At 70.7% G+C, this 113,250-nt stretch carries 111 protein-coding genes (2 of these 111 only partly in view); 84 read left to right on the top strand and 27 right to left on the bottom strand.

The window, feature by feature from the left end; translation table 11 throughout:
• From ACF07B_RS16460 to truA, 33 genes are all read left to right on the top strand, one after another.
• Window positions 1-1,349 carry the 3' portion of an RHS repeat-associated core domain-containing protein gene (locus tag ACF07B_RS16460; RefSeq protein ID WP_392179417.1) on the top strand. It extends 691 nt beyond the left edge of the window, so 1,349 of the gene's 2,040 nt are visible here — the last part of the coding sequence; the start codon falls outside the window, past its left edge; it ends in the stop codon at window positions 1,347-1,349.
• Window positions 1,350-1,354: 5 nt separating this feature from the next.
• Window positions 1,355-1,897, top strand: a complete 543-nt coding sequence (locus tag ACF07B_RS16455; protein WP_369480854.1) for a hypothetical protein — start codon at window positions 1,355-1,357, stop codon at window positions 1,895-1,897.
• Window positions 1,898-2,545: 648 nt separating this feature from the next.
• A complete protein-coding gene (rpsJ, locus tag ACF07B_RS16450; RefSeq protein WP_003948644.1) occupies window positions 2,546-2,854 on the top strand; it encodes a 30S ribosomal protein S10 in 309 nt (102 codons plus the stop codon).
• Between the two features lie 17 nt (window positions 2,855-2,871).
• Window positions 2,872-3,516 carry a 50S ribosomal protein L3 gene (gene rplC, locus ACF07B_RS16445; RefSeq protein ID WP_328553961.1) on the top strand — a complete coding sequence of 215 codons (645 nt, stop codon included), beginning with the start codon at window positions 2,872-2,874 and terminating at the stop codon, window positions 3,514-3,516.
• Window positions 3,517-3,520: 4 nt separating this feature from the next.
• Window positions 3,521-4,177 (top strand): 50S ribosomal protein L4, encoded by a 657-nt coding sequence (rplD, locus tag ACF07B_RS16440; protein ID WP_037627000.1) that lies wholly within the window; start codon window positions 3,521-3,523, stop codon window positions 4,175-4,177.
• Window positions 4,177-4,593 (top strand): 50S ribosomal protein L23, encoded by a 417-nt coding sequence (gene rplW / locus ACF07B_RS16435; protein WP_103549184.1) that lies wholly within the window; start codon window positions 4,177-4,179, stop codon window positions 4,591-4,593. Before rplD ends, rplW begins: the two co-directional genes overlap by 1 nt.
• Window positions 4,594-4,632: 39 nt before the next feature.
• Complete coding sequence (gene rplB, locus ACF07B_RS16430; protein ID WP_153289116.1) at window positions 4,633-5,469, top strand: 50S ribosomal protein L2; 837 nt, start codon at window positions 4,633-4,635, stop codon at window positions 5,467-5,469.
• A 12-nt stretch (window positions 5,470-5,481) separates the two neighbouring features.
• The gene (gene rpsS / locus ACF07B_RS16425) at window positions 5,482-5,763 is read left to right on the top strand and encodes a 30S ribosomal protein S19 (protein WP_024755409.1); all 282 of its coding nucleotides are present in this window, start codon (window positions 5,482-5,484) and stop codon (window positions 5,761-5,763) included.
• A gap of 42 nt (window positions 5,764-5,805) precedes the next feature.
• A complete protein-coding gene (gene rplV / locus ACF07B_RS16420; RefSeq protein WP_006604878.1) occupies window positions 5,806-6,153 on the top strand; it encodes a 50S ribosomal protein L22 in 348 nt (115 codons plus the stop codon).
• Window positions 6,153-6,983, top strand: a complete 831-nt coding sequence (rpsC, locus tag ACF07B_RS16415) for a 30S ribosomal protein S3 (RefSeq protein ID WP_355987593.1) — start codon at window positions 6,153-6,155, stop codon at window positions 6,981-6,983. The genes rplV and rpsC overlap by 1 nt, the downstream gene beginning before the upstream one ends.
• Before the next feature lie 5 nt (window positions 6,984-6,988).
• The gene (gene rplP, locus ACF07B_RS16410; protein WP_010986348.1) at window positions 6,989-7,408 is read left to right on the top strand and encodes a 50S ribosomal protein L16; all 420 of its coding nucleotides are present in this window, start codon (window positions 6,989-6,991) and stop codon (window positions 7,406-7,408) included.
• Window positions 7,408-7,632, top strand: coding sequence for a 50S ribosomal protein L29 (gene rpmC, locus ACF07B_RS16405; protein WP_003998824.1), 225 nt, complete (start codon window positions 7,408-7,410; stop codon window positions 7,630-7,632). The genes rplP and rpmC overlap by 1 nt, the downstream gene beginning before the upstream one ends.
• Window positions 7,632-7,916 carry a 30S ribosomal protein S17 gene (rpsQ, locus tag ACF07B_RS16400; RefSeq protein WP_181863401.1) on the top strand — a complete coding sequence of 95 codons (285 nt, stop codon included), beginning with the start codon at window positions 7,632-7,634 and terminating at the stop codon, window positions 7,914-7,916. The genes rpmC and rpsQ overlap by 1 nt, the downstream gene beginning before the upstream one ends.
• A 100-nt stretch (window positions 7,917-8,016) precedes the next feature.
• Window positions 8,017-8,385, top strand: coding sequence for a 50S ribosomal protein L14 (gene rplN / locus ACF07B_RS16395; RefSeq protein WP_003998823.1), 369 nt, complete (start codon window positions 8,017-8,019; stop codon window positions 8,383-8,385).
• A gap of 2 nt (window positions 8,386-8,387) precedes the next feature.
• Complete coding sequence (rplX, locus tag ACF07B_RS16390; RefSeq protein ID WP_328449240.1) at window positions 8,388-8,711, top strand: 50S ribosomal protein L24; 324 nt, start codon at window positions 8,388-8,390, stop codon at window positions 8,709-8,711.
• Entirely contained in the window at window positions 8,711-9,268 is a 558-nt protein-coding gene (gene rplE, locus ACF07B_RS16385; protein WP_037626984.1) for a 50S ribosomal protein L5, read from the top strand. The genes rplX and rplE overlap by 1 nt, the downstream gene beginning before the upstream one ends.
• A gap of 5 nt (window positions 9,269-9,273) precedes the next feature.
• Complete coding sequence (locus ACF07B_RS16380; protein ID WP_003948630.1) at window positions 9,274-9,459, top strand: type Z 30S ribosomal protein S14; 186 nt, start codon at window positions 9,274-9,276, stop codon at window positions 9,457-9,459.
• Between the two features lie 210 nt (window positions 9,460-9,669).
• Complete coding sequence (gene rpsH, locus ACF07B_RS16375) at window positions 9,670-10,068, top strand: 30S ribosomal protein S8 (protein WP_261705332.1); 399 nt, start codon at window positions 9,670-9,672, stop codon at window positions 10,066-10,068.
• Window positions 10,069-10,089: 21 nt separating this feature from the next.
• Complete coding sequence (gene rplF, locus ACF07B_RS16370; protein ID WP_369480853.1) at window positions 10,090-10,629, top strand: 50S ribosomal protein L6; 540 nt, start codon at window positions 10,090-10,092, stop codon at window positions 10,627-10,629.
• Between the two features lie 3 nt (window positions 10,630-10,632).
• Window positions 10,633-11,016, top strand: coding sequence for a 50S ribosomal protein L18 (rplR, locus tag ACF07B_RS16365; protein WP_010986354.1), 384 nt, complete (start codon window positions 10,633-10,635; stop codon window positions 11,014-11,016).
• A 65-nt stretch (window positions 11,017-11,081) separates the two neighbouring features.
• Complete coding sequence (gene rpsE / locus ACF07B_RS16360; protein WP_006376045.1) at window positions 11,082-11,687, top strand: 30S ribosomal protein S5; 606 nt, start codon at window positions 11,082-11,084, stop codon at window positions 11,685-11,687.
• Window positions 11,687-11,869 carry a 50S ribosomal protein L30 gene (gene rpmD / locus ACF07B_RS16355; protein ID WP_055553514.1) on the top strand — a complete coding sequence of 61 codons (183 nt, stop codon included), beginning with the start codon at window positions 11,687-11,689 and terminating at the stop codon, window positions 11,867-11,869. The genes rpsE and rpmD overlap by 1 nt, the downstream gene beginning before the upstream one ends.
• Window positions 11,870-11,871: 2 nt before the next feature.
• A complete protein-coding gene (rplO, locus tag ACF07B_RS16350) occupies window positions 11,872-12,327 on the top strand; it encodes a 50S ribosomal protein L15 (RefSeq protein ID WP_189190330.1) in 456 nt (151 codons plus the stop codon).
• A 244-nt stretch (window positions 12,328-12,571) separates the two neighbouring features.
• Complete coding sequence (gene secY, locus ACF07B_RS16345) at window positions 12,572-13,885, top strand: preprotein translocase subunit SecY (RefSeq protein WP_392179416.1); 1,314 nt, start codon at window positions 12,572-12,574, stop codon at window positions 13,883-13,885.
• Window positions 13,885-14,541: an adenylate kinase gene (locus ACF07B_RS16340; protein ID WP_392179415.1), complete on the top strand. Its 657-nt coding sequence runs from the start codon at window positions 13,885-13,887 to the stop codon at window positions 14,539-14,541. Before secY ends, ACF07B_RS16340 begins: the two co-directional genes overlap by 1 nt.
• 216 nt (window positions 14,542-14,757) lie before the next feature.
• Window positions 14,758-15,597, top strand: coding sequence for a type I methionyl aminopeptidase (map, locus tag ACF07B_RS16335; protein WP_384243105.1), 840 nt, complete (start codon window positions 14,758-14,760; stop codon window positions 15,595-15,597).
• A 237-nt stretch (window positions 15,598-15,834) separates the two neighbouring features.
• The gene (gene infA, locus ACF07B_RS16330; protein ID WP_003948620.1) at window positions 15,835-16,056 is read left to right on the top strand and encodes a translation initiation factor IF-1; all 222 of its coding nucleotides are present in this window, start codon (window positions 15,835-15,837) and stop codon (window positions 16,054-16,056) included.
• A gap of 68 nt (window positions 16,057-16,124) precedes the next feature.
• The gene (gene rpmJ / locus ACF07B_RS16325; protein ID WP_003998809.1) at window positions 16,125-16,238 is read left to right on the top strand and encodes a 50S ribosomal protein L36; all 114 of its coding nucleotides are present in this window, start codon (window positions 16,125-16,127) and stop codon (window positions 16,236-16,238) included.
• A gap of 218 nt (window positions 16,239-16,456) precedes the next feature.
• The gene (rpsM, locus tag ACF07B_RS16320; RefSeq protein WP_081218901.1) at window positions 16,457-16,837 is read left to right on the top strand and encodes a 30S ribosomal protein S13; all 381 of its coding nucleotides are present in this window, start codon (window positions 16,457-16,459) and stop codon (window positions 16,835-16,837) included.
• A 69-nt stretch (window positions 16,838-16,906) separates the two neighbouring features.
• The gene (gene rpsK / locus ACF07B_RS16315; RefSeq protein ID WP_003956432.1) at window positions 16,907-17,311 is read left to right on the top strand and encodes a 30S ribosomal protein S11; all 405 of its coding nucleotides are present in this window, start codon (window positions 16,907-16,909) and stop codon (window positions 17,309-17,311) included.
• Window positions 17,312-17,488: 177 nt separating this feature from the next.
• Window positions 17,489-18,511, top strand: a complete 1,023-nt coding sequence (locus tag ACF07B_RS16310; RefSeq protein WP_003966937.1) for a DNA-directed RNA polymerase subunit alpha — start codon at window positions 17,489-17,491, stop codon at window positions 18,509-18,511.
• A 125-nt stretch (window positions 18,512-18,636) separates the two neighbouring features.
• Window positions 18,637-19,134 carry a 50S ribosomal protein L17 gene (rplQ, locus tag ACF07B_RS16305; protein WP_168529668.1) on the top strand — a complete coding sequence of 166 codons (498 nt, stop codon included), beginning with the start codon at window positions 18,637-18,639 and terminating at the stop codon, window positions 19,132-19,134.
• Between the two features lie 92 nt (window positions 19,135-19,226).
• A complete protein-coding gene (gene truA, locus ACF07B_RS16300; protein WP_369480850.1) occupies window positions 19,227-20,093 on the top strand; it encodes a tRNA pseudouridine(38-40) synthase TruA in 867 nt (288 codons plus the stop codon).
• Between the two features lie 111 nt (window positions 20,094-20,204).
• Here the strand turns inward: truA and ACF07B_RS16295 are convergent, their stop codons facing one another.
• Complete coding sequence (locus ACF07B_RS16295; RefSeq protein WP_369480849.1) at window positions 20,205-21,092, bottom strand: hypothetical protein; 888 nt, start codon at window positions 21,090-21,092, stop codon at window positions 20,205-20,207.
• A gap of 74 nt (window positions 21,093-21,166) precedes the next feature.
• Between ACF07B_RS16295 and ACF07B_RS16290 the strand changes: the two genes are divergently transcribed.
• From ACF07B_RS16290 to glmM, 4 genes are all read left to right on the top strand, one after another.
• Entirely contained in the window at window positions 21,167-22,363 is a 1,197-nt protein-coding gene (locus tag ACF07B_RS16290; RefSeq protein WP_392179414.1) for a glycosyltransferase family 87 protein, read from the top strand.
• A 223-nt stretch (window positions 22,364-22,586) separates the two neighbouring features.
• On the top strand, window positions 22,587-23,030 hold the full coding sequence (rplM, locus tag ACF07B_RS16285) for a 50S ribosomal protein L13 (protein WP_037626954.1): 444 nt from the start codon (window positions 22,587-22,589) through the stop codon (window positions 23,028-23,030).
• Window positions 23,031-23,072: 42 nt separating this feature from the next.
• Window positions 23,073-23,600: a 30S ribosomal protein S9 gene (gene rpsI, locus ACF07B_RS16280; protein ID WP_369480847.1), complete on the top strand. Its 528-nt coding sequence runs from the start codon at window positions 23,073-23,075 to the stop codon at window positions 23,598-23,600.
• Window positions 23,601-23,794: 194 nt separating this feature from the next.
• On the top strand, window positions 23,795-25,153 hold the full coding sequence (gene glmM, locus ACF07B_RS16275; protein ID WP_369480846.1) for a phosphoglucosamine mutase: 1,359 nt from the start codon (window positions 23,795-23,797) through the stop codon (window positions 25,151-25,153).
• 142 nt (window positions 25,154-25,295) lie between these two features.
• Here the strand turns inward: glmM and ACF07B_RS16270 are convergent, their stop codons facing one another.
• Together ACF07B_RS16270 and coaA are read right to left on the bottom strand one after the other, a co-directional pair.
• Complete coding sequence (locus tag ACF07B_RS16270; RefSeq protein WP_392179413.1) at window positions 25,296-26,249, bottom strand: DUF389 domain-containing protein; 954 nt, start codon at window positions 26,247-26,249, stop codon at window positions 25,296-25,298.
• 42 nt (window positions 26,250-26,291) lie between these two features.
• Window positions 26,292-27,281, bottom strand: a complete 990-nt coding sequence (gene coaA, locus ACF07B_RS16265) for a type I pantothenate kinase (RefSeq protein ID WP_328449212.1) — start codon at window positions 27,279-27,281, stop codon at window positions 26,292-26,294.
• Window positions 27,282-27,449: 168 nt separating this feature from the next.
• Here coaA and glmS point away from each other — a divergent pair, with 168 nt between their 5' ends.
• The 8 genes from glmS to ACF07B_RS16225 all read left to right on the top strand — a co-directional run bounded on the left by glmS (window position 27,450) and on the right by ACF07B_RS16225 (window position 36,381).
• The gene (gene glmS, locus ACF07B_RS16260; protein WP_369480843.1) at window positions 27,450-29,297 is read left to right on the top strand and encodes a glutamine--fructose-6-phosphate transaminase (isomerizing); all 1,848 of its coding nucleotides are present in this window, start codon (window positions 27,450-27,452) and stop codon (window positions 29,295-29,297) included.
• A 52-nt stretch (window positions 29,298-29,349) separates the two neighbouring features.
• Window positions 29,350-29,721, top strand: a complete 372-nt coding sequence (locus ACF07B_RS16255; RefSeq protein WP_326786047.1) for a holo-ACP synthase — start codon at window positions 29,350-29,352, stop codon at window positions 29,719-29,721.
• A gap of 214 nt (window positions 29,722-29,935) precedes the next feature.
• Window positions 29,936-31,366 (top strand): NAD(P)H-hydrate dehydratase, encoded by a 1,431-nt coding sequence (locus ACF07B_RS16250; protein WP_392179412.1) that lies wholly within the window; start codon window positions 29,936-29,938, stop codon window positions 31,364-31,366.
• An 897-nt stretch (window positions 31,367-32,263) separates the two neighbouring features.
• Window positions 32,264-32,857 carry a L,D-transpeptidase family protein gene (locus tag ACF07B_RS16245; RefSeq protein ID WP_369480841.1) on the top strand — a complete coding sequence of 198 codons (594 nt, stop codon included), beginning with the start codon at window positions 32,264-32,266 and terminating at the stop codon, window positions 32,855-32,857.
• A gap of 81 nt (window positions 32,858-32,938) precedes the next feature.
• Window positions 32,939-34,111, top strand: coding sequence for an alanine racemase (gene alr / locus ACF07B_RS16240; RefSeq protein ID WP_392179411.1), 1,173 nt, complete (start codon window positions 32,939-32,941; stop codon window positions 34,109-34,111).
• A 140-nt stretch (window positions 34,112-34,251) separates the two neighbouring features.
• Entirely contained in the window at window positions 34,252-35,487 is a 1,236-nt protein-coding gene (locus ACF07B_RS16235; protein WP_362408308.1) for an alpha/beta hydrolase, read from the top strand.
• Complete coding sequence (gene tsaE / locus ACF07B_RS16230; protein WP_369480838.1) at window positions 35,453-35,986, top strand: tRNA (adenosine(37)-N6)-threonylcarbamoyltransferase complex ATPase subunit type 1 TsaE; 534 nt, start codon at window positions 35,453-35,455, stop codon at window positions 35,984-35,986. The genes ACF07B_RS16235 and tsaE overlap by 35 nt, the downstream gene beginning before the upstream one ends.
• A gap of 209 nt (window positions 35,987-36,195) precedes the next feature.
• Window positions 36,196-36,381, top strand: a complete 186-nt coding sequence (locus ACF07B_RS16225) for a hypothetical protein (protein WP_369480837.1) — start codon at window positions 36,196-36,198, stop codon at window positions 36,379-36,381.
• 29 nt (window positions 36,382-36,410) lie between these two features.
• Here ACF07B_RS16225 and ACF07B_RS16220 read toward each other — a convergent pair whose 3' ends face one another.
• The gene (locus tag ACF07B_RS16220) at window positions 36,411-36,965 is read right to left on the bottom strand and encodes a hypothetical protein (RefSeq protein WP_392179410.1); all 555 of its coding nucleotides are present in this window, start codon (window positions 36,963-36,965) and stop codon (window positions 36,411-36,413) included.
• A gap of 111 nt (window positions 36,966-37,076) precedes the next feature.
• On the opposite strand from ACF07B_RS16220, the gene tsaB reads away from it, so the two are divergent.
• Genes tsaB through ACF07B_RS16200 form a run of 4 tightly spaced genes read left to right on the top strand, consistent with a single transcriptional unit; the run spans window position 37,077 to window position 39,571 of the window.
• The gene (tsaB, locus tag ACF07B_RS16215) at window positions 37,077-37,730 is read left to right on the top strand and encodes a tRNA (adenosine(37)-N6)-threonylcarbamoyltransferase complex dimerization subunit type 1 TsaB (protein ID WP_392179409.1); all 654 of its coding nucleotides are present in this window, start codon (window positions 37,077-37,079) and stop codon (window positions 37,728-37,730) included.
• Between the two features lie 17 nt (window positions 37,731-37,747).
• The gene (gene rimI / locus ACF07B_RS16210) at window positions 37,748-38,221 is read left to right on the top strand and encodes a ribosomal protein S18-alanine N-acetyltransferase (protein ID WP_326790839.1); all 474 of its coding nucleotides are present in this window, start codon (window positions 37,748-37,750) and stop codon (window positions 38,219-38,221) included.
• A complete protein-coding gene (gene tsaD, locus ACF07B_RS16205) occupies window positions 38,214-39,317 on the top strand; it encodes a tRNA (adenosine(37)-N6)-threonylcarbamoyltransferase complex transferase subunit TsaD (RefSeq protein ID WP_369480834.1) in 1,104 nt (367 codons plus the stop codon). The genes rimI and tsaD overlap by 8 nt, the downstream gene beginning before the upstream one ends.
• Entirely contained in the window at window positions 39,314-39,571 is a 258-nt protein-coding gene (locus tag ACF07B_RS16200; RefSeq protein WP_392179408.1) for a hypothetical protein, read from the top strand. The genes tsaD and ACF07B_RS16200 overlap by 4 nt, the downstream gene beginning before the upstream one ends.
• Before the next feature lie 166 nt (window positions 39,572-39,737).
• On the opposite strand, the gene ACF07B_RS16195 is transcribed toward ACF07B_RS16200, so the two are convergent.
• Genes ACF07B_RS16195 through ACF07B_RS16180 form a run of 4 tightly spaced genes read right to left on the bottom strand, consistent with a single transcriptional unit; the run spans window position 39,738 to window position 45,229 of the window.
• Complete coding sequence (locus ACF07B_RS16195) at window positions 39,738-42,056, bottom strand: glycoside hydrolase family 3 N-terminal domain-containing protein (RefSeq protein WP_392179407.1); 2,319 nt, start codon at window positions 42,054-42,056, stop codon at window positions 39,738-39,740.
• 50 nt (window positions 42,057-42,106) lie between these two features.
• A complete protein-coding gene (locus tag ACF07B_RS16190) occupies window positions 42,107-43,006 on the bottom strand; it encodes a carbohydrate ABC transporter permease (protein ID WP_392179406.1) in 900 nt (299 codons plus the stop codon).
• Between the two features lie 4 nt (window positions 43,007-43,010).
• Entirely contained in the window at window positions 43,011-43,919 is a 909-nt protein-coding gene (locus ACF07B_RS16185; RefSeq protein ID WP_369480903.1) for a carbohydrate ABC transporter permease, read from the bottom strand.
• Window positions 43,920-43,921: 2 nt separating this feature from the next.
• Complete coding sequence (locus ACF07B_RS16180; protein ID WP_392179405.1) at window positions 43,922-45,229, bottom strand: ABC transporter substrate-binding protein; 1,308 nt, start codon at window positions 45,227-45,229, stop codon at window positions 43,922-43,924.
• A 138-nt stretch (window positions 45,230-45,367) separates the two neighbouring features.
• Here ACF07B_RS16180 and ACF07B_RS16175 point away from each other — a divergent pair, with 138 nt between their 5' ends.
• The 7 genes from ACF07B_RS16175 (at window position 45,368) to ACF07B_RS16145 (ending at window position 54,530) form a co-directional block, all read left to right on the top strand.
• Window positions 45,368-46,396 carry a LacI family DNA-binding transcriptional regulator gene (locus tag ACF07B_RS16175; RefSeq protein ID WP_392179404.1) on the top strand — a complete coding sequence of 343 codons (1,029 nt, stop codon included), beginning with the start codon at window positions 45,368-45,370 and terminating at the stop codon, window positions 46,394-46,396.
• Between the two features lie 361 nt (window positions 46,397-46,757).
• Window positions 46,758-48,134 carry an endo-1,4-beta-xylanase gene (locus ACF07B_RS16170; protein WP_392179403.1) on the top strand — a complete coding sequence of 459 codons (1,377 nt, stop codon included), beginning with the start codon at window positions 46,758-46,760 and terminating at the stop codon, window positions 48,132-48,134.
• Between the two features lie 116 nt (window positions 48,135-48,250).
• Entirely contained in the window at window positions 48,251-49,318 is a 1,068-nt protein-coding gene (locus ACF07B_RS16165) for an LCP family protein (protein ID WP_392179402.1), read from the top strand.
• Between the two features lie 305 nt (window positions 49,319-49,623).
• Entirely contained in the window at window positions 49,624-50,505 is an 882-nt protein-coding gene (locus ACF07B_RS16160) for a hypothetical protein (protein ID WP_369486488.1), read from the top strand.
• Window positions 50,506-50,670: 165 nt separating this feature from the next.
• Window positions 50,671-51,027 (top strand): YciI family protein, encoded by a 357-nt coding sequence (locus ACF07B_RS16155; RefSeq protein ID WP_326786029.1) that lies wholly within the window; start codon window positions 50,671-50,673, stop codon window positions 51,025-51,027.
• 46 nt (window positions 51,028-51,073) lie between these two features.
• Window positions 51,074-52,357: an RNA polymerase sigma factor gene (locus tag ACF07B_RS16150; RefSeq protein ID WP_392179401.1), complete on the top strand. Its 1,284-nt coding sequence runs from the start codon at window positions 51,074-51,076 to the stop codon at window positions 52,355-52,357.
• A gap of 151 nt (window positions 52,358-52,508) precedes the next feature.
• The gene (locus ACF07B_RS16145) at window positions 52,509-54,530 is read left to right on the top strand and encodes a cell wall-binding repeat-containing protein (protein ID WP_392179400.1); all 2,022 of its coding nucleotides are present in this window, start codon (window positions 52,509-52,511) and stop codon (window positions 54,528-54,530) included.
• Here ACF07B_RS16145 and ACF07B_RS16140 read toward each other — a convergent pair.
• Window positions 54,508-55,701 (bottom strand): methyltransferase domain-containing protein, encoded by a 1,194-nt coding sequence (locus ACF07B_RS16140; protein WP_392179399.1) that lies wholly within the window; start codon window positions 55,699-55,701, stop codon window positions 54,508-54,510. The genes ACF07B_RS16145 and ACF07B_RS16140 overlap by 23 nt on opposite strands.
• Window positions 55,702-55,858: 157 nt before the next feature.
• Here ACF07B_RS16140 and ACF07B_RS16135 point away from each other — a divergent pair, with 157 nt between their 5' ends.
• From ACF07B_RS16135 to ACF07B_RS16110, 6 genes are all read left to right on the top strand, one after another.
• Entirely contained in the window at window positions 55,859-56,188 is a 330-nt protein-coding gene (locus ACF07B_RS16135) for a hypothetical protein (protein WP_392179398.1), read from the top strand.
• Window positions 56,185-56,937: a polysaccharide deacetylase family protein gene (locus ACF07B_RS16130; protein WP_392179397.1), complete on the top strand. Its 753-nt coding sequence runs from the start codon at window positions 56,185-56,187 to the stop codon at window positions 56,935-56,937. Before ACF07B_RS16135 ends, ACF07B_RS16130 begins: the two co-directional genes overlap by 4 nt.
• Before the next feature lie 314 nt (window positions 56,938-57,251).
• Complete coding sequence (groES, locus tag ACF07B_RS16125) at window positions 57,252-57,560, top strand: co-chaperone GroES (protein WP_266761820.1); 309 nt, start codon at window positions 57,252-57,254, stop codon at window positions 57,558-57,560.
• Between the two features lie 155 nt (window positions 57,561-57,715).
• Entirely contained in the window at window positions 57,716-59,338 is a 1,623-nt protein-coding gene (groL, locus tag ACF07B_RS16120; RefSeq protein ID WP_369484428.1) for a chaperonin GroEL, read from the top strand.
• 261 nt (window positions 59,339-59,599) lie between these two features.
• Window positions 59,600-59,878: a type II toxin-antitoxin system Phd/YefM family antitoxin gene (locus ACF07B_RS16115; RefSeq protein ID WP_392179396.1), complete on the top strand. Its 279-nt coding sequence runs from the start codon at window positions 59,600-59,602 to the stop codon at window positions 59,876-59,878.
• On the top strand, window positions 59,875-60,132 hold the full coding sequence (locus tag ACF07B_RS16110; protein ID WP_392179395.1) for a Txe/YoeB family addiction module toxin: 258 nt from the start codon (window positions 59,875-59,877) through the stop codon (window positions 60,130-60,132). Before ACF07B_RS16115 ends, ACF07B_RS16110 begins: the two co-directional genes overlap by 4 nt.
• A 43-nt stretch (window positions 60,133-60,175) precedes the next feature.
• Here ACF07B_RS16110 and ACF07B_RS16105 read toward each other — a convergent pair whose 3' ends face one another.
• From ACF07B_RS16105 to ACF07B_RS16090, 4 genes are all read right to left on the bottom strand, one after another.
• Window positions 60,176-61,375, bottom strand: coding sequence for a hypothetical protein (locus ACF07B_RS16105; protein ID WP_392179394.1), 1,200 nt, complete (start codon window positions 61,373-61,375; stop codon window positions 60,176-60,178).
• 165 nt (window positions 61,376-61,540) lie between these two features.
• Window positions 61,541-62,248 (bottom strand): ester cyclase, encoded by a 708-nt coding sequence (locus tag ACF07B_RS16100; protein WP_392179539.1) that lies wholly within the window; start codon window positions 62,246-62,248, stop codon window positions 61,541-61,543.
• A 153-nt stretch (window positions 62,249-62,401) separates the two neighbouring features.
• Complete coding sequence (locus ACF07B_RS16095) at window positions 62,402-63,175, bottom strand: SDR family oxidoreductase (protein WP_328670967.1); 774 nt, start codon at window positions 63,173-63,175, stop codon at window positions 62,402-62,404.
• Window positions 63,176-63,328: 153 nt separating this feature from the next.
• Window positions 63,329-63,997 carry an MOSC domain-containing protein gene (locus ACF07B_RS16090; protein WP_392179393.1) on the bottom strand — a complete coding sequence of 223 codons (669 nt, stop codon included), beginning with the start codon at window positions 63,995-63,997 and terminating at the stop codon, window positions 63,329-63,331.
• 79 nt (window positions 63,998-64,076) lie between these two features.
• On the opposite strand from ACF07B_RS16090, the gene ACF07B_RS16085 reads away from it, so the two are divergent.
• Window positions 64,077-64,973, top strand: coding sequence for a LysR family transcriptional regulator (locus ACF07B_RS16085; RefSeq protein WP_392179392.1), 897 nt, complete (start codon window positions 64,077-64,079; stop codon window positions 64,971-64,973).
• A gap of 223 nt (window positions 64,974-65,196) precedes the next feature.
• Here ACF07B_RS16085 and ACF07B_RS16080 read toward each other — a convergent pair whose 3' ends face one another.
• Window positions 65,197-65,526, bottom strand: coding sequence for a WhiB family transcriptional regulator (locus ACF07B_RS16080; RefSeq protein ID WP_362406782.1), 330 nt, complete (start codon window positions 65,524-65,526; stop codon window positions 65,197-65,199).
• Between the two features lie 389 nt (window positions 65,527-65,915).
• Between ACF07B_RS16080 and ACF07B_RS16075 the strand changes: the two genes are divergently transcribed.
• The 4 genes from ACF07B_RS16075 (at window position 65,916) to ACF07B_RS16060 (ending at window position 70,751) form a co-directional block, all read left to right on the top strand.
• Window positions 65,916-66,527, top strand: coding sequence for a response regulator transcription factor (locus ACF07B_RS16075; protein WP_003948568.1), 612 nt, complete (start codon window positions 65,916-65,918; stop codon window positions 66,525-66,527).
• Between the two features lie 432 nt (window positions 66,528-66,959).
• Complete coding sequence (locus ACF07B_RS16070) at window positions 66,960-67,535, top strand: sigma-70 family RNA polymerase sigma factor (protein WP_326785994.1); 576 nt, start codon at window positions 66,960-66,962, stop codon at window positions 67,533-67,535.
• A 444-nt stretch (window positions 67,536-67,979) separates the two neighbouring features.
• Window positions 67,980-69,488: an IMP dehydrogenase gene (guaB, locus tag ACF07B_RS16065; RefSeq protein ID WP_369484432.1), complete on the top strand. Its 1,509-nt coding sequence runs from the start codon at window positions 67,980-67,982 to the stop codon at window positions 69,486-69,488.
• A gap of 138 nt (window positions 69,489-69,626) precedes the next feature.
• On the top strand, window positions 69,627-70,751 hold the full coding sequence (locus ACF07B_RS16060; RefSeq protein ID WP_362406776.1) for a GuaB3 family IMP dehydrogenase-related protein: 1,125 nt from the start codon (window positions 69,627-69,629) through the stop codon (window positions 70,749-70,751).
• Window positions 70,752-70,875: 124 nt separating this feature from the next.
• Here ACF07B_RS16060 and ACF07B_RS16055 read toward each other — a convergent pair whose 3' ends face one another.
• Both ACF07B_RS16055 and ACF07B_RS16050 read right to left on the bottom strand, forming a co-directional pair.
• The gene (locus tag ACF07B_RS16055) at window positions 70,876-71,487 is read right to left on the bottom strand and encodes a hypothetical protein (RefSeq protein ID WP_392179391.1); all 612 of its coding nucleotides are present in this window, start codon (window positions 71,485-71,487) and stop codon (window positions 70,876-70,878) included.
• Window positions 71,488-71,639: 152 nt separating this feature from the next.
• A complete protein-coding gene (locus tag ACF07B_RS16050; protein ID WP_369484434.1) occupies window positions 71,640-72,848 on the bottom strand; it encodes a nucleotide sugar dehydrogenase in 1,209 nt (402 codons plus the stop codon).
• A 270-nt stretch (window positions 72,849-73,118) separates the two neighbouring features.
• Here ACF07B_RS16050 and ACF07B_RS16045 point away from each other — a divergent pair, with 270 nt between their 5' ends.
• Entirely contained in the window at window positions 73,119-74,825 is a 1,707-nt protein-coding gene (locus ACF07B_RS16045) for a glycerol-3-phosphate dehydrogenase/oxidase (protein WP_392179390.1), read from the top strand.
• Window positions 74,826-74,895: 70 nt separating this feature from the next.
• Here the strand turns inward: ACF07B_RS16045 and ACF07B_RS16040 are convergent, their stop codons facing one another.
• Window positions 74,896-75,984, bottom strand: a complete 1,089-nt coding sequence (locus ACF07B_RS16040) for a serine hydrolase domain-containing protein (RefSeq protein ID WP_392179389.1) — start codon at window positions 75,982-75,984, stop codon at window positions 74,896-74,898.
• 274 nt (window positions 75,985-76,258) lie between these two features.
• Between ACF07B_RS16040 and ACF07B_RS16035 the strand changes: the two genes are divergently transcribed.
• The 7 genes from ACF07B_RS16035 (at window position 76,259) to ACF07B_RS16005 (ending at window position 90,942) form a co-directional block, all read left to right on the top strand.
• Window positions 76,259-78,340, top strand: coding sequence for a serine/threonine-protein kinase (locus ACF07B_RS16035; protein WP_392179388.1), 2,082 nt, complete (start codon window positions 76,259-76,261; stop codon window positions 78,338-78,340).
• A 167-nt stretch (window positions 78,341-78,507) separates the two neighbouring features.
• Window positions 78,508-81,555, top strand: coding sequence for a protein kinase (locus ACF07B_RS16030; RefSeq protein ID WP_392179387.1), 3,048 nt, complete (start codon window positions 78,508-78,510; stop codon window positions 81,553-81,555).
• A 188-nt stretch (window positions 81,556-81,743) separates the two neighbouring features.
• Entirely contained in the window at window positions 81,744-83,366 is a 1,623-nt protein-coding gene (locus ACF07B_RS16025; RefSeq protein ID WP_392179538.1) for a serine/threonine-protein kinase, read from the top strand.
• 108 nt (window positions 83,367-83,474) lie between these two features.
• Entirely contained in the window at window positions 83,475-85,130 is a 1,656-nt protein-coding gene (locus ACF07B_RS16020) for a serine/threonine-protein kinase (protein ID WP_392179386.1), read from the top strand.
• A 107-nt stretch (window positions 85,131-85,237) separates the two neighbouring features.
• Complete coding sequence (locus ACF07B_RS16015) at window positions 85,238-87,046, top strand: serine/threonine-protein kinase (RefSeq protein ID WP_392179385.1); 1,809 nt, start codon at window positions 85,238-85,240, stop codon at window positions 87,044-87,046.
• 145 nt (window positions 87,047-87,191) lie between these two features.
• Window positions 87,192-89,021, top strand: a complete 1,830-nt coding sequence (locus tag ACF07B_RS16010) for a succinic semialdehyde dehydrogenase (protein ID WP_392179384.1) — start codon at window positions 87,192-87,194, stop codon at window positions 89,019-89,021.
• Window positions 89,022-89,091: 70 nt separating this feature from the next.
• The gene (locus ACF07B_RS16005; RefSeq protein WP_392179383.1) at window positions 89,092-90,942 is read left to right on the top strand and encodes a GMC family oxidoreductase N-terminal domain-containing protein; all 1,851 of its coding nucleotides are present in this window, start codon (window positions 89,092-89,094) and stop codon (window positions 90,940-90,942) included.
• Window positions 90,943-91,120: 178 nt separating this feature from the next.
• On the opposite strand, the gene ACF07B_RS16000 is transcribed toward ACF07B_RS16005, so the two are convergent.
• Window positions 91,121-92,104 (bottom strand): LAETG motif-containing sortase-dependent surface protein, encoded by a 984-nt coding sequence (locus tag ACF07B_RS16000; protein ID WP_384234509.1) that lies wholly within the window; start codon window positions 92,102-92,104, stop codon window positions 91,121-91,123.
• A gap of 211 nt (window positions 92,105-92,315) precedes the next feature.
• Between ACF07B_RS16000 and ACF07B_RS15995 the strand changes: the two genes are divergently transcribed.
• Window positions 92,316-93,527, top strand: coding sequence for a hypothetical protein (locus ACF07B_RS15995; protein WP_392179382.1), 1,212 nt, complete (start codon window positions 92,316-92,318; stop codon window positions 93,525-93,527).
• A 515-nt stretch (window positions 93,528-94,042) separates the two neighbouring features.
• Here ACF07B_RS15995 and ACF07B_RS15990 read toward each other — a convergent pair.
• Window positions 94,043-94,327 carry a chorismate mutase gene (locus ACF07B_RS15990; RefSeq protein WP_329301276.1) on the bottom strand — a complete coding sequence of 95 codons (285 nt, stop codon included), beginning with the start codon at window positions 94,325-94,327 and terminating at the stop codon, window positions 94,043-94,045.
• Between the two features lie 329 nt (window positions 94,328-94,656).
• Between ACF07B_RS15990 and guaA the strand changes: the two genes are divergently transcribed.
• Window positions 94,657-96,237: a glutamine-hydrolyzing GMP synthase gene (gene guaA / locus ACF07B_RS15985; RefSeq protein WP_328670989.1), complete on the top strand. Its 1,581-nt coding sequence runs from the start codon at window positions 94,657-94,659 to the stop codon at window positions 96,235-96,237.
• A 74-nt stretch (window positions 96,238-96,311) separates the two neighbouring features.
• On the opposite strand, the gene ACF07B_RS15980 is transcribed toward guaA, so the two are convergent.
• Entirely contained in the window at window positions 96,312-96,782 is a 471-nt protein-coding gene (locus tag ACF07B_RS15980; protein WP_369484446.1) for a pyridoxamine 5'-phosphate oxidase family protein, read from the bottom strand.
• A gap of 154 nt (window positions 96,783-96,936) precedes the next feature.
• On the opposite strand from ACF07B_RS15980, the gene ACF07B_RS15975 reads away from it, so the two are divergent.
• On the top strand, window positions 96,937-97,731 hold the full coding sequence (locus ACF07B_RS15975; RefSeq protein WP_369484447.1) for a class II aldolase/adducin family protein: 795 nt from the start codon (window positions 96,937-96,939) through the stop codon (window positions 97,729-97,731).
• A 36-nt stretch (window positions 97,732-97,767) separates the two neighbouring features.
• Here ACF07B_RS15975 and ACF07B_RS15970 read toward each other — a convergent pair whose 3' ends face one another.
• Window positions 97,768-98,655: a DUF4429 domain-containing protein gene (locus tag ACF07B_RS15970; RefSeq protein WP_392179381.1), complete on the bottom strand. Its 888-nt coding sequence runs from the start codon at window positions 98,653-98,655 to the stop codon at window positions 97,768-97,770.
• 248 nt (window positions 98,656-98,903) lie between these two features.
• Here ACF07B_RS15970 and ACF07B_RS15965 point away from each other — a divergent pair, with 248 nt between their 5' ends.
• Window positions 98,904-100,217 (top strand): hypothetical protein, encoded by a 1,314-nt coding sequence (locus ACF07B_RS15965; RefSeq protein WP_392179380.1) that lies wholly within the window; start codon window positions 98,904-98,906, stop codon window positions 100,215-100,217.
• A 449-nt stretch (window positions 100,218-100,666) separates the two neighbouring features.
• Window positions 100,667-101,191 carry a DoxX family protein gene (locus ACF07B_RS15960; RefSeq protein ID WP_369485923.1) on the top strand — a complete coding sequence of 175 codons (525 nt, stop codon included), beginning with the start codon at window positions 100,667-100,669 and terminating at the stop codon, window positions 101,189-101,191.
• Between the two features lie 65 nt (window positions 101,192-101,256).
• On the opposite strand, the gene ACF07B_RS15955 is transcribed toward ACF07B_RS15960, so the two are convergent.
• Both ACF07B_RS15955 and ACF07B_RS15950 read right to left on the bottom strand, forming a co-directional pair.
• On the bottom strand, window positions 101,257-101,481 hold the full coding sequence (locus ACF07B_RS15955) for a hypothetical protein (protein WP_369485922.1): 225 nt from the start codon (window positions 101,479-101,481) through the stop codon (window positions 101,257-101,259).
• A complete protein-coding gene (locus ACF07B_RS15950) occupies window positions 101,468-102,853 on the bottom strand; it encodes a PspC domain-containing protein (protein WP_392179379.1) in 1,386 nt (461 codons plus the stop codon). Before ACF07B_RS15950 ends, ACF07B_RS15955 begins: the two co-directional genes overlap by 14 nt.
• A gap of 176 nt (window positions 102,854-103,029) precedes the next feature.
• Here ACF07B_RS15950 and ACF07B_RS15945 point away from each other — a divergent pair, with 176 nt between their 5' ends.
• Both ACF07B_RS15945 and ACF07B_RS15940 read left to right on the top strand, forming a co-directional pair.
• Window positions 103,030-104,319 carry a PspC domain-containing protein gene (locus tag ACF07B_RS15945; RefSeq protein WP_369485920.1) on the top strand — a complete coding sequence of 430 codons (1,290 nt, stop codon included), beginning with the start codon at window positions 103,030-103,032 and terminating at the stop codon, window positions 104,317-104,319.
• Complete coding sequence (locus ACF07B_RS15940) at window positions 104,316-105,080, top strand: response regulator transcription factor (RefSeq protein WP_362407781.1); 765 nt, start codon at window positions 104,316-104,318, stop codon at window positions 105,078-105,080. The genes ACF07B_RS15945 and ACF07B_RS15940 overlap by 4 nt, the downstream gene beginning before the upstream one ends.
• Window positions 105,081-105,165: 85 nt before the next feature.
• On the opposite strand, the gene ACF07B_RS15935 is transcribed toward ACF07B_RS15940, so the two are convergent.
• Window positions 105,166-106,269, bottom strand: coding sequence for an NlpC/P60 family protein (locus tag ACF07B_RS15935; protein WP_392179378.1), 1,104 nt, complete (start codon window positions 106,267-106,269; stop codon window positions 105,166-105,168).
• 468 nt (window positions 106,270-106,737) lie between these two features.
• Between ACF07B_RS15935 and ACF07B_RS15930 the strand changes: the two genes are divergently transcribed.
• Window positions 106,738-107,091, top strand: a complete 354-nt coding sequence (locus tag ACF07B_RS15930; protein ID WP_392179377.1) for a hypothetical protein — start codon at window positions 106,738-106,740, stop codon at window positions 107,089-107,091.
• Window positions 107,092-107,206: 115 nt separating this feature from the next.
• Here the strand turns inward: ACF07B_RS15930 and ACF07B_RS15925 are convergent, their stop codons facing one another.
• A complete protein-coding gene (locus ACF07B_RS15925; RefSeq protein ID WP_392179376.1) occupies window positions 107,207-108,187 on the bottom strand; it encodes a tellurite resistance/C4-dicarboxylate transporter family protein in 981 nt (326 codons plus the stop codon).
• Window positions 108,188-108,537: 350 nt separating this feature from the next.
• On the opposite strand from ACF07B_RS15925, the gene pcrA reads away from it, so the two are divergent.
• Window positions 108,538-111,024, top strand: coding sequence for a DNA helicase PcrA (gene pcrA, locus ACF07B_RS15920; protein ID WP_392179375.1), 2,487 nt, complete (start codon window positions 108,538-108,540; stop codon window positions 111,022-111,024).
• A gap of 121 nt (window positions 111,025-111,145) precedes the next feature.
• Here pcrA and ACF07B_RS15915 read toward each other — a convergent pair whose 3' ends face one another.
• Both ACF07B_RS15915 and ACF07B_RS15910 read right to left on the bottom strand, forming a co-directional pair.
• Window positions 111,146-112,924, bottom strand: a complete 1,779-nt coding sequence (locus ACF07B_RS15915; protein WP_392179374.1) for a M23 family metallopeptidase — start codon at window positions 112,922-112,924, stop codon at window positions 111,146-111,148.
• Between the two features lie 139 nt (window positions 112,925-113,063).
• Window positions 113,064-113,250 carry the final stretch of an esterase/lipase family protein gene (locus ACF07B_RS15910; RefSeq protein ID WP_392179373.1) on the bottom strand. It continues 677 nt past the right edge of the window, so only the last 187 of its 864 coding nucleotides appear in the window; its start codon lies off the right edge, out of view; the stop codon is at window positions 113,064-113,066.

Here is a 113,250-nt window from a genome sequence, read left to right as displayed (position 1 = left end):
TCGACGTGGACGACGCTCTGTCGCTGAGCCGTGGGTACGACCGACTCGGCAGAGTCACAGGGCAGGCGGTTGCCACTGGTGACGGGCGCACCGTGAGCGACCGCTCCTACCACTACCGCGCCGACGGACATCTGATCGGCATCGACGGCCTGAACGGAGAGAGCCGAAGCTTCGAGCTGGATGCCGCCGGTCGTACCACTGCCGTACGGGCGGAAGACTGGATGGAGTCCTATGCGTACGACGAGAACGGAGCGCAGACGGATGCCGCCTGGCCGAGTCGGCATCCCGGCCAGGCGGCGGTGGGGCCTCGCACCCACGGGGGCGGCCGGCTCGTCGGGGCGGGAGCCACCCGTTACCGGTACGACGACCAAGGGCGGTTGATCTGTCGGCACCGCACCCGCCTCTCACGGAAGTCGGAGACCTGGGCGTACACGTGGGACGCGGAAGATCGGCTCACCTCCGTACGCACCCCCGACGGGACGTGCTGGCGATACCGCTACGACCCGATGGGGCGTCGCATCGCCAAGCAGCGGCTGGCTGTCGGGGGAACCACCGTGGTGGAGGAGACCCGTTTCACCTGGGACGGAGCCACTCTCTGCGAGCAGGTCACCACTGACGCCGAAGGCAATCAGCCCGTCGCCCTGTCCTGGGAGTACGACGGGCTGCGCCCTGTCGCCCAGACCGAACGCATCCTCACCGCCTCGCACGAGGAGATCGACGCGCGGTTCTTTGCCATCGTCGCCGATCTGGCGGGTGCTCCCACCGAACTTGTCGGTGAGGACGGCAGTGTCGCCTGGCGGGCTCGGAGCACGCTGTGGGGGATCTCTGCCTGGAAGCGCGGAAGCCGCACTTATACGCCGCTTCGATCACCGGGGCAGTACTACGACCCCGAAACCGGTCTGCACTACAACGTGCACCGCTACTACGACCCGGAGACGGCCGGCTACCTCAGCCCCGATCCGCTCGGTCTGGGGCCTGCTCCGAACCCCTTCCTCTATGTCCTCGATCCCCTTCTCATGGCGGACCCGCTCGGGCTCTACGAGATCGGCAAGCCGGACCCCGCGAGTCAGGTGGGCAACTTGCCGATGCTCGCCGACAAGATCGCGGCGCATGGCGACATCAAGAACAGAGGGATTCCGGGCGTTGACGACCTGGACGTGCCGGAGCACCTGGAGGATCTGATGACCAATTCTCCCGGTATCCGTATGCGGAGCACTACGTCGGGCAATCCTCGTTTCGCCTGGTGGGACGATGCGACGGGAACGATGTTGATCCGGGAAGGGGACAACGGAACCTTTATGCAGCCCGATGACGGCTATGAATACTTCCTCAAGCAACTGAAGGAGTGATGGCGTTGACACGGGCAGAGGAGCCCACCCCGGCCCGGCGGGGCAGGAAGCGCGAACCGTACGACGTGTTCCGATCCGCGCCGGAAACGCGGTCCGTGTGGGCGGAGTTGCCGGCGGAGGTCATGGAGGCCGTCGCCCGGTGCGACGCGGAGCGTCTTGAGGTGGAGCGGTCCCGGGTCGCGCCGCAGTTGCGGGAGAGGATCACGACTCCCGTCTATTCGGTCGCGGATCGGTTCGCGTCCTGGGAGCGTGTGGTGCGCCGGATGGAGCCCGGTTGGGCGAGCGACGACTTCTATCCCATCAGCGCCTACGAGAACGACCTCGACTCCCGTGACTCGCTCGAGCAGTTGATGCTCCGGCTGCCCGCGGAGGCCCGGGAGGGTGCGCTGGGGCAGTTGCTGGCGCGGTTGGACGAGCGCTTCGCCGCCGCGAGTGTCCCTGATCCGGAGCGGTCTCTGCGCGCCTGGGTGCGTCCGACGAAGGCGAGGCCCGAGGCGGAACTCGCCGAGTGGTGGAAGCGCAGGCCCCTGCGTGATCCGTGGGATTGACTTCCCTGACGGGTCGCAGGATTGCCGTGGGGTGCCGGCCCCAGGGGGAGCATCGGTGTTGCCGGGTCCGGGCCGCCCCGGCGACGGGGGCGTCGCGTGCGCGCTGCCTGGAGAGGGCTTATGAGCCGGTGCGTCCGTATCCGCTCCGGGGCCCGACGGGGCGGGGAGAGGCGGCGTCGGGGGGATCGGCTGAACTCTGTGGGATCGGTCACGCGATCATGGCCGTGCCGGGTTTGACCTTCGTCACCTTGGGGGTACGATCTCCGGCCCGATTGGCCAGCCCCCCGTCCGGTATGGCAGACTAACGGGGTTGCTCGGTCGAGTGCCGATGCTGCGCGCCTCCCGTCGGGAGGACTGGAAGCGAGTCCCACAGTACTCGTCGCCCAATCTGTCGTGAGGCAGCGCTGGGGCGGACGTACGGGAATCTTCCGGGAAGTGTCAGCGGGGTGCAGACCAGGCACCCGGTGGGTGTTCTCACCCCCGGTCCTGCGGTTGCTTTCGGGCGGAGCCGCGTCCCTCGTAGGGAAATCCGTGACGGATATCCCTGTCGGCAGGAGCGCGACACACCCGACCGCGTGGGTCGGAGGTAGGACGCGAACCCCCGGGTACCAGAGCGTTTTAATCGAGACAAAGGACTACTGAGTAGCCATGGCGGGACAGAAGATCCGCATCCGGCTCAAGGCCTACGACCACGAGGTCATCGATTCGTCGGCGAAGAAGATCGTCGAGACGGTGACGCGCACTGGTGCGTCGGTCGCGGGCCCGGTGCCGCTGCCCACTGAGAAGAACGTGTACTGCGTCATCAAGTCGCCGCACAAGTACAAGGACTCTCGCGAGCACTTCGAGATGCGCACGCACAAGCGCCTCATCGACATCCTCGACCCCACGCCCAAGACCGTTGACTCTTTGATGCGACTCGACCTCCCGGCCGGTGTCGACATCGAGATCAAGCTCTAGGGATCGGTGATCTGAGAATGGCTAAGCAGATCAAGGGAATCCTGGGCGAGAAGCTCGGCATGACGCAGGTGTGGGACGAGAACAACCGTGTTGTTCCCGTCACCGTCGTCAAGGCCGGCCCGAACGTCGTGACCCAGGTCCGTACGAACGACATCGACGGCTACGAGTCGGTCCAGATCGCCTTCGGCGAGATCGACCCTCGCAAGGTGAACAAGCCCCTCAAGGGTCACTTCGCCAAGGCCGACGTCACTCCCCGCCGCCACCTCGTCGAGATCCGTACCGCTGACGCCAGCGAGTACACCCTCGGCCAGGAGATCACCGCTGAGGTGTTCGAGGCCGGCATCAAGGTGGACGTGACCGGCAAGAGCAAGGGCAAGGGCTTCGCCGGTGTCATGAAGCGTCACAACTTCAAGGGCCTCGGCGCCGGACACGGTGTCCAGCGCAAGCACCGCTCCCCCGGCTCCATCGGTGGCTGTGCCACCCCGGGCCGTGTGTTCAAGGGCGTCCGCATGGCGGGCCGCATGGGCAACGAGCGGGTCACCACCCAGAACCTGACCGTTCACGCCGTTGACGCGGAGAAGGGCCTGCTCCTCATCAAGGGAGCCATCCCGGGTCCGAACGGCGGCCTCGTCCTGGTCCGTACCGCGGCCAAGGGGGCTTGAGGACATGAGCACCATTGACATTCTGTCGCCCTCCGGCGACACCGCCGGGACCGTTGAGCTCCCGGCCGAGATCTTCGACGTAGAGAAGATCAGCATTCCGCTGCTTCACCAGGTCGTCGTCGCGCAGCTGGCCGCCGCCCGTCAGGGCACGCACAAGGTCAAGCGTCGTGGCGAGGTCCGTGGTGGTGGCCGCAAGCCTTACCGCCAGAAGGGCACCGGCCGCGCCCGTCAGGGTTCGACCCGCGCGCCGCAGTTCGCCGGCGGTGGCGTCGTTCACGGCCCCACCCCGCGTGACTACTCGCAGCGGACCCCGAAGAAGATGAAGGCCGCGGCCCTGCGCCACGCCCTCACCGACCGGGCCCGCAACGCTCGCATCCACGTCATCACCGGCGTGATCGAGGGCGAGACCCCCTCCACCAAGGCCGCGAAGAGCTTCCTCGGCAAGGTCAGCGAGCGCAAGAACGTGCTCCTGGTCATCGAGCGCTCCGACGAGGCCGCGCTGCTCTCCGCGCGCAACCTGCCCCAGGTCCACATCCTGGAGCCGGGCCAGCTGAACACGTACGACGTTCTCGTCTCGGACGACGTGGTCTTCACCCAGGCCGCTTTCGAGTCCTTCGTGTCTGGCCCCCAGGCCGCTGACACCGAAGGGAGCGAAGCCTGATGGCTACGCGTCACCCGAGCATCGCCTCGAAGGCCGCCAAGGCCAAGAAGGTCGCGCGCATCGCCAAGGCGAAGCGCCACGAGGCCGAAGGCAAGAACACCGTCGAGACCCCGCTGAGCAAGAGCTTCACGGACCCCCGTGACGTCCTCCTCAAGCCGGTCGTCTCGGAGAAGAGCTACGCGCTTCTCGACGAGGGCAAGTACACCTTCGTCGTGGACCCGCGGGCCAACAAGACCCAGATCAAGCAGGCCGTCCAGGCGGTCTTCTCGGTCAAGGTCACCGGGGTCAACACGATCAACCGTCAGGGCAAGCGCAAGCGCACCAAGACGGGCTTCGGCAAGCGTGCCGACAGCAAGCGCGCGATCGTGACCCTCGCTGAGGGCGACCGTATCGACATCTTCGGCCAGGCCTCCTAACGGAGTGCCCTGGTCCGAATATCGGACGAGGACTGAGAAATGGGAATCCGCAAGTACAAGCCGACTACGCCGGGCCGTCGTGGCTCCAGCGTCGCCGACTTCGTCGAGGTCACGCGGTCCACGCCGGAGAAGTCGCTGGTTCGCCCCCTGCACAGCAAGGGCGGCCGTAACAATTCCGGTCGTGTGACCGTTCGCCACCAGGGTGGCGGACACAAGCGCGCCTACCGAGTGATCGACTTCCGTCGTCACGACAAGGACGGCGTGCCGGCGAAGGTCGCGCACATCGAGTACGACCCCAACCGCACCGCGCGCATCGCGCTGCTTCACTACGCGGACGGCGAGAAGCGCTACATCCTCGCCCCCCGCAACCTGTCGCAGGGTGACCGCGTCGAGAACGGTCCCGGGGCCGACATCAAGCCGGGCAACAACCTGGCGCTCCGCAACATCCCGGTCGGTACCACGATCCACGCGATCGAGATCCGTCCCGGTGGCGGCGCCAAGTTCGCCCGCTCCGCCGGTGCCTCGGTGCAGCTGCTCGCGAAGGAGGGCACCATGGCCCACCTCCGCATGCCGTCTGGCGAGATCCGTCTGGTCGACCAGCGCTGCCGCGCCACGGTCGGCGAGGTCGGCAACGCCGAGCAGAGCAACATCAACTGGGGTAAGGCCGGCCGTAAGCGCTGGCTGGGCGTTCGCCCGTCCGTCCGCGGTGTGGCGATGAACCCGGTTGACCACCCGCACGGTGGTGGTGAGGGCAAGACCTCCGGTGGTCGCCACCCGGTCTCCCCGTGGGGTCAGAAGGAGGGTCGTACTCGTTCGCCGAAGAAGGCTTCGAACAAGTACATCGTCCGCCGCCGCAAGACGAACAAGAAGCGCTAGGAGCGGGTTTAGATGCCGCGCAGTCTCAAGAAGGGACCCTTCGTCGACGGACACCTTGTAAAGAAGGTGGACGTACAGAACGAAGCCGGTACCAAGAACGTCATCAAGACCTGGTCCCGTCGCTCGATGATCATCCCGGCCATGCTCGGCCACACGATCGCGGTGCACAACGGCAAGACCCACATCCCGGTGTTTGTCACCGAGTCGATGGTCGGCCACAAGCTCGGCGAGTTCTCGCCGACGCGCACCTTCCGGGGTCACGTCAAGGACGACCGGAAGTCGAAGCGCCGCTAACGCGGGGTGGAATCGACCATGACAGACACTGGAAGGACAACCATGGAAGCCAGGGCCCAGGCGCGGTACATCCGCGTTACGCCCATGAAGGCCCGCCGAGTGGTGGACCTTATCCGTGGCATGGATGCCACGGAGGCTCAGGCGGTCCTGCGTTTCGCCCCGCAGGCCGCGAGCGTGCCGGTCGGCAAGGTGCTTGACAGCGCCATTGCCAACGCCGCACACAACTACGACCACACCGACGCCGGCAGCCTCGTCATCTCCGAGGCCTACGTCGACGAGGGTCCGACCCTGAAGCGGTTCCGGCCGCGTGCCCAGGGCCGTGCCTACCGGATCCGCAAGCGGACCAGCCACATCACCGTGGTCGTCAGCAGCAAGGAAGGAACCCGGTAATGGGCCAGAAGGTTAACCCGCATGGGTTCCGGCTCGGCATCACCACGGACTTCAAGTCCCGCTGGTACGCCGACAAGCTGTACAAGGACTACGTCAAGGAAGACGTCGCCATCCGTCGGATGATGACGTCCGGCATGGAGCGCGCCGGCATCTCGAAGGTTGAGATCGAGCGCACCCGTGACCGCGTGCGGGTGGACATCCACACCGCGCGTCCCGGCATCGTCATCGGCCGCCGTGGCGCCGAGGCCGACCGCATCCGCGGTGACCTCGAGAAGCTCACGGGCAAGCAGGTCCAGCTGAACATCCTCGAGGTCAAGAGCCCCGAGACCGACGCTCAGCTGGTTGCTCAGGCCGTTGCCGAGCAGCTGTCCTCCCGCGTCTCCTTCCGTCGCGCCATGCGTAAGAGCATGCAGGGCACGATGAAGGCCGGCGCCAAGGGCATCAAGATCCAGTGCGGTGGCCGCCTCGGCGGCGCCGAGATGTCCCGCTCGGAGTTCTACCGCGAGGGCCGTGTGCCCCTGCACACGCTCCGCGCGAACGTCGACTACGGCTTCTTCGAGGCCAAGACGACCTTCGGCCGCATCGGTGTGAAGGTCTGGATCTACAAGGGCGACGTCAAGAACATCGCCGAGGTCCGCGCCGAGAACGCCGCTGCCCGCGCCGGCAACCGCCCGGCCCGTGGCGGCGCTGACCGCCCGGCCGGCCGTGGTGGCCGTGGTGGCGAGCGTGGCGGTCGCGGTCGCAAGCCGCAGCAGGCTCCGGCTGCCGAGGCCCCCAAGGCCGAGGCTCCCGCCGCCGCTCCGGCTGAGAGCACCGGAACGGAGGCCTGACCGACATGCTGATCCCCCGTAGGGTCAAGCACCGCAAGCAGCACCACCCGAAGCGCCGTGGTCAGGCCAAGGGCGGTACGCAGGTTTCGTTCGGCGAGTACGGCATTCAGGCCCTCACGCCGGCGTACGTGACGAACCGCCAGATCGAGGCCGCTCGTATCGCGATGACCCGCCACATCAAGCGTGGCGGCAAGGTCTGGATCAACATCTACCCGGACCGCCCGCTCACGAAGAAGCCTGCCGAGACCCGCATGGGTTCCGGTAAGGGTTCCCCGGAGTGGTGGATCGCGAACGTGCACCCGGGCCGGGTCATGTTCGAACTGTCCTACCCCAACGAGAAGATCGCCCGTGAGGCCCTCACTCGCGCAGCCCACAAGCTGCCGATGAAGTGCCGGATCGTCAAGCGCGAGGCAGGTGAAGCGTGATGTCGGCCGGTACCAAGGCGTCCGAGCTGCGCGAACTGGGTGACGAGGAGCTTCTCGCGAAGCTCCGCGAAGCCAAGGAAGAGCTGTTCAACCTCCGTTTCCAGGCGGCGACCGGTCAGCTCGAGAACCACGGTCGGCTCAAGGCCGTCCGTAAGGACATCGCGCGGATCTACACCCTGATGCGTGAGCGCGAGCTGGGCATCGAGACGGTGGAGAGCGCCTGATGAGCGAGAGCAACGTGACTGAGCAGAAGACCGAGCGCGGCTTCCGCAAGACCCGTGAGGGTCTGGTCGTCAGCGACAAGATGGACAAGACCGTCGTCGTCGCTGTCGAGGACCGCGTGAAGCACGCGCTGTACGGCAAGGTCATCCGCCGTACGAGCAAGCTCAAGGCCCACGACGAGCAGAACGCCGCCGGCGTCGGCGACCGCGTCCTCCTGATGGAGACCCGGCCGCTGTCCTCGACGAAGCGCTGGCGCATCGTCGAGATCCTCGAGAAGGCCAAGTAAGTACCTCAGGGGTTTCCCTGAGGTTGGTTCCGCCAGGCTCGGGGCGGGGTCGTGCTGAACGACCCCGTCCCGGGAACCGGCAGACAATCAGGAGATAGACGTGATCCAGCAGGAGTCGCGACTGCGTGTCGCCGACAACACTGGTGCGAAGGAAATCCTTTGCATCCGTGTGCTCGGTGGCTCCGGTCGCCGCTACGCGGGCATCGGTGACGTGATCGTCGCCACCGTCAAGGACGCGATCCCCGGCGGCAACGTGAAGAAGGGTGACGTCGTCAAGGCTGTCATCGTTCGCACCGTCAAGGAGCGCCGCCGTCCGGACGGCTCGTACATCCGCTTCGACGAGAACGCCGCCGTCATTCTGAAGAACGACGGCGACCCTCGCGGCACCCGTATCTTCGGCCCTGTCGGCCGTGAGCTGCGCGAGAAGAAGTTCATGAAGATCATCTCGCTCGCGCCGGAGGTGCTGTAAGCATGAAGATCAAGAAGGGCGACCTGGTTCAGGTCATCACCGGTAAGGACAAGGGCAAGCAGGGCAAGGTCATTGCCGCTTACCCGCGCGACGAGCGCGTCCTGGTCGAGGGTGTCAACCGGGTCAAGAAGCACACGAAGGCCGGTCCGACCGCCAAGGGTTCCCAGGCCGGTGGCATCGTCACGACCGAGGCGCCCGTCCACGTCTCCAACGTCCAGCTGGTCGTTGAGAAGGACGGCAACAAGGTTGTCACGCGCGTCGGTTACCGCTTCGACGAAGAGGGCAACAAGATCCGCGTTGCCAAGCGGACGGGTGAGGACATCTGATGGCTACCACCACCACTCCGCGTCTCAAGACGAAGTACCGCGAGGAGATCGCGGCGAAGCTGCAGGAAGAGTTCTCCTACGAGAACGTCATGCAGACGCCGGGCCTCGTCAAGATCGTGGTCAACATGGGTGTCGGCGACGCCGCCCGTGACTCGAAGCTCATGGACGGTGCCGTCCGTGACCTGACCACGATCACCGGTCAGAAGCCGGCCATCACCAAGGCCCGCAAGTCCATCGCGCAGTTCAAGCTGCGCGAGGGTCAGCCGATCGGTGCCCACGTCACACTCCGTGGCGACCGCATGTGGGAGTTCCTGGACCGCACCCTGTCGCTCGCGCTTCCGCGCATCCGCGACTTCCGTGGTCTGTCCCCCAAGCAGTTCGACGGCCGTGGCAACTACACCTTCGGTCTCACGGAGCAGGTCATGTTCCACGAGATCGACCAGGACAAGATCGACCGCACCCGGGGTATGGACATCACCGTGGTGACCACGGCGACCAACGACGCTGAGGGCCGCGCGCTCCTTCGTCACCTCGGCTTCCCCTTCAAGGAGGCGTAAGCGAGATGGCGAAGAAGGCTCTGATTGCCAAGGCTGCTCGTAAGCCCAAGTTCGGTGTGCGTGGATACACGCGCTGCCAGCGCTGCGGTCGTCCGCACTCCGTGTACCGCAAGTTCGGCCTGTGCCGCGTCTGCCTTCGTGAGATGGCTCACCGTGGCGAGCTGCCGGGCGTGACCAAGAGCTCCTGGTAGTCCCTGTAATTCAGGGTTCCAGGACTCTCGGTAAGCAAAGGGCTCTGTCAGGTGCCCATCTCTCCATGCCTTAGGCTAGGAGGGTTGGGCGCCTGACGCCCAGACGACTTACTACGCCGTAGGTCCCCGCACCGCACCCGTCCCGCCACTGAGTGGGGAGAGGGATGGCGCATACAGGAAACCCCGGCGAGAGAGGCCGAAGGCCAATTCATGACCATGACTGATCCCATCGCAGACATGCTTACGCGTCTGCGTAACGCGAACTCGGCGTACCACGACGATGTCGCGATGCCGCACAGCAAGATCAAGTCGCACATCGCAGAGATCCTCCAGCAGGAGGGCTTCATCACCGGCTGGAAGGTCGAGGACGCCGAGGTCGGCAAGAAGCTCGTCCTCGAGCTGAAGTTCGGCCCGAACCGTGAGCGCTCCATCGCGGGCATCAAGCGGATCTCGAAGCCGGGTCTGCGTGTGTACGCGAAGTCCACCTCCCTGCCCAGGGTGCTCGGTGGCCTCGGCGTGGCGATCATCTCCACGTCACACGGTCTCCTCACCGACAAGCAGGCCGGCAAGAAGGGCGTAGGCGGAGAAGTCCTCGCCTACGTCTGGTAGAAGGGAACGGAGGAAACAGCTATGTCGCGTATTGGCAAGCTCCCCATCACGGTTCCCGCCGGCGTGGACGTCACCATCGACGGTCGCACGGTCCAGGTGAAGGGTCCCAAGGGCACCCTCTCCCACACCGTCGCGGCGCCGATCGAGGTCGCCAAGGGCGAGGACGGCATTCTCAATGTCACCCGCCCGAACGACGAGCGTCAGAACAAGGCCCTCCACGGCCTGTCCCGCACGCTGGTGGCGAACATGATCACCGGCGTGACCGCGGGTTACGTGAAGAAGCTCGAAATCAGCGGTGTCGGTTACCGCGTCCTGGCGAAGGGCTCCAACCTGGAGTTCTCGCTCGGCTACAGCCACTCGATCACGGTCGAGGCGCCCGAGGGCATCTCGTTCAAGGTCGAGAACCCGACGCACTTCTCGGTCGAGGGAATCGACAAGCAGAAGGTCGGCGAGGTTGCGGCCAACATCCGCAAGCTGCGCAAGCCCGACCCGTACAAGGCCAAGGGCGTCAAGTACGAGGGCGAAGTCGTCCGGCGCAAGGTCGGAAAGGCGGGTAAGTAAGCCATGGCATACGGTGTCAAGATTGCTAAGGGCGACGCTTACAAGCGTGCTGCCATCAAGCGTCGTCACATCCGGATCCGTAAGCACATCTCGGGTACGGCTGAGCGTCCGCGCCTGGTCGTGACGCGCTCCAACCGCCACATCGTGGCCCAGGTCATCGACGACGTTAAGGGTCACACCCTCGCGTCGGCGTCGACCCTGGACACGACGATCCGCGGCGGCGAGAGCGACAAGTCGGCTCAGGCGAAGTCGGTCGGCGCACTTGTCGCCGAGCGCGCCAAGGCCGCCGGTGTCGAGGCTGTCGTATTCGACCGTGGTGGTAACCAGTACGCCGGGCGCATCGCCGCCCTGGCGGACGCCGCCCGCGAAGCCGGACTCAAGTTCTGAGTCGCCCGTCGCGCAGTGACTTCATTGACGCTGCGTAGCTAGCGGAAAAAGAGAGAGGTAATCCAATGGCTGGACCCCAGCGCCGCGGAAGCGGTGCCGGTGGCGGCGAGCGGCGGGACCGGAAGGGCCGTGACGGCGGCGCAGCTGCTGCCGAGAAGACCGCGTACGTTGAGCGCGTTGTCGCGATCAACCGCGTCGCCAAGGTTGTGAAGGGTGGTCGTCGCTTCAGCTTCACCGCGCTGGTCGTGGTGGGCGATGGTGACGGCACCGTCGGTGTCGGTTACGGCAAGGCCAAGGAGGTGCCGGCCGCGATCGCCAAGGGTGTTGAAGAGGCCAAGAAGCACTTCTTCAAGGTCCCCCGTATCCAGGGCACCATCCCGCACCCGATCACGGGCGAGAAGGCCGCGGGCGTCGTCCTGCTCAAGCCTGCTTCCCCCGGTACCGGCGTTATCGCCGGTGGCCCGGTGCGAGCTGTCCTGGAGTGCGCCGGCGTTCACGACATCCTGTCGAAGTCGCTCGGTTCTTCCAACGCGATCAACATCGTGCACGCGACCGTGGCGGCCCTCAAGGGCCTGCAGCGTCCCGAGGAGATCGCGGCTCGCCGTGGTCTGCCCCTCGAGGACGTCGCCCCCGCGGCTCTCCTTCGTGCACGTGCCGGGGCGGGTGCGTAATGGCTCGCCTCAAGGTCACGCAGACGAAGTCGTACATCGGCAGCAAGCAGAACCACCGTGACACCCTGCGTTCCCTTGGTCTCAAGGGCATCAACACGCAGGTCGTCAAGGAGGACCGCCCCGAGTTCCGCGGAATGGTTCACACCGTCCGCCACCTCGTGACGGTCGAGGAGGTCGACTGATCATGGCGGAAAACAACCCGCTCAAGATCCACAACCTCCGTCCCGCCCCGGGCGCCAAGACCGCCAAGACCCGTGTTGGTCGTGGTGAGGCGTCGAAGGGTAAGACGGCAGGCCGTGGTACCAAGGGCACGAAGGCCCGCTACCAGGTTCCGGAGCGCTTCGAGGGTGGCCAGATGCCCCTCCACATGCGTCTTCCGAAGCTGAAGGGCTTCCGTAACCCGTTCAAGACCGAGTTCCAGGTCGTGAACCTCGACAAGCTGGGCGCGCTGTACCCGGAGGGTGGCGAGGTCACCGTCGAGGGTCTCGTCGCCAAGGGTGCCGTTCGCAAGAACAGCCTCGTCAAGGTCCTCGGCCAGGGCGAGATCTCCGTGGCGCTGCAGGTGACGGTCGACGCCGTCTCCGGCTCCGCCAAGGAGAAGATCACCGCTGCCGGCGGTACCGTCACCGAGCTCGTCTGATTTCAGCAGGCGTCTCGATGACCTGAACGATCCCAACCGGGGATGCCCACAAAAGGGGCATCCCCGGTTGGTCGTTCCTAGGGGGGCAGTGTCGCCGGTAAGGTGGCCTGCACTGTTAATTTTCGTCCGGCGTGCCTCACGGGAACTCCGGGCGGTCTTTGACTGTTGGTTAGCTGTCAGTCATCCGTCGAACCTCAAGACCGTCACCCTCTGACGCTGTAGCGCGGGGGTCGCAGGAGGCACCGTGCTCACCGCGTTCGCCCGGGCGTTCAGGACGCCCGACCTGCGCAAGAAGCTGCTCTTCACGCTCGGCATCATCGTGGTCTACCGGGTCGGTACCCACGTTCCGATCCCCGGCGTGGACTACAAGAACGTCCAGTCGTGCATGGACATGGCCGACACGAACCGCGGGCTGTTCAGCCTGATCAACATGTTCAGTGGCGGCGCGCTGCTGCAGATCACGATCTTCGCGCTCGGCATCATGCCGTACATCACGGCGAGCATCATTCTCCAGCTGCTCACCGTGGTGATCCCGCGACTGGAGGCCCTCAAGAAGGAGGGCTCGGCCGGTACGGCGAAGATCACGCAGTACACCCGCTATCTGACGGTCGCGCTGGCCATCCTGCAGGGCACCGGCCTGGTGGCCACCGCCCGCAGCGGCGCGCTGTTCTCGGGCTGCCCCGTGGCCAACCAGATCGTCCCCGACCAGTCGATCTTCACCACGATCACGATGGTCGTCACGATGACCGCCGGTACCTGTGTCGTCATGTGGCTCGGTGAGCTGATCACCGACCGCGGCATCGGCAACGGCATGTCGATCCTGATGTTCATCTCGATCGCCGCGACCTTCCCGAGCGCCCTGTGGACCGTCAAGGTCCAGGGCAAGCTGGCCGATGGCTGGATCGAGTTCGGCACGGTCATCGCGGTGGGTCTGTGCATGGTCGGCCTGGTGGTCTTCGTCGAGCAGGCGCAGCGCCGGATTCCCGTCCAGTACGCGAAGCGCATGATCGGCCGCCGTTCCTACGGCGGTACCTCGACCTACATTCCGCTGAAGGTCAACCAGGCAGGTGTGATTCCTGTCATCTTCGCGTCGTCGCTGCTCTACATTCCGAGCCTGGTCGCCCAGTTCTCGAAGAGCAACTCGGGGTGGAAAACGTGGGTCACGCAGAACCTGACCAAGGGTGACCACCCGATTTACATCACCATGTACTTCCTTCTGATCGTGTTCTTCGCGTTCTTCTACGTGGCGATCTCGTTCAACCCCGAGGAAGTCGCCGACAACATGAAGAAGTATGGTGGCTTCATCCCGGGCATCCGGGCTGGCCGGCCGACCGCTGAGTACCTCAGTTACGTACTCAACCGGATCACCTGGCCGGGTTCGCTGTATCTGGGGCTGATCGCTCTCGTGCCGACGGTGGCGTTGGTTGGTTTCGGGGCAAACCAGAACTTCCCGTTCGGTGGCACCAGCATCCTCATCATCGTGGGTGTGGGCCTTGAGACGGTGAAGCAGATCGAGAGTCAGCTTCAGCAGCGCAATTACGAAGGGTTCCTCCGCTGATGCGAATCGTCCTCGTCGGGCCGCCCGGTGCCGGGAAGGGAACGCAGGCCGCGTTCCTCGCCAAGAATCTGGCGATCCCGCACATCTCAACGGGCGACCTGTTCCGCGCCAACATCTCTCAGCAGACGGAGCTCGGCAAGCTGGCGAAGTCCTACATGGACAAGGGCGAACTGGTACCGGACGAGGTCACCATCGCCATGGCCAAGGACCGCATGGAGCAGCCCGACGCGGAGAACGGCTTCCTGCTCGACGGCTTCCCGCGCAACGTCTCGCAGGCCGAGGCGCTGGACGAGATGCTGAGCACCGAGGGCATGAAGCTGGACGCGGTGCTGGACCTGGAGGTCCCCGAGGACGAGGTGGTCCGCCGTATCGCGGGCCGTCGCATCTGCCGCAACGACTCGGCGCACGTCTTCCACGTGTCGTACAAGGCGCCGAAGCGTGAGGGCGTCTGTGACGTCTGCGGCGGCGAGCTGTACCAGCGCGACGACGACTCCGAGGACACCGTCCGCACGCGGCTGGAGGTCTACCACACGCAGACCGAGCCGATCATCGACTACTACCGGTCGCAGGGCCTGGTCGTCACGATCCCGGCGCTCGGCAAGGTCGAAGAGGTCACGGCGCGCGCGATGGGGGCGCTGGCCCGCGAGGACGCCTAGTCCCTGCGGTCCGTTCCGTGACGCACGCGTCGCGGGAGTGTGAAGCAGTACGTCGCATCGGCCGCGGCACCCTCACCGGGTGCCGCGGCCGACGTGCGAGACGGACGGGGCGGAGGTCCTGTGCGCGGCGGGGTCGCAGGACCCCGGGCAGAGCGGGGCGAGTCCCCCGTATCGTTGGAGTAGTCCGTTCTCCGGTCCAGAAAGGCCGCAGCCACCATGGTGCAGATCAAGACGCCCGAGCAGATCGCCAAGATGCGTGAGGCGGGGCTGGTCGTCGCGGCGATCCATGCGGCCACGCGGGAAGCGGCGGTGCCCGGAGCGACCACCCGGGACCTGGACGAGGTCGCGCGCAAGGTGCTGGAGGAGCACGGCGCCAAGTCGAACTTCCTCGGGTACGGCGGTTTCCCCGCGACGATCTGCACCTCGGCCAACGAGGTCGTCGTCCACGGCATCCCCGACGACAAGACCGTCCTGAAGGACGGCGACATCATCTCCATCGACGCCGGCGCGATCGTGGACGGCTGGCACGGTGACGCCGCGTTCACCGCGTTCGTGGGCTCCGGACACGCTCCGGAACTGATCGAGCTCTCCCGGGTGACCGAGGAGTCGATGTGGGCGGGCATCGCGGCGATGAAGGTGGGCAACCGCCTGGTCGACATCTCCCGGGCGATCGAGACCTACATCCGCCGCCAGCCCAAGCCGGGCGGCGGCAAGTACGGCATCGTCGAGGACTACGGCGGCCACGGCATCGGCACCGAGATGCACATGGACCCGCACCTGCTGAACTACGTCGAGCGCAAGCGGGGGAAGGGACCGAAGCTGGTTCCCGGTCTCTGCCTGGCGATCGAGCCGATGGTGTCCCTCGGCACACCGCGGACCGAGGTGCTGGAGGACGACTGGACCGTGATCACCACGGACGGGACCTGGTCCTCGCACTGGGAGCACTCCGTGGCGCTGACGGCTGAGGGACCGCTGGTCCTCACCGCTCCCGACTGCGGCCGGGCGAAGCTCGCCGAGTACGGGGTCACCGCGGCGCCCGACCCCCTCGCCGGCTGAGCCCCCGCCCGCGGGGAGCCCGCTCGCTCTCCGCGCCGGCCGTGCCAACGGTCAGCCCCGCCCTTCGCGCATACCGCGCCGATGGGTGGGGCATCGTCATGAGTGGCGGGGAGGACACAGGTCGATTCGTCTTTCCGGGAGCCCTGACGTAGACTGACTCGTCGGCTCTCGTGCACCCGCATGTCTGCATGCGGCTCGCACGAAGTCGATCAAGGTAGTCGATTCGAAGGGCAAAGCGTGGCCAAGAAGCAAGGTGCCATCGAGATCGAGGGCACTGTCGTTGAGTCTCTTCCGAACGCGATGTTCAAGGTGGAGCTCCAGAACGGCCACCAGGTCCTGGCGCACATCAGCGGCAAGATGCGCATGCACTACATCCGCATCCTCCCTGACGACCGGGTCGTGGTGGAGTTGTCTCCGTACGACCTGACGCGCGGCCGGATCGTCTACCGCTACAAGTAGATCTTGCCTTGCTCCGTGTTCCGGTTCCGGGACGCGGGGGGTGGCACTGACCCGGAGAACCTCACCTAATGAAGGTCAAGCCGAGCGTCAAGAAGATCTGCGACAAGTGCAGGGTGATCCGCCGTCACGGTCGGGTCATGGTCATCTGCGAAAACCCGCGCCACAAGCAGCGCCAGGGCTGACGCACGACCGAACCTTCTGCACCCCGCAGATACTTCGCGCGACGCAGTAGTACATGTTCATACGCAGGATCCAGGGCTGAGTCTCATCAGGCCTGACACCCCCGGTCGGAGGCCGGGGACCCGGTTCGTACCGAATGCTCGATCCCTTGGATCAGAGGACGACGGCGGGCGGGATCCGGTTCTGCGGAAGACCTCCGAACGACAACTGGAGCCATTGAATGGCACGCGTTTCCGGTGTTGACATCCCGCGCGAAAAGCGTGTGGAGGTCGCCCTCACCTACGTGTTCGGCATCGGCCGGACGCTTTCCCAGCTGACGCTGGCCGAGACTGGCGTGAACCCCAACACGCGCGTTCGTGACCTCTCCGAGGAGGAGCTGGTCAAGATCCGCGAGTACGTGGACGCCAACATCAAGACCGAGGGTGACCTCCGTCGCGAGATCCAGGGCGACATTCGCCGCAAGATCGAGATCGGCTGCTACCAGGGCATCCGCCACCGTCGTGGCCTGCCCGTGCACGGTCAGCGCACCAGCACGAACGCTCGTACCCGCAAGGGCCCGCGTCGCGCGATCGCCGGCAAGAAGAAGCCGGGCAAGAAGTAGTCCTCAGCGGACAACGCTTCACCAGCGGTCTTCGCTGTAGGACCGACCACCTCCCCGTAGGAGAAATAGATGCCCCCCAAGGGTCGTCAGGGCGCTGCCAAGAAGGTGCGCCGCAAGGAAAAGAAGAACGTCGCTCACGGGCACGCTCACATCAAGAGCACGTTCAACAACACGATCGTCTCGATCACGGACCCCTCGGGCAACGTGATCTCCTGGGCCTCCGCCGGCCACGTCGGCTTCAAGGGCTCGCGCAAGTCCACCCCCTTCGCCGCGCAGATGGCCGCCGAGTCGGCCGCCCGTCGCGCGCAGGAGCACGGCATGCGCAAGGTTGACGTCTTCGTGAAGGGCCCGGGCTCCGGCCGCGAGACCGCGATCCGCTCCCTCCAGGCCACTGGCCTCGAGGTCGGCTCGATCCAGGACGTCACCCCCACCCCGCACAACGGCTGCCGTCCGCCGAAGCGCCGCCGCGTCTGACGCACGGCCGCTCGGTCGTCGTTCCTGACGGCCCTGTGCTGGTTCGAGGTTTCCGGGCGGTACGGCTCCGTAAAAGGGCCGTATCGCCCGTACCCTTGCTGTACCCGTCTCTTCGGAGGCGCGCTTTTGTCGGGCGTCAAATAGCGGGCGTCCACGAATGAAGGATCTGATCACCCCATGCTGATCGCTCAGCGCCCCTCGTTGACCGAAGAGGTCGTCGACGAATTCCGCTCCCGGTTCGTGATCGAGCCGCTGGAGCCGGGCTTCGGCTACACCCTCGGCAACTCCCTGCGCCGCACCCTCCTCTCGTCGATCCCCGGCGCTGCTGTCACCAGCATCCGTATCGACGGTGTCCTGCACGAGTTCACCACCGTGCCGGGCGTCAAGGAGGACGTCACCGACCTGATCCTCAACATCAAGCAGCTGGTCGTCTCCTCGGAGCACGACGAGCCGGTCGTGATGTACCTGCGCAAGCAGGGCCCGGGTCTGGTCACCGCCGCCGACATCGCGCCCCCGGCCGGTGTCGAGGTCCACAACCCCGACCTCGTCCTCGCCACGCTCAACGGCAAGGGCAAGCTGGAGATGGAGCTGACCGTCGAGCGCGGTCGCGGCTACGTCTCCGCCGTTCAGAACAAGCAGGTCGGTCAGGAGATCGGGCGCATCCCGGTCGACTCGATCTACTCGCCGGTGCTGAAGGTCACGTACAAGGTCGAGGCGACCCGTGTCGAGCAGCGCACCGACTTCGACAAGCTGATCGTCGACGTCGAGACCAAGCAGGCCATGCGTCCCCGTGACGCCATGGCGTCGGCCGGTAAGACCCTGGTCGAGCTGTTCGGTCTGGCCCGCGAGCTCAACATCGACGCCGAGGGCATCGACATGGGCCCGTCCCCCACGGACGCCGCCCTCGCCGCTGATCTCGCCCTGCCGATCGAGGAGCTGGAGCTCACCGTTCGGTCGTACAACTGCCTCAAGCGTGAGGGCATCCACTCCGTGGGTGAGCTCGTCGCCCGCTCCGAGGCCGACCTCCTGGACATCCGCAACTTCGGTGCGAAGTCCATCGACGAGGTCAAGGCGAAGCTGGCCGGCATGGGCCTGGCCCTCAAGGACAGCCCGCCCGGATTCGACCCGACCGCCGCCGCCGACGCCTTCGGCGCCGACGACGACGCGGACGCGGGTTTCGTGGAGACCGAGCAGTACTGATCCGGTACTGGGACGGCTTCCGTCCTCCGGGGTCCTTCGGGACCCCGGATCTTCGACGGGCAATCGCCCGCTCGGACACTGACTCCGGTACCTGATACGGCCGGGGCAGACACCTAGGAGAAACCATGCCGAAGCCCGCCAAGGGTGCCCGTCTGGGCGGCAGCGCCGCGCACGAGAAGCTGCTCCTCGCGAACCTCGCGAAGTCGCTCTTCGAGCACGGCCGCATCACCACCACCGAGGCCAAGGCCCGTCGCCTGCGTCCCTACGCGGAGCGTCTGGTCACCAAGGCGAAGAAGGGTGACCTTCACAACCGCCGTCAGGTGCTCTCGGTGATCACGGACAAGAGCATCGTGCACACGCTCTTCACCGAGATCGGCCCGCGATACGAGAACCGCCCGGGTGGCTACACCCGTATCACCAAGATCGGTAACCGCCGTGGCGACAACGCGCCCATGGCTGTCATCGAGCTGGTGGAGGCCCTGACCGTGGCCCAGCAGGCCACTGGTGAGGCCGAGGCCGCGACCAAGCGTTCCGCCAAGGACGCCGAGGCTCCGGCCAAGGTCGAGGACACCAAGGTCGAGGACGCCGCTGAGGCTCCCGCCGAGGAGTCGAAGGACGCCTGAGGCACTGCCTTGCTGTGAGCGGGTCCGTCCCTTTCGGGGCGGGCCCGCTTTCGCGTTCCCGGGGAGCAACCCGGGCTTGAGAGGATCTAGGTGTGAGTGACGAAGCGGAGCCCGGGTTCGTCCGGGTGCGGTTGGACCTGTCGTACGACGGGACCGAGTTCTCCGGGTGGGCCAAGCAGGCCGGCGGACGCAGGACCGTGCAGGGCGAGATCGAGGACGCGCTGCGGACGGTGACCCGGACCAAGGACACGACGTACGAGCTGACCGTGGCCGGGCGGACCGACGCCGGGGTGCACGCGCGCGGCCAGGTGGCCCACGTCGACCTGCCCGGGGAACTGTGGGCCGAGCACCGGGAGAAGCTGCTGAAGCGGCTGGCCGGGAGGCTGTCCAAGGACGTGCGGGTGTGGTCGCTCACCGAGGCGCCCGCCGGCTTCAACGCGCGGTTCTCGGCGGTCTGGCGGCGCTACGCCTACCGCGTGACCGACGAACCAGGCGGCGTCGACCCGCTGCTGCGCAGTCATGTCCTGTGGCACGACTGGCCGTTGGACGTGGACGCCATGAACGCGGCGGCGCGGCGGCTGCTGGGCGAGCACGACTTCGCCGCGTACTGCAAGAAGCGCGAGGGGGCGACGACCATCCGCACGCTCCAGCAACTGAGCCTGGTACGGGGTGAGGACGGTGTCATCACCGCCACCGTGCGGGCCGACGCCTTCTGCCACAACATGGTGCGGTCGCTGATCGGGGCCCTGCTGTTCGTGGGGGACGGGCACCGCGGTCCCGAGTGGCCGGGCAAGGTGCTCGCCGCCGGCGTCCGGGACTCGGCCGTTCACGTCGTACGGCCGCACGGGCTGACGCTGGAGGAAGTGGGCTACCCCGCCGACGAGTTGCTGGCCGCGCGGAACAAGGAGGCCCGGAACAAACGGACGTTGCCGGGTGCGGGCGGATGCGAGACCTGCTGACACCCGGGCGCCTGCGCGGGTCCGCTGACGGTCCGTTCGCCTGAGAGGGCGTCAACCCCCGCGCCAGGGGCGGCGCGGCGGCCGGTGTTCACCGGCCGCCGCCCGTGACCGCTACCGGTTGGCCGCGGCCGACGCCTGGGCCTGTCCCCGCCGGCCGATCTGACGGAACGCGAACTCCGCGAGATCGTCGCCGGTCGTGAACACGGCGGTGTCCTTCGTCGTCACGTCCTTGCCGTTGGTGAAACCGGAGAGCGTGAAGTAGGCGTAACGGCCGTAGGCGTTGGTGGTCGACCGGCAGACGGCCGCGTCGCAGAACGCCTTGATGCCGTTGCCCGGGAGCGAGGCGATGATGCTCTTGCTGTCCGCGTCGGCCTTGGCCTTGGTCGCCCGGGCCTCGGTGTCGAACACCGCGATGCCGACCGTCACCGCCACCCCGTCCTTGACGTAGGTGACCCGCATGAAGCGGGTGCAGCCGTCCTTCCTCAGAACCGACGGCAGCGTGCCCTTCACGGCCGAGGCGCAGTTCTTCGTGTCGGCCGTCGGACCCTTGCGGTACACACGGTTGCCCATCGTGAGCTGCGTACCGGGGAAGAGGATGTCCGGGCTCAGCGGCGCGGTGTCCTTCTGCGCGCTGGCTATGAACTGCTTCGGATCCAGCGGCGGCGGAGCCGAGGTCGGCTCGAAGGACGGCGCCGGTGTCGTGGCGCCGGGAATGTCCGCGCTGGCGGGCAGTTGGGACGGCTGCTTCGTGGCCTGATTGTTCCCGTTCGCGTTGGCGACGGCCATGGCCACGGCAGCGCCGACCGCGACGGTGGCCAGCGCCCCGCCCACGATGAGCAGCACTTTGCGCCGCTTGTTGCGTGTTTCGGAAGCCTCCGCCATGGCGGCCCAGTCGGGATTCCCGCCGGAACGCTGGTTGTTCCACTGAGGCGTTTGCTGAGAACCCGGCTTCCAGGGGTCCCATGGGGGCTGCCCCTGCCCACCCTGCCCATAACTCATGCGCCGCATCTTAGACGGGGGTTGGGGGGTGCCGGTCAGCTCCACCGGGCACTTGAGCCCCTAGCGTGATCTGAATGCGCAAGGGCAAAAGTGACATCTCCGGGTGGTTGGTACGTAGGGCCTCCTGGCACGCGTGGGCGGCCTCGGGCGCGGTGCTGTGCGCGCACGCCGTGGGCGTCGCGCTCCACACCTCGGACGGGGGGATGGACAACGCGATCGTCGTACGGGCGGCGCGGACCTGGCTGGACGGCGGTTCGCCCTACGCCGACCGGCACTTCCTCTATCTCCCGAGCGCGGTGCTCGCGGCGGTGCCGCAGACGCTGCTCCCGGCGTACGCGCTGCGCGTGCTGGTCCCGCTGACGGTGACCGCGCTCCTGATGACGGGCTGGGCCTGCGCGCTGAGCGTCCACGGGATCCCCTGGCGCAGCCGCCTGGGGGTGCTCGGCCCGGCCGGGCTCGCGCTGGGCTTCGCGCCCTTCGGACACCTGGTCTCGCTCGGCAACTGGACCGTGACCGCCGCGGCGGCCCTGCCGCTCGCCCTGCTGCTGGCCGCGCGGGACCGGTGGGGGTGGGCCGGGGTGGTCATCGGCGCGGCCCTCGCCCTGAAGCCGCTGCTCGCCCCCGTGGCGCTCCTCTTTCTTTTCGCGCGCCGGTGGCGGGCGCTGGCCGCGATGTTCCTCCTGCCCGCCGTGGCGTCCGGCGGGGCGGCGCTGCTGATGCCCGATCCTGCGGCGTTCGTCACACGGACGCTGCCGTTCCTGCTGCGCGGCCACGACGGCTTCGTACGCCTCTACGAGGCCTCTCCGGCGGCCGTGCTGCCGCGTCTCGGGGTGCCGTCCCCGGTGGCGGTCCCGCTGGCCTGCGCGGCGGCGGGTGCCGGGGCGCTGGCCGCCCACCGCCGCTGGTCGCGCGGTGTTCCCGGGCCCCTGCGGCTCGCCGAGACCGCGGTGCTGCTGATGCTCTCGGCGTTCCTGGTGTCCCGGCCGTCCTACGACCACTATCTGCTCGTGGTGGTGCCGCTGCTGCTCGCGGGGCTGCCGTACCCCGGCGCGGCGGCCCGTGGGCCCTGGTTCTGGCTGGCGCTGGTGCCGCAGGTGCCCGGCGCGGACTGGCCCTGGCTGGAAGCGGTGACCCGGCGTTCCTTCCGTGACTGCTTTACCCTGTGTGTGATGACTGCATCGGTGGCGCTCCCGCGCCGCCGTCACCTGCCGCTCGCCGGCCCGGACCACTTCGTCGCCCAGCGACGAGGACGACGGGCCACGAGGGTGTGAGCACTCGCGTTTTGACCCTTGCGGGCCGCCGCGGGTAAGCTTGCAGTTCGTTATGTGTATTGGCTTGCTCATTCTCACGTGAGGGGCCCTTACACCGGTCCACCGGGGCTGATGACCAGCGACCAGCACGCGGTATGCGTCACCGCAGTGCGGTCAGGGCTGTCGTGATCGTCCGTGGTGGCCATGTCAGGACCCACTCACTGAAGAAGCGAAGGCTACGACCGTGCGTACGTACAGCCCCAAGCCCGGCGACATCACTCGCCAGTGGTACGTCATCGACGCCCAGGATGTCGTCCTGGGTCGTCTGGCGACCACTGCCGCGAACATTCTGCGCGGCAAGCACAAGCCGATCTACGCGCCCCACGTCGACGCTGGTGACTTCGTCATCATCATCAACGCCGACAAGGTGCACCTCTCCGGCAACAAGAAGACCCAGAAGCTGGCGTACCGCCACTCCGGTTACCCGGGTGGTCTGCGCTCCGTCCGTTACGACGAGCTGCTGGCGAAGAACCCCGAGAAGGCCGTCGAGAAGGCCATCAGGGGCATGGTTCCCAAGAACACCCTGGGCCGTCAGGTGCTCTCGAAGCTGAAGGTCTACGCGGGCGAGAACCACCCGCACGCTGCGCAGCAGCCGGTCCCGTTCGAGATCACCCAGGTCGCGCAGTAGTTCCGGCCACCCCCTAAGACGAAAAAGAATCTGAGGAGAATCGTGGCCGAGACCACCGTTGAGCAGCCGGTCGAAGAGACTGAGACCGAGCTTGTCGACATCGAGAGCTACACCACCGAGTCCGAGGTGCCCGTCGAGGGCGAGTACACCTCGGAGTCGCTCGAAGGCCGCTTCGGCGACCCGCAGCCGGCCGCCGGCCTGGGCCGTCGCAAGAACGCCATCGCCCGCGTCCGGATCGTTCCGGGCACCGGCAAGTGGAAGATCAACGGTCGCACCCTTGAGGACTACTTCCCCAACAAGGTGCACCAGCAGGAAGTCAACGAGCCCTTCAAGGTGCTCGAACTCGACAACCGCTACGACGTTGTCGCCCGCATCTCGGGTGGCGGCGTCTCGGGTCAGGCCGGTGCCCTGCGCCTCGGCGTGGCCCGTGCGCTGAACGAGGCCGACGTGGACAACAACCGCGGCGCCCTCAAGAAGGCCGGCTTCCTCAAGCGCGACGACCGTGCGGTCGAGCGCAAGAAGGCCGGTCTCAAGAAGGCCCGCAAGGCTCCGCAGTACAGCAAGCGTTAATCTTCGCCGTTTGCTTCTGCGCGTCATACGCGTAGCTCCGAACGCCCCGGCTGCACACCACAGTGCCGCCGGGGCGTTCGTTTATCACAGTGGTTGGGCGTATAACGGCACAAGGTGCTCAAAGGCTCATGTGATCGGATGACTCCGTATCCTTCGGAGCACTTCCGTACTCTGCAGCTTTCTCAGGAGGACAAGTGGGACGACTCTTCGGCACGGACGGCGTGCGTGGTGTCGCCAACGCGGATCTGACGGCCGAGCTCGCGCTCGGGCTCTCCGTTGCGGCGGCGCACGTACTCGCCGAGGCGGGCACCTTCGAGGGCCACCGGGCGGTCGCGGTGGTCGGACGGGATCCGCGCGCGTCCGGGGAGTTCCTGGAGGCCGCGGTGGTCGCCGGCCTCGCCAGCGCCGGTGTGGACGTCCTGCGCGTCGGCGTGCTGCCCACCCCCGCGGTGGCGTACCTCACCGGGGTGCTCGGCGCCGACCTCGGCGTGATGCTCTCCGCGAGCCACAACGCCATGCCCGACAACGGCATCAAGTTCTTCGCCCGCGGCGGGCACAAGCTCGCCGACGAGCTGGAGGACCGGATCGAGGGCGTCTACGAGGAGCACCGCACCGGCGCTCCCTGGGACCGCCCGACGGGCTCCGGCGTCGGCCGGGTGAACTCCTACGACCAGGGCTTCGACCAGTACGTGGCCCACCTCATCGGAGTGCTCCCGAACCGCCTCGACGGTCTGAAGGTCGTCCTCGACGAGGCGCACGGCGCGGCCGCCCGGGTCTCGCCCGAGGCCTTCGCGCGGGCCGGTGCCGAGATCATCACGATCGGCGCGGAGCCCGACGGGCTGAACATCAACGACGGCTGCGGCTCCACCCATCTGGAGCTCCTCAAGGCCGCCGTCGTCGAGCACGGTGCCCACCTCGGCATCGCGCACGACGGCGACGCCGACCGCTGCCTCGCCGTGGACCACACGGGCGAGGAGATCGACGGCGACCAGATCCTGGCCGTTCTCGCGCTGGCGATGCGGGAGCGTTCCGCACTGCGCTCCGACACCGTTGTCGCGACGGTCATGTCCAACCTGGGCTTCAAGCTCGCCATGGAGCGCGAGGGCCTCGCCTTCATCCAGACCGCGGTCGGCGACCGCTACGTCCTGGAGGAGATGAAGCGGCACGGCTACGCGCTCGGCGGCGAGCAGTCCGGGCACGTCATCATCCTCGACCACGCCACGACCGGCGACGGCACGCTCACCGGCCTGCTGCTCGCCGCCCGGGTCGCCCAGACCGGCCGTACGCTCCGGGACCTCGCCTCGGTCATGGAACGGCTGCCGCAGGTCCTCATCAACGTGCCCGACGTCGACCGGACACGGGTGAACACCTCCGCCGAGCTCGCCGCCGCGGTGGCCGACGCCGAGAGCGAACTCGGCACCACCGGACGGGTGCTGCTGCGCCCCTCCGGCACCGAGCCGCTCGTCCGCGTCATGGTCGAGGCCGCCGACATCGACCACGCCCGCTCGGTGGCCGCCCGCCTCGCCGACGCCGTGAAGTCGGCACTCGGCTAGGACAGGTCCCAGGACAGGTCGCAGCCTCTCCGCCTGAATCCGTGAGGCCCGGCACCCCAGGGGTGCCGGGCCTCACGGCTGTCCGCGGCGGCGCCTGCGCCGGGCGGCCCTCCGGGCGACGACGCGAAGGGTCGGACAGGCCCTAGCGGGCGGGGGCCGGACGGGGGGTCTGCCGCTTGCGCTGCATCGCCCAGAACCACTTCTGGGCCAGCAGCGTCAGCGTGCCGGCGACCACGATGCCGAGCAGATTGAACAGCAGCTGCTTGGTGGAACCCCAGGTCTGCGAGTAGTCCGTGTAACTGAGGGCCACGGCGGCGTTGGCGGCGGCCGGGACCGTGGTCACCGAGATCGCGACGCCGATCAGGGCGCCCGACTTGGCGGAGGTGAGGGACAGCGTTCCGGCGATCCCGGCGAGGAACGCCACGACGAACGACATCCAGTCCGGCTGCCAGATGAACGCCGTGTTCGGCCGGTCCGCCTCCACCATGGACTTCGAGAACAGCCCGAACACGTCCATCAGCCAGCTGAAGCCCGCGGTCATCACCATCGCCGCCGCGAAACCCGCGAGCAGCGCCCACAGCGACCGCCACACCAGGTGCGGGGCGCGTTCCACCAGCGCCGTGGAGATGCCCGCCAGCGGTCCGAACTCCGGGCCCACGGCCATCGCGCCGACGATCAGGATCGCGTTGTCGAGCATCACACCGCAGGCCGCCAGCATCGTGGCCACGGTGAGGAACGCGAGATAGGTGACGTTGAGGGTCGACTCCTCGTGCGTCGCGTCCCTCAGCTGCTCCCACAGCACCGCGTCCGCGCCCTCGCCCGGGGCTTCCTCCTCGGCCTTGTCGGCCCGCTTCGACAGCGACAGGTCGATGTTCTCGACGGCGATCGACCCGGTCCGGTCGAGCCCGGTCTTCCGGAGCGCGCCGATGAGTTCGTCGCCCGCCTCGCGCGCGACATCGCACATCACGACGTCGCCCGCCGGATTGCGGGCGGCACCCGGAAGCACGACGAGGTGTGCGGTGCCGACGGTCCCCTCGATCAGGCGTACGACGTCGTCGGTCCGGTCCGGGGGAGTGATCAGGCGCAGGTGCAGCATGGCCGCAGAGTAGCCGTCGCCTCGGCGGAGGCGTCCGCCGGACTACAGCTTGCGCAGGCTCAGGCGCTGCACCTTGTGATCCGGGCCCTTGCGCACGACGAGGGTGGCCCGGCCGCGGGTGGGGGCCACGTTCTCCAGCAGGTTCGGCTTGTTGATGGTGCGCCAGGTCGTACGGGCGTAGTCGAGGGCCTCCTCCTCCGAGACCTGGGTGTACTTGAGGAAGTACGAGTCGGGCTTCTGGAAGGCCGTCGCGCGCAGCTTGCGGAAGCGGTTCAGGTACCAGCGCTCGATGTCCTCGGGGCGGGCGTCCACGTACACACTGAAGTCGAAGTAGTCCGCGAGACCGACCCGCGTGCGGCCGTCCTTGCCGGGCAGTGCCGGCTGGAGCACGTTCAGGCCCTCGACGATGAGGATGTCGGGGCGGCGGACGGTGAGCCGCTCGCCCGGCACGATGTCGTAGATCAGGTGGGAGTAGACGGGCGCCGTCACCTCGTCCTTGCCCGCCTTGATGTCCGCGACGAACCGGGTCAGGGCCCGGCGGTCGTACGACTCGGGGAAGCCCTTGCGCGACATCAGTCCGCGCGCTTCGAGGTCCTTGGTGGGGAGCAGGAAGCCGTCCGTGGTGACCAGTTCGACGCGGGGGTGCTCGGGCCAGCGGGAGAGCAGCGCCTGGAGCAGACGGGCCACGGTGGACTTGCCGACGGCCACGGAACCGGCGACGCCTATGACGAACGGGGTGCCGGATTGTGAGCCCTTCTCGCCCAGGAACGTGTTGAGAGCGCCTCTGAGTCCGTCCGTGGCGCCGACGTACAGGTTCAGCAGCCGGGACAGCGGCAGATAGATGTCCCGCACCTCGTCGAGGTCGATGACATCGCCCAGGCCGCGCAGCTTCTCGAGCTCCTCGGCGTTCAGCGTGAGCGGTGTCTTCTCACGCAGCGCGCTCCACTCGGCACGGGTGAGATCGACGTAGGGAGTCGCCTCCGGCTTGGACCGGTGGGCGCTCCGCGGCAACGGGGAGACCGGAGAGATCACAGTCCATTGTTACGGGAGTATGGACGGGATGGAGGGTGGGGTCCGTCACGCCGGGTGACTCCGGTGGGGCCGGGGAGCCCGCCGGCCGGCTCCGAAAGGGCGTCAGAATTTCCGATATCGGGCACGGTGAGCCTGATTCGGACGGGCGATGGACCGTACGCTGCCGCCATGTGCGGAATCGTGGGTTATGTGGGGTCGCAGCCGGCGCTCGACGTGGTGATGGCCGGACTGAAGAGACTCGAGTACCGGGGATACGACTCGGCGGGTGTCGCCGTGCTGGCGGACGGGGGACTCGCCGTCGCGAAGAAGGCCGGGAAACTGGTCAACCTGGAGAAGGAGCTGGGCGGCAGGCCGCTGCCGGCCGGAACGACGGGGATCGGGCACACCCGCTGGGCCACCCACGGAGGCCCCACGGACGCCAACGCCCATCCGCACCTCGACAACGCGGGCCGGGTCGCCGTCGTCCACAACGGCATCATCGAGAACTTCGCCCTGCTCCGCGACGAGCTGGCCGAGCGGGGGCACGACCTGGCCTCCGAGACGGACACCGAGGTGGTCGCCCATCTGCTCGCCGAGGAGTACTCCTCGTGCGCGGACCTGGCGGAGGCGATGCGGCTGGTGTGCCGGCGCCTGGAGGGCGCGTTCACGCTGGTCGCCGTGGACGCCGACGAGCCGGACGTGGTCGTCGGGGCACGCCGGAACTCGCCCCTGGTGGTCGGTGTCGGCGACGGCGAGGCCTTCCTCGCCTCGGACGTCGCCGCGTTCATCGCCCACACCCGCTCGGCGATCGAACTGGGACAGGACCAGGTGGTCGAACTGCGCCGCGACGGTGTGACCGTCACCGGGTTCGACGGCAGCCCCGCCGAGGTCCGCTCGTACCACGTCGACTGGGACGCGTCGGCGGCGGAGAAGGGCGGCTACGACTACTTCATGCTCAAGGAGATCGCCGAGCAGCCCAAGGCGGTCGCCGACACCCTGCTGGGACGGATCGACGCGGCCGGTTCGCTGCGGCTCGACGAGGTGCGCATCCCCGTGCGGGCGCTGCGGGAGGTCGACAAGGTCGTCATCGTCGCCTGCGGGACCGCCTTCCACGCCGGGCTGATCGCCAAGTACGCCATCGAGCACTGGACGCGCGTCCCGTGCGAGGTGGAGCTGGCCAGCGAGTTCCGCTACCGGGACCCCATCCTCGACCGGCAGACGCTCGTCATCGCCATCTCGCAGTCCGGGGAGACCATGGACACGCTGATGGCGCTGCGGCACGCCCGCGAACAGGGCGCCAGGGTGCTGGCGATCTGCAACACCAACGGCTCGACGATCCCGCGCGAGTCCGACGCGGTGCTGTACACGCACGCCGGCCCCGAGGTCGCCGTCGCCTCCACCAAGGCGTTCCTCACCCAGCTCGTGGCCTGCTACCTGGTGGCGCTGTACCTGGGCCAGGTGCGCGGCACCAAGTGGGGCGACGAGATCCAGGCCGTCATCCGGGAACTGTCGCGCGTCTCCCGCGAGGTCGAGCGGGTCCTGGAGACCATGGAGCCCGTACGGGAGCTCGCGCGCTCCCTCGCCGACAAGAACACCGTGCTGTTCCTCGGCCGGCACGTGGGCTATCCCGTCGCGCTGGAAGGCGCCCTGAAGCTGAAGGAGCTGGCGTACATGCACGCCGAGGGCTTCGCGGCGGGGGAGCTCAAGCACGGCCCGATCGCGCTGATCGAGGAGGACATGCCGGTGGTGGTCGTGGCCCCGTCGCCGCGGGGCCGCTCGGTCCTGCACGACAAGATCGTCTCCAACATCCAGGAGATCCGGGCCAGGGGCGCCCGCACGATCGTCATCGCGGAGGAGGGCGACGAGGCGGTCGTCCCGTACGCCGACCACCTCATCCGCATCCCGGCCACGCCCACCCTGCTCCAGCCGCTGGTGTCGACGGTCCCGCTCCAGGTGTTCGCCTGCGAACTGGCGACGGCCCGGGGCAACGAGGTGGACCAGCCGCGCAACCTCGCGAAGTCCGTGACGGTGGAGTGAGCGGCGCCGCGGTGTGAGGCGGCGGCACCGCCCCGCCCTCTAGGGTGCGGACATGAGCATCATCGGGGTCGGTATCGACGTGGCCGAGATCGACCGGTTCCGGGCGTCGCTGGAGCGGACGCCCGGGCTGGCCGAACGTCTCTTCGTGGAGAGCGAGTTGCTGCTGCCCAGTGGCGAACGGCGGGGCATCGCCTCGCTCGCGGCCCGCTTCGCGGCGAAGGAGGCGCTCGCCAAGGCGCTGGGCGCCCCGGCGGGACTGCACTGGACGGACGCCGAGGTCTACGTGGAGGACAGCGGCCGGCCGAGGCTGCGCGTGAAGGGCACGGTGGCGGCCTGCGCGGCCGAACTGGGCGTGGCCTCCTGGCACGTGTCGCTCAGTCACGACGCCGGGGTGGCCTCGGCGGTGGTGGTGGCGGAGGGGTAGCCGGGGGCCGTCGCCGCTGTCCTGGAGCGGACGGTACGAAGGCCGCGGGCTTGCCGTCTCCGGGCCGAGCGGTACGGGAGTCGCCGGGAGTTGCCGGGATCGCTCCGGACGGGGTTCACCGGCCCGTACGGCGCCGGGGCTCCGGACGGGGCCCACGGGCCCGCGCGACGCGGGGAGCGCGCACGGGGCGTGCCGGTGCGGGAGACTCGGCGTCATGCGTACTGCTTACAGCGTGGAGACCGTGAGGGCCGCCGAGCGGGAGCTGATGGAACGGCTCCCCGAGGGGGCGTTGATGCAGCGGGCGGCCGCCGGACTCGCCGCCGCCTGCGCGGACGTGCTGGGCCGGGTGTACGGCCGCCGGGTCGTGCTGCTGGTCGGCAGCGGGGACAACGGCGGCGACGCCCTGTACGCGGGGGCGCGCCTCGCCCGGCGCGGGGCCGGTGTCACCGCGGTGCTGCTCGCCCCCGACCGGACCCACCCGGGAGGACTGGCGGCACTGCTGCGCGCCGGAGGCACCCCGGCCGCGCCCGGCGCCGCCGAACCGCTCCTGCGGCGGGCCGACCTCGTGGTCGACGGCATCGTCGGGATCGGCGGCAAGGGCGGCCTGCGGCCGGAGGCCGCGCGCCTGGCCGAACTCGCCCACGCCTCGCGCGCCGCCGTCGTCGCCGTCGACCTGCCGTCCGGTGTCGAGGCGGACACCGGGGAGGTGCTCGGCGCGGCCGTCCGGGCCGACCTCACCGTCACCTTCGGCACCCACAAACCGGGGCTGCTCATCGAGCCGGCGCGCGGGTACGCCGGTTCCGTACGCCTGGTCGACATCGGGCTCGACCTGCCGGAGCCGGCCGACGTGGAGGCGCTCCAGCACGCCGATGTCGCGGCCCGGCTGCCCTTTCCGGGCGCGGAGAGCGACAAGTACCGGCGCGGTGTCGTCGGGATCGCCGCCGGGTCCGCCCGCTATCCCGGGGCGGCGGTGCTCGCCGTGGCCGGGGCGCTGCGCGGCGGCGCCGGGGCGGTGCGGTACGTCGGGCCCGCCGCGGACGCCGTCGTCGCCCGCTTCCCCGAGGCTCTGGTGTCCGCGGAGGGACCTTCGAAGGCGGGGCGGGTGCAGGCCTGGGTGGTGGGCCCCGGGGCCGGGGACGACGCCTCGGCGGTGGCGGAGGTGCTGGACGCGGACGTGCCGGTGCTGGTGGACGCGGACGGGCTGCGGCTCGCCGACCGGGGGGCCGTGCGGGCCCGTACCGCGCCGACGCTGATGACCCCGCACGCCGGGGAGGCCGCCGCGCTGCTCGGGGTCTCCCGCGAGACGGTGGAGGAGGCCCGGCTGGCCTCCGTACGGGAACTGGCGGGGCTGTACGGGGCGACGGTGCTCCTCAAGGGGGCGACGACGCTGGTCGCCGGTCCCACGGGCGGCGCGGTGCGGGTGAACGCCACCGGGACGGCGTGGCTGGCCACCGCGGGGAGCGGGGACGTGCTGTCGGGGCTCGCGGGGTCGCTGCTGGCGGCGGGGCTCTCTGCGCTCGACGCGGGCAGCGTCGCCGCCTACCTGCACGGACTCGCCGGCCGTTTCGCGGCGGACGGTGCACCCGCGGGCGCCCACGACGTGGCCGCCGCCCTGCCCCAGGCCTGGCGCGACACCCTCGACTGACCCCTCGCCCGGCCCGGCTCGACCACCCCGTCCCGACCGGTCCGGGGCGGCGGGGGAGCGGGTGCCGTGGGCGTTGCGTTGATCGGGGGACCCTGTGCGTGTGGCGCCCCCGGGGTGCGCGTGATGTTGCGTATGTCTGTTCGCGTGATGAGCAGACGAAGGGTGTGCCGGGGGATCGCGGTGCTGCTTGCGGTGGTGGCGGCCGTTCCCGCGGGGGCGGTGGCGGCCACGTCCGCTCCGCTGCCGCCCGCCTCCGGGCGGGTCGGCGAGCCGTGGCCCGGCGCGGCGGGAGGACCACGTCCGTCCTGGCCGGGCGACGCCCCGGGCGCCCGGCTGTCGGCGGCCATGGGCATGCCGGCCGCGGGGCGGGGTGTCCGGGACATGCCCGGGGGCACACCCCGGCCGGTCACGTCCGGGTCGCACGGGTCGGGACCGGGCACGACCACACCAGTCACGTCCGGGGCGGTCGCGCACGGGCGGGTCCCGTCCGGGTCGCTCGGGTCTGGGTCGGTTGCGCACGGGCGGGTCCCGTCTGGGTCGCTCGGGTCCGGGCCGGTTGCGCACGGGCGGGTCCCGTCCGGGTCGCTCGGGTCCGGGTCGGTTGCGCACGGGCGGGTCCCGTCTGGGTCGCTCGGGTCTGGGTCGGTTGCGCACGGGCGGGTCCCGTCTGGGTCGCTCGGGTCCGGGCCGGTCGCGCACAGGCCGGTCACGTCCGGGCCGGTCGGGTCGGGGTCGGGCACGCGCGGGCCGGTCACGGCCGGGGTGCTCGGGGGCGGATCGGGCGGGTCGGCGCCGGTGGGGTCCGCGTCGGGCGGGTTCGGGCCCGCCGGGTCGGGGCCGGAGACGTCCGGGCCGGGCGCCTCCTCTCCGCACGCCGGGGCGGAAGCCCGGCCCGCGGTGGGGTGCGACGGGCGCGGCGGTCCCTACCAGCGGCAGGCCGAGCGGTGGCTGAGGCTGAGGGTGGACGGGAAGCAGTCGGCGGCCGACTGCCGGGCCATCCGCGCCTTCCAGAGGAAGCACGGGATCCAGCCCGCCACCGGCACCGCCGGACCGGCGACCTGGGCCCGCATGCGGACGCTGTCGGCCCACGCCGCCCCGCACACCCGCCCCCCGCGCGGCTGCCCGGCCCGCTCCTACCGCGTCGCCTGTGTCGACCTCACCCACAAGCGCACCTGGGTGCAGCAGCGGGGCCGCATCCTGTACGGCCCGGTGCCGATGCGCAGCGGCAGCGTCCGGCACCCCACCCGCACCGGCTGGTTCAGGATCTACTGGAAGCACCGTCACCACTGGTCCAGCCTGTACAACAGCCCCATGCCGTACGCCCAGTTCTTCAGCGGCGGGCAGGCCTTCCACGCCGTCCGCGGCAGCATCCGTACCGTCGGCGGCTCGATGGGCTGCGTGAATCTGCGGCTCGCCGACGCCCGCGGGCTCTGGAAGGTGCTCAGGAAGGGCGACCACGTCTATGTCTGGGGCCGAAGGCCGCGCGGCTGAACGCGCGGCCATGAGCGGGGAACGCCCGTCCGGGGACCGGTGCCGGGAGGCCGCATCACGCCTCTGAGAGACTGGGGCGCGATGACAGAGACAGCACACCCGCGGACAGCGCCCCTGCGCGCCCGCGCCGAGATCGATCTGGCCGCCCTGCGCGCCAACGTGCGGGCCCTGCGTGCCCACGCGCCGACCGCTGCACTGATGGCCGTGGTCAAGTCCGACGCCTACGGCCACGGCGCGGTCCAGTGCGCCCGCGCCGCGCGCGAGGCGGGCGCCACCTGGCTCGGCACGGCCACCCCGGAGGAGGCGCTCGCCCTGCGGGCGGCCGGCCTGCCGGGACGCGTCATGTGCTGGCTCTGGACCCCGGGCGGCCCCTGGGTCGAGGCCGTCGAGGCCGACATCGACGTGTCGGTCAGCGGGATGTGGGCGCTCCGGGAGGCCGCGGCGGCCGCCGAGGCCGTCGGGGTGCGAGCCCGGGTGCAGCTCAAGGCCGACACCGGCCTCGGGCGCGCGGGCTGCCAGCCCGCCGACTGGCCGGAGCTCGTCGCCGAGGCCCTGGCCGCCGAGGCGAGCGGGCTGATCACCGTGACCGGACTCTGGTCCCACTTCGCCTGCGCCGACGAGCCGGGCCACCCCTCGATCCAGGCCCAGCTCGCGCTGTTCCGCGAGATGGTGGCGTACGCCGAGGAGCAGGGCGTGCGCCCCGAGGTGCGGCACATCGCCAACTCGCCCGCGACCCTGACCCTCCCCGAGAGCCACTTCGATCTCGTACGGACCGGGATCGCGGTCTACGGGATCTCGCCGAGCCCGGAGCTCGGCACCCCCGCCGACTTCGGACTGCGCCCGGTGATGACGCTCAGCGCGTCGCTCGCGCTGGTGAAGCACGTACCGGCCGGACACGGCGTGAGCTACGGCCATCACTACATCACCCCGGGCGAGACCACCCTCGGCCTCGTCCCCGTCGGCTACGCGGACGGCGTCCCCCGGCACGCCTCGGGCACCGGCCCCGTCCTGGTCGGCGGCAAGTGGCGTACCGTCGCGGGCCGGGTCGCCATGGACCAGTTCGTCGTCGACCTCGGCGGTGACGAGCCGGAGCCCGGCGCCCGTGCCGTCCTGTTCGGTCCCGGCGACGGCGGTGAGCCCACCGCCGAGGACTGGGCGCGCGCGACGGGCACCATCGCGTACGAGATCGTCACGCGCATCGGAACCCGCGTTCCGCGCGTCTACGTGAAGGTGAAAGAGGAACAAGACGGGTAGCACCCTGGAGCCGAACAGGCGCGCGGGGCCCGGCGAGCGGAGATCGGCGGGCGCTGCACGGCGGGCGGGAGCCGGCCGGCGCGCGCACGATCCAGGGCCGACAGCGGACAGCCGAGAGCCGGAGTGAAGAGGAGCGGAACGTGAGCGAGACCAGCGCGGAGGCCGTCGTGAGTGCGGCCTCGGCGGCCGCCGCCTCCGCCGGGAACTGGCGCAAGGCCGGTGTGGCCGGCGCCGCGATAGGCGTGGTCGCGGCGGGTGCCGCGGCCGGAGTCGCGATCGAGCGGCTCACGGTCGGGCGCGGCATGCGCAAGAAGGCGCGCCTCGCCCTCGACTCGACCGGCCCGTACGGCACGCTGCGCGGCACGCCCGGCAAGGCGTACGCGGACGACGGCACCGAGCTGTACTACGAGGTCGACGAGGTCGAGCCGGAGGCCTCGCTCGCCCCGCGCCGGCGCCGGCTCTTCGGCCGCAAGGCCCCCGCCCCCGTCACCGTCGTCTTCAGCCACGGCTACTGCCTCAGCCAGGACTCCTGGCACTTCCAGCGCGCCGCGCTGCGTGGTGTCGTGCGCACGGTGCACTGGGACCAGCGCAGCCACGGGCGGTCCGGGCGGGGGGTGGCCCAGCTGGAGGACCGCAAGCCGGTCACCATCGACCAGCTCGGCCGCGACCTGCTGGCCGTCATCGAGGCGGCGGTGCCCGAGGGCCCGATCGTGCTCGTCGGGCACTCCATGGGCGGCATGACCGTCATGGCGCTCGCCGACCAGTTCCCCGAGCTGATCCGCGACCGGGTCGCCGCCGTCGCCCTGGTCGGTACGTCGTCGGGGAGGCTCGGCGAGGTCAACTTCGGGCTGCCCGTCGCGGGCGTCGCCGCCGTACGGCGCGTGCTTCCCGGTGTGCTGAAGGCGCTCGGTCAGCAGGCGGCCCTGGTGGAGCGGGGACGCCGGGCCACGGCCGACCTGTTCGCCGGGGTCATCAAGCGGTACTCGTTCGGGGGCCGGGACATCGATCCGGCCGTCGAGCGGTTCGCCGAGCGGATGATCGAGGGCACGCCGATCGACGTGGTCGCCGAGTTCTACCCGGCGTTCACCGAGCACGACAAGACCGCCGCGCTGGCCCGGTTCGCCGGGATGCCCGTCCTCGTCCTCGCCGGGGTCAAGGACCTGGTGACACCGAGCGAGCACAGCGAGGCCATCGCCGACCTGCTGCCGGACGCGGAGCTGGTGCTCGTGCCCGACGCGGGACACCTGGTCATGCTGGAGCACCCCGAGGTCGTCATAGACCGCCTCGCCGACCTCCTCGTGCGCGCCGGAGCCGTGCCGGCAGGGGCTACCGTTGGCGGCTATGGAAGCACCAGCAGCAGCGCACAACCCGGCTGAGCCCGCCCAGGACGGCGTCGGCGCGCAGATCACCGTCAACTCTCCCGAGCAGATGCAGGAGTTGGGCCGCAGGCTCGCCAAGCTGCTGCGCGCGGGCGACCTCGTGATGCTGAACGGCGAGCTCGGCGCGGGCAAGACCACGCTGACCCGCGGGCTCGGCGAGGGGCTCGGCGTCCGCGGCGCCGTCACCTCGCCCACCTTCGTCATCGCCCGGGTGCACCCCTCCCTCGGCGACGGACCGCCGCTCGTGCACGTGGACGCGTACCGCCTCGGCGGCGGGCTCGACGAGATGGAGGACCTCGACCTCGACGTCTCGCTCTCCGACTCCGTGATCGTCGTGGAGTGGGGCGAGGGCAAGGTCGAGGAGCTGACCGACGACCGGCTGCACGTCGTCATCCACCGGGCCGTCGGGGACACCACCGACGAGGTGCGGCACGTGACGGTCACGGGACTCGGGCGGCGCTGGGCCGCCGCCGATCTGACGGTGCTCGCGGCCTGAGCGGGGCGGGCTCGCGTCCCGGCGCCGCACCTGCCCGGTCTCGCCGGGTCCTCGTGGCGTCGGCCGCCTTCGCTCGTACATTCGGCCAACGTTTCCGACAGGACGTCGGCAAAATATTGCGTTCGGCGTCCCGGCCGTGGTCACATGGACATCAGTACGTAGTTAGGTCTACCTAACCACGCTTGCCCCCGAAGCCCGAGGAGGCGTCCATGTCGGCATCAGAGTCGGCTGCAGTGCCGGCTTCAGAACGTGACGTGCCGGCCGCGCCGCGCGCGGTGGCCGGGGTGTCGATGCGGGATCTGCTGGCGGCGTGCGCCGCGGCGGAGGCGGTGTCCAGGCCGCCCGTCGCACCCCTGGCCGACCCCGGCGCGCAGCGCCCCCGCAGGGCCGCCTGACGCATACGCCGGCCGGGGCGTCGCCGCGGTCACTTGATGACGACGACCTTCGCGTTGACGGTCGCGAACGCCCACATCGCGTCGCCGTCCGCGCGCGAGGAGCGGATGCCGCCGAGCTTCTTCTCCGGGTCGGGAGCCTCGGTGGAGCCGTTCACCGCGGCGCTGAAGCCGAAGGCGATGCCGTTGACCAGCGAGAACCGTACGACGTGCTCGATCTGCGTCCCGTCGGACCCGGGGGTCGAGCCGGTCCGCGACGTGACGGCGTAGGTGCCGGCGGCCGGGTCGACCGTGCCCGGGGTGACCTTGAAGGTGCGCTTCACCTTGTTGTGCGCGCCGACGAGCCAGACGCGGTCGGAGCCGGTCGAGTAGACGACCCGCACACCGCTGCCGGAGGGGGCCGGCAGCGCGGCCGGGTCCTTCTTGGCCTGGGGCGCCTTGGAGGCGGAGGGCTTGGCCGACCCGCTCGCGCTCGGTTCGCCCAGGGTGTCCGGAACGTTCGCGGATGCCTGGAAAGCGAGGAAGCCGACTGCCGCGAGCGCCGCCACGGTGAGCCCGGCCACGATTCCCGAGCTGCTCCTAGCCACCTTGTGTGCCCACCTCTCGACCTTCGTACGTCCTTGCTGTTGACGGTAGCAGCCGAGGGACGGGAGTCCCGGGCGGCCTTGCGTCGGGCTCCGGCGCCGTACGCTGTTTGCGTGCTCTTGCTCGCTCTGGATACCGCCACCCCCGCCGTGACCGTCGCCCTGCACGACGGCACGTCCGTCATCGCCTCGTCGAGCCAGGTGGACGCGCGCCGGCACGGGGAGCTGCTGCTGCCGGCCGTCGACCGGGTGCTCACCGAGGCAGGCCTCAAGCTGGACGCCGTCACCGGCATCGTCGTGGGCGTCGGCCCCGGCCCGTACACGGGGCTGCGCGTCGGCCTCATGACCGCCGACACCTTCGGAGTCGCGCTCGGCGTGCCCGTGCACGGTGTGTGCACCCTCGACGGGCTCGCGTACGCGGCCGACGTGGAGGGACCGTTCGTCGTCGCCACGGACGCCCGGCGCAAGGAGGTCTACTGGGCGCGGTACGCCGACCGCCGTACCCGGCTGTCGGAGCCCGCCGTGGACCGCCCCGCCGAGATCGACGAGGCCGTCACCGCGCTGCCCGCCGTCGGCGCGGGCGCGGTCCTGTACCCCGGCACCTTCGCCGACGCCCGCGCGCCCGAGAACGTCTCGGCCGCCGCCCTCGCCTCGCTGGCCGCCGAGAAGCTGGCCGCCGGTGAGGAACTGGAGCCGCCCAGGCCGCTGTATCTGCGCCGCCCGGACGCCCAGGTGCCCAAGAACTACAAGGTGGTCACCCCCAAGTGACCTTCGTACTGCGCGAGATGCGCTGGTGGGACATCGATCCCGTACTGGAGCTGGAGAAGGAACTCTTCCCCGTCGACGCCTGGTCCCGTGGCATGTTCTGGTCCGAACTGGCCCACTCCCGGGGCCCGGAGGCGACCCGGCGCTACCTGGTCGCCTGCGACGGCGACCGGCTCGTCGGATACGCCGGGCTAGCCGCCGCGGGGGACCTGGGCGACGTGCAGACGATCGCGGTGCGGCGGGACCAGTGGGGCACCGGACTCGGTGGCCGGCTGCTCACCGAGCTGCTGCGGGCCGCCAGCGACTTCGACTGCGCCGAGGTGATGCTGGAGTGCCGCGTGGACAACGTCCGCGCGCAGAAGCTCTACGAGCGCTTCGGCTTCGAGGCCATCGGCTTCAGACGCGGCTACTACCAGCCGGGGAACGTGGACGCCCTGGTGATGCGGCTGCACGACCCATCGACCTCCGTACAAGGAACAGAGACCCATGGCTGACGAACCACTCGTCCTCGGCATCGAGACCTCCTGCGACGAGACCGGTGTCGGCATCGTCCGCGGGCACACCCTGCTCGCTGACGCGATCGCGTCGAGCGTCGACGAGCACGCGCGCTTCGGCGGGGTCGTCCCCGAAGTCGCGTCCCGGGCCCACTTGGAGGCGATGGTCCCGACCATCCAGCGGGCGCTGAAGGACGCGGGCGTGTCGGCCGGAGACCTGGACGGCATCGCGGTCACCGCCGGTCCCGGGCTCGCCGGGGCGCTGCTGGTCGGGGTCTCGGCCGCGAAGGCGTACGCGTACGCGCTCGGCAAGCCGCTGTACGGCGTCAATCACCTCGCCTCCCACATCTGTGTGGACCAGCTGGAGCACGGCGCCCTGCCGGAGCCCACGATGGCCCTGCTGGTGTCCGGCGGCCACTCCTCGCTGCTGCTGTCCACCGACATCACCTCCGACGTACGGCCGATGGGCGCGACCATCGACGACGCGGCGGGCGAGGCCTTCGACAAGATCGCGCGCGTGCTGAACCTCGGCTTCCCCGGCGGTCCGGTCATCGACCGGTACGCCAAGGAGGGCGACCCGAACGCCATCACGTTCCCGCGCGGTCTGACCGGGCCGCGCGATCCGGCCTACGACTTCTCCTTCTCCGGTCTCAAGACCTCCGTGGCCCGCTGGATCGAGGCCAAGCGGGCGGCCGGGGAGGACGTGCCGGTGCGCGACGTGGCCGCGTCCTTCCAGGAGGCCGTGGTGGACGTGCTCACCCGCAAGGCCGTCCGCGCGTGCAAGGACCAGGGCGTCGACCACCTGATGATCGGCGGTGGCGTGGCCGCGAACTCGCGGCTGCGGGTGCTCGCCCAGGAGCGCTGCGAGGCCGCCGGTATCCGGCTGCGGGTGCCGCGCCCGAAGCTGTGCACGGACAACGGCGCGATGGTCGCCGCGCTGGGCGCCGAGATGGTCGCCCGGAACCGGGCCGCCTCCGACTGGGACCTCTCGGCGGACTCCTCGCTGCCGGTGACCGATCCGCACGTGCCGGGGCGCGGGCACGCGCACACGCACGATCACGTGCACGAGGTGGCGAAGGAGAACCTCTACCCGTGACCGTCGCGCTGATGTGGGAGGCACGGGCCGTCGCCGGCCGGGGCGAGGATCTGCTCGCCTGGGTGCGCGGGCAGGCGCTCCCCGGGGACCCGGTGCGGCGGGAGATCCTGCGGGCACCCCAGGACCGGGTCCTCGTCATCACCTGGTGGGACGCGGCCTACGACGCGGATCTGCCCGAACTGCCGGAGCCCGACGGGGACTTGGTGGCCCGGGCGGTGCACAGGTGGCGCTTCGAGTCGGTCCACCCCCACTGACCGCCGCCCTTCGGCCGACGGGCACCGGTGGGTCCCGCCGCCCCAGCGGCTGACCACCGGTGGGGCCCGCCGCCCGGGGCGCGGGTCGGATGCGGGGCTGGATGCCCCGCGGGCCGGTCGCCGGGTCCTCACCCGGCTACCGGCCCCCCAGGCGTCCTCCGCCGGATCAGGACACCTGCGCGACCTCGGTCTCGCAGCGCATGCGCCGGTCCGTGCCCAACTGCCGTACCGGACCTGTCAGGTTCAGCCGGGCCGTGTGACGCACGTCCGCGCTGGAGGCGGCGAGCCGCAGTTCCAGGGCGCCCGGTTCGACGATCCGGGTGCCGGTGCGGTCGGTGAACGCCGAGAGGTCCGCGTGGAAGCGGAAGGTCACACGGCGGGCCTCACCCGGTGCCAGGTCCAGGCGCTGGTAGCCGATCAGCCGCACGTCCGGGCGGGTCACCGAGGCCACCGGGTCGTGCAGGTAGAGCTGGACGACCTCGGCGCCCGCGTGCCCACCGGTGTTGCGGACGGTCACCGCCACGTCGTACGAACCGTCGGTGCCGATCTCGGTGCCGGTGCCGGTCCCGGGAACCTCGGCCGGCTCCCAGTCGAACGACGTGTACGAGCGGCCGTGGCCGAACGGGTACAGCGGCGTCGGGTCCAGGCTGCTGACCTCGCCCGCCAGACCCAGCGGCGGCTGGAGATAGGTCCACGGCTGACCGCCCGGGTCGCGCGGCACGCTCACCGGCAGCCTGCCCGAAGGGCCGACCCGGCCGGACAGCACGCCCGCCAGCGCGGGACCGCCCTCCTCGCCGGGGAAGAACGCCTGGACGACGCCGCCGAGACGGTCCTGCCAGCGGCCCAGCGCGTACGGGCGGCCGGTGAGCAGCACCAGGACCACCGGGACACCCGTGGCGACCAGGGCGTCCAGCAGCTCGCCCTGCACACCCGGCAGGCCGAGGTCGGCCACGTCGCAGCCCTCGCCTGAGGTGCCCAGGCCGAACAGCCCGGCACGGTCACCGAGCACCGCCACGCACACGTCGGCCTCCGCGGCCCGTGCCACCGCCTCCTCGAACCCGGACCGGTCCGCGTCCGAGACCCCGCAGCCCTGCGCGAACGTCACCTTGGCGTCCGGCAGTTCGGCGCGCAGCGAGTCGAGGACGGTCGGTATGTCCACGCCGGCCGGCACCTCGGGGTGGTGCGTGAGCACGTGCGAGGGGAACGAGTAGCAGCCGAGCATCGCCAGGGGGTCCGCCGCGCGGGGACCGACCACCGCGATCCGGGTGTCCGGGGCCAGCGGCAGCAGGCCGTCCGCGTTGTCCAGCAGGACCACCGACTCCTCGGCGAGCTTGCGGGCGAGCGCCCGGTTGCCCGCGGAGTCCAGGTCGACGCTCCGTCCGGTCTCCGGCCGCCAGTCCTCGTCCAGCAGGCCGAGCTCGCACTTCTGGAGCAGCACCCGGCGGGCCGCCCGGTCGATCAGCGCCTCGGGGACGGTGCCCTCACGGACGGCGGCCACCAGCGGCTCGCCGTAGCACTTCAGCGTGGGCAGCTCGACATCGATGCCGGCCTCCAACGCCTTGTGCGCCGCCTCGGCCTCGGTGCCGGCCACCCGGTGCAGCGTCTGGAGGAAGCCGATGCCGAAGTAGTCCGAGACCACCGTGCCGGTGAAGCCCCACTCGTCGCGCAGCAGCTCGGTCAGCAGCTGCGGGTCGGCCGACGCCGGGACGCCGTCCGTGTCGTTGTAGGCGGCCATGACCGAACGGGCGCCGCCCTCGCGCAGCGCCATCTCGAACGGCGGCAGCGTGATGTCGGAGAGCTCGCGCACCCCGGCGCGCACCGGCGCCAGGTTCCGGGCACCCGCCGAGGCCGCGTACCCGGCGAAGTGCTTGAGCGTGGCCACGATCCCGGCCGACTCCAGGCCCCGCACATAGGCGGTGGCGACGGTGCCGACCAGGTACGGGTCCTCGCCGATCGTCTCCTCCACCCGGCCCCAGCGCAGGTCGCGGACCACGTCCAGGACCGGGGCGAGGCCCTGGTGGACGCCGACCGAGCGCAGGTCCTCGCCGATGCGCCGGCCCAGCTCCTCCACCAGATCCGGGTCGAAGGTGGCGCCCCAGGACAGCGGGACCGGGTACGCCGTCGCCTGCCAGGCCGTGAAGCCCGCCAGGCACTCCTCATGGGCGACCGCGGGTATGCCGAAGCGGCTCGCTTCGATGATCCGGCGCTGGGCGCGGGCAAGGGCCTGCGCGCCCAGCGCCGGGTCCACGGGGGCGGTGCCGAAGGAGCGGGTGAGCTGGCCGAGACCGCGGGTGATCAGCTCGTCCCAGTCGTAGTCGGAGGACATCTCGCTCTGGAGCGGGGCGACTCCGCCGCCGTCCGTGTCGGCGCCGACCCACACGCCGTAGAGCTGGGCGGTCTTCTCCTCCAGCGTCATCCGGGAGAGCAGGTCGTCGACGCGGGTCGCGGCGGGCAGGGCGGGATCGCGCCAGGGAGCGGTGGTCATGGAACTCCTGTCGGGGAAAGGGGGGTTCGACCGCCCCTGGTCGTACACGTTCACTTGCCGCCCACACCCATGAGGCCGCCGACCAGCGCGCGGCGGGCCACCAGGTACACGATGAAGATCGGGACACCGGAGAGGACGACGGAGGCGAGGATCGCGGGAATGTTCACGCCGAACTCGCTCACGTAGTTGAACAGGCCGAGGGTCAGCACCCGTGGCCCGTCGGACTGGGTGAAGATCAGCGGGAAGAGGAAGCCGTTCCAGGCCTGGAGCGCCGCGTAGATGACGACGGTGCTGATGCCGCCCTTGGACATCGGGATGACGAGCTGGAACAGCATCCGGGTGGTGGAGGCGCCGTCCAGCGCCATCGCCTCGTACATCTCCTCGGAGATGTCCCGCAGCGTGCCGGTGAGGATCAGCACCGACACCGGCATGGCGAACGCGGCCGTCGGCAGCACGATCGCGAGCAGGCTGTCGTACAGGTTCAGCTTGGCGATCATCAGGTAGAGGGGCACCACGACGGCCTGCGCCGGGATCGCCACGCCCAGCAGGAACAGCCGGAACGCGGCCCCCGACCAGACACTGCGGGTCCGCACGGCCACGTAGGACAGCGGGACGCACAGCACCAGGACGATCAGGACGACTCCGGCCGCGGCCAGCACCGTGTTCCACAGCAGATGACCGAAGCCGTTGTGCAGGACGGTGTTGTAGTTGTCCAGGGTCGGATGGGACGGCGGCTTCAGGGCGTTGTGGCCCAGCGCCTCGTCCTGGTGGGTGAGCGAGGCCGAGAACATCGCGTAGATCGGGATGATCACGACGGCCAGCCAGATCAGCGAGCCGGCGCCCGCCAGGGGGTTGGCGCGCCTGGCCCAGTGCCTGCGGCGGCGCGCGGGCCGCTCGGGCGTCGGGGCGGAGTCCGTCTTCACGGGACGGGGCAAAGTGTCGTGTGACATGGCGTCACATCCCTTCCCGGGTGCTGCGCATCGCGCCGAAGCCGGACAGCTTCACCATCAGCAGGGACAGCGCGGTCGCCGCGAGCACCAGGAACGAGGCGACGGCGCTCGCGTAGCCGAAGTCGTAGCTCTTGAAGCCCGCCTCGTACATCAGGTACGGCAGGATCGCCGTGTCGGTGCCGGGACCGCCCTGGGTGAGGATCAGGACCGTCTCGAAGTACGTCAGCGAACCGACGACCATCAGCACACCGGACGTCGTCGCGGTGTTGCGGAGCTGCGGCAGCGTGATCGAGAAGAACTGGCGCAGGCGTCCGGCCCCGTCGATCGCCGCCGCCTGGTAGAGCACCTCGGGGATCTGCCGTGCCCCGCCCTGGTAGATCAGGGTGTGGAAGGGGATGAACTGCCAGCCGCCGACGAACACGATCGCGAGGAACGCTCCGCTGGTCGTGCCCAGGGTGTCCCTGTGGATGATGCCGAAGTTCGGGTCCAGCAGCGCGTAGAACAGCAGGGAGATCGCCGTCGACGACAGCAGGAACGGCACGAAGAAGATCGCCGAGAGGACCGCGCGGTTGCGCTGCCTGCCCGCCGCCCACACGCCGAGGAGCAGGGAGATCACCGTCTGGAACGCCCAGCTCACCACGGTCAGTCCGACGGTGACCGTCAGGGACTGGGTCAGCCGGTCGTCGCTCAGCAGTTTGCGCCAGTTGGCCAGCCCTGCCGGCTGCGGATCGCCCAGGCCGTTCCACCGGGTGAACGACAGATAGAAGGCCAGGACCATCGGGGCGAGGGCGAAGAACGCGAAGAACAGGACGCCGGGGAGGGCCAGCGCCGCGCTCGGGCGGCCGGCCCTGTTGCGTCGGCCGGAGCGGGGGCGGCCCGCGTCGTTCCGCGGGCCGCCCTTGACCTGCGTCACGCTCACTTCAGCTCCTTGAGCGCCGACACGAACTGCGTCGGCGAGGACTTGCCCACGAACAGCTTGTTGACCTCGGTGAGCATCGGGGTCGACACGTCCGGGTCGACCGCCTGGTCCCAGCTCAGCGTGAACGCCGGGGCCTTCTGCACCATCTGGTACTGGAACTTGGCGAACTCCGGGTTCGGCGAGGCGTCCAGGAGGGTCGCCGCGTTCGAGGTGGCCGGGACGTCACCGTTGGCTATGAGTTCCTTCGTGTACGCGAGGGAGGCGGAGTCCCGCAGGAAGGCGATCGCCGCGTCCTTGTTGGAGGTGCGGGCGTTCACCGACCAGTAGTTGGTCGGGTTGCCGACCACGTTGAGGATGTCGCCGGCGCCGCCCTCGATCTGCGGGAAGGCGCACCAGCCCAGGTTCTTCTTGGCGAAGTCGGGGAACTTGCCGAGCTGCGTGGAGTACTCCCACGAACCCATCAGATGCATCGCGGCCTTGCCCTTGGCGAAGACCGCGGGAGCGCCGCCGTTGCCGTAACCCACCGAGCTGTAGCCCTTGCCGAAGGCGCCGTCGTCGATCAGTTCCTTGACCGTCTGGGCGGCCTTGAGGACCGCCGGGTCGCCCCAGGCGGTGGCGTCACCGTTCTTGATCTTTTCGAAGACCTGGGGGCCGCCGATCCGGTCGACCAGGTACTCCAGCCACATCAGCTCGGGCCAGACGTCCGCTCCGCCCAGGGCGAACGGCGTGATGCCCGCCTTCTTCAGCTTGGTGTTGTTGTCCAGCAACTGGTCCCAGGTGGTGGGCGGCTGGAGCTTGTTCTCCTCGAAGACGGTCTTGTTGTAGAAGAGGATCACGGGCTGCATGCCGCGCATCGGCACGCCGTAGTTCTTGCCGTCCAGTCCGCCCGACGTCAGCACCGAGGGCAGGAAGCCGCTCTTGAGCACGGAGTCGGACGTGATGACGTCGGTCAGGTCGACGAGCTGGCCGGCCTCGCGGTAGGCCTTGATGGAGCCGCCGCCCCAGTTGAAGAACACGTCGGGAGCGTTGGGCGAGCCCATGGCCGTGCGCAGCTTGGCCGGGTAGTCGGTGGCGGGCACCTTCTGGAGCTTGATCGTGCCCTTGGCCTTCTTCGCGGCGGCCGACGCGTTGAACCGGTTCACGGACTTGACCTGGATCTTCGCCGCGTCGTCGCCGTATACGAACGCGGTGAGCGTCCCGTCGGCGCCGGAACCACCGCTGGAGCCGCAGGCGGTGAGCCCGCCGACGGAGGCCAGGGCAGCCGTGCCCGCGCCGAGGAACCAACGTCTGCTGTAGGACTCCATAGGACGGCACCTCTCGGTAGGCGCGAAGGATCGCCGATGATCCATCGCGAATGTTTCGAGTTATTTTTCGAATGTTCCGGGAAGGTAAGACGATCCGGTAGGCCCGTCAAGGGGTCGCGCAGATATACGATCGCCGCCATGAAGCCTGGGAAGTCCGCAGAAGCACAGACGGCGACGCTGGCCGAGATCGCCCGGGAGGCCGGTGTCTCGGCTCCGACTGTTTCGAAAGTCCTCAACGGTCGCGCCGACGTCGCCCCCGCGACCCGCTCCCGTGTCGAGGAGCTGCTGCACGCCTACGGCTACCGGCGCCGCAGGGCCGAGGCTTCCCGCTCGCCGCTGATCGACCTGGTCTTCCACGAGCTGGAGAGCGCCTGGGCGATGGAGGTCATCCGGGGCGTGGAGAACGTCGCCAGGGACGCCGGCCTCAGCGTGGTGCTCTCCGAGTCCGCCGGTCGCCTCACCCCCGGCCGGACCTGGGCCGACCAGGTCGCCGCCCGCCGCCCGCACGGCGTGGTGCTCGTCCTGTCGGGCCTCGACGACTCCCAGCGCGCCCTGCTGAACAGCCGGTCCATCCCCTTCGTGGTGATGGATCCGGCGGGCGACCCCGGAGTCGACGTGCCCTCCATCGGCGCCACCAACTGGCAGGGCGGTCTCGCCGCCACCCGCCACCTCGTCGAACTCGGCCACACCCGGATCGGCGCCATCAGCGGGCCGTCACGGATGATGTGCAGCCGGGCGCGGGTCGACGGCTACCGTGCGGCGCTGGAGACGGCCGGGCTGCCGGTCGACCCCTCGCTGATCGTCGCCGGGGACTTCCACCACGAGGCCGGCCACCGGATCGGCCTCGACCTGCTGCGCCGTCCCGACCGGCCCACGGCCGTCTTCGCCGGAAACGACCTCCAGGCGCTCGGCCTCTACGAGGCGGCCCGTGAGCTGGGGCTGCGCATTCCCGAGGACCTGAGCGTCGTCGGTTTCGACGATCTGCCGGTGGCACGCTGGGTGGGGCCGCCGCTGACGACCGTACGGCAGCCGCTCACGGAGATGGCCGAGGCCGCGGCGAAGCTGGTGCTCGACCTCAGCCGCCAGGAGAGGCCGTCGGCCGGGACGAGGATGGAACTGGCGACGAGCCTGGTCGTCCGCAGCAGCACGGCGCCGCCTGCGGCGTGAGACCGGGCGCCTCCGGTAGCCCGCCCCTGTCGTTCGCGGGTGCGGTGCGGGTGCGTTGTGGGTCGGGGCCGTGCCGGTGCATCAGCCCGTCGCCGTTGGGTGAGGCGTGGGCGTCGGTGGCGACGGGCATCGATGTACCGGCACGGCCCCTTCCGTGCGTGGCCGACCGCGGGTGCTTCGTGGTGGCCGTTCGCCCCTTCGGCGCCGGGGCGGGAGCGTGGGGCCTGTGTGTGGCGTGGGGCCGAGGTGGCCGGATCGGGTCGAAGTCGGCCGGGGGACCGTATTGACGGGTGGGGCATCCGCCTCCACACTCCTCCGAAGTCAATCGGTTGTACAGCCGAAACTTTCGGAGGCACCCGCAATGAGAACCTCCCGAACCAGCTCCTTGACCCGTCCCTTATCCCGCCGCGTCGCCGCCCTGTTCGCGGGAGTCGTGACCGTGGGCGCCCTGCTCGCGGCCGGTACGACGGCACACGCCGCCGGCACCCCGCTGCGCGACCTCGCCGCCGCCAAGGGCAAGGTCATCGGCACCGCCGTCACCGGCTCCAAGCTGACCGGGACCTACGGCGACATCGCCGGGGGCCAGTTCAACTCGCTGACCCCGGGCAACGCGATGAAATGGGGCACCGTCGAGCCCACCCGGGGCAGCTTCGACTGGGCCGAGGCCGACCAGATCGTCGCGTTCGCGCAGGCCCACAACCAGCAGGTGCGCGGTCACACCCTGGTATGGCACAGCCAGAACCCGAACTGGCTGACCAACGGCACCTGGACTACCGCCGAACTGAGCGGTCTGCTCCAGGACCACATCACCACCGAGGTCACCCGCTACAAGGGGAAGCTGGCCGCCTGGGACGTGGTCAACGAGCCCTTCAACGAGGACGGCACCTACCGCTCGACCCTCTGGTACAACGGCCTCGGCGCCGACTACATCGCCCAGGCGCTGACCCGGGCACACGCCGCCGACCCGAGCGCCAAGCTCTACATCAACGACTACAACGTCGAGGGCGTCAACGCCAAGAGCACCGCCCTGTACAACCTGGTCAAGTCCCTGAAGGCGCGCGGTGTCCCGATCGACGGCGTCGGCCTCCAGGCCCATCTCATCCTCGGCCAGGTCCCCGGCACCCTCCAGCAGAACATCCAGCGCTTCGCCGACCTCGGTGTCGACGTCGCGATCACGGAGCTGGACATCCGGATGCAACTCCCCTCCGACAGCACGAAACTCGCCCAGCAGGCCGCCGACTACAAGGCGGTGTTCGACGCCTGTGTCGCCGTGACCCGCTGCTACGGCGTGACCGTCTGGGGCTTCACCGACTCCGACTCCTGGATCCCGGACGTCTTCTCGGGCTACGGCGCGGCGACCCCGTACGACGAGAACTACGCGCCCAAACCGGCGTACGACGCGATCGCCGCCTCGCTCGGCGGCGGGACCACGACGCCGCCCACGGGAGCGTGCACGGCGACGTACAGCGTCCAGAGCCAGTGGAACACCGGGTTCACGGGGCAGGTGCGCATCGCGTGCTCCGGGGCCGCGCTCTCCTCGTGGAAGGTCACCTGGACGTACGGCGCGGGCCAGCGGATCACCCAGGCCTGGAACGCGAACTGCACCCAGACCGGCGCGGCGGTGAGCTGCGCCAACGCCTCCTACAACGGGACCGTCCCGGACGGCGGTTCGGTGACGCTCGGGTTCAACGCCTCGTGGAGCGGGAGCAATCCGGCGCCCACGGTGACGCTGGGCTGAGGTTGTACCGAGGCCGGTGTGAGTCTGTTCTGAGAAGGGTGAGAGTTTCCGAAGAAATTCGTTTCGCGCTTCTTTCCCTAACAGTCCCCTAATAATTCGGACTTACGTTCCTCCTCGTGACGGGACACAAGGACATCGGGGACGGGTTCGGGGACGGGGTCGGGCCGGTGGGCCGGCGGTCGCGGGTACTGAAGGCCGCCGGTCTCACCCTGGCGGGACTGCTGGTGCTGGGCGTCGGGACGGCGGGCTGGGCCTACTGGCATCTGAACCAGAACATCAAGAGCGTCGACATCAACAGCGCGCTCGGCGACGACCGCCCGGCGAAGGCGGTGGTGACGCCCTCGGCCCCGGCGTCGGCCTCCGCCTCCCCGCTTCCCAGCGGCGCCCTGAACATCCTGGTCCTCGGCTCCGACTCGCGCAGCGGCAAGGCGAACGCGAAGCTCGGCGGCGGCGACAGCTCCGGCGCCCGTTCCGACACGGCGATGGTCGTGCACATCGACGAGGGGCGCACCCGGGCGACCGTGGTGAGCATCCCCCGGGACACCCTGGTGACCCGGCCGGCCTGCCCGACCTCCTCCGGCGGGTCGACGGCGGTGGCGTACAACGCGATGTTCAACAGCGCCTACTCGATCGGCGGTCCGGTCTGCGCGGTGAAGACGGTGGAGTCCCTCACCGATGTCCGCATGGACCACTACATCGAGATCGACTTCTCCGGCTTCGCCGCGCTCGTGGACGCGCTCGGCGGTGTCACGGTCACCACGGACGAGGACATCGACGACGACCAGAGCCACCTGCATCTCACCGCGGGCGAGCACCACCTCGACGGCACGAAGGCGCTGGCCCTGGCCCGCACCCGGCACGGCATAGGCGACGGCAGTGACCTGGGCCGCATAGGACTCCAGCAGAAGCTCGTGAAAGCCCTGTTGGGGCAGATCTCGTCGGCCGGTCTGCTCACCGACCCGGCCAAGCTCTACAGCGTCGCGAACGCGGTGACCGGCAGCCTGACGACGGACACCGGGCTGGACTCCCTCGGCGAGCTGATGAAGCTCGGCCAGAGCCTGAAGTCCCTCTCCTCCGACGAGGTCACGACGGTGATGATGCCGGTGGTGACTGCTCCCTCGGATCACAACAGGGTGATCGCGAACGAGCCGGAGGCGAGCGACCTGTGGGCCTCGCTCAAGTAACGATCCCCGGGCTTCGCTCAAGTGACGCCACGACTCGGGTGATTCTGTCGGACCGGTCCGCGGGGCTTGAGCTTCGGGGCTCGGGATTCGAGCCTCTTTTGTAGGGAATGGGTGGGAGGCTCAACCCACCCTCCCTCCCTTGCCGACGGCCGAAGTGCCGTCCGGGCCAGGGGATATGACTTTTCGTGATCGGGTCGCGGCGGAGCGTGGCGTGCGTGTAGCGTGCGCCGCGAAAGCATCGACCCCCGTGGGTGTTGGAGCACCACGCGGGGGTCTGACCACGTTGATCGAAAGCGAGTCGATCCATGGCTGTCACCCAGCCTAGTGCTGCCCTGCGCCCGTCCGCCCATCCCCTGGCCAATCCGGGGTACGGAAAACGGTCGGCGCCCGACCAAACCCCACGGACCGGTCGGGACTTCGCACATCTGCCCACCCGCGAGGCATCGATCGCGTCGTACATCGACCGGCTCGCCGACGAGTCGGACCTCTCCATCAAGACACTCGCCAAGCACCTCCCGTACGGCCAGTGCGCCCTCTCCACGGCCCTCAACAACCTTTCCGCGGCAGGGCATCTGCGCAGGGTGCGCCGCCCCGTCACCGTCGACGGCCACCCCCGCTGGGTCTGGCACACCTTCTTCTCGCGCACCGCGCACGACGACGCCTGGTGGAACGCCCTTCTCGCCGGGGAGACGCCGGTGACCGAGCGGCCCGTGGCGGCGGCGCGTTCGACCGCCTACAGCCTGCTGGCCCGCCTCGGCCGGATCGACGCCCGGCTGACGCTGTCGGCGGGGGAGTGCGCGGCACTGGAGGGGGAGGCCGCCGAGTGGTTTGCGCGGGGCGCGGGTGAGCCGCAGCTCGTCCAGGCGCTGACGGCCGGGCTCCCGGAGCGGGTGGCGCACGCCTACGCCTTCGTACGCGCCCGGCTGCTCGCCAAGCTGCCCCCGCGACCCGAGCCGCTTCCACCTGCGCCCCGCTACGAGCTGGTGTGCACGGCGTGCGGGGAACCGGGCGGGGACGGTGGGCAACTGCGGGGCGGCTTGTGCGGGGGATGCCGGGGCGGGCGGCCCGCCCTCGCGGCGCATGAAGTGCGGGCCCATGCCGGACGGCTGCGCGCCGCTCTCCGTTCCGGGACCCGCACGGTGGGGCTCACACCGGACACACAGAAGCGCGAGGACTTCGCCGACTGACCCGAATCCCCGATTCCCCCCCCGATTGATCCATCCGGGCCCGCCCCGGGAAAGAAACCAAAAGAATCCGGGGACGGTGTCGAAGCAGGTGTCTCCCGTTCGACGCACGGGTGAGAGGCAGGGAGAAGCCCCGCCTCCGAGGCACCACCGACACGAGGAGTCACCATGCCCCGCTATCTCTCCCTGGTCCAGATCGACGAGAGCACCGCGCCCGCCGAGGGTCCCAGCCCCGAACTGATGCAGCGGATGGGCGAGCTCATCGAGGAGGTCACCAAGGCGGGCGTCATGCTGGAGACCGACGGCCTGACGCCCACCGCGCAGGGGAAGCGCGTCCACTGGTCGGGTGGGCAGCTGTCCGTCACCGACGGTCCCTTCACCGAGTCCAAGGAGGTCGTCGGCGGCTACGCGATCATGCAGTGCAAGGACATGGACGAGGCCGTGGAGTGGACCAAGCGGTTCCTGAAGACGCACGAGGAGTTCTGGACGGTCACCTGCGAGGTGCGGGAGATCGCCGGGGGCTGAGCGGTCTCCTTGGCCTGACGCCGCCGCGGGTGTCTGATGGTGAGCTGTGGAACAGCAGCCCGGACGAGCCCCCGCCGGCGGCGTCGACACGGCCGTCGAGACCATCTTCCGTATCGAGTCGCCCCGCGTCATCGCGCGCGTCGCCCGGATCGTCCTCGACGTCGGAATCGCCGAGGAGCTCGCCCAGGACGCCCTGGTCGCGGCGCTGGAGCAGTGGCCGCGGGACGGTGTGCCCGACAACCCGGGCGCCTGGCTGACGGCCACGGCCAAGCACCGGGCGATCGACCTCGTACGCCGCCGGGAGCGCTACGCGCGCAAGCTGGAGGAGGTCGGGCGGGACCTCTCGCTGTCCTCGCCGCACCACCTCGACGAGCCCGCCGATCCTGACGACATCGACGACGACCTGCTCCGTCTGGTCTTCACCGCCTGCCATCCCGTCCTGTCCTCCGAGGCCCGCATCGCGCTGACCCTGCGGCTCCTCGGTGGCCTGACGACGTCCGAGATCGCCCGCGCCTACCTCGTCCCGGAGACGACGGTCGCCCAGCGCATCGTGCGGGCCAAGCGGACACTGGCGGCGAAGGGGGTCGCCTTCGAGGTCCCCTACGGACCCGAGCGCGAGGCCCGGCTCGGGTCCGTACTGGAGGTCATCTACCTCGTCTTCAACGAGGGGTACGCGGCGACGGCGGGCGACGACCTGCTCCGTCCGGCGCTGTGCGAGGACGCGCTCCGGCTGGCCCGGGTGCTCGCCGAGCTGATGCCCAAGGAGCCCGAGGTGCACGGGCTCGCCGCGCTGCTGGAGCTCCAGGAGTCCCGGGCGGCCGCCCGCACCGGGCCCGGGGGTGAACCCGTCCTCCTCAAGGACCAGAACCGCCGCCGCTGGAACCGCATGCTGATCCGCAGGGGCTTCACCGCGCTGGGCCGCGCCAACGCCGTCGCCACGGGCAGTCCGGGGCCGTACGTCCTCCAGGCCACCATCGCCGCCTGTCACGCGCAGGCCTACGCCTACGAGGACACGGACTGGGGGCGGATCGCCACCCTCTACGACCTGCTCGCGGCCCGCACCCCCTCTCCGGTCGTCGAGCTGAACCGCGCCGTGGCGGTCTCCATGGCCGAGGGACCGGGCCCCGCCCTGGAGATCGTGGACGCCCTCGCCGACGAACCCGCCCTGCGCGACTACCACTTGCTGCCCAGCGTGCGCGGCGACCTGCTCGCCCGGCTGGGCCGTACGGCGCAGGCGCGGGCGGAGTTCGAGCGGGCGGCCTCGCTGGCGCGCAACGAGCGGGAGCGGGAGCTGCTGGTGGCGCGGGCCCGTGAGCTGCGGGGTTCGTGAGATTCCCGTTCGGTAACTCCGTTCCCAACGTGATCGGCAAGGGCTTACAGTGACGCCGCTGCCGTACACGGGAAGGACGCTCTCCGTTCACCCGTAGGCCCCCGCGAGGCGTGGTCCGGCAGCCACCGCACCTACCCTGGGGGGTACACCCTTGAAAATTTCCGCGCGCCACAGACTCGTGGCGCTCACCGCGGCGACGGCCCTGGCCGCCGGTACCGCAATAGCCCTGGCGCCGGGCGCGTCGGCCGACGTCACCGGGTGGCCGGCGGCCGACGGCCGGATCGCCGTCTCGAACGACGGCATCATGTCGGTGGACGTCGACGGCAACGGCGAGAAGCGCGTCTCGAACGGCTCCGACGACCAGACGCCCGCGTGGTCGCCCGACGGCAGCCGCGTCGTCTTCGAGTCGGCCGGAGGGCTGGGAACTGTCGGCCTCACCAGCCTCAGCGTGACGACGGTCTATTCGTCGGCATCGGGCAGCTCGGCCTCCCACCCCACGTACTGGACCTACGGCCGCAAGATCGTCTTCTCCGCGGCCAAGAAGCTCTACTCGATCCCGGCCGGCGGCGGTACCCCGGTCCGGCTGCTGGCCACCGGCGGCTGCGACCTCGTGCCGAGCGGCGACGCGACCGGCACGCTGCTGGCCTTCCAGCGCAACGGCACCGGCTGCACCACGACCACGCCGTCGGTCGTGCTCTACAACGCCGCCACCAAGACGGAGACCAAGCTCGCCGCGGGCGGCTCGCCCGCCATCTCGCCCGACGGCACGAAGGTCGCCTTCATCCGCACCGTCGACGGTCACCGCCAGCTCTTCTCGATCAATACCGACGGCACCGGCGAGCGCCGTCTGACCGTCGACGCCGGTGACTACGACAGCCCCTCCTGGGCGCCCGCGAGCGACCGGCTCGTCGTGCACTTCGACCGGCCCACCAGTGGTGGCCGCCAGGAGAGCAATGTCGTCATGACGATCACGGCGGACACGGTGACGGAGGGACAGCCCTTCCCCTGGGGAGGCCGTTCGCCCGCGTGGCAGCCGCTGCGCAAGAACACCGTCGCCCGGGTCTGGGGCGCCGACGTCTACGGCAGCAACATCGCCGCGTCGCGCTGGACCTGGAACACGGTCGGCAAGAGCGAGCCGGGGCTCATGAACGCCTCGTCCGCCGTGCTCGTCTCCCGGGACAGCCAGTCGTACGCGCTGACCGCCCCCGCCCTCGCGGGCAAGAAGCACGGGCCGGTCCTGCTGACCCCGGGCACCTCGCTGTCGACGTCCGTCCAGAACGAGCTGAAGCGGACCCTCAAGCCGGGCGCGAGCGTCTACCTCGTCGGCGGCACGTCGATCCTGAGCAGCGCCGTCTCGACGAAGGTCACCGCGCTCGGTTTCGTCCCGAAGCGGCTGGCGGGCACCTCCCGCTACTCGACCTCGGTCGCCGTGGCGAAGTCGATCACCAGCGCGCCGGACTACGTCTTCATCGCGACCGGCACCGACTACCATTCGGCGCTCGCCGCCGCGTCGGCAGCGGGCGCGGACGGGACGAGCGGCAAGGCGGTCGTCGTGCTCAACGACGGCAACACGCTGACCTCGTCGGTGAAGTCGTACCTCAACGGCCTCGACCCGCGCGACACCTACATGATCCCGGTCGGCGGCTCGGCGAAGTACGCGCTCACGCACACGTCGTTCTCCCACTGGCCGTCGACGTACACCTACTACCCGGTCACGGCGAGCACCAACGCGGGCACCGCGGCCGCCCTCGCGCGGTTCTGGTGGGGCGCTCCGGGCAGCGTGTCCCTGGCCTCCACCGACAGCTGGCGCGGCGGCACCTCGGCCGCGGCGGCGATGAACGTCTTCGGCCCGCTGCTGTGGACGGACGTCACCACCCTGACCGCCGACACCAAGTCCTACCTGCTCAAGGGCGCCGCGAACATCAACGGCATCGGCGTCTTCGGCGGTACCGGCTCGGTGTCGACGGCGGCGCTGGACTCCGCGGGCACGGCGATCAGCGCGAGCAGCGGCCAGTGGACGTACACGCCCTACTACAACGGCGTTGCGCCGATGGCGAGTTCGTCCTCGGTCGCCGGGTCGCCCGCAGGCGCCTCGGCGGTGCGGACGGGCACGGCGCCGCGGCCCGTCACCGGGCCGGACCTCGGTCCGCTCAGCACCCGCCACCAGCAGTAGGCGGCTTGGCGGGTGCCCCCACCAGCATGGTCGGGGCGCCCGCCACCCGGGTCAGGAACACCGTCGCGGAGTGCGGGCCCCGCGGCTTCACCTTGCGCCGCAGTTCCTCCGGCTCGACGGCCGATCCACGCTTCTTGACGGTCAGGACACCGACCTCCCGCTCCCGCAGCAGCGCCTTCAACTTCTTCACGTTGAACGGGAGTTGGTCGGTGATCTGGTACGCGGAGGCGTACGGCGTCGGGCGCAGCTCGTCGGCCGTGACGTAGGCGATCGTCTCGTCGACCAGTCCGCCGTCCAGGTCCTCGGCCACCTCGGCGACCAGATGCGCGCGGATGACGGCGCCGTCCGGTTCGTACAGATAGCGTCCGACGGCCCTGACCGCCGGATCCGGCAGGCCGCGGCCGCGCAGTTCGCGCGGGCCCGGCAGCAGGGTGGCGCGCACCAGGCCGGGCTCCGTGCCGAACCAGAGCACCGCCTCCTTCACGTCCCCGCCGTCCGAGATCCACTCGGCCTCCGCCTCGGCGGGGACCGCCTCGTGCGGGATGCCGGGGGCGATCTTCAGCGCGGCGATCGGAGCCTTCACGGCCGCTCCGACCGCCCAGGACAGCGGCGGCGAGTACGCCTCGGGGTCGAAGATCCGGCCCCGGCCGCCCCGGCGTGCCGGGTCCACGAAGACGGCGTCGTACGAGGCGGTGTCCACCTGCGTCACATCCGTCTCGCGCACCTCGATCAGGTCCGCGAGTCCCAGCGCGTCGGCGTTCGCGCGGGCGGCGGCGGCCGTCAGCGGGTCGCGGTCGACGGCCAGGACGCGGATTCCGGCGCGGGCCAGCGCGATGGCGTCGCCCCCGATGCCGCAGCACAGGTCGGCGACGGAGCGGACCCCCATTGCGCGCAGCCGCTCGGCGCGGTGCGCGGCCACGGTCGTGCGGGTGGACTGCTCGACCCCGTTCGGGGTGAAGAACATCCGCCCGGCGTCCTCGGCGCCGAACTTCGCCACCGCCCTTTGCCGCAGCCGTGCCTGGCCGAGGGCCGCCGAGACCAGTTCTGCGGGGTGCTCGCGGCGCAGCCGGGTGGCGACGGCCAGTTCCTGTGCCGGTTCGGTGGCGCGGACCTCGTCGAGCAGGGCGCGGCCCTCGGCGGTGAGGAGAGGGGCGAAGGAGACGTCGTTCACCCGGCCATTGTGGGCCAGTCGGTGGACGGTGTGCTGCCGGCGGCGGTGTCGGGGCCCTCACGGGGGCGGTGAGCTGGGAGGATCCGGCTCCATGCGACCCGTACGACAAAATGATAAAACCGGTGCAAACGGGGCTGGTGCGCGCCGGGGAGTCGGCGTGCTCGCCCTCGCCCCTCTCGCCTCCGGCTGCGCCGGGACCGGCTCGGACCCCGCCCCGGGAACCGGAGTCGCCACGCCGGCCCACGCCCCGGGAACCGGAGTCGCCACGCCGGCCCGCGCCCCGCGGGCCGTGCTCAGGGCGGGCCCTGCCCGCGCCCTCGCCGCCCAGGCGGACCGGCTGAGCCCGGCGCAGGCCCGGCGCGCCGCCGCCGCCCGGCGCCGGGGGCCGGCCGAGGAGCCGCTGACGCCCCCGGCGCCGCCCGCCGGGAATCCGGCCGTCAAGGCCCGCGAGGGATACGCCGGCGCGCGTCTGGAGGACTACCTGTGAGGGTGCGGGTGCCGGCCGCCGGGCTCCTCGTGGCGGTACTGCTCAGCGGCTGCGCGCAGTCCGTCGACCCCATCGAACGGCTCGGCAAGAAGGCGGCCCAGCGGGTGCACCCGACGCAGTCGGCGTACCGCCGCTGGGGTCTGGCCACCCCGCTCGCCCCCGCGCCGGACGTGCCCGTCCGGACCACCGCGCGCACCGCGGACACCGGACTGCCGCCCGTCGTGAACCAGGTGCGCACCCGCGACAAGGTGGTCTTCCTGACGTACGACGACGGGGCGGAGCGTGATCCGCGGTTCGCCGACATGGTCCGCGAACTGCGTCTGCCGGTCAGCGTGTTCCTCACGGACCGGGTCGCCGGCCCCGGGTACGGCCGCCTCGCCCGGCTGCGCGCGGTCGGCGCGAGCGTCCAGAACCACACCCTCGACCACGCCACCCTGCGCGGTCTGCCCTACGCCGGCCAGCGCGCCGAGATCTGCGGACAGCAGGACAAGCTCACGCGGCGCTTCGGCGTCCGGCCCCGGCTGCTGCGGCCCCCCCACGGCCGGTACGACGACACCACCCTGCGCGCCGCCGCCGACTGCGGGGTCGCCGCGATCGTCCTCGGCAGGACGGCCGACGCGCACCCGCTCCGGCCGGGCGACATCCTCGCCGGCCCCGCCGAACCCGATCTCGCGGGCGCCACGCTCCGTCTGCTCCGCCGGATCCAGCGCGAGGGCTTCACCCTGGCGCGGCTGGAGAACTACCTCTAGGAGGCGCAGGGCGCGGAGCCGCCCGGCCGGGGGCGAGCGGAGAGCTGCCCGCGGGCCGACCGGAGATGGACCCCGGAGAGGCGCCCATTCGGTGCGGTCCGGCCTCTTCCGGCCCCTTCCGGCCCACGCCACGCCGACTGCCTTTGGCACTCCGCTTGACCGAGTGCTAATCACAGTCATAGTCTCAGGTCTGGCACTCCCCCCTGGAGAGTGCCAATAGCGACGGGCAGATCCGGCACCCGCGACGACGGATCCACCTGGTCGCCACCTCAGACAGTTAACCCCGTGAGATCTCCGAAGGGGGAGGTCGGATCGTGACGACCACCAGCTCCAAGGTTGCCATCAAGCCGCTTGAGGACCGCATTGTGGTCCAGCCGCTCGACGCCGAGCAGACCACGGCCTCCGGCCTGGTCATCCCGGACACGGCCAAGGAGAAGCCCCAGGAGGGCGTCGTCCTGGCCGTGGGCCCGGGTCGCATCGAGGACGGCAAGCGTGTCGAGCTCGACGTCGCCGTCGGCGACATCGTTCTCTACAGCAAGTACGGCGGCACCGAGGTGAAGTACAACGGCGAGGAGTACCTCGTCCTCTCGGCTCGCGACGTGCTCGCGATCATCGAGAAGTAATTCACCCGGTAAGGGCGTTCGGGGACTTCCCCCGGACAACCCCGCACCAAGCATTGCAGTGAACTGCGCCCCTGGCCCCCGCTACTTTCGATGAACCGGGCGCTGGGGGCGCCGTTCGTTTCTCCCAAGTTTTCCGAGAGGGCTGAACCGCTCCCATGGCGAAGATCCTGAAGTTCGACGAGGACGCCCGTCGCGCCCTTGAGCGCGGCGTCAACAAGCTTGCCGACACGGTGAAGGTGACGATCGGCCCCAAGGGCCGCAACGTCGTCATCGACAAGAAGTTCGGCGCTCCCACCATCACCAACGACGGCGTGACCATCGCCCGTGAGGTCGAGGTCGAGGACCCGTTCGAGAACCTCGGCGCCCAGCTGGTGAAGGAGGTGGCGACCAAGACCAACGACATCGCGGGTGACGGTACGACCACCGCCACCGTGCTGGCCCAGGCGCTCGTGCGCGAGGGCCTGAAGAACGTCGCCGCGGGTGCCTCCCCGGCGCTGCTGAAGAAGGGCATCGACGCCGCGGTCAAGGCCGTCTCCGAGGAGCTCCTCGCGACGGCCCGCCCGATCGACGACAAGTCCGACATCGCCGCCGTGGCCGGGCTCTCCGCGCAGGACAGCCAGGTCGGCGAGCTCATCGCCGAGGCGATGGACAAGGTCGGCAAGGACGGTGTCATCACCGTCGAGGAGTCCAACACCTTCGGCCTGGAGCTCGACTTCACCGAGGGCATGGCCTTCGACAAGGGCTACCTGTCCCCGTACATGGTGTCCGACCAGGAGCGTATGGAGGCCGTCCTCGACGACCCGTACATCCTCATCCACCAGGGCAAGATCAGCTCCATCCAGGACCTGCTGCCGCTGCTGGAGAAGGTCATCCAGTCGAACGCCTCCAAGCCGCTGCTGATCATCGCCGAGGACGTCGAGGGCGAGGCCCTGTCGACCCTGGTCGTGAACAAGATCCGCGGCACGTTCAACGCCGTCGCCGTGAAGGCCCCCGGCTTCGGTGACCGCCGCAAGGCCATGCTCGGCGACATCGCCACCCTCACCGGTGGTCAGGTCATCGCCGAGGAGGTCGGCCTCAAGCTCGACCAGGTCGGCCTGGACGTGCTCGGCAGCGCCCGCCGCGTGACCGTCACCAAGGACGACACCACCATCGTCGACGGTGCCGGCAGCTCCGACGAGGTCGTCGGCCGCGTCAACCAGATCAAGGCCGAGATCGAGAACACCGACTCCGACTGGGACCGCGAGAAGCTCCAGGAGCGCCTCGCGAAGCTGGCCGGCGGCGTGTGCGTGATCAAGGTCGGCGCGGCCACCGAGGTGGAGCTCAAGGAGAAGAAGCACCGTCTGGAGGACGCCATCTCCGCGACCCGCGCCGCGGTCGAGGAGGGCATCGTCTCCGGTGGTGGCTCCGCGCTCGTCCACGCCGTCAAGGTCCTGGAGGGCAACCTCGGCAAGACCGGCGACGAGGCCACGGGTGTCGCGGTCGTCCGCCGCGCCGCCGTCGAGCCGCTCCGCTGGATCGCCGAGAACTCCGGCCTCGAGGGCTACGTCATCACCGCCAAGGTCGCGGAGCTCGACAAGGGCCAGGGCTTCAACGCCGCCACCGGCGAGTACGGCGACCTGGTCAAGGCCGGCGTCATCGACCCGGTCAAGGTCACCCGCTCCGCCCTGGAGAACGCCGCCTCCATCGCCTCCCTGCTCCTCACGACCGAGACCCTGGTCGTCGAGAAGCCGGCCGAGGAAGAGGCCGACGCCGGCCACGGCCACGGGCACTCGCACTGACGCACACCGGGAACGTCCGTAGGACGGGGCCGACGCCCCTGGCGGGACCCCGTTCGCCGGACCGTGCCTGACCACTTCGCCCCGCCGTTCCCACGGCGGGGCGAAGTGCTGTCCGGGGGCGCCGACGCATGTTTGACGTCAGGAGGGTCCTGCCGGGTCACGCGGGGGTGCCTTCCGGGAGCTCACTCCGGACCGGTACAGGATCCTTGTACCGGTTGAGTGGTACCGTGATTCTGTACCATTTCTTGGGAGGATGCGTCCATGGCCATCAGCGCCAGCGAGGCCCGAGCCAGGCTGTTCCCGCTCATCCAGCAGGTCAACGACGATCACGAACCCGTCGAGATCACCTCCAAGGGCGGCAACGCCGTACTGATGTCGGCTGACGACTTCCGCTCCTGGCAGGAGACCATCTACCTGCTCCGCAGCCCTGCCAACGCCGCCCGCCTCATGGCGGCCGTCGCCGAGGACAAGGCTGCCGAGACACCGTTGATCGCCAGGTCCGTGGACGAGTTGACGGCCATGGCGGAGGACGGGGGGTGAGGGACGTACGGTTCCGTCCCACCGGATGGGAGGACCTCCTCTACTGGCGGTCCGCCGACAAGAAGCTGTTCGGCAAGCTGGTCCGCCTGATCGGGGAGATCCAGCGCGACCCCTTCACGGGGATCGGCAAGCCCGAACCGCTGAAGGGTGACCTGTCGGGTTACTGGTCACGCCGGATCGACGACGAACACCGGCTGGTCTACCGGGCCACCGAGAAGGAAGTCGTGATCATCAAGGCCCGCTACCACTACTGAGCGACGCTCGGAAGCCCGCGGCGTACGTTCACCGACCCGCGCGCTACATCCCCCGCTCGTGCTCGCGGACGTAGGTGTAGCCGCGGGGCAGAACGTGGGGTCCCGCCAGGCCGGCTTGTGCGTGATCCTCCCGGTAGGCGGCCTTCGCTTCCGTGCTCGCCTCCTTGCCGAGGTGCCCGATGCGCATCAGATGGCCCGCCACGCGGTGAGCGCTCATCGCGTGTCCGGCTCCGGCCTCGTTCCGTAGATCCTCACGTTCCGCGACCCGAAGCGTCGGCGCGTAGCAGAGCAGCGGAACCGGTGTCGCTCCCCGCCGTGCCGGATAGTGCAGTGCGCCGGAGGCGTTGACGCTGCCCTGCTCCCAGGTGAGCATTCCGCGGGAAAGGAGCCGCGCGATCGCCCCGTCGATCTTCTTCCTCGCCGGCGGCTGAGGATGCGCGCGCTCGATGGTGTTCCGGATCAACGCCTCCTGAGGAAGCAGGGCCCGGCCCGTCTCGTCGAGGTACCCCAGCTCCCGCAGTGCGATCAGCACGAGTTCCTCGACCCGGTCCACGCGGGCGTCGAAGGCCGCCAGCTCGCGGGTCATGATGCGCGGGTCGTAGGCGTAGCGCACGACGGTGCCGCCGAAGACGACGGGCTCGTCGAGCGGGGTGTAGGCCAGGCGGAGTTTCTTCCAGGTGTCCCACCGCACCGACACGTGCGTCCCGGGAAGGACGAAGGGTTGCCATGTCAGTCCGGTCAGGAGTGCCTCGCCACCCTGTTCCCGGAGCCGGACACCCTTCTGCTCGTCAAGGACCCGTATGCGGTGACGGCCACGCAGAAAAGTGAGCTCCAGCGGCTCTTGAGGGGCGGCCCGGTCGGCCATCTCCGACGGAACGGGGCAGGTGCCGTGCACCAGATGCCCGGCACGCACGGAGAACTTCCACTCGACCGTGAGACCGGTGTTGAGCACCGAGTGGGGAAGCCCGCCGTCGGGTTCCGCCGCGACGATCGGCGCGAGATCGTCCGTGGTGTCTTCCCTCGACGGCTGGTCGTGGTCCGCGGGCGATTCCTGGAGGCGTCCGTAGCAGCCGTTGCAGAGGAGCGTCCGATCGCCCACGGCGACGGAACGTGCCGTCTTCGTCCGAGCGCACCGCGAGCAGGTGAAGGACGCGACCGCCTCCAGCCGGACGAGCCGCATCCCTCCCCGAGGCGGGTTGATCTTCGCGATGCCCTGGCCGAGAAGTTGTCCCCCGACGTTCACGACAGCCCCCGGATGCCACGCCCTCACAGAAAGAGGATCAGCGTACGGTTCCCGACTTGAGCGGACAAGGAAGATCCTCCGAACCCCTGTCCGGGGAACGGGCGTCGACGACGGCCGATCGAGGCCGTTCGAACCCGAGAGGCACTCCGGGGCAATCCGATGGGGTCAGCCCTCCAGGGCGTCCAGCGCGCCGAGACCGGCCATCAGGCCCAGCCGGTCGTACTGCCACCAGCCCTCGACGATCTTTCCGTCCTCCCCGCACCGGAAGATGGTCGTGCCGGTCATGGAAGCCTGCTTCCCGGACGCGGGCATCCCCATGAAGTCGCCCGTGTGCGTGCCGTTCCACGTCCACCTCGTGCAGACGCGGTCGCCCTCGGTGATCTGGTCCTCGATGGTGAACGCGAAGTCGAAGCCGCCGTGCCACATCTCGATCTCGCGCCGTACCGCGTCGAGCCCGATGACGTCCTGCTCGTTGCCGGGATCGTGGTCGTGATAGCCCTCCGCCATCAGCGCGTTGAGCGACGCCGGCTCACCCGGGGCCGAGAGCAACTCGAAGTACGCGCGGATGTTCGCCGCGTAGAGCTGCTCGTCGCGCACCACGTCGAGGTCCGTGAACGTCGGCATGGCGTCGCAGAGCGCCACCATCTCCTGGAAGATCCTCTCGGTCTCCGGAAGGTTCGAGTTCCGCATCGCCTCTTCGTACGACGGGAACTCCACGATCTCCACGAAGTGACTCGCGTCGGAGCGGTCCTTGCCGATGACGCTGTGCGTCGCGGTCCGTCTCCCCTTGGTTTTCTCGACCCATGTGTCCATCAGCTGGTTCATCTCATCGAACCGACTGGTTCTACAGTCAATCAACTGCATGAATGTCATGGCGCCGCCTCCGGCCCCCTGGTCCGGTTGATTCACCCTCAATCCTCCCACCGGAGGGGCGGCACCACCCACCGCTCGATCATCGCGAACCCCGCGTTCCGCGCGTCCCGCCCGATCCCCCCGCCGGGGGGCGTACTTCGCCGGGGCGCTACCTCACTGAGGGCCGTACTTCCGCCCGGTCTTCGACGAGATCCCGCCCAGCAGCGCCCGCGGCGTCACCTTCACCACGCCCATCAGCACCTTGTACCGGGGATCGGGGACCGACAGGGTTCTGCCGCGGGCCAGATCGGCGAGGGCCGCCGCGACCAGCTTGTCGGCGTCCAGCCACATCCAGTTCGGGATGTTGTCCGTGCCCATGCCCGCCCGCTCGTGGAACTCGGTGCGCACGAAGCCCGGAGCCAGCGCCATCAGCCGCACCCCGCTGCCCGCGAGGTCCTTGGCCGCGCCCTGGGTGAACTGCACGACCCACGCCTTCGACGCCCCGTACGTACCCCGCGGAACGAACGCCGCGACCGACGCCACGTTGACGACCCCGCCCCGGCCGCGCTCCCGCATCGCCTCGGTCGCCGCCGACGTCAGCCGGAGCACCGCCTCGCAGTGCACCTTGAGCATCTTCAGCTCGTCCGCCATCGACACGTCCAGATAGCGGCCCTTGTTGCCGAAGCCGGCGTTGTTGACCAGCAGGTCGACCGGGCTCTTGCGGTCGGACAGCCGGGCGGCGACCTCCTCGATGCCCTCGTCCGTCGCCAGGTCCGCGGTGAGCACCTCCGCCTCGATGCCGTGCCGGTCGTGCAGCTCGGTCGCCTGCTCGCGCAGCCGCTTCGTGTCCCGCGCCACCAGCACGAGGTTGTGCCCGTCCGCCGCGAGCCGCCGCGCGAAGGCGGCACCGATCCCCGCGGTCGATCCCGTAATCAGAGCCGTTGTCATGGCGCAAGGGTAGTGACCGGCCGGGACCCCCGCCCCCGCCGCCGCCCACCGTCCGCCCGCGCTCCGTCCGTACCGAGCACCAGGCCCCGCGTACGCGGGCACACCGTGGACACGGCACGGACCTCCCCGCGGACGGGGGCTCGGACGCCGCCCCTATCCGCCGTACGTCGCCACGTACTCCCGCGCCGCCGCCAGCGACTCCGGGTGAAGGGCCTCGCCCGCCGCCAACAGGCTCGGCAGCAGCGTCCGTTCGGTCGTCGAGGCGCGGAACTGGACGGCGACGGTGACATCGTGGCCCGGCCGGTGCACGATCTCGACCGGGTCCCCGGAGCGGATCTCGCCGGGCTCGATCACCCGCAGATACGCGCCCGGCGCACCCCGGTGCGTGAACCGTCTGACCCAGCCCTTCTCGCCGAGGTGCTCCTGGAAGGTGCGGCACGGGATGCGCCCGCAGGTGACCTCCAGGACGAGCCCGGAACCCATCCGCCAGCGTTCACCGATCAGCGCGCCGGACACGTCGAGCCCCAGCGTCGTGAGGTTCTCGCCGAACCCGCCGTTCGGCAGCGTCCGGCCGAGCTCGCGCTCCCAGTCGTCGAGGTCCTCGCGCGCCACCGCGTACACCGCCTGGTCGTCACCGCCGTGATGCCGCAGGTGGCACACGGCGTCCCCGGCCAGCCCGCTCCCGCCGGTCCCCTTGGGCCCCGGCGCCGTCACGCGGACCGGGCCGTCGACCGGTCGCTTGTCGATGCCGGTCATGCCCCCCGGCTGGTCCGTGTACGGGACGGCCCGGGCCCGGCCCAGGTTCACTGACAGAAGCTTCATGCCATCAAGCTAGGTGATACAGGTCAAAGCGTCGACGTGATATTCGGCGCCGAACCCAAGACACGCTTATGCTCGATGGGTGATCGAGGCTCGTCATCTCCGTGTTCTCCGTGCTGTCGCCACCACCGGATCCTTCTCGGCGGCGGGCCGTGAGCTGGGCTGCACCCAGCCCGCCGTCAGCCAGCAGATGAAGGCCCTGGAGTCCTCCGTGGGTACCCCGCTGCTCGTCAGGACGGGCCGCGAGATGCGTCTCACCCAGGCGGGCGAGGCCCTGGTCAAGCACGCGGCGAGCATCCTGGCCGGCCTCACAGCGGCGGAGGAGGAGGTCGCCGCGATCGCCGGGCTGCGGGCGGGCCGCGTCCGCCTGGTCTCCTTCCCCAGCGGCAGTTCCACCCTCGTTCCCACGGCCCTCGCCGCACTGCGCGCGGCCCACCCGGGCACCCGTGTCTCCCTGGAGGAGGCCGAACCGCCCGAGTCCGTCGAGAAGCTCAGGGCCGGTGACTGCGACATCGCGCTCGCCTTCCGCTACGAGAGGGCTCCGGGCGCGGAGGAATGGGACGACCTCGTCGTACGGCCCCTGCTGACGGACCGCCTTGTCGGCCTGGTGCCCGAGGGGCATCGGCTCGCTCGCGCGGAGTCCGTCGCGATCGGCGAGTTCGCGGGTGAGTCGTGGATCGCGGGCTGCCCGCGCTGTCGCGGCCAGCTCGTCGAGGTCTGCCGCGGTGCCGGTTTCGAGCCCCGCATCGACTTCGCCACCGACGACTATCCGGCGGTGGTGGGGCTCGTGGGCGCGGGCCTCGGCGTCGCCGTCCTGCCGGAACTCGCGATCGAGTCCGTACGTCCGATGGGGGCCCGGACCGTGACGGTGGAGCCCGCGGTGCGCCGCGAGATCGTCGCCCTCACCCTCCCCGACCTCGCCGAGGTGCCGGCGGTGGCCGCGACGCTGGACCGGCTGGCACGGGCGGCGGCCCGCTAGCGCTCCGCCCGCCGGGGAGCCGGGCCGTCACGGACGGGCTCAACTCCTCTGTGTCGCTTGAACGCGCTGTGCGCGTCTCCTGTACGTGTCTGCGGCGTCGCTCACACGTGCCGCGCGCGTCTCCTGGACGTGTCTCCGGCCGTGCGCACACGCCCGCGCGCACCCATGGACCACCGGCCTGACGTACTCGACGCGGACGCTTCTTCAGGGCAGAAACGTTCCTTCAGTTGTTCGAGGCGGAAGCGTTTCCTGTGGCCGCCGCCGAGACCAGTCGGTTGCGGGCCCGTCCCATGAGCTCTTCACGCTCGTCCTCGGTCAGTCCGCCCCATACGCCGTACGGTTCGCGCACCGCGAGCGCGTGTGCCGCGCACTCCGCGCGTACCGGGCATCGCATGCAGACCTCTTTGGCCGAGTTCTCACGAGCGCTCCGTGCCGCACCACGCTCACCCTCCGGATGGAAGAAGAGCGAGCTGTCGACCCCTCGGCAGGCCGCGAGGAGCTGCCAGTCCCAGAGGTCCGCGTTCGGACCGGGAAGGCGGGAGAAATCTGCCATTGCGTGTCCCCTTGCTGCCGTTCTGGGCTGCTCTGTGCCCACCGACCGTACATCTACGATCTAAGGAGATGAAAATATGACTCATTGCGAATCTAGTCTCAGACACCAGTAAATGGGAAGAAAACAGGCTGAATGGGGCATGGGTTGTGATGAAACGTTGAGGGTCGGCGCGCATGTCTGCACCGTGTCCGCGCCCTCACGTACAGTGCCGATGACGGCCGGCTGCCCCGTAACTCTTTCGAGTGACCATCGTTGAGATGGCTGAGGCGGTTGAAGGAACAAGCGCTCGGGTAGGCGGTCATATCCGCCTGCGAGTGTCGACCGCACAGGTGACGATTCGTAACAGCCTGGAGGCTCAAGGTGACGCGCATCAGCTGCGGAGGACGGTCATGACATCCGTCCTCGTCTGCGACGACTCCCCGCTTGCCCGAGAGGCGCTCCGCCGCGCGGTCGCGACCGTGCCCGGTGTCGAGCGCGTGACGACGGCGGCCAACGGCGAGGAAGTCCTCCGCCGCTGGGGAGCCGACCGTTCGGATTTGATTCTGATGGACGTACGTATGCCCGGATTGGGCGGCGTGGAGACGGTCAGGCGGCTGCTGTCCGCCGACCCCGGTGCGCGCATCATCATGCTCACCGTCGCCGAGGACCTGGACGGTGTGGCGCTCGCCGTCGCCGCCGGCGCCCGCGGCTATCTCCACAAGGACGCCTCACGGGCGGAACTGCGCGCCACGGTGACCCAGGCGCTCGCCGACCCGACGTGGCGGCTCGCGCCGCGCAGACTGCGTTCGGCGGAGATGGGCGCGGCGCCCACGCTCACCGCGCGTGAGATCCAGGTGCTCGAAGGAATGAGCCACGGACGCTCCAACGCGGAGATCGGCCGTGAGCTGTTCCTCTCCGAGGACACGGTCAAGACCCACGCACGGCGGCTCTTCAAGAAGCTCGGCGCCTCGGACCGGGCGCACGCGGTCGCGCTCGGATTCCGGTGGGGCCTGGTTCGCTGAGGGGTGGCCCGTGGTCCGGGGTGGATCGGCGTACGCCGTCCGACGCGCCGCGTCGCACGGCGGAGAGCCGTCCTCGTACGGGGCGGGTCCGGGCGGTCCGGCGACGCGGCGAGGTGCCGTGGCTGTCGCCGCGCGCCCGCCGGGGATCACGGGACGGCTCTCGGGTGAGCCGCCTCGTGGCTATGACGGCAGCAGTCCCTGCCCGCCGGACGGCGGGCGGGGCCGGGGCCTCGGAGAGAGCCTTCTCGGTGTCCGGACTCCGTTTCCCGGCGGATGCCGCATCCTTGAGGTGTGGAGTTCCTTGGGGACAAGTCGGTCGAGCGGAAGGGGAGGGCGCAGGAGATGAGTTCCGGCGCACCTGCTCATAACGCTTCGGTGCACAACTATGGACGCGGTGCCACGGACAGGACGACGCCGAGGCACCATGGACCGATGCGTGAAGACGAGACGACGGGTATCGGTGCGCTCGTCCTTCGCGCGGTCGACGGCGACGAACAGGCCACGCACGACCTGCTCGCCCACGTACACCCGCTCGCGCTGCGTTACTGCCGCGCCCGTCTGTCCCGGCTCCCGGGGGACGCGCGGCACTTCGTGGAGGACCTGGCGCAGGAGGTCTGCGTCGCGGTGCTCCTCGCGCTGCCGCGCTACAAGGACACCGGGCGCCCCTTCGAGGCGTTTGTGTTCGCGATCGCCGCGCACAAGGTCGCCGACCTCCAGCGCGCCGCGATGCGCCATCCGGGGTCCACGGTCGTCCCGTCCGACGAGATGCCGGAGCGGCCCGACGACTCCCTCGGCCCCGAGGAGCGCGCGCTGCTCAGCAGCGACGCCGAATGGGCCAAGAAGCTCATGGCCAACCTCCCCGAGAACCAGCGCGAGCTGCTCCTTCTGCGCATCGCGGTGGGCCTCACGGCGGAGGAGACCGGCCAGATGCTGGGCATGTCACCGGGTGCAGTCCGGGTGGCCCAGCACCGGGCGCTCAGCCGGCTGCGGGCACTGGCGGAGCAGTAGGAATCCGGGTCCGGTCGCGGTGACGCCGCGGCCGGGGTGGCGCGGTTCCGTCGTGTCCGGCTCGCCCGTCGCGTCCCGGCCGGTAGGACACGTTCCGGTGATACCCGTCACCGCTGTCGTGCATCGCCCCGCACGCCGGGGCCCTTTTCCTCCGCAAATTGCAGGCAAAAGGTGGCGGATCCCGACGGCCTCGATCCGGCCTGCCGGGACGGCTCCGTGCCGTCCTCCGCGGGCGGAGCGGGGTACCGGACGGCGATCGTCCACCCCGGCTGGGCTGCCCGAGCGGGCTTCGGGCCCTTCCCCGGGCGCGGGCCTGAACGGGAACGACCGTCATCCCGTACGAACATACGAGGCCGAAGCCCACCCTCAACCGTGGAATGAGAGAGCCATGCTTCCCGTTAGCATGGACATCCGCACCGATCAAGGCCATTTGGGGAAGGTGTCATGACTGCCAACGTCGACGGAGTGCCCGCCAAATTCGCGACCCTCGGGCTGACCTACGACGACGTGCTGCTGCTGCCGGGCTCGTCGGACATGGCACCCGACCAGATCGACACCGCCTCGCACATCTCGAAGAACGTCCGGGTCAACATCCCGCTGCTCTCCGCCGCCATGGACAAGGTCACCGAATCGCGTATGGCGATCGCGATGGCCCGTCAGGGCGGCGTCGGTGTTCTGCACCGCAACCTGTCCATCGAGGACCAGGCCAACCAGGTCGACCTGGTGAAGCGCTCCGAGTCCGGCATGGTGACCGACCCGATCACCGTGCACCCGGACGCCACGCTCGGCGAGGCCGACGCGATCTGTGCCAAGTTCCGGATCTCCGGTGTGCCGGTCACGGACGGCGCGGGCAAGCTCCTCGGCATCGTCACCAACCGCGACATGGCCTTCGAGACCGACCGCTCGCGCCAGGTGCGCGAGGTCATGACGCCGATGCCGCTGGTCACCGGCAAGGTCGGCATCTCGGGCGCCGACGCGATGCAGCTGCTGCGCCGCCACAAGATCGAGAAGCTTCCGCTGGTCGACGACGCGGGGATCCTCAAGGGCCTCATCACCGTCAAGGACTTCGTCAAGGCGGAGAAGTACCCGAACGCGGCCAAGGACGGCGAGGGCCGTCTGCTCGTCGGCGCGGCCGTCGGCGTGGCGGGCGACGCCTTCGAGCGCGCCCAGGCCCTGATCGAGGCCGGCGTCGACTTCATCGTCGTCGACACCGCGCACGGTCACTCCCGTCTGGTCGGCGACATGGTCGCCAAGATCAAGTCGAACTCCTCGGGCGTCGACGTCATCGGCGGCAACATCGCCACCCGTGACGGAGCGCAGGCGCTCATCGACGCGGGCGTCGACGGCATCAAGGTCGGGGTCGGCCCCGGTTCCATCTGCACCACCCGTGTCGTCGCCGGTATCGGCGTACCGCAGGTGACGGCCATCTACGAAGCCTCGCTCGCCGCCAAGGCGGCCGGCGTCCCGGTCATCGGCGACGGTGGCCTCCAGTACTCCGGCGACATCGCCAAGGCCCTGGTCGCGGGCGCCGACACGGTGATGCTCGGCTCGCTGCTCGCGGGCTGCGAGGAGTCCCCGGGCGAGCTGCTCTTCATCAACGGCAAGCAGTTCAAGTCGTACCGCGGCATGGGCTCCCTGGGCGCCATGCAGTCCCGTGGCGAGCAGCGCTCCTTCTCCAAGGACCGCTACTTCCAGGAGGGTGTCGCCTCCGACGAGAAGCTCGTCCCCGAGGGCATCGAGGGCCAGGTGCCCTACCGCGGCCCGCTCTCCGCGGTCGTCCACCAGTTGGTCGGCGGTCTGCGCCAGTCGATGTTCTACGTCGGCGGCCGTACGGTGCCCGAGCTCCAGGACCGCGGCCGGTTCGTGCGCATCACGTCGGCGGGCCTCAAGGAGAGCCACCCGCACGACATCCAGATGACGGTCGAGGCGCCGAACTACAGCCGCCTCAAGTAGTCGTCCGTACAGCTGAACAGTCTCCACGCGCGCGTGTGGAGGCCGCCACGAGGGCGGTCCCGGAGGTTGCGGGGCCGCCCTCGTCGTGGGCGTCGGGGATACTGGGAGGCGCAGAAGCGAAGAGGGAAAGGCCACAACGTGACTGAGATCGAGATCGGGCGCGGCAAGCGCGGCCGCCGGGCGTACGCCTTCGACGACATCGCCGTCGTCCCGAGCCGCCGTACGCGGGACCCGAAGGAGGTCTCGATCGCCTGGCAGATCGACGCGTATCGCTTCGAGCTGCCCTTCCTGGCCGCCCCCATGGACTCGGTCGTCTCCCCGGCCACCGCGATCCGTATCGGCGAGCTGGGCGGCCTGGGCGTCCTGAACCTGGAAGGCCTCTGGACGCGGTACGACGACCCGCAGCCGCTGCTCGACGAGATCGCGGAGATGGACTCGGAGAGCGCGACGCGCCGGCTCCAGGAGATCTACGCGGCTCCCATCAAGGAGGAGCTGATCGGGCAGCGCATCAAGGAGGTGCGCGACTCGGGAGTCGTCACCGCCGCCGCCCTCTCCCCGCAGCGCACGGCGCAGTTCTCCAAGGCCGTCGTCGACGCGGGTGTGGACATCTTCGTCATCCGCGGTACGACGGTGTCGGCCGAGCACGTCTCCGGTGCCGCCGAGCCGCTGAACCTGAAGCAGTTCATCTACGAACTCGACGTCCCGGTGATCGTCGGCGGCTGCGCCACGTACACCGCGGCGCTGCACCTGATGCGCACCGGCGCGGCCGGTGTCCTGGTCGGCTTCGGTGGCGGTGCCGCGCACACCACGCGCAACGTGCTGGGCATCCAGGTCCCGATGGCCACCGCCGTCGCGGACGTCGCCGCGGCCCGCCGCGACTACATGGACGAGTCCGGCGGCCGGTACGTGCACGTCATCGCCGACGGTGGTGTGGGCTGGTCCGGCGACCTCCCCAAAGCCATCGCCTGCGGCGCCGACTCCGTGATGATGGGCTCCCCGCTCGCGCGCGCCACCGACGCGCCCGGCCGCGGCAACCACTGGGGCATGGAGGCGGTGAACGAGGAGCTGCCGCGCGGCAAGAAGGTCGACCTCGGCACCGTCGGCACCATCGAGGAGATCCTCACCGGTCCGTCGCACATCCCGGACGGCTCGATGAACATCTTCGGCGCCCTGCGCCGCGCCATGGCCACCACCGGCTACAGCGAGCTCAAGGAGTTCCAGCGCGTCGAGGTGACGGTCGCGGACGCGCAGCACAAGCGGTAGCCACCACGGCTTCACCAGAGCTCACGTCGGCGCGTGAGAAGGGCCCCACCGACTCGGTGGGGCCCTTCTTCACGTGTTCGGTTCCTTCCGGCCGTTCATCAGCGGGAACGGCCGGAGCGGCATCTCAGTGGCCGTGCCCGGCCTTGCGGGCGCTCTGGAACGCCACGTAGGCGGCGATCGCGAAGAACACGAAGGTCAGCGGGTCGGCCCCGTCCTTCCATGCCTGCTGGACCACGTCGAAGTGGTCGAAGAAGATCGTGCTGAAGCTGAGGCCGGTGTCGTCGGCGCCGATCATGGCCGTGCCGATGAGCTGACCGAGGTAGATCCCGGCGACGGAGACGATCACGCTGACGACCGGGAGCGTCTGGTTGCGGCCGCCCACGCGGCCCGCGGCGATGCCCACGAGGAAGCCGACACCGACGGCTGCGTAGCCGATCTCGTGCTTGGTGAGGCCGATGATCAGGCCGTACAGGATCGCGGAGACCACACCGGCGCCGATGGCGGCGACGAGGCCGAGCGGGAAGTTGCCGTGCGCCGGGGCGGCGGGCGGGACCGGGAAGCCCGGCTGGGGCGGGCCCTGCGGGTAGGCCTGCTGCGGGAATGCCTGCTGTGGGACGGGCGGCTGGTCGGCCGGCGCGGCGGGCGCGGCGGGCGCGGTCGGCGCGGGCGCGGGCGCGTCCGTGGCGTACGGGTTGTTGTCGACCGGTGGTCCGGACGGCGGCGTCGACTGGCTCATGTGGTTCCCCCCAGGGATGCGGGCGCACTGTGGGTGTGCGCGTGGAGTGCCGCCGCACACCTGTCGGCGCCCGAGGCATGGGCGCACGGGTGTGCGAGAGCTGCCGCAGATTAGCAGGGGGGAGTGACAACAGGTGAGGCAATTCCCCGGGCTCAGAGCCGGTGTGCCGCGCCGGTCGGGGTCGCCCCCCTCGTGTCCAGGAGGAGTTGGGCTTTCACGGACAGACCTTGCAGGTCGTACGTGCGGTGCTGTTGGAGCAGGATCGTCAGGTCGGCGTCGGCCGCGGCCTCGTAGAGGGAGTCCGCGCGCGGTACGGGCCGCCCGAGGACGCTCCAGGCCGGTACGTGCGGGTCGTGATAGCTGACGGACGCGCCGAGTTCCATCAGTCGTACGGCGATCTCGTGGGCGGGGGAGCCCTGTTGGTCGGCGATGTCGGCCTTGTAGGTGACGCCGAGGAGGAGCACCCGCGCGGCTCGGGCGGACTTCCCGTGCTCGTTGAGCAGCGCGGCGGCGCGCTGGATGACGTACTGGGGCATGTGGTTGTTGACCTGCCGGGCCAGTTCGACCATCCGGAGCGGGCGTCCGGAGGGGCCGCCGAGGTCCTGGGCGATCCCGTGGCCGCCGACTCCCGGGCCGGGCCGGAACGCCTGGAACCCGAACGGCTTGGTCTCCGCGCAGCGGATGACGTCCCACAGGTCGACGCCCAGGTCGTGGCAGAGCACGGCCATCTCGTTGACGAGCGCGATGTTGACGTGCCGGAAGTTGGTCTCCAGGACCTGCACGGTCTCCGCCTCGCGGGGACCGCGCGCGCGGACGACCTTGTCGGTGAGCCGGCCGTAGAAGGCGGCCGCCGACTCGGTGCACGCGGGGGTGAGACCGCCGATGACCTTCGGTGTCCCGGCGGGGGTGACGTCGCGGTTGCCGGGGTCGACCCGGCTGGGCGAGTACGCGAGGTGGAAGTCGCGTCCGGCGCGGAGTCCTGAGCCGGTTTCGAGGAGCGGGCGGAGGAACGCCTCGGTGGTGCCGGGGTGCACCGGCGATTCCAGGATGACCGTGGTGTGCGGGCGCAGCCGTGCGGCCAGGGTGCGGGCCGCCGACTCCACCTGGCCGAGGTCCAGGGCGCCGTCCGCGCCCCGTGGGGTCGGTGCGCAGATGACGGCGGTGCGGACACGGCCCAGTTCGGCCGGGTTCGTGGCCGGGCGGAAGCCGCCCGCGAGCATCCGGCGCAGTTCCGCGGGCGTGAGGGAGCCGCCCTCCGGTCCGGTTCTGTAGCCGAGGGTGGAGATGCCGGCGGCGACGGCGGCCTGGGCCAGGGGCAGGCCTAGGTGACCGAGTCCGATGACGGCGAGGTCTGCGGGCATGGAGTGGGCCGTCCTTCCCAGTAACCGATGCGGGACAGGTGCGCAAGCCCTGTGGACAGGATGGGCGAGAGCAATGTCAGACTAGGAGTAAATATGACCGATTTACGGGATTGATCGATCAAGATTCGCTGCGCGTCGCCGAGCGTTGTCCACAGGCTGAGGACGGACGGTGGCCGATGAGGGGAGAGACGGTCAGACTTTGGGCAGAGGGATGTGAGCCGGGCGTCGCCGGACGGGTGCGGCCAGCGCGACCTACAGCGGGAGGCAGCGGTGAGGACAGCGACACTGGGGCCGGCGGAGCGTGCCGAGTCACTGGCGGGAATGGCCGAGCGTGAGCTGGACGTGCTGGTCGTGGGCGCGGGTGTGGTCGGCGCGGGCACCGCGCTGGACGCCGCGACACGGGGTCTGTCCACCGGCCTGGTCGAGGCGCGTGACTGGGCGTCGGGCACATCGAGCAGATCCAGCAAGCTGATCCACGGCGGCCTGCGGTATCTGGAGATGCTCGACTTCGCGCTCGTCCGCGAGGCGCTGAAGGAGCGCGGCCTTCTCCTCGAACGGCTCGCCCCGCATCTGGTCAAGCCGGTCCCGTTCCTCTACCCCCTCCAGCACAAGGGCTGGGAGCGGCTGTACGCGGGCTCCGGCGTCGCGTTGTACGACGCCATGTCGATGGCCAGGGGCCACGGCCGGGGCCTGCCCGGCCACCGCCATCTGAGCCGCCGCCACGCCCTGCGCGTCGCGCCGGCCCTGAAGCGGGACGCGCTGATCGGCGCCCTGCAGTACTACGACGCCCAGATGGACGACGCCCGCTATGTGGCGACCCTGGTGCGCACGGCCGCCTCGTACGGAGCGAAGGTCGCCAACCGCGCGCGGGTCACCGGATTCCTGCGCGAGGGCGAGCGGGTGGTCGGGGCCAGGGTGCGCGACGTCGAGGGCGGCGGCGAGTACGAGGTCCGCGCCCGCCAGATCGTCAACGCCACGGGCGTGTGGACCGACGACACCCAGGCCATGGTCGGGGAGCGGGGCCAGTTCCACGTCCGGGCGTCCAAGGGCATCCATCTGGTCGTGCCGAAGGACCGGATCCACTCCTCGACGGGCCTGATCCTGCGCACCGAGAAGTCCGTGCTGTTCGTGATCCCGTGGGGCCGCCACTGGATCATCGGCACCACCGACACCGACTGGGACCTCGACAAGGCCCATCCGGCCGCGTCCAGCGCGGACATCGACTATCTGCTGGAGCATGTGAACTCGGTGCTCTCCGTGCCGCTCACCCGCGACGACGTCGAGGGGGTGTACGCGGGGCTGCGGCCGCTGCTGGCCGGGGAGTCGGACGCCACCAGCAAGCTGTCGCGCGAACACACCGTGGCCCACCCGGTGCCCGGACTCGTGGTCGTGGCCGGGGGCAAGTACACGACCTACCGGGTGATGGCCAAGGACGCGGTCGACGAGGCGGTGCACGGCCTCGACCAGCGTGTCGCCGAATGCGTCACCGAGGACGTCCCGCTGCTCGGCGCCGAGGGGTACCGGGCGCTGTGGAACGCGCGAGCGCGGATCGCGGCGCGCACCGGCATCCATGTGGCGCGTGTGGAGCATCTGCTGAACCGGTACGGGTCGCTCGCCGAGGAGCTCCTCGACCTCATCGCGGCCGACCCTTCCCTCGGCCGGCCCCTGCCGGCCGCCGAGGACTACCTCCGGGCCGAGATCGTCTACGCCGCCTCGCACGAGGGCGCCCGCCATCTGGACGACATCCTGACCCGGCGCACCCGCATCTCCATCGAGACGTTCGACCGGGGCACCCTCAGCGCCCGTGAGGCCGCCGAACTGGTGGCGCCGGTGCTCGGCTGGGACAAGGAGCAGATCGAGCGCGAGGTGGAGCACTACGAGAAGCGGGTCGAGGCCGAGCGGGAGTCCCAGCGCCAGCCGGACGACCTGACGGCGGACGCGGCCCGGCTGGGGGCGCCGGACATCGTGCCGTTCTGACCGCCGCTTTTTGCCCGCGTCACCCGAACGGGTGCGGTGAGCCGGGATCTCCGCCCGCTGCCCGGCCGTTCTACGGGGTGCGGGGACAGAACTCGGAGGCGAGCACGGCCGGTTCGAGAGTCGGGTCCGTGACCCCGTCCGTGTTCACCCGGAAGGTGAGGACACGACGACCGTCGACGGTGGCCGCGCTGCGCACGTAGCTGCCGGAGATCCGGCCGTTGTGCCCCCACACCGTGGTGCCGCACGGCAGCTTCACCGGGTACAGCCCCATGCCGTACGAGCCATGTGCGGCCCGGGTGTCGAGCATCTCGCGCAGCCAGCGCGAGGGCAGCAGTCCGCCGCCGAGCAGGGCCGCGTAGAAGCGGTTCAGGTCGGCCAGCGTGCTCACCAGCTCACCCGCCGCGCCGGCCACGCGCGGGTCGAGCTCGGTGACGTCGGAGCCGTCGGCGGTGTACGCGCGGCCGTGCGGCGCGGGAAGCGTCGCGCGGGCGCCGGGGAACGAAGTACCGGTCAGACGCAGGGGGGTGATGATGCGCCGCTCGGCCTCGGTGGCGTACGAGTGGCCGGTGACCTGTTCGACGATCATGCCGAGCAGCACGTAGTTGGTGTTCGAGTAGGCGAAGCGGCCGCGGGTGGCCGGGGGACGGGTGAGTGCGATGCGCAGGGCCTGAAGAGGAGTCACGGGGACGGCGCCCCGGGTCGTCGTGGTGAAGTCGTAGAGGCCGCTGGTGTGGTGGAGCAGGGCGCGCAGCGTGATGCGGCGGCCGTCGTTGCCCGCGCCGCGCACCAGGCCGGGCAGATGGTCGTCGACGGAGTCGGACAGGGACAGCCGGTGTTCGGCGGCGAGTTGGAGGACGACGGTCGCGATGAACGATTTGGTGATGCTCCCGGCACGGAAATGGTCGGAATGGCTGATTCCGTTTCCGGCGCTCGAAAAATGTGAACCGGATCCGTCGTCGGCGAGCAGGGCGGCCGCGGGGGCGCCGCCCCGGGTGACGAAACGGGCGACGAGGCGGGTGAGCGCGGTGTCCGGGACCGGGGCGACGGCCGTTCGCGCGGCGGCCGGTGCCTGATCCGGCGGTTGGGCCCGGACGGCCGCGAACAGCGCCAGGGACACGGGTATGGCCAGGAGCGTCCGAAGTGTCCAGGGCGGCGGCATCGCGGGGTCCTTCCTTGTCGCGGCCCATGATGAGGTACGTCGCTGTGCGGGGGACCCCAGCGGGGGCCGGTCCTTGAAACGGGCGCGGGGGACTCGCGGGACCTCGGTCGCGGGGCGGCCGGCACGCGCGGCGGCGGCCGGGGGAGCGTCTTCGGCGGACTCCTGGCGTCTCACTGGCTGAGCTGTTGCGGTTCCAGGGGCCCCCAGGGCGCCGGGCACTTGTCGGGTAGGGGACAATGGAGGCTCTGTCAGGGCGGGTTGCATGAGGGGACGCATGTCGGAGGCAGAGCGGGCGGGAGCATCCCGTCAGGACAAGAGCGATCGTCTCCTCGCCGGGCGGTACCGGCTGGGGGATGTTCTCGGCCGCGGCGGCATGGGCACGGTGTGGCGCGCCGAGGACGAGACCCTGGGCCGTACGGTCGCCGTGAAGGAGCTGCGGTTCCCGTCGGCCATCGACGAGGACGAGAAGCGCCGGCTGATCACGCGCACGCTGCGGGAGGCCAAGGCCATCGCGCGGATCCGCAACAACGGCGCGGTGACGGTCTTCGACGTGGTCGACGAGGACAACCGGCCGTGGATCGTCATGGAGCTCATCGAGGGCAAGTCCCTCGCCGAGGCCATCCGCGAGGACGGGCTGCTCACGCCGAAGCGCGCCGCCGAGGTGGGCCTGGCCATCCTCGACGTGCTGCGCTCGGCGCACCGTGAGGGCATCCTGCACCGCGACGTGAAGCCGTCGAACGTGCTGATCGACCATGACGGCCGGGTCGTGCTCACCGACTTCGGCATCGCCCAGGTGGAGGGCGACCCGTCCATCACCTCGACCGGCATGCTCGTCGGCGCGCCCTCCTACATCTCGCCGGAGCGGGCGCGCGGTCACAAGCCCGGCCCCGCGGCCGACCTGTGGTCGCTGGGCGGCCTGCTGTACGCGGCGGTCGAAGGCGTGCCGCCGTACGACAAGGGCTCCGCCATCGCGACGCTCACCGCCGTGATGACCGAGCCGGTCGAACAGCCCAAGAACGCGGGCCCGCTGGAGAACGTGATCTACGGCCTGCTCGCCAAGGATCCCGAGCAGCGGCTCGACGAAGCGGGCGCCCGGGCCATGCTCAACGAGGTGCTGCGCGAGCCCGAGAAGAACGTGCCGGAGCCGCCGGACGCGACGAAGGTCGTGGCCATGCCGCCGCTGCCGGAGGAACCGGCGCGGCTGCGCGGGGCGCTGCGGTCGGTGCGCAAGGCCGCGACCGCGGCCGGGGCCGCCACGGCAGCCGCCACCTCGGCGGCGGCCTCCCGTGCCAAGACGGCCGGCGGCCCGGGCTCCGACCGGGCGCAGGGAGCGGCCGGGACGGCCTCCCCGAGCACGGGTCCGGGGTCCGGCACGGAGGCCGGCCCGGTCGGCGGCGCCTCCGGGGCGACCGCCGCGGCCAGTCCTTCCGTGCCGGTACAGCCGAGCGGTCCCGAGGGCAAGCCGGTGAACTCCGGCTCGGCCGGAGGCGGCGGAACCGCGGGTACGCGCGGCGGTTCGGGGTCCGGATGGCCGGTGGCACCCGAGCGCCCGGTCCGCCCGGCGCCGAAGGCCTCTCTCACGGATGTCGTGCCGCTGCGCACCCTGGTGATCCTCGCGGTCGTCGTGGCGCTGGTCGTGGTCGGCACCGTGCTGGCCCTCACGATCGGCGGCGGGGACGACGACGGCGCCAAGGGCGGCACCGGCGCCAAGGCGACCGCCTCCAGCGGAGCGGCCGCCGGCAGCGGGAAGAGCGGCGACGACAGCAAGGGCGACGGCAAGGACAAGGACGGCACGTCGGGCACCGGCGGCGACGACAAGTCCGGCTCCGGCTCGGACGACTCCGACACCTCGTCGGACAAGGACACGAGCAAGAGCGACTCGGCCGGTTCGAGCGGCGACGGCAAGGAGCCGGGCTCGGGTTCCGCCTCCGTGACGACGTACAAGAGCGGCCAGGGCTTCTCGATCGGGCTGCCGAAGGGGTGGCAGTTCCAGTCCCAGGACGCCGCGGGCGCCCGGTTCACCGGCCCCGACGGACAGAAACTCCTCGTCGGCTGGACGTCGACGCCCAAGGACGACCCGGTCGCCGACTGGAACAACCAGGAGCGCTACATGACGCGCTCCCAGTACAAGAAGATCGTCATAGAGAACGTGAGCTACCGCGGCTGGAACACGGCCGACTGGGAGTTCACCTATGTGGACGGCGGCACGAAGTTCCACTCGGTCGACCGGGGTTTCGTGGTGAACGCGCATCAGGGCTACGCGCTGATGTACACGGCCAAGGACTCCGCGTGGAGCAGCGCGCTGCGCAAGAGCACATGGGCCACGCTGACCAAGACGTTCCAGCCGAAGTCATGACGTACCGCCGGCCGAGGTGACGTTCCGCGACGAACGGAGCCCGAGATCTCGCATCACCGCTCTGCGGGTTGCCTCGGGCACGTATCGTGAGTGGTTGCGGACCGAACGAAGCCACAACGGAACGCACGGCGAACGGAATTGACCAACCGGTCGGCTGGGGGAGCATCGTGGACGACTACGCGGGACGGGTACTGGCCGACCGCTACCGCCTGCCCCTGCCGCCGTCCGACGAGTACGAACTCGCCGAGAGCCGGGCCTTCGACACCTACAGCGGGCAGGAAGTCCTGGTACGGCAGGTGCCGTTGCCCGAGGTCGTCGAGGCGGAGGTGCTCGACGCGGACGGCCTGCCCGAGGGGTTCGTGGCCCGGGACGGCGGGGTGCGGCGGGCGTCCGCCCGCACCACCCGGCGGCCCACCGAACCGGCGGTGCTGCGCGCGATCGACGCGGCGCAGGCCGCCGCGAGGATTCCCGACCACCCCCGGCTCGACCAGGTCTTCGACGTCTTCGCCGAGGGCGGGTCGCTGTGGATCGTCAGCGAGTTGGTGCCCGCGAGGCCGCTGGCCGCACTGCTCGCCGAGAAGCCGCTCAGCCCCTACCGCGCCGCGGAGGTCGCGGCCGACGTCCTCACCGCGCTGCGGGTCCTGCACGCGCACGGCTGGGTGCACCGGAACATCACCGCGCGCACGGTGCTCGTCTGCGACGACGGCCGCGTCCTGCTCACCGGACTGGCGGCCGGGGCCGCGGAAGAGGCGCTGTGCGGGTACGACCCGGTCCCCGCGCCGGAGGACGACTTCACGGCCGGTCACGGATCCGGCCCCCGCACCGGGCGGCCCGGTGACGCCGGTCCGGCCGGGACGGGCACGTTCTCGGGTGCCGCCGGAGGCGGGCAGGGTGCCGCGGGCGGACGGGGACCCGTAGGCGGTGGCGGGTTCGGCGGCGGCGCGCGCGGTGTCGCCGTGGCGGCCACGAGCGGCGCGGACGCCGAAGCGGCCCGGCGGGCGGCGATCGAGGCCCGCGCGGAGCAGGGAACGCCGGTCCCGGGGGCACCGGTCCCCGGAGCACCCGTGGCGGGCGGACCGCGCGCCCTCGAAGCGGGCGGTCCGGCGGGTCCGGGCCGTCCGGCGGGTACGGCCGGACCGGACGGCGGACCGGAGACGGGCGGGCAGGCGGAGGACGCCGGGGACGACATCCGCGCCGCGCGCGCCGGAGCCATCGCCGCGTACCGCGCCGGAGCGCGTGCCGCCGCCCGCGTACAGGGCGAGCGCCGGGGCGACCCGCTCGCCCTGCCGGCGCCCCGGCCCTCCGCACCCGGCGAGCAGACCGGCCAGGACAGCCGATACGGCACGTCCTCGCACTCCCCGCAGACCCAGGCCCACAACGTGCCGCAACTGCCCGGCCAGGGCGGCCGGCAGCACCCGGCCGGTGCGCCCCCGGGCCAGATAGCCGACCCGTACGGAGTCGGCGGCACCGGCAGGTACGGAGTCCAGCCGCCCCCTGCCGGAGCCCCCGGCGGGAACGACGGCCCGGCGCGCCCCACACTGCCCTCGGGACCGGGACCGGGACCGGCGCTGGGCCCGGGCGGCAGGCCGGCTCCGGGTGACACGGCGTACGGCCGTTCCGCGCTCGCGCCCGGACAGGACCCCTACGGCACCGGGCACGGCAGCCGTCCGGGCGTTCCCGCCCCCGGACGGCCCCTCGGCGGCGAGCGGGTCGCGGACGACGGCCGGCGCACCGGCGGGTTCCAGGCGCCCGGCGACACCCGGGTACCCGTGCCTCCCGGCGGATTCACCGACCCCGGACACACCCGCATGCCCGGTGTCTCCCAGGCCCCCGACCACATCCCGGTGCCCGGTACCCCGCGCGATCCCGGCCCCGCCCCGCACTCCTCCGGCCGTCCCGGCGGCGGGTGGGGCGATCTGGTCGCCGGGACGCCGCCGCGCCGGGGGCCGGCCACCGCGCTCGCGGCCGAGCGGGCCCGGCAGGCGCGGATGGCCGTGGTCGGGCCGGTCACCGAGCGCTGGGCACCCGAGCAGGCCGGACCGGTGCACGAGAACTGGCAGTTGGCGGCTCCGATCGGACCGGCGACCGACCTGTGGGCGCTGGGCGCGCTGCTCTTCCGCGCCGTGCAGGGACACGCTCCCTATCCGGAGGAGAACACCGCCGAGCTGGTCCAGCTGGTGTGCGCGGAGCCGCCCGCGTTCGCCGAGGAGTGCGGGCCGCTGCGGCCCGTCGTCGAATCGCTGCTGCGCCAGGACCCCACGGAGCGGCTCGACTTCGAGGAACTGCGCGGCTGGCTGCGGTCGTTGGTGCGGTCCGCGCCGGAGCCCGAGGCGGGGGCGCATGTCGTGCCCGCGCCGCCCGTCGACCCGAGCCGGCTGCCGATCGTGCGGCGCCGGGGCGAGCTCGTCCGCAGGCGTCGCGCCGGACTGCCCGCGACCAGCCCGCACGCCCGCCACAAGCGGGCCAGGCGGGAGAACGAGGCGGGCCCGCGCCGATTGGGCCGCAACCTGCTCCTGCTCGTCCTGCTCCTGCTGGCCGCGGCGGTCGCGTACGCGGTCGCCTTCATGCCCAAGGCGGACCGGAGCGGCACCGGTGACGGGCGCACCGGCGCCGCCGGACAGGCCGGCCCCGCCACGCGGAGCGCCGGCGACCCGACGGCGAGCAACGCGCCCGGCTCCGACCAGGCCTCGCCGGAGCCCGGCAAGAGCCCCTCGGGCAAGTCCAGTTCGACCTCCTCGCACACCACCGCCGATCCCGGCGTCGCCGACGGGTTCACCCTCCGCAAGGACCCCGAGGGATTCCGGGTCGCCGTGGCGAGCGGCTGGACGCGTTCGCCGAAGAACGGCAGCGGCCAGGTCGTCTACTCCCAGGGGGACTTCGAGCTCATCGTCGTACCCGGGCGGGACGGCACGGCCACGTACGGCAGCGACCCGATGACCTATCAGCGGGAGAGCGAGAAGGAGTTGCAGCCCTTCCGGGACTCGACCTGGGCGACCTCCAGCGGGATGCGGCGGATCGACGTGGGCGGCAGGGCGATGGCCGAGGGCCAGTTCACCTGGCAGGACTCCGCGGGGCATTCGCTCTACGTGCGCAACCTCGCGATCCTCGTCGCCGGGCACTACCACGTGGTGCAGGTGCGCGGCCCGGACGCCGAGCGCGACGAGGTCTCGCGGCTGTACGAGCAGGCGTCGTCGACGTACCAAGTCGGCCGCTGAGCAACCCTTTTGCCCGCCACACCCCGCGTTTGGGCAGGTAGGGGCCGCTGAACACCGAACGGTTCCCTTCCGTACAGGGAAGGGACAACCGTCACAGTGCGGTCTCCGTACGACCCCGCTTGTTCCCAGGGTGGGTACCGCTCCTTAGTCTGACCCTGTCAAGACCATTGCGGGGAAACGTGAATCAGATGCAGGGCCTGCTCCTCGCGGGCCGCTACCGGCTTGTCGACTCCATCGGCAGCGGTGGCATGGGCCGGGTTTGGCGCGCCCACGATGAGGTGCTGCACCGCGCCGTCGCGGTCAAGGAGCTGACCGCGGCGCTGTACGTCGCCGAGAGCGACCTGGCCCGGCTGCTCGCCCGGACCCACGCCGAGGCGCGGGCCGCGGCCCGGATCAACCACTCGGCCGTCGTCACCATCCACGACGTGCTGGAACACGACAACCGGCCGTGGATCGTCATGGAGCTGGTGGAGGGCAACTCGCTGGCCGACGAGGTCAAGGAGCAGGGGCGCCTCGAACCGGCCGAGGCCGCGCGGATCGGGCTGTGGGTGCTGCGCGCGCTGCGCGCCGCGCACGCCGCCGGTGTGCTGCACCGGGACGTGAAGCCGGGCAACGTCCTGCTCTCGTCCGACCGCCGCGTCCTGCTCACCGACTTCGGGATCGCGCAGGTCGAGGGCGATACGACGATCACGCGCACCGGCGAGATCGTCGGTTCCGTCGACTACCTCGCGCCCGAGCGGGTGCGCGGCCACGACCCCGGTCCGGCCTCCGACCTCTGGGCCCTCGGGGCCACGCTGTACACCGCGGTGGAGGGCCGGTCGCCGTTCCGCCGCACCTCGCCCATCGGCACCATGCAGGCCGTCGTCGAGGAGGAACCCGCCGAACCGGTCAACGCGGGGGTTCTGGGGCCGGTCCTCGCCGCGCTGCTGCGCAAGGACCCGGCCGATCGGCCCGGCGCGGCGCAGGCCGAGCAGATGCTCGCCGAGGCGGCGTCGGGACGGCTGTCGAGTGAGGCGCAGGCGTATGCGCCGACGGGGCAGGCGGGGTACGGCACCCCGGAGACGCGGACCGGCACCGGTACCCGCGCGCACACGGCCGCCACCACGCCGTACCGGCCGGTGACGATCGGGTCCGTGCCCGCACCGCCGAAGCGGCACCGCCTGCGGACGTTCGCCCTGGTCGTCGCCCTCGCGACGATCGTCGGCGGGGGTGTCGCGGTCGCGCTGCAGCACTTCGGCACGGGCGGCAGCCCCGGCGGCTCCGCCTCCGCGTCGTCGACCCGGAGTGCCGACACCAAGCCGAGCACCAAGCCGAGCGGCAAGGGCGGTCAGGGGGCGGTTCCCACCGGCTGGGAGCGGCACGACGAGGTGGGCTTCAGTGTCTCCCTGCCCAAGGGGTGGAAGCCGTCCGTCTCCATCGACCAGGACGGCCTCCGCCAGGTCGACTACTCACCCGACAACGGCAAGCACCTCGTACGGGTCGCCGTCGACACCGATCCGGACTTCGACTCCTCGTACAAGCACATGAGTGACCTGGATGGGAACCTCTCGGTGCGGCTGCGGGACTACAGCCAACTGCTCCTCAAGGAGGAGCTGTTCCGGGATCAGCCGGGTGCCCGCTGGGAGTACACGTGGGACGCCCTGGCCAAGGACGCGCCGCACTACTTCCCGGGGCCCTACCGTGCGATCGACGTCGGGTACATGAAGAGCGACGGCACCGAGTACGCCGTCTACGAGTCCTCGCCGGCCGCCGAATGGACCGCCACCAAAAAGCAGTTCGACACGATCCTGCGGAGCTTCCAGGAGGGCTGATCCGAGCCTGAGCCGCCGGGAGCGTGCCACCGGATGTCCTGGGGCGGCGGCATACTTGGCCGGTCGGTGCCACGGAGGGGGTCCGTCCGGTGGGGCATGATGAGACCCATGGGGACCGAGGGGGAGAACGTCCGTGTGATCGCGGGGCGTTACCGGCTGGATGCCAGAATCGGCCGGGGCGGCATGGGAGTCGTCTGGCGTGCCACCGACCAACTGCTCGGCCGCCGGGTCGCGGTGAAGGAACTGGCCCTCGACGACTCGCTCTCGGCGGAGGAGTCCCGGCTCCAGCGTGACCGCACCCTGCGCGAGGCGCGGGCCGTCGCCCAGCTCAACCACCCGCACATCATCGTCGTCCACGACGTCGTCGAGGACGACGAACGCCCGTACATCGTCATGGAGCTGATCGGCGGCGGCTCGCTCGCCGAACGGATCTCCGCGAACGGGCCGGTCGACGCGCGCGAGGCCGCCCGCATCGGCATCGACCTGCTCGGAGCGCTGCGCCGCGCGCACGAGGCGGGCGTCCTGCACCGCGACCTCAAGCCCGCCAACGTCCTCGTCGAGGAGGGCACCGACCGCATCGTGCTCACCGACTTCGGGATCGCCCAGGTCGCGGGCGCGACGACGCTCACGGAGACCGGCGCGTTCGTCGGCTCACCCGAGTACACCGCGCCCGAACGGATGGCCGGGGCCCGGACCGGCCCCGAGTCCGACCTGTGGTCGCTCGGCGCGCTGCTGTGCACGGTGCTGAGCGGAGCGTCGCCCTTCCGGCGCGACTCCCTCGGCGGCATCCTGCACGCGGTCGTCGTCGACGAGATCCGTCCGCCGGCCCAGGCCGCGCCGCTGCTGCCCGTCGTACGAGGGCTGCTGGAGCGCGATCCGGAGCGGCGGCTCGACGCGGCGGAGGCGGAGCGGATGCTGCGCGCCTTCCGGGACACCGGCCGTACGCCGCGACTGCTGGTCCCGTACACGCCGACGCGGCGGGACGTACCCCATGTGTCCCTGCGCAGGGCCGCGCCCGCGGGGTCGGGGGCCTCCGGCGCCACGGCGGCCGACACCCCGCCCCGGCAGTCCACGCGCAGCCTGCTCGTCGCCGCCGCGCTGGTCGCCGCGATGGCCGGCGCGGGGGTGTCCGCGGCCGCGCTGCTGATGGGCGGCGGCGGAGACGGCAAGCCGGCCTCGTCGAGTGCGCCGGGCACGCCCCGCACACCGGTCACCTCCGCCACCTCGTCCTCGGCGTCCGGCACACCCTCGGCCCCGCCCCGGGGCGCCGGCCCCACCGTGACGGTGACCAGCCACCGGACTCCGTCCGCCGCCGCCCGCACGGCGCCCTCGGGTTACCGCGTCGCGGCCGATCCGAACGGCTTCTCGCTCGCCGTGCCCCACGGCTTCACGCGCGATCCGCAGGGCGAGCGGATCTTCTACATGTCATCGGCGGACACCTTCCGCATCGGCATCAAGGTGACCGATCCCGTGCCGGGCGGTCCGCTGGGCGTGATGCGGCGGGCGGACGCCGACGGGGCCTCCAGCAATCCCGGCTACCGCGACGGCAGGGTCGCGCGGACGGTGCACGAGGGGCACACCGCCGCGCTCTGGGAGTTCACCTGGAACGGCTTCACCGCGGCGGAGGGACCACGGCACACCTACGACCTGTGCTGGGAGGAGGGCGGCCGGATGTACGACGTCTGGGTCTCCGCGCCGGTGGGCCGGGTGACGGAGGCCAAGGAGTACTTCGACGTGGCGGTGGACACCTTCGCGGTCTCGTGACGGAGCGATTCCGTAAACGGGAGATAAGGGATGCCCGCGTCACGGGTCTGTGACCGGTGGGCGCAGAGGCTGGATCACGCGGTGCCCGCCGCGATACAGATGGACGCATGAGCGACGACGGGGGAGTCCCTCGTGGGCGAGACGAGCCGACGAGTTTCAGTCTGCAACCACCGAGACCTGTGACGCGGGAGCGGCAGGCGGGGGCCGCGGTGCCGGGGCAGCCGCCGGAGGGCCAGGGCCACGTCCGGCAGCCGGGAGCGGTGGGGCCCGGCCGTCAGCCGGAGGTTCCGGTCGCCGTGCCGTTCCCGGGCAATCCCTATGCCACGCCCGACATCACCGTCCCGGACCGGGCGGGGTCCCCGGCGCCGGCGCCCTCGGAGGAGAAGGGGGCGGGCCGGCTCGTCGCCGGGCGCTATCGCCTGCTCGCCAAGCTGGGGCACGGCGGCATGGGCACGGTGTGGCGGGCCATGGACGAGACCGTGGATCGCGAGGTCGCCGTCAAGGAACCGCGTGTCCCGGACCATCTTCCCGAGCGTGAACGGGCCAACGCCTACGAGCGGATGCGGCGCGAGGCACGCGCGGCGGCGCGGCTCGACCATCCCGCCGTGGTGAACGTCCACGACGTCGCCGTGGTGGACGGGCAGCCCTGGATCGTCATGGAGCTGGTGCGCGGCCGCTCGCTCGGCGACGCCCTCAGGGAGGGCACCCTCGGCAGCCGCGAGGCCGCGCGCATCGGCCTGGAGGTCCTCGGCGCCCTGGAGGCGGCCCACGCGGCGGGCGTCCTGCACCGTGACGTCAAGCCCGACAACGTGCTCCTCGGGCCGCACGACCGCGTCGTGCTCACCGACTTCGGCATCGCCCGGATCGAGGGCGACACGAACCTGACGGACACCGGCGGCTTCGTCGGCTCACCCGAGTACATCGCCCCGGAGCGGGTGCTGGGAGTGCGCCCGGGGCCCGCCTCCGACCTCTGGTCGCTCGGCGTGGTGCTCTACGCCGCCACCGAGGGCGTCTCACCCTTCCGGCGCAGCAACACCCCTGCCACGCTCCAGTCGGTCCTCAACGCGACACCGGCCGCGCCCACCTCGGCCGGTGCCCCGCTCACCGAGGCGATCAACGGCCTGCTCGCCAAGGAACCGTCCCACCGTCCCGCGGCGGCCGACGTCCGGCGTCTCCTGGAGGAGGCCGTACGGCCGCCCGCCCCCGCGCCGACGCAGGTCACGCGGATGGAGGGCGTCGCGGGCCCGGACGGTACCCCGGTGCCCGGTGGCGGGGGCATCCGTATCGGCCGCAAGACCCTGATCGGTCTCGTGGCATCGGTCGCCGCCGTGCTCGTCGCGGCCGCGACCACGGCGTACGTGGTGACCGCGGACCCGTTCGCCGGTCCGCTGCCGGACGGCTGGAAGAAGCGGCACGTGGCCGACGTCGCCGCGACGCTGGCGGTGCCCGCCGAGTACCAGGAGGGGACACCGGACCGGGCGTCGGACAAGAGGCACTGGGTCACGTACACCGACTGGAGCGGGAGCATCTGGATCCGGCTGAACCTCGCCAGGAAGTCCGAGGACACCAGCAAGGAGATCAAGGACTCGGCGCGGGCCGAGATGTACGCGGACGACGGCACGTTCAAGGCGAGCGGGGAGTACGCCCTGAACATGCCGGCGGGTCCGCGGACGCGGACGAAGCCGGACGCCCGGGCGACATACCGGGGCAGGGAGTCCGCCCAGAACACGGTGGTCTACAAGACCGACGACAGCCAGAATCCCCGTCCCCGCGAAGTGAGGTTCTTCTACTACAAGTCGAAGACCGGCGACATGTACAAGCTCACGATCAGCTATCCGGGCCAGGGCGACTTCACCGCGCGGGGCCGTGAGGTCGCCGACGAGGCGATCGCGAACCTGGACCTCGACAAACCGTGAGAACCGATCCGCCGGTGATCGTCGGACCGACAACGCCCTGATCAGCGCATTTACTGCCAGTGATCACTGGCAGTGTGTGAGCACTCCGTGAAAGGCCATTACCGACGGGTACCCAAAGGGGGCGCGTAGGCATACTCTGCGGCTCATGACGGACTCGCAGGCCGCGGAGCAGGCCACGGACAGCACCGGCGCCGATGAGGCGGCCGGTACCGACGCGACGGCCGGCGCGGCCCTCGCGACCGGCGCGGACCTGACGTCCGCCGCCGACACGGACGCCGCGCCCGCCGCCGGGTCGGAGGACACCGCGCCCGCCGCCGCCGCGCCGGAGGACACCGGCACCGCGACCGCCGCGCCGGACGAGGCCGCGGACGCCGACGCGACCGCCGCCCTCGGCACCAACCCCCTCGCCCCCGCCCCGGCCGGCGCGCGTACCGCCGCCGATGTCGTCAGCCCCGAGCTCGTCGCGCAGCTCACCAAGGGCGTGACCGGGTCAGGGCGTACCGCCAACCACACGCCGTTCACCGGCGAGAAGCTCGCCGACCTGCCCGAGTCCACCCCCGAGGACGTCGAGAAGGCCTTCGAGCGGGCCCGTGCCGCACAGGGCGCCTGGGCGGCCACTCCGGTGCGCCGGCGCGCCGCCGTCCTGCTCCGCTTCCACGACCTCGTGCTCGCCCGGCAGGCCGAGGTCCTGGACCTCATCCAGCTGGAGACCGGCAAGGCCCGGCTGCACGCCCACGAAGAGGTCCAGGCCGTCCTGGTCGCCGCGCGGCACTACGGACTCAAGGCGCCCTCCTATCTGCGCCCCAAGCGCCACGCGGGCGCGATGCCCACCCTCACCAAGGTGACCGAGCTGCGTCACCCGCGCGGTGTCGTCGGCCAGATCGCGCCCTGGAACTACCCGCTGGAGCTGTCGGTCGGCGACGCGCTGCCGGCCTTCGTCGCGGGCAACGCGGTCGTCATGAAGCCCGACACCGAGACCTGCCTCACCGCCCTGTGGGCGCGTGACCTGCTCGTCGAGGCCGGGCTGCCCGCCGAGATCTTCCAGGTCGTCATCGGTGACGGGCCGGTCGTCGGACCCGAGGTCGTCCGGCACGCCGACTACGTCTCCTTCACGGGGTCGACCCGGACCGGCCGCGAGGTCGCGCAGGGCGCGGCCGCCCGTCTCGTCGGCGTCTCCCTCGAACTCGGCGGCAAGAACGCCATGGTGGTCCTGGAGGACGCCGACCTCGACAAGGCCGCCGCGGGCGCCGTCCGCGCCTGCTTCTCCTCCGCCGGCCAACTCTGCATCTCCATCGAGCGGTTGTACGTGCACGAGTCCATAGCCGACGCGTTCACGGAGCGGTTCGCCGCCCGGACCAGGGCCATGCGGCTCGGCACGTCCCTCGCGTACGGGGCGGACATGGGATCGCTGGTCGGGGAGCGGCAGTTGGAGACCGTGACGCGGCACGTCGAGGAAGCCGTCGCCAAGGGGGCCAGGGTCGTCGCCGGCGGTGTCGCCCGGCCCGACGTCGGCCCGTACTTCTACGAGCCCACCATCCTCGACGGAGTGGAGGCCCCGATGGCCGTCTGCGCCGAGGAGACGTTCGGACCCGTCGTCTCCCTCTACCGGTTCTCGACCGAGGACGAGGTCGTCGAGCGCGCCAACTCCACCTCGTACGGCCTCAATTCCTCCGTCTGGACGAAGGACGGCCGGCGCGGTCGCGCGATCGCGGCCCGGCTGCGGACCGGCACGGTGAACGTCAACGAGGGGTACGCGCCCGCGTACGGCAGCGTCCAGTCGCCCATGGGCGGCATGAAGGACTCCGGCCTCGGCCGCCGGCACGGCTCCGAGGGCATCCTCAAATACACCGAGGCGCAGACCGTCGCCCACCAGAGACTGCTGCCGATGGCGCCGTCCCTGGGCATGGACGACGAGAAGTACGCGGCGTTCATGAGCCGGAGCCTCAAGGTCATGAAGGCGTTCCGGCTGCGCTAGCCCACGGCCCCTCGCGGGTCCTCGGCAACGATCCACGGTTCGCAACGGTTCTCAACGAGGAGAGCGGCACGTGTCACAGGAGAGCTCTGTCCAGGAACAGCCGAACGAGGGAACGGGCAAGGGAACACCCGGGGGGGCGGGCGAGGGTCCGCACGGTTACGACTACGACGTCGTCGTCGTCGGCTCCGGCTTCGGCGGCTCCGTCACCGCCCTGCGGCTGACGGAGAAGGGGTACCGCGTGGGTGTCCTCGAAGCGGGCCGGCGTTTCACCCGCGACACGCTCCCCAAGAACTCCTGGGACATCAGGAACTACCTCTGGGCCCCGCGGCTCGGCATGTACGGCATCCAGCGCATCCATCTGCTGGGCAATGTGATGGTGCTGGCGGGCGCGGGCGTGGGCGGCGGTTCGCTCAACTACGCCAACACCCTCTACGTACCGCCGAAGCCGTTCTTCGAGGACCCGCAGTGGAAGGACATCACCGACTGGGAGGAGGAGCTGAAGCCGTACTACGACCAGGCCCGGCGCATGCTGGGTGTGCGGCTCAACCCGACCATGACCCCGTCGGACGTCCACCTGAAGGCCGCCGCGGAGCGGATGGGGGTCGGCGACACCTTCCACATGGCGCCCGTCGGCGTCTTCTTCGGCGACGGACAGGACGCGGACGGCTCCGCCGCGGCGAAGCCCGGCCAGGAGGTCGCCGACCCGTACTTCGGTGGCGCCGGGCCCTCGCGCAAGGCCTGCACCGAATGCGGCGAGTGCATGACCGGCTGCCGCCACGGCGCCAAGAACACCCTCAACGAGAACTATCTCCACCTCGCCGAGAAGGCGGGTGCCGTCGTCCATCCCATGACGACCGTCGTGTCCGTCACCGACGACTCGCGGGGCGGCTACGCCGTCCAGACCCTCCCGACGGACGACCGGCGCAAGGGCCGGGGGCGGACGTTCACCGCGCGCCGGGTCGTTCTCGCGGCCGGCACCTACGGCACCCAGACGCTGCTGCACCGCATGAAGGCGGGCGGTCAGCTCCCGCACCTGTCGAAGAGGCTGGGCGAGCTGACCCGCACCAACTCCGAGGCGCTGGTGGGCGCGCAGACCGACGACCGGCGCTATCGCAAGGCGCACGGGACCCGCAAGGCCGACTTCACCCAGGGTGTGGCCATCACGTCCTCGATCCACCCGGACGAGGACACCCACATCGAACCCGTGCGCTACGGCAAGGGCTCCAACGCCATGGGCGGCATGTCCATCCTCCAAGTCCCCTACGCCGAGGGCTCGTCGAGGGCGGCCGGGTGGTTCGTCAACGCGGCCCGGCACCCGCTGCTGGTGCTCCGGTCGCTGTCCAACCGCCGCTGGTCCGAACGCACCATCATCGGGCTGGTGATGCAGTCGCTCGACAACTCCCTGACGACGTATCTCAAGCCCAAGGGCGCGGGCAAGGGGCTGTTGACGGCACGTCAGGGGCACGGTGCCCCCAACCCCAAGCAGATCGAGGCCGCTTCACGGGCGGCCTCCGTCCTCGCCGAGGAGATCAACGGCTTCCCGGGCAGCAACGTCGGCGAGCTGATGGGCACCCCGCTGACGGCCCACTTCCTCGGCGGCTGCCCGATCGGCGCCGGTCCGGAGGAGGGCGTCATCGACCCCTACCACCGGCTCCACGGTCACCCCGGCATCTCCGTGGTCGACGGCGCCGCCGTCTCCGCGAACCTCGGCGTCAACCCCTCGCTCACCATCACCGCCCAGGCCGAGCGGGCCATGTCGTTCTGGCCCAACAAGGGCGAGGCCGATCCGCGTCCGGCGCCGGGGGCCTCGTACGAGCGTCTCAAGGCGGTGGAGCCGCAGCGCCCCGTCGTTCCCGCGGACGCCTTCGGCGCGCTGCGGCTGCCGTTCCTGGGCATGCCGGCGATGCCGCCGAAGCCGTAGCCCGGGACCGGACCCCGCTCCGTACAGCGAAAGCCCGCACAGCGATAAGCCCGTACCGGGAAGCCGGTAGCGGGAAAGCCCGTGCACAGCGAAAAGAAGGACCTGCGCCCCCCTCCGAGCGCAGGTCCTTCTCTTCGCATGAGACCGACGAAGGTGTCAGTCGTGTCGTGCCGTGGTGTTACGCGCTCGCGCCGGACTTGCGGCGGCGGACGACGACCAGCGCACCGGCACCGGCGACGACGGCGATACCGCCGGCGAGGCCGATCATCGGCAGCGCGGAGCTGGAGCCCGTCTCGGCGAGGCTGCCGTCGACCTGCGGCGTGTTGCTCTTGTCGGCGGGCTTGTCCGTGACCGGGACCTTGCCGCCGCCCTGCGGCTTGGTGCCGTCGGTGTCCGTGCCGGCCGAGACGATCTGGAACTTGTAGGCGACCTCGCCGTAGCCGGTGCACTCCGCGTCGGCGTCGCCGTAGATGCTGGCGCCGAGGGAGAAGCCGGCGCCGACCGGGGCGCTGGACTTCACGTTGATGCGGAGCGGGATGTCGACCTCGTAGTCGGGCTTGAGCTCGTCGGTGTAGCCGACGAAGCCGACGGCGTATCCCTCGGAGTCGACGTCCTCCCAGACCTTGTCGTCCGGGTTGTACGCCTGGAGCTGGACCTGCTTGCTCCTGAACATGTCCTCGCCGTTCTTGTCGGGCGACGCGCCCGCGAAGAAGCCGAGGTCACTCAGGGTGGAGTCGGAGTTGTTCAGGACGTCCAGGGAGAACTTGTGCCATCCGCTGCCCGCCGCGATCTTGCCGGGCAGGCCGGTGATGGAGACCTGGACCTTGGAGTCCGAGCACTCGGAGGGCTCGGGCTCGGGGGACTCCGACTCCGACGCGGACGTGCTGGGCGCGGGCGCGGACTCCGAAGCGGAGGTGCTCGGCGCGGGCGCCGACTCCGAAGCGGAGGTGGAGGCGGAGGCGGACGTCGAGGCCGACGCGGCGTCGGTCGGCTCGGCCGACTCGCTCGCGCTCGGCGACGCCGACTCGGTGGCGGACTCGGACACGCTCGCACTCGGGGACGGGCTTTCTTCCGCGAACGCGGCCGGAGCGACCGACAGCAACGCGAGCGGTGCTATGACAGCCGTCGCGGCCGCAGTGGCCATGGCACGGCGAAGCTTCATGAAGACCTCGGTGATTCTGTGCGCCGTGAACTCGCGGCGCGAATATGGAGTTTGTGGGCGGTCCTCCGCGTATGCGCGCGGATGTGACCGTTGGTTCTGCAGGTGAGACCGGCCGGGCCTGTGAATGGTTGTCCCCTACCTCACGGAATTCTTATGTGGGCTGGGTCACATCGGTGTGCGGCTTGCGCACGCCCGTTCGAGGCGCTTAGAAATGGGCCTCGTGTCTGATCATCAGCCCGGGGAGTCCGGGGAACCGACGGTTCCTGACGACGTGTGGGAACGCTTCGCGCGCGACAGCGAGCGCGACATCCGCGACTCGGCCCCCAAGGAACCATCCGCCCGAGCGCGCATGGTGACGGAGCGGCTGCGCCTTCAGGACGAGCGGGAGGCCGAGCGGTCCGCCCGCCGGTCCGTCCGCCGCTCCGCCCGGAAGGAGCCGCGCCCGGCCGCGCGGCCCGAGGGCTGGCGGACGGGTCCCGCCTGGAGCGAGATGGACAGGCGCGCCGCGCGGCGCCGCAGACTGTGGGCGCTCTTCGGGGTCCCGCTCGCCGTCGCCGTGGCCGTCGTCGCGATGAAGCCGTCCCTGCTGCCCGGCGATCTCCTCGGTGGCTCGGGCGCCTCGGCGTCGGCCGGCCCCGAGCTGCCCGCCGAGACGGCCGCCCCGACCGCGCCGCCCTCTTCGCAGGCCTCTCGAACGCCCACCAGGACAAGGCCGTTCGCCGGATCGCCCGCCGAACGCTGGGCCGACGGCGCCGCCGCGATCGTCGTCCCGAAGGCCACCCCGGTCGGCGCGCTGACGAAGGAGCAGGTCGCCACCGCGCTGCGGCAGACCAGAAAGCTGCTCGTCGGGGCCAATCTCGACCCGGCGACCCTGCGTGGCGAGCGTCCCGCGGAGGCCATCGCGGTCCTCGACCCCAGACAGCCCCACATGATCGACGATGTCGACCGCATGCTGCGCACACCGGACGAGAAGCACGATCCGGTCACCCTGTTCAGCCGCTTCGACCCCGACGAGGCGCGCCTGGTCGGGCACGTCGTCAAGACGCGGGGCCGGATCACGTTCAAGGCGGGCAAGGACGGTTCCGTCGCCATTCACGCCGACTACACCTTCGTCTACCCGCTGTCCCCGGCCGAGGGGGACACGGACGAGGTGGCCCGCACCATCGTGCGCCGCGTCCTCGACGTCGCCTTCCTCGACCCCAGGAAGTTCCGGGTCACCCCGGGCAAGGTCACGATCCGCCAGTACGACCAGGACATCGGCAACTCCGCCTGCGAGGTCTACGACGGCTTCCTGCACCCGCAGTTCGGCTCGACCGCGTCCACCGGGGCGCCGCCGACCGGCCCGACCACCGACCCGTACGACCGCAGCCGCGACCTCCCGGACTCGCCCGGGGAAGGCTGCGGCACGGTGTCCCGCACCTGACGCCTCCGTGCCCCGGCGTCCGCGCTCCGGCGTCCGCGCTCCGGCGTCCGCGCTCCGGGCACGGCGAAGGGCCCCGCGGGACGCGTGTCCGCGGGGCCCTTCTTCCAGCAGCACCGGCGTCAGGGCGGCACCGGTGCTTCGAAGCGGCGTCGGGGGGTGCGCCGCCGGTCGACGGGAGGGGGAGTGGCCGCCGGTCCGCGCCGCGGCGCCCGAGGGCGCGCGGGTGACGACGGCCTGATCAGGTTCCGTCGGACGGCCCCGGGCGTCCCCGGGGCCGACCGTTCTCTTGAGTGACCGGGCTGCTGTCCCCTGCCGTCCGGTCACACGACCTGGAGCGAGGTCCCACGACGTACGGCACGATCCGTACGTCTCATCGCTCCAGTGAAGCCACGCGTGGTTCTTTCGGGCCCGCCCCTGGCTGACACGGACACCAGAAGAAACGAAGTCCGCGGCACCCCGGTCACGCGCCGTACGGGTGAGAGGCGATGCGTACGTGCGTACGCAGGGTGCGGTCCTCAGATCCGGCCGCGGCACAGTTCGAGCAGGGTCATCGCCAGCGAGGTGCCCGGCTTGCCGAGCGCGTCCCGGTAGTGGCCGAGGATCTCCATCTCGCGGGAGAGGTTCACCCGGCGGCCGCCGGACGTGATCCGGGCCTCCTGGATCACGGCCGAGACGGCCATCCGTTCCTGCACGAGACCGATGATCCGGTCGTCCAGGGCGTCGATGCGCTCACGGGCGCCGGTGATCACGTCGGCGGCCTCGTCGGTGCGGGCGCCGGTCTTGTCGAGTACGTCGGCCATGGTGGGGCTCCTCGGTGGAAGGGGTGCCCCGGAGCGGCAGGGCCCGGAAACGGCAGACGCCCCGGGCCTTGTCGGCCCGGGGCGCCTGGGAAGTCGCTTGTCAGTTGCTCAAGCAGCACGACCATGGCAGCCGGTGGGCCGGTTGCCATAGGTAAACAGGAAGGTCGTGTGCGTGAGCATGACGGCAGTATGCACGCCCGCGGGGCGCCGGCCAAAGCGGGTTCGGATCGTGAGACCCGGGCCCCTGGACCCCGGCGGCGCCGGGCCCACCGCGGCCCCCGGTAGAATCGGCCCCACACACCCTTTTGCTCACCGCCGGAAGGCAGACCGTGCCAGAAGCGTCCCCCGCCGCCCCCGACACCGTCCTGGTCGTCGACTTCGGTGCGCAGTACGCCCAGCTCATCGCCCGTCGCGTCCGTGAGGCCCGGGTCTACAGCGAGATCGTGCCGAGCACCATGCCGGTCCAGGAGATGCTCGCCAAGAACCCGGCCGCGATCATCCTCTCCGGCGGTCCCTCGTCGGTGTACGCGGAGGGCGCCCCGCGCCTGGACCGCGAGCTCTTCGAGGCGGGAGTCCCCGTCTTCGGCATGTGCTATGGCTTCCAGCTCATGGCCACGACCCTCGGCGGCACGGTCGACAACACCGGCGCCCGCGAGTACGGCCGTACGCCGCTGCACGTCTCGAAGTCCGGCTCGACCCTGTTCGAGGGCACCCCGGACGAGCAGCCGGTGTGGATGTCGCACGGCGACGCCTGCTCCGCCGCTCCCGAGGGCTTCACGGTCACGGCCTCCACGGACGTCGTCCCGGTCGCCGCCTTCGAGAACGACGAGAAGAAGCTCTACGGCGTCCAGTACCACCCCGAGGTCATGCACTCCACGCACGGCCAGCAGGTCCTGGAGCACTTCCTGTACCGCGGCGCGGGTATCACCCCGACCTGGACCACCGGCAACGTCATCGACGAGCAGGTCGCCCTGATCCGCGAGCAGGTCGGCACCAAGCGCGCCATCTGCGGTCTGTCCGGCGGTGTGGACTCCGCCGTCGCCGCGGCCCTCGTGCAGAAGGCCATCGGCTCCCAGCTCACCTGTGTGTACGTCGACCACGGTCTGATGCGCCAGGGCGAGACCGAGCAGGTCGAGAAGGACTTCGTCGCCGCGACCGGCGTGCAGCTCAAGGTCGTGGACGCGGAGGAGCGCTTCCTCACCGCGCTCAAGGGTGTCTCGGACCCCGAGGAGAAGCGGAAGATCATCGGCCGCGAGTTCATCCGCGTCTTCGAGCAGGCCCAGGCGGAGATCATCGCCGAGGCCGCCGAGGGCGAGGACGTCGCGTTCCTCGTGCAGGGCACGCTCTACCCGGACGTGGTCGAGTCGGGCGGCGGCACCGGCACGGCCAACATCAAGTCCCACCACAACGTGGGCGGCCTCCCCGAGGACCTGGAGTTCCAGCTCGTCGAGCCGCTGCGCCAGCTGTTCAAGGACGAGGTCCGGATGGTCGGCCAGGAGCTCGGCCTGCCCGACGAGATCGTCCAGCGCCAGCCGTTCCCCGGCCCCGGCCTCGGCATCCGGATCGTCGGCGAGGTGACCAAGGAGCGTCTCGACCTGCTCCGCGCCGCCGACGCCATCGCCCGCGAGGAGCTGACCGCCGCCGGTCTCGACCGTGAGATCTGGCAGTGCCCGGTCGTCCTGCTCGCCGACGTGCGCAGCGTGGGCGTCCAGGGCGACGGCCGCACCTACGGCCACCCGATCGTCCTCCGTCCGGTGTCCAGCGAGGACGCCATGACGGCCGACTGGTCGCGGCTGCCGTACGACGTCCTGGCGAAGATCTCGACCCGGATCACGAACGAGGTCGCGGACGTCAACCGCGTCGTGCTCGACGTGACGAGCAAGCCCCCGGGCACCATCGAGTGGGAGTAGTCCTCCCAGGGCGGGAGTAGTCCTCCCACCCAGGGTGGGAGTAGTCCTTCCAGGGTGGGAGTGACGCTCCCGCCTCAGGTCCGCTTGAGCGTGCGCACCGGCGCGCCGGGCTTCCAGACCTGGACAACCAGATACGTGTCGTCCTCGACATAGGTCCGCGTGACCTCCGTCAGCTCGGTGCGGAAGAGGTGGAACGGCTCCGGCGGTTCCACCTCTTTCACGTACGCGGCCTTGGCGGGGACGCCGTCGCCCACCTCGACCGCCCGCCCGCTGATCCGTACGTCGCCGCCGCCCATGTCGGTACCGGCCCCCGGGTTCGCCTGGAGCGCGAAGCGCGGGTCGCGGCGCAGGTCGTGCGCCTTGAGGGAGTCCGGCATCATGCCGAGCCACAGCTCGCCGTCGAGAAAGCGCACCTCGATGCCGGAGGTGCGGGGCGAGCCGTCCTTGCGGAGGGTCGCGAGGACGTGGTGGGTGAAGGCGCCGAAGCGCTGTTCGACGGTGCCGGCGAGGTCCGGTTCGGCGGTGGAGAGTGCTGCCCAGTTCATAGGCCGAGTCTGACGCGTATACCCGACATCTCCTGTCGGGTATTGCCTGTTTTCCCCGGCGTTCCACATTTTTCTCTCACGGAACACCCCTGTTCTCCTGCGCTGACCCCGGGTAACTTCCGCTCGTACCGAACACGCCAGTGCTGGAGGACAGATGCACGGGTCCACTCCGCCGCTGCCCCGCCCCACCGACCAGCTCCGCTTCGCCATGCCGCCGATGCACGAGTCGACGGACGACGAACGGCGGCACCGCAAGGAGCGGCTAGCCGGCGCGCTGCGGCTGTTCGGGCGGCTCGGCTTCGAGGACGGCGTCTCTGGACACATCACGGCACGCGACCCGGAGTACAGCGACTGCTTCTGGGTCAATCCGTTCGGCATGCCGTTCAAGCACGTCACCGTCGGCGACCTGGTCATGGTCAACGGGGAGGGCCAGGTGATCGAGGGCCGCTACCACGTGAACCAGGCCGCGTTCACCGTGCACTCCCAGGTCCACGCGGCCCGCCCCGACGTCGTCGCCGTCGCCCACTGCCACTCCGTGCACGGCCGTGCCCTCGCCGCCCTCGGCGACCTGCTCGACCCGATCACCCAGGAGAGCTGCGCGTTCTACGAGGACCACGCTCTGTACGACGCCTACACAGGGGTCGCCGTCGACGCCGCGGAAGGCCGCAGGATCGCGTCCGCGCTGGGCAGCCGCAAGGCGCTGGTGCTGCGCAACCACGGGCTGCTGACCGTCGGCGACTCGGTGGACGCGGCGGCCTGGTGGTTCCTGTCCATGGAGCGGTCGAGCCAGGTCCAGCTCACCGCGAAGGCCGCGGGCCGGCCCCTCCTCATCGACCACAAGCAGGCGGTCGCCACCCGCGAACAGCTCGGCGGTGACCTGGTGGCGTGGATCAACTACCAGCCGCTGTGGCAGGACATCAGCCGCAGTGAACCCGATCTCCTCAGCTAGCGCCCCGGCGGGATCCGGGGTTTCCAGCCGCGCAGGTCAGGGCTGGAAACCCCGCAGAACGGCCGTCTTCGTCAGGGCGAACTCCGCGTCCGTCAGCACCCCGTCGCGGTGCAGTTCGCCCAACTCCCGCAGCCTGCGCAGCAGTACGTCGTGATGGTCGGACCGCGCCGGCACCACCGGCGCCGGCCGGGGCCGCTCCGCGTACGCGCCGGTGCGGGTGGAGGGATGCGGCAGCCGGGCCGTGACCGCAGTGGCGACCAGCGCGGTGAGCAGGTCGCGGCGGACGCTGCCCCACAGATCGAGGGTGTACGGGTCCTTCTCGGGCGGCAGTTCACAGGAGCCCGCCTCGCCCGTCACGAAACGCAGGAAACCGTCCCCGTAACCGGAGTTGGGCAGCCATTCGACCTGAACGAGGTCGCCCAGGCCGATGATCCGGGGCCCCGTCGCCCGCTTGACCCGGTCCGAGGTGTCCGCCCAGTCGATGCGTACCCGCTTCCCGTCGAAGGAGACCGTGCCGTCGCTGGACCGGACGGACACCGGGACCGGCGGACCCGTGAGCAGATACGCCGTCGCCGGTTCCGTGGGGACCTGGTCCAGCAGCAGCGCGCGGCGGATCTCCTCGGCCACGTACGCGGCCACTCCGGAACGGTCCGTGCCGACCGACAGGCTGTAGGGGTCCGCCGCCTCGGGCAGCCGGCCCCCGGTCGCCTGGAGCAGCGGGTCGGCGCCCTCGCGAAGCCGCAGCCGCAGCCGGCCGCGTCTGCGTTCCGGTTCGTGGACGACACCCGACACCGCTTCCAGAGGAACGGCGATCTCCCCGTACGTCTGCCGGAACAGCGGTACGGTTCGATGCAGTCCCGGCGTGATCCTGATCGTGCTGCCGTCGAAGGCCCAGGTTCCGTCGCGCTGGATGATCTCGGCCATGGGCGAATTCTCCCAGCCGGGTCAACAAGGGGTCGCTCGCTTCGCCCGCGCTGAGCCGACCTGACGCATCCGCGCAGTGTTCCGTACGGCACAATTCGCTGTCGTCACAGGAGAGTTGCCGGGCGGGCGTACGGCAGCCGGGCGTTCGTGACATTCCGGCTGTACGGAGTTTTTTCTGGCGCGGGAAGGCGGCAGCAAGCGTGGCGGTGCAAGAGGCGAGACACGGTGCGGGGCACGGTGCCGGGCCGGTGTCCGGGTCGGGCACCGGCCGGAGCGGTGGTCCAGGTGGCGGTCCGGGTGCGGAGCAGGGCGGGGGACCGGGCGGGCACGAGGGCGGCTGCACGTGCGGGGACTGCCCGCACGGGGCGCGTACGGGGCACCGGCGGGCCGTCGCCGCGTTCCTCGCCAAACGCGACGCGCTGGCGGCCGGGCAGGGGCTGCCCGCCGGTGTCGCGCACTCTGCCTCGGCGTCCCGGCAGTGGGTGTCCGACGAACTCACCCAGTCCGCGGACCTCGTCGCCGAACGCGGCCGCCTGGAAGGCGAGGCATGGCTGGGCCGGCTGTGGCGGTACACCGCGTCCACGGTCTGGGCCGCCGTCGTCGTCCTCCTGCTCGTGCAGGCGCTCACCGCGATCGGGGCCGGCTGGACGGCGGCGCGGACGGCGGGGCTGCTGGCCGCGGTCGTGCTGGCCGGACTCCTGACCGGGGCGGCCTGGCTGCACCGGACGCGGGGCGGGGCTCTCGCGCCGGTCATCGGCGAGGACAACCGGCTCTCCACCTCCCGCGCGGTGGCCACCGGCTGGGTGCTGCTCGTGGTGTACGCGGTGCTCGTGCTGGTGGGGCAGATCGCGGCGGCCTCCGCGCCCGGCCGCCGGGACGACCTCATCGCCGGGCTCGAACTCGCCCGGGCGGCCGGTGTCGTGACCGTCGTCGCGGTGGTCTGCGGGGTCGCCGTGCTGGTGCGGCGGGTGGTCGGGCTGCGGGTGCTCGGGCAGCGGCTGCAGAAGGTCCGCGCGGACCGGCCGCGGGCCGCTGACCTGCTGACCGACGACTCCGGGCGGGGCGGCTTCGCCGACATCCAGTACGTCGTGATCAGCGGGGTCGCTCTCGTCTTCGCGGCGGTACGGCTGGCTCGGCGGCCGTCGCAGTTGCCCGATCTTCCGTGGGGGCTGGCCCTGTTGGTGCTGGTGTCGGCCGCGACCTATCTCGCCGGGAAGTACGCCGAGGGCGGGCGGCCGGTGATCCTCTCCGTGGTCCGGTCCCGTGAGGCGGGCGATCTGGACGCGCCCATTCGCACCGGGGACGACATCGAGATCCGCGGTGCCGGGTTCGTGCCGCCGGGGGCGCAGACCGCGGACCGGCTGTCACGGATGGTCGTGCGGATCGGGCCGGTGCATGTGCATGTGCCCTTGGTCCCGGTGTCCGGGGGGTTCAGCAATCCCACGGACGCGGTGCTGACGGTGCCTGTGCCGGTGGACGTGGAGCCGGGGCGGGTGGAGGTGCAGGTGGTCACCGCGGCGGGGGTCGAGACGAACCGGTACGAGATCGACGTGACCGACTGAGGGTTCGCTTGCGCTGGCGTTCGCGGTCGCGGTCGCGGGTGCGGGTGCGGGTGCGGGCGTGGGTGTGTTGTGGGGCGGGGCCGTGCCGGTGCATCAGCCCGTCGCCGTTGGGTGAGGGGTGGGCGTCGGTGGCGACGGGCATCGATGTACCGGCGCGGCCCCTCGCGTCGGATCCCGGGTGCGGGTGCGGGTGCGTTGTGGTGGCCGGTTCGGATTTCAGTCCCGGCCGGGGAAATTTCAGCCCCTCCGGCGTTTGAGGAGCGGGGTCTGGGCCGGAGCCCCAGGGTGGGTCGGGTAGGGGCGGTGGGGGCGAGAGTCGGTTGTGGCTGTGCCGGGGCGTTTCGAGAGGTGGGGGCCGGAAAGGGTCCGTCGGCTGAGTCAGGGAACCGATTCGTACGTATGGTCTGTTGAGTGGCCAACGGCACGCGGGTGAGAGGTGGCGGAGAGCGATGACTCACGGTATGCGGACGGATACTCACCCCCAGTATCTGGGGGAGCGACGGGACTGGCGGGAGACCGCGACGCACTACGCCCTGTTGCCCCTGCGGATCTTCCTGGGCGTCACCTTCATCTACGCGGGCCTCGACAAACTGACGGACAGCGCGTTCATGAAGGCCTCCGGCTCGGGCTCGATCGGCGACATGATGCGCACGGTGCGTGACTCCTCCGCGATACCGGCCCTCGTCGACCTGTCCCTGAAGAATCCCGTCGGCTTCGGCTACGCCATCGCGTTCGGTGAGCTGGCCGTCGGCATCGGCACCCTGATCGGACTGCTGGCCCGCCTCGCCGCGTTCGGCGGCGCGCTCATCTCGCTCAGCCTGTGGCTGACCGTGAGCTGGGCCTCCGACCCGTACTACTTCGGCAACGACCTCCCGTACCTGTTCTGCTGGACACCTCTCGTACTGGCCGGGGCGTCCTACTGGTCACTGGACGCCGTGATCAGGCGCCGACGCCGGCCACAGACCGGCTACTGAGGCCCGGCCCGTTCGGATCAGTGGGGAGCGGGCGAGGGACACGTCGCTCAGGCGGTTCGGGGGGCCTAGGAGTTCACGCTCCGCGGCCCCCGGTTCGCACGGCGTCTGCGGACCACGCGGTTCACGGACGCCACGGCGCCCGCCAGACAGAGCCCGACGACAACGACGGGGATGACGGCGAACCACTCGGTGTCCCACCAGCCGGCCGCGTCTCCGGCGTAGGCGATGCCCCCGGCGGTGAGGAAGAGGCCCGCCACCAGCTTTCCGGGCTGGAACTCATGACGTGGCACGGGCCACCTCCGCCTGGCCGACGCCGACCTGGAGGTCGAGGTCGAAGATGCCGCCGTCCTTGCCGCCCGTCGCCGGCGGCAGGGTCACCTGCTTGTGCTTGCCCGGTTCCACGTCCACGTCCTTCTTGTCGTCACCCGGCAACTGGATGTCTCCGACGCCCACCTCGACGGTCAGCCGCACGGTCGCGTCCTTGGGGACGATCACCTTCAGCCGGCCCGCGCCCACCTCGGCGTTCGTCTTCACCGTCTGTCCCCTGGCGAGATCGACTCGGCTGAGGTCGAGGGTGCCCACGCCCGTGCCCAGGTCGTAGGCCGTCCGGACGTCGGCCGCGGTCGCCGGGGCCCACTTCGTCCGCACCCAGTGCGTGTCGATGTCCTTCGGCAGGGCCGCGGAGGCCGCGAGGAGCCCGGCCGTGATCACCGCCAGGAAGACCGTTCCCGCGCCCGTGCGGCCACGGAACGAGCTCACGGCGATCCCCAGGCCGAACACGATGAGCGCGGCGGCCAGTCCGGCCTGGAGGCTGGTGCCGAGCGACCGGTCGTGCCAGTTCGAGCCCGTGGTCAGGCCGCCCGCGAGGAGGGCCAGCAGGAAGACGCGGCCGCCTATGGGACGAGGGCCACGCTGCCCGCGCTCCCGTTCCGTCCGCGGGACGGCGCGGGAGGTGCCGCGGGCGATGTTGAGCGCGGCCGCGACATCGCGGTCCCGGGTCTCCACGGGACCCCACATATAGCCGGTGCCGCCGACATGCGAACCGTCCTTGACGATCGGCTCGCGCCACCAGGAGGGATAGGAGTCGGGGACCGGCGGGGCCTTCGCCTCCGGCGGGGCGTCGGCGGCGGCCTGCGCGGCCAGCGGGTCCGGGTCGGCGGCGCCGCGGTTCCGCGACCAGTAACCCGCCCCCGCCAGCAGGAGGGACAGGACGACGGCGAACGTCAGCACGCTGCCGTTCTTCAGCATGGACAGGAACACTCCGCAGCCGACCAGCGCGAAGAGCACGGCGGTCAGAGCGGGGCCGTCGACCCGGCCGGTGAGCAGCTTGCGGACCTCGTTCTCCTCCTCCTCGTCGTCGTACGGGACGAAGAGCCAGGCGAAGCCGTAGAAGATGAGGCCGATGCCACCGGTCGCGGCGAGCACCGCGAGCACGATGCGGAAGATCACCGGGTCCATGTCGCACTGCCGGCCGAGCCCGGCGCACACCCCGCCGAGCGTCTTCTGCCGACGGTCGCGCCGGAACCCGCGCGGCACCCCGGAGGACGGGTCGGCGCCGGCGTCCGCCGGCCGTGTCCCGGCCGCCTCCCCATGAGCGCGCGGCTCGTCACCCGGAGCGGTGCCGGGATCCGGCTCCGCCGCCGCGTGCTGCTGATCTGTCATGCGTCCATGGTGACGGGCGGGACGGCGCGGCGGCAGTCGGGATGACCCTGGACGAACCCTGATATCCGCCCGGAGGGGAGGGCGGGGACCGTTCGAACGGCGATTCCCGAAGATCAGGGGAGTATCGGGGGCCGACCCTGATGCTCCGGTACCCCGGGCGTGTGACCATCGATGGCATGCCGGAAGCCGCAGCCATGCCCGTCGACGACCCGCGGCCCCCGCGCAAGCTCTACCGAAGCAGCGACGGACGCTGGCTCGGGGGCGTGGCGCGAGGGCTGGCCGGGCATCTCGGGCTGCCCGTGGTCTGGGTGCGGCTGGTGTTCGTCGGACTGTTCATGGCGGACGGGCTGGGCGCGCTCCTGTATGCCGCGTTCTGGTTCTTCGTGCCCCTCGGCGTCGGTGGCGTCGGCTCCGGCCGCACGCCGGCGTTCACCACCGAGACCTCGCCCGACGGCCGGCGCAGACTTGTGGCCCGCAAGCCGGACAAGGGCCAGATCGTCGCGCTTCTCCTCATGGTCGTCGTGGCCATGGTCTTCGTCGGCAACGTGAATCTCGGCGGCGGCACGAAGGCGTATCTGTGGCCGACGGTCCTCGTCGGCGCGGGAGTCGCCCTGGTCTGGCGCCAGGCGGACAACGCGCGGCGGGCCCGCTGGGCGGAGGTCGGCCGCCGTCGCCGTACGCTCACGCTGCTGCGGTCAGCGGCGGGCGTGCTGCTCGTCACCGCCGGGGTCTCCGGGATCTTCGTCCTCCAGGGCTCCGCGGCCCATCTCGGCTCGGTGCTCCAGGCGGCGCTCGCGGTCCTCGTCGGTATCGCGCTGCTCGCCGGCCCCTATCTGATCCGGATGACCCAGGACCTCTCCGAGGAGCGCCTGATGCGCATCCGCGCGCAGGAGCGGGCCGAAGTCGCCGCCCACGTCCACGACTCGGTGCTGCACACCCTGACCCTGATCCAGCGCAACGCGGAGAACGCGAACGAGGTGCGGCGCCTGGCCCGCGCGCAGGAGCGCGATCTGCGGGCCTGGCTCTACAAACCCGACGGCAGCGGCAAGGACGAGGACGAGGAGCCCGCCACCCTCGCCGAGGCGGTCCGCGGCCATGCCGCCGAGGTCGAGGACAAGCACGGCGTCCCCATCGAGGTCGTCGTCGTGGGCGACTGCCCGCTCGACGACCGTCTGACCGCGCAGATGCAGGCGGCGAGGGAAGCGATGGTGAACGCGGCCAAGTACGGTGGCGAGGGCGGCGCCGTACAGGTCTACGCCGAAGTCGAGGGCAGGACGGTCTTCGTGTCCGTCCGCGACCGCGGCCCCGGCTTCGACCTCGACGCGATACCCGCCGACCGCATGGGCGTCAGAGAATCGATCATCGGCCGTATGGAGCGCAACGGAGGCACGGCGCGACTGCGCGCGGTGCCGGACGGCGGCACAGAGGTCGAACTGGAGATGGAGAGGGTGGAGAAGACGTCATGAGCGACACGAACGAGCCTGTGGAGTCCGGCGGTTCGGCCGCGGAGGCCTCCGGTGCCGCCGCATCCGCGGGCGAGGCCCCCGCGGCCGGCGCCGAGGGCGGGCGCCGGGTGCGCGTGGTGCTCGTGGACGACCACCGCATGTTCCGTACGGGGGTCCAGGCCGAGATCGGGGACACCGGACGGACCGGCGTCGAGGTGGTCGGCGAGGCCGCGGACGTCGACCAGGCGGTCACGGTCATCACGGCCACCCGCCCCGAGGTCGTCCTCCTGGACGTCCACCTTCCCGGCGGCGGCGGTGTCGAAGTGCTGCGCCGCTGTGCCCCGTTGATGGCCGACGCCGAGCAGCCCGTCCGTTTCCTCGCGCTGTCCGTGTCGGACGCGGCGGAGGACGTGATCGGTGTGATCCGCGGCGGTGCCCGGGGATACGTCACCAAGACGATCACCGGCACGGATCTCGTGGACTCCGTCTTCCGCGTCCAGGACGGTGACGCGGTCTTCTCCCCGCGCCTCGCCGGATTCGTCCTCGACGCCTTCGCCTCCACCGACGCCCCGCCCGTCGACGAGGACATGGACCGCCTCACCCAGCGTGAACGCGAGGTCCTGCGGCTCATCGCCCGGGGGTACGCGTACAAGGAGATCGCCAAGCAGCTCTTCATCTCCGTCAAGACGGTCGAGTCGCATGTCTCGGCGGTCCTGCGCAAACTCCAGCTCTCGAACCGCCACGAGCTGACCCGCTGGGCGACGGCGCGACGACTGGTCTGACCCGGTCCGGTCCGGCGGGAACCGGGACGGGCGGGAGCCCCGGGCGATGGACGGCCCGGGGACCGCGTTCCAGCCGCTCAGGCGCTCACGCGATCCGGGTGGCCCCGGCGAAGGGCATCTCCGTGATCGGGGCCACCCGGACCGGCGCCGACGGATTCGGGGCGTGGATCATCTGGCCGTTGCCGATGTAGATGCCCACGTGGGTGATGCCCGAGTAGAAGAACACCAGGTCTCCGGGCTGGAGTTCGGAGAGGGCGACCCGCCGGCCGGCGTTGATCTGAGAATAGGTCGTGCGGGGCAGGGAGACGCCCGCCGAGCGGTACGCGGCCTGGGTGAGCCCGGAACAGTCGAAGGCGTTGGGACCGGTGGCGCCCCAGACATAGGGGCTGCCGAGTTTCGCGTAGGCGTAGGCGACGGCGGCCGCCGCCCGGGAGTTGGGCGCCGCCGTGGTGCCCGCCTCGGCGGCACCGGACGTGCCGGAGTCCCCCGACGCCGGGACGGGGGCGGTTTCGCGGGACGCGTCGCGCGAGGCGTGCTGCTGGTCGCCCGCGCCGCCGCGCTCGACGTACTGCGTGCGCTGCTTCGGAGTGAGGCGGTCGAGCAGCCGGCGTGCCGCGCCGAGCTTCTCGTTGACCGTCTTCTTGTGCTGCTTCAGCTCGGCCTGCCGCGACTTGAGCGCCGCCAGTTCGATGTGCGCCGTCCCGCGCAACTGCTCCAGTTCACGGAGCTGTTTGCGCACCCCGGCGATCTCCGCCGACTGCCGGGTGCCGACCCGCTCGGCGAGCGCGGCCCCCTCCAGGTACTGGTCGGGGTGGTCGGAGAGCGCGAGTTGCACCACGGGGTCGAGTCCACCGCTGCGGTACTGCGCCGCGGCCATCGAACCCAGCGCCTCCCGGGCCGAGTTGAGCCGCTCCTCCCGGCGGGCCGCCTCGTCGCGGAGCTTGCTCAGGTGCGTCTCCGCCTGGCCGGCCTTCTCCTTGGCGCCGTCGTACTTCTGGGTGGCGGCCTCCGCCTCCTCGTAGAGCTTGTCGACCCGTGCCTTCACCTGCGCCGGGGACAACTGGGGGTCGGCGTGCCCGACCCCGTCGAAACCGGTGGCCGTCGCCGCGCCCGCGAGGGCGATGGTGACTGCTGTGCGGGCCGTGTTTCCGCCGACCGAGCGCTGTCTGGCCTTGCGGTGCGCTGCCACGAGGGCCCACATCCTTCCGTGCGACCGCCCCTGAGGTGCGGTCAAGCGGTGACACGTCCGGCGGCGGCTCACACAGGGGGAGCGGGCCGCCGCCGGACCTTCTCGGCGGTGGTGTCCGACTGCCGTCCCTGGCCCGGACGGTGGTGGGGAGCCGGTCACCTGGTGGAGGACGCTAAACCTGGGAGCGCGCTGTTGGTAACGCTATGTACGGAACTATCGCGATTGGATCGCTGAGAGACCAAATGTGAGCAAGATTCTGGTCGTACGTCGCCGACTTCACGCAGGGTGATGACCGATGCGGCGAATCCCGGACGGCCCGCGCGGTGCCGGTGGTATGGCTGACGCGCGACGGTCCGGTGGCGAGGGAGTGCCGGCCGGGACCGGAGCGTGACGGGGTGCCGGTGGAGCGGGCGGGAAGGGGCGGCCCGGTCGGGAGGGGGCTCAGGGGTGCGATTAGGCTCCGGCCCCATGGACGTACTCATCCATCTCTTCGTCGGCCTGCACATCATCGGCATCGCCGCGCTCCTCGGCGGCTTCCTCACCCAGATGAAGGCGATGGGCAAGGGCACCGCCCGCTTCGTCCCGGCGATGCTGCACGGCGCGCTGACCATGCTGGTGACCGGTGTCGCCCTGGTCGGGCTCAACCAGGCCGACGACAACACGGTCAACACCGTCAAGATCGGCGTGAAGCTGGCCCTGCTGATCGTGATCCTCGGGCTCGTCTATGTGAAGCGGGACGACGAGACGGTGGACAAGCGTCTCTTCGGCCTGGTCGGGCTGCTGACCGTCGCGAACATCTTCATCGCCGTCCTGTGGACCTGACCGGCCGAGTCGGTCCCGCCCGCCCGGGGCCGTGGCGGCCCTGACCGGCGTCGAGCCGCCCGTGACGGACCGACGGCCACCCGCTCCCGCACGGCGGTGGAGCTGTGAGGCGCCGTCACCCCCGGGTGGTGGACCTGAAGGCGAGAGCGGCGCCCGCGGCCGCCGCGAGCCAGGCCGCCACCGCGATCCACAGCAGCACCTGCCCCGGCCCCTTGAGCCAGAAGACGTCGAGGGCCGCCGCGACCGCGAGGGCCGCCACCGCCGACATCCCCATCGGGAAGACGGAGGACCAGCGCCGGACGTCGTACCGCGGGCGCGGCCACACCACCTCCGCGACGGCCAGGAGGACGTAGCAGACGAGGTCGAGCACGAGCAGCGCGCCCGTCGTGTCGCGCAGGACGTCCTGGTCGTCGTTGTTCCACAGGTACGGATCCACGTGGTGCGCCGCGACGAGTCCCGCCCCGGCCAGCGCCGAGATGCCCAGAGCGCCGGCCGCGACCCAGTGGTCCCCGGCGCCCTTTCTCACCTCGCACCGGTCGAAGTGCGCGAACGCGAGCGCGTAGAGCCCGATCCCCAGCCAGAACAGCACCAGCGCGGCGTGCGCGAGCCAGTCCGGGCCCACGGTGCCGGCGATCGTCGACGCGAGGACCGAGAGCCCCTGCGTGGCCACGCAGACGAGGAACACCTCTCCCGGCATACGGCGCCGCAGCCGCCACAGGACGGTCACCAGCAGGGCCGGCCAGAGCACGGCCGACAGCGCGAGCAGGGCCTCGGCGAGCTCCTGCCAACCCATTGTCGAGAACCGGGTGCCGAGCACGGTGGTCGCCGCGACCGCGTCGAGCCCGGCGGGTGTGCGGGCCCGTCGCGCCCACCGCTCCCGGTCGCCCACCAGCCGCATCGCGAAGTCCGCGGCGAGCCCGGTCCAGGCGAGCGACGCGAGGACCAGCGCGATCCGGGAGAGGGTCTCGTGGCCGGTCAGGTGCAGCCCGGTCGAGATGATGCCGGTGGCCATCACGGCGGGTCCGGCGGCGGCCGCCCACTCCGTCCACCAGGCGCGGAGCGAGCTGCTGTCCGGCATGGCCGGTGTGTCTGACATGTTCCCGATGCTAGGGACCTCCGCACCGGGTTGCGGGCGGGGCACGCGCGGGCGCGGACGAAAACGCGGGGCACGCGCGCGGGCCTTCCCGCCCCCGCGCGCGCCCCGCGGGAGCGGAGCCCGTGTCCGCGCCGGGCGCACCACACGGTGGATCGCCGAGGTGCCGTCGTGGGAGATCGACCTCGCTCGCTCCAGGTGACCTGTCGGTGGCCCTTGGTCACGGGGTGTGCGGATGCGTGGCCGGAAGGGCATCTTCCCCTGAGGCGTCCGCCGGGACCCTCGTCACACTTGTGGCCGAGTTCTCGAGGTGGCGGCGGGCTGTCAGTGGCGCGGCCTAGACTCGGAGAGCGATGAGCAGCCTCTTTGACGACAGCTTCCTGGCGAACCTCAAGCCCTCCGCGGCCCACGAGGACGAACACCCGCCGCCGCCCGAGGACGATCACGGACCGGAGCCGGTTCCGGACGATCTGTTCGGCGGGAAGTTCGACCTGCCGCCGAGCCGGGACGCGTACTACCGCGACGGCGCGCCCAGGCCCGCCGTGGACCCGGCGGCCCTGCTGGACGGACTGAACGAGAACCAGCGCGCGGCCGTGGTCCACTCCGGCTCGCCGCTGCTCATCGTGGCCGGCGCCGGCTCCGGCAAGACCCGCGTGCTCACCCACCGGATCGCGCATCTGCTCGGCGAGCGCGATGTCCACCCCGGCCAGATCCTCGCGATCACCTTCACGAACAAGGCCGCGGGCGAGATGAAGGAGCGCGTCGAGGCGCTCGTGGGCCCGCGCGCCAACGCGATGTGGGTGATGACCTTCCACAGCGCCTGCGTCCGCATCCTGCGCCGCGAGAGCAAGCAGCTCGGTTTCACCTCGTCGTTCTCGATCTACGACGCCGCCGACTCCAAGCGTCTGATGGCGCTCGTCTGCCGTGATCTGGACCTCGACCCCAAGCGGTTTCCGCCGAAGTCGTTCAGCGCCAAGATCTCGAACCTGAAGAACGAGCTGATCGACGAGGAGGACTTCGCCGCCCAGGCCACCGACGGCTTCGAGAAGACCCTCGCCCAGGCCTACGCGATGTACCAGTCGCGGCTGCGCGAGGCCAACGCGCTCGATTTCGACGACCTGATCATGACCACGGTCAATCTGCTGCGCGCCTTCCCGGACGTCGCCGAGCACTACCGCCGCCGCTTCCGGCACGTCCTCGTCGACGAGTACCAGGACACCAACCACGCCCAGTACGCGCTCGTCCGGGAACTCGTGGGGACCTCCGAGCACCCCGTGGACGTACCGCCCAGCGAGTACGACCTGGCACCCGCCGAGCTGTGCGTCGTGGGTGACGCGGACCAGTCGATCTACGCCTTCCGCGGCGCGACCATCCGCAACATCCTCCAGTTCGAGGAGGACTACCCGAACGCGACGACGATCCTCCTGGAGCAGAACTACCGCTCCACCCAGACGATCCTGTCCGCCGCCAACGCGGTCATCGAGCGCAACGAGTCCCGCCGCCCCAAGAACCTGTGGACCAACGCCGGCGCGGGTTCGAACATCACGGGCTACGTCGCGGACACCGAGCACGACGAGGCCCAGTTCGTCGCCGACGAGATAGACCGTCTCACCGACGCGGGCGAGGCCAAGGCCGGCGACGTCGCGGTCTTCTACCGCACGAACGCGCAGTCCCGTGTCTTCGAGGAGATCTTCATCCGCGTCGGCCTGCCCTACAAGGTCGTCGGCGGCGTCCGCTTCTACGAGCGCAAGGAGGTCCGGGACGTCCTGGCCTACCTCAGGGTGCTGTCCAACCCCGAGGACTCCGTCCCGATGCGCCGCATCCTGAACGTGCCCAAGCGCGGTATCGGTGACCGCGCCGAGGCGATGATCGACGCGCTGTCGCAGCGCGAGAAGATCAGCTTCCCGCAGGCACTGCGCCGCGTCGACGAGGCCTACGGCATGGCCGCGCGCTCCACCAACGCGGTCAAGCGGTTCAACACGCTCATGGAGGACCTCCGTACGATCGTCGAGTCCGGCGCGGGTCCGGCCACCATCCTGGAGGCCGTCCTCGAACGCACCGGCTATCTCGCCGAGTTGCAGGCGTCGACCGACCCGCAGGACGAGACCCGCATCGAGAACCTCCAGGAACTCGCCGCCGTGGCCCTGGAGTTCGAGCAGGAGACCGGCGAGGACGAGACCCCGGCCGGACTGTCCGCGTTCCTGGAGCGGGTCGCGCTCGTCGCCGACTCCGACCAGATCCCGGACGAGGAGGACGGCAACGGCGTCATCACCCTGATGACCCTGCACACCGCCAAGGGCCTCGAATTCCCCGTGGTCTTCCTGACCGGCATGGAGGACGGCGTCTTCCCGCACATGCGCGCGCTCGGACAGGTCAAGGAACTGGAGGAGGAGCGGCGCCTGGCGTACGTCGGCATCACACGCGCGCGGGAGCGGCTCTACCTCACCCGGTCCTCGATGCGCAGCGCGTGGGGCCAGCCCTCGTACAACCCGCCCTCCCGCTTCCTGGAGGAGATCCCGGCGACCCATCTGGACTGGAAGCGCACGGGGGCGACGTCGTCCAGGCCCGCCGGTCCGGTCTCCGGTGTCGCGGCCTCCCTCTCGTCCTCGCGTTCGCGGTCCGCGGCCTCGGGTGCCTCCGGGTTCGCCACCCGCCGCGGTGCCACCGAGAAGCCGGTGGTCTCGCTGGCGGTCGGGGACCGGGTCACGCACGACCAGTTCGGCCTCGGCACCGTCGTCGGCGTGAAGGGGACGGGCGCGAACGCGGAGGCGACGGTCGACTTCGGAGAGCCCAAGCCGAAGCGGCTGCTGCTGCGGTACGCGCCGGTGGAGAAGCTGTAGCCGAGAGACCGTCCACGTGAACCGGCCGACGGATCGTCGTGCCGGATCGCGGTGACCGATCGCAGGGCCCTTGGCCGTCCGGAGACGGCCGGGGGCCGGCGTTGTCCGGCGTTTCGGACTCTTACGTGGGGTCCAGGCCGTGGCTGCGCAGCCACGGCAGCGGGTCGATCGCCGCACCGCCGGCCGGGCGGACCTCGAAGTGCAGGTGCGGTCCGGTCGAGTTGCCGGAGTTCCCGGAGAAGGCGATCTGGTCACCGGCCTTGATGGCGGTGCCGGAGGGGACCTTGTACGTGGAGAGGTGGCAGTACCACGTCTCGGTGCCGTCCATCGCGGTCACGATCATCATGTTGCCGTAGGCGCTGTTCCACTGCGTCCGGACCGTGCCGTCGGTCGCGGCCATCACCGGCGTCCCGTAGGAGACCGGGAAGTCGATGCCCGTGTGCACGGACATCCAGTTGATGCCGGCCTGGCCGAAGTAGGCGCTGAGGCCCTGCTGCGCCACGGGAAGGGCGAACTTCGGACGAAGCCGCTCCTTGCGGGCCGCCGCCTCCGCCGCCTTCTTCTTCTCCGTCGCCTGCTGGGCCTTGAGGTCGATACGTTCCTGCGTGCGGCTCGCCCGGTCGGCGAAGTCGTCCGCACCCGCGGACAGACTCTGGAGCTGGGTGTCCAGCTTGATGTTGGCGGCCGACGGCTTCACCGAGGTCACGTCGGAGGCGCTGGCCGTCGTGTCCTTCGAGTCGTCCCCGCCGAGGCCGCCGACTCCGCCCACGGAGGCGGCGGCGATCCCCGCGACCCCCATCACACAGGCCGAAGGCACCGCGACGGTCAGCAGAGCGGAACGTTTCGCGGGGCTGCGGCGCCGGGCGCGGGAAGCGCTGCGCGTCGGGGGACGCCGGACCGGGGTGATCTCTTCCATGTCGTCGAGCAGCGGCCTCTCGCGCCCCTCGTCGTACGGGTCGTAGCCGCCGTCGGCGCCTTCCGTGTCCGGCAGACCCTCGACGGCCTCGAACTCGTCGCCTTCCGGGTCGAGTTGGCCGTGGACCGCCTGGTCGAAGGTCGCGGTCGCCTGCTGGTCGAAGGGAACGGGGTCCGTCGCGTCGGACCCTCCCTCGTACGTCATGTCGAGCTGCGTCAGCTCGTGGTGGTCGTACGACTCGGACGCCGCCTGCGGCTGTTCGTACGACTCGGGCTGCTGCTGGTGTTCGTATGCCTCGGTCCGCGGGTGCTCGTACGCCTGGTAGGTGTCCTGGCCGCCGGCGCTGTTCCACCGCGTGGCGTCGTACGCGCCCGTCTCCTGCGTCGGCACGGTCCACTGCTGGGTTCCGTCGAGCGGCTGCTCGGGCTGGAGCCAGCCGTTCGCGTCCCACTGGCCCGAGGCGTCGGGGCCCGGATGCTGCGCGGGGATCTCGGCGTGCTGCTGGTAGCCGTTCGTCCAGGCCGACGCGTCGTGGGCGCCGGTGTCGTAAGCGGTGTGCTGACCCGCGTACGGGTCGTAGGCCTGCGGCTGTTGGGCTCCGCCGTTCCACTGCGTGGCGTCGTACGAGCCGGTGCCGGCCCCGCCCGGCATGGTGCCGAAGAGCGGGTCGCCGGCGAAGTCCGTACCGGAGTAGGCGCCCGCGTCGGCCGCGCTCGCCCCCGAGTCGGGGGCCGTGCCGGCGTAGTCGCCGTACGCGGTGAAGCCGCCGTACTGGGCTTCTTGCGCGCCGTAGGGCGCGTAGAGCGCCGAGGCGGCGTCGGAAGCCTGAGCCGGGGGAGTCGCGATCCCCGACGGGTGACGGTCGTTCACCAACTTCTCTTTCGCCTCGACAACAGGGGCTGGCAGAGCAGTGCGGCGACTGTACCCGTCGGTATGCGGGCGCGACAATCTTCGGCAGGTTTCCCCTTCGCGGGAAACGGGCATTCGGCCGTGTTTCGGGGGAGGGCGGGCAAGGGCTTGGCCTGGCGTTCGATAAGCGTTCGAAGACTTCGGTTGCCGGGAGGGCCGTCGGGCGGCCGTCAGCCCTCCCGACGGCCGCCTTCGGACCGTTCCGTGCCGCCCCTCACGCCACCGTGAGACCGCCGCTCCGGACCACGGTGAGGGGGCCCGACATCTCGATGTCGAGTGCCTGCCGGATTCCGGTCGCGACGGCCGGATGCACGGGCAGCGCGAGATGGCCGACACCGCTCACGCGGACGTTCTGGGCGAGCAGGTCGGGATGCTCGACGCAGGCCGTCTCCAGCGGGTCC

The sequence above is a fragment of the Streptomyces sp. NPDC015532 genome (assembly GCF_043078065.1).
Lineage (GTDB): Bacteria > Actinomycetota > Actinomycetes > Streptomycetales > Streptomycetaceae > Streptomyces.
The sequence above is the reverse complement of the archived record's forward strand: the minus strand, read 5'-3'. Positions and strand labels throughout refer to the sequence as shown.

Coding starts and splice junctions, on each gene's coding strand:
- ACF07B_RS16225 (WP_369480837.1), top strand. CDS start 36,196: ATGTCGGCATCAGAGTCGGCTGCAGTGCCGGCTTCAGAACGTGACGTG.
- rpmJ (WP_003998809.1), top strand. CDS start 16,125: ATGAAGGTCAAGCCGAGCGTCAAGAAGATCTGCGACAAGTGCAGGGTG.
- tsaE (WP_369480838.1), top strand. CDS start 35,453: ATGGAAGCACCAGCAGCAGCGCACAACCCGGCTGAGCCCGCCCAGGAC.
- ACF07B_RS16000 (WP_384234509.1), bottom strand. CDS start 92,104: ATGAAGCTTCGCCGTGCCATGGCCACTGCGGCCGCGACGGCTGTCATA.
- rplV (WP_006604878.1), top strand. CDS start 5,806: ATGGAAGCCAGGGCCCAGGCGCGGTACATCCGCGTTACGCCCATGAAG.
- rpsJ (WP_003948644.1), top strand. CDS start 2,546: ATGGCGGGACAGAAGATCCGCATCCGGCTCAAGGCCTACGACCACGAG.
- ACF07B_RS16010 (WP_392179384.1), top strand. CDS start 87,192: ATGACGGACTCGCAGGCCGCGGAGCAGGCCACGGACAGCACCGGCGCC.
- rpsM (WP_081218901.1), top strand. CDS start 16,457: ATGGCACGCGTTTCCGGTGTTGACATCCCGCGCGAAAAGCGTGTGGAG.
- ACF07B_RS15980 (WP_369484446.1), bottom strand. CDS start 96,782: ATGAACTGGGCAGCACTCTCCACCGCCGAACCGGACCTCGCCGGCACC.
- ACF07B_RS16175 (WP_392179404.1), top strand. CDS start 45,368: ATGAAGCCTGGGAAGTCCGCAGAAGCACAGACGGCGACGCTGGCCGAG.
- ACF07B_RS15925 (WP_392179376.1), bottom strand. CDS start 108,187: ATGTCAGACACACCGGCCATGCCGGACAGCAGCTCGCTCCGCGCCTGG.
- ACF07B_RS16075 (WP_003948568.1), top strand. CDS start 65,916: ATGACATCCGTCCTCGTCTGCGACGACTCCCCGCTTGCCCGAGAGGCG.
- rpsS (WP_024755409.1), top strand. CDS start 5,482: ATGCCGCGCAGTCTCAAGAAGGGACCCTTCGTCGACGGACACCTTGTA.
- ACF07B_RS15940 (WP_362407781.1), top strand. CDS start 104,316: ATGAGCGACACGAACGAGCCTGTGGAGTCCGGCGGTTCGGCCGCGGAG.
- rpsC (WP_355987593.1), top strand. CDS start 6,153: ATGGGCCAGAAGGTTAACCCGCATGGGTTCCGGCTCGGCATCACCACG.
- ACF07B_RS16250 (WP_392179412.1), top strand. CDS start 29,936: ATGCGTACTGCTTACAGCGTGGAGACCGTGAGGGCCGCCGAGCGGGAG.
- rplE (WP_037626984.1), top strand. CDS start 8,711: ATGGCTACCACCACCACTCCGCGTCTCAAGACGAAGTACCGCGAGGAG.
- ACF07B_RS16095 (WP_328670967.1), bottom strand. CDS start 63,175: ATGACAACGGCTCTGATTACGGGATCGACCGCGGGGATCGGTGCCGCC.
- ACF07B_RS15950 (WP_392179379.1), bottom strand. CDS start 102,853: ATGACAGATCAGCAGCACGCGGCGGCGGAGCCGGATCCCGGCACCGCT.
- rplQ (WP_168529668.1), top strand. CDS start 18,637: ATGCCGAAGCCCGCCAAGGGTGCCCGTCTGGGCGGCAGCGCCGCGCAC.
- rpmC (WP_003998824.1), top strand. CDS start 7,408: ATGTCGGCCGGTACCAAGGCGTCCGAGCTGCGCGAACTGGGTGACGAG.
- ACF07B_RS16025 (WP_392179538.1), top strand. CDS start 81,744: ATGCAGGGCCTGCTCCTCGCGGGCCGCTACCGGCTTGTCGACTCCATC.
- ACF07B_RS16155 (WP_326786029.1), top strand. CDS start 50,671: ATGCCCCGCTATCTCTCCCTGGTCCAGATCGACGAGAGCACCGCGCCC.
- rplW (WP_103549184.1), top strand. CDS start 4,177: ATGGCTACGCGTCACCCGAGCATCGCCTCGAAGGCCGCCAAGGCCAAG.
- ACF07B_RS16270 (WP_392179413.1), bottom strand. CDS start 26,249: ATGCTGCACCTGCGCCTGATCACTCCCCCGGACCGGACCGACGACGTC.
- rplO (WP_189190330.1), top strand. CDS start 11,872: ATGGCGGAAAACAACCCGCTCAAGATCCACAACCTCCGTCCCGCCCCG.
- rplC (WP_328553961.1), top strand. CDS start 2,872: ATGGCTAAGCAGATCAAGGGAATCCTGGGCGAGAAGCTCGGCATGACG.
- rpsK (WP_003956432.1), top strand. CDS start 16,907: ATGCCCCCCAAGGGTCGTCAGGGCGCTGCCAAGAAGGTGCGCCGCAAG.
- rplB (WP_153289116.1), top strand. CDS start 4,633: ATGGGAATCCGCAAGTACAAGCCGACTACGCCGGGCCGTCGTGGCTCC.
- ACF07B_RS16020 (WP_392179386.1), top strand. CDS start 83,475: ATGGGGACCGAGGGGGAGAACGTCCGTGTGATCGCGGGGCGTTACCGG.
- ACF07B_RS16340 (WP_392179415.1), top strand. CDS start 13,885: ATGCGAATCGTCCTCGTCGGGCCGCCCGGTGCCGGGAAGGGAACGCAG.
- rplR (WP_010986354.1), top strand. CDS start 10,633: ATGGCATACGGTGTCAAGATTGCTAAGGGCGACGCTTACAAGCGTGCT.
- ACF07B_RS16055 (WP_392179391.1), bottom strand. CDS start 71,487: ATGAGCCAGTCGACGCCGCCGTCCGGACCACCGGTCGACAACAACCCG.
- ACF07B_RS15945 (WP_369485920.1), top strand. CDS start 103,030: ATGCCGGAAGCCGCAGCCATGCCCGTCGACGACCCGCGGCCCCCGCGC.
- ACF07B_RS15995 (WP_392179382.1), top strand. CDS start 92,316: ATGGGCCTCGTGTCTGATCATCAGCCCGGGGAGTCCGGGGAACCGACG.
- tsaD (WP_369480834.1), top strand. CDS start 38,214: ATGGCTGACGAACCACTCGTCCTCGGCATCGAGACCTCCTGCGACGAG.
- pcrA (WP_392179375.1), top strand. CDS start 108,538: ATGAGCAGCCTCTTTGACGACAGCTTCCTGGCGAACCTCAAGCCCTCC.
- ACF07B_RS16070 (WP_326785994.1), top strand. CDS start 66,960: ATGCGTGAAGACGAGACGACGGGTATCGGTGCGCTCGTCCTTCGCGCG.
- ACF07B_RS15915 (WP_392179374.1), bottom strand. CDS start 112,924: ATGCCCGTTTCCCGCGAAGGGGAAACCTGCCGAAGATTGTCGCGCCCG.
- ACF07B_RS16160 (WP_369486488.1), top strand. CDS start 49,624: ATGGCTGTCACCCAGCCTAGTGCTGCCCTGCGCCCGTCCGCCCATCCC.
- ACF07B_RS15975 (WP_369484447.1), top strand. CDS start 96,937: ATGCACGGGTCCACTCCGCCGCTGCCCCGCCCCACCGACCAGCTCCGC.
- rpsH (WP_261705332.1), top strand. CDS start 9,670: ATGACCATGACTGATCCCATCGCAGACATGCTTACGCGTCTGCGTAAC.
- rpsE (WP_006376045.1), top strand. CDS start 11,082: ATGGCTGGACCCCAGCGCCGCGGAAGCGGTGCCGGTGGCGGCGAGCGG.
- guaB (WP_369484432.1), top strand. CDS start 67,980: ATGACTGCCAACGTCGACGGAGTGCCCGCCAAATTCGCGACCCTCGGG.
- ACF07B_RS15990 (WP_329301276.1), bottom strand. CDS start 94,327: ATGGCCGACGTACTCGACAAGACCGGCGCCCGCACCGACGAGGCCGCC.
- rplD (WP_037627000.1), top strand. CDS start 3,521: ATGAGCACCATTGACATTCTGTCGCCCTCCGGCGACACCGCCGGGACC.
- ACF07B_RS16050 (WP_369484434.1), bottom strand. CDS start 72,848: ATGCCCGCAGACCTCGCCGTCATCGGACTCGGTCACCTAGGCCTGCCC.
- groL (WP_369484428.1), top strand. CDS start 57,716: ATGGCGAAGATCCTGAAGTTCGACGAGGACGCCCGTCGCGCCCTTGAG.
- rplP (WP_010986348.1), top strand. CDS start 6,989: ATGCTGATCCCCCGTAGGGTCAAGCACCGCAAGCAGCACCACCCGAAG.
- ACF07B_RS16190 (WP_392179406.1), bottom strand. CDS start 43,006: ATGTCACACGACACTTTGCCCCGTCCCGTGAAGACGGACTCCGCCCCG.
- rpmD (WP_055553514.1), top strand. CDS start 11,687: ATGGCTCGCCTCAAGGTCACGCAGACGAAGTCGTACATCGGCAGCAAG.
- rimI (WP_326790839.1), top strand. CDS start 37,748: ATGCGCTGGTGGGACATCGATCCCGTACTGGAGCTGGAGAAGGAACTC.
- ACF07B_RS16170 (WP_392179403.1), top strand. CDS start 46,758: ATGAGAACCTCCCGAACCAGCTCCTTGACCCGTCCCTTATCCCGCCGC.
- ACF07B_RS16310 (WP_003966937.1), top strand. CDS start 17,489: ATGCTGATCGCTCAGCGCCCCTCGTTGACCGAAGAGGTCGTCGACGAA.
- ACF07B_RS16115 (WP_392179396.1), top strand. CDS start 59,600: ATGGCCATCAGCGCCAGCGAGGCCCGAGCCAGGCTGTTCCCGCTCATC.
- ACF07B_RS15930 (WP_392179377.1), top strand. CDS start 106,738: ATGGACGTACTCATCCATCTCTTCGTCGGCCTGCACATCATCGGCATC.
- rplF (WP_369480853.1), top strand. CDS start 10,090: ATGTCGCGTATTGGCAAGCTCCCCATCACGGTTCCCGCCGGCGTGGAC.
- ACF07B_RS16080 (WP_362406782.1), bottom strand. CDS start 65,526: ATGGCAGATTTCTCCCGCCTTCCCGGTCCGAACGCGGACCTCTGGGAC.
- glmS (WP_369480843.1), top strand. CDS start 27,450: ATGTGCGGAATCGTGGGTTATGTGGGGTCGCAGCCGGCGCTCGACGTG.
- ACF07B_RS16195 (WP_392179407.1), bottom strand. CDS start 42,056: ATGACCACCGCTCCCTGGCGCGATCCCGCCCTGCCCGCCGCGACCCGC.
- ACF07B_RS16090 (WP_392179393.1), bottom strand. CDS start 63,997: ATGAAGCTTCTGTCAGTGAACCTGGGCCGGGCCCGGGCCGTCCCGTAC.
- ACF07B_RS15970 (WP_392179381.1), bottom strand. CDS start 98,655: ATGGCCGAGATCATCCAGCGCGACGGAACCTGGGCCTTCGACGGCAGC.
- rplX (WP_328449240.1), top strand. CDS start 8,388: ATGAAGATCAAGAAGGGCGACCTGGTTCAGGTCATCACCGGTAAGGAC.
- ACF07B_RS16180 (WP_392179405.1), bottom strand. CDS start 45,229: ATGGAGTCCTACAGCAGACGTTGGTTCCTCGGCGCGGGCACGGCTGCC.
- ACF07B_RS16100 (WP_392179539.1), bottom strand. CDS start 62,248: ATGACATTCATGCAGTTGATTGACTGTAGAACCAGTCGGTTCGATGAG.
- ACF07B_RS16040 (WP_392179389.1), bottom strand. CDS start 75,984: ATGCCGCCGCCCTGGACACTTCGGACGCTCCTGGCCATACCCGTGTCC.
- ACF07B_RS16035 (WP_392179388.1), top strand. CDS start 76,259: ATGTCGGAGGCAGAGCGGGCGGGAGCATCCCGTCAGGACAAGAGCGAT.
- ACF07B_RS15960 (WP_369485923.1), top strand. CDS start 100,667: ATGACTCACGGTATGCGGACGGATACTCACCCCCAGTATCTGGGGGAG.
- map (WP_384243105.1), top strand. CDS start 14,758: ATGGTGCAGATCAAGACGCCCGAGCAGATCGCCAAGATGCGTGAGGCG.
- ACF07B_RS16290 (WP_392179414.1), top strand. CDS start 21,167: ATGCGCAAGGGCAAAAGTGACATCTCCGGGTGGTTGGTACGTAGGGCC.
- ACF07B_RS16015 (WP_392179385.1), top strand. CDS start 85,238: ATGAGCGACGACGGGGGAGTCCCTCGTGGGCGAGACGAGCCGACGAGT.
- ACF07B_RS16380 (WP_003948630.1), top strand. CDS start 9,274: ATGGCGAAGAAGGCTCTGATTGCCAAGGCTGCTCGTAAGCCCAAGTTC.
- ACF07B_RS16295 (WP_369480849.1), bottom strand. CDS start 21,092: ATGAGTTATGGGCAGGGTGGGCAGGGGCAGCCCCCATGGGACCCCTGG.
- alr (WP_392179411.1), top strand. CDS start 32,939: ATGACAGAGACAGCACACCCGCGGACAGCGCCCCTGCGCGCCCGCGCC.
- rpsQ (WP_181863401.1), top strand. CDS start 7,632: ATGAGCGAGAGCAACGTGACTGAGCAGAAGACCGAGCGCGGCTTCCGC.
- ACF07B_RS16255 (WP_326786047.1), top strand. CDS start 29,350: ATGAGCATCATCGGGGTCGGTATCGACGTGGCCGAGATCGACCGGTTC.